Origin of the sequence: Lutimonas halocynthiae (assembly GCF_030409835.1) — a bacterium.
In the GTDB taxonomy this organism is placed as follows: Bacteria; Bacteroidota; Bacteroidia; order Flavobacteriales; family Flavobacteriaceae; genus Lutimonas; species Lutimonas halocynthiae.
On the sequence record NZ_JAUFQO010000012.1, the window covers coordinates 173015 to 282436 of the forward strand.

Sequence of the window (109422 nt, forward strand, 5' to 3'; positions counted from 1 at the left end):
GCTCCACCAATACCACCAATTAAAATGGCGTCAGTAGGTGACATTTGATCTGCACCTGCAGTGATACTCACAAGACCACCAAGAATACCGTTCAAGTACATGGTAAGGTCAAGATTTTTATACATTGCTGTAGATACTAAGAAAGATACAACCCCACCTGCAGCAGCAGCCAAACAGGTTGTTACTAAAGTCAATGATGTTAATTCAGGATCAGCTGAAAGTACAGAACCTCCGTTGAATCCAAACCAGCCTAACCAAAGGATTAGAACACCTGCGGTTGCAATTGGAATGCTGTGACCAGGAATCGCCATTGGCTTTCCGTCCTTAAATTTACCAATACGAGCTCCTAATAACCAAACGGCAACTAAAGCAGCCCAACCTCCAACAGAGTGTACAAGCGTAGACCCGGCAAAGTCATAAAAAGGTGTTTCTCTCATATCTAAGAATCCACCACCCCATTTCCATGAACCGGCTATCGGGTAGACAAGACCAACATAAACGATCACAAAAATCATAAAGGGTACAATCTTAATTCTTTCAGCAACTGCACCAGAAACAATCGTTGCAGCAGTAGCAGCGAACATCCCTTGGAAAAGGAAGTCTGTCCACCAGGTATAACCTCCATCTGCGTAAGCAGCAGTCATACCTCCTTCAGGAGCTGTAATTCCGAATCCTGCAAATCCGAAGAAACCAGAAGAGCCTTCAGCGAAACCAGGATACATCATGTTGAATCCAACCAAACAGTAAAGCAAAAGCCCTACAGTAATGATAAAAATGTTTTTAAATAAAATGTTAATCGTGTTCTTTTGTCTGGTCAATCCTATTTCAAGGAAGGCAAAGCCTAAGTGCATAAAGAAAACCAGTGCTGTACAGATCATCATCCATACATTATTTATAGTAAGTAATTCCATGTCTAAATTAATTTTACGTTAGTTATAGGTTAAAGTGTATCACCACCTTTTTCACCGGTTCTTATTCTGTAACACTCAGCGATGTCTGACACAAAGATCTTTCCATCTCCAACTTCTCCGGTGGATCCTGCATCAAGAATTGCCTTGATGGTTACCTCTTCAAAATCATCATTGACTACGATAGAAAGAAATCTCCTTTGAATACTACTTGTACTGTAAGACACACCTCTATAGACATGACCTTCTTTTTCATTTCCTCTACCCGTGGCATCCCAGTAAGAGAAGAAATTCACTCCAACGCTATGCAGCGCTTCTTTTACATCAGAATATTTTGATTTTCTGATAATTGCTTCAATTTTCTTCATGATTTGTTATTGTTTAAAATTTGTATACAGCTGCTACTAAGAAAGATGCTAAAGAGCCAGTTGGATCAAGATCATCATTCAAGAAGGTATCTTCACTTGTAGTGTCTATTCTGAATTCAGGAATGATCATTAGGTCTCCTATCGCATAATTTCCAGTTAATGTGAATTCAAATGCATTGGCATCTCCATTGTCATCATATCCGCCGATAGCGCCTACACCACCTTTACCTTCTCCGAAGTATTCAGCTCTAAATCCAAGAACAAATGATTCAGATGTTTGTAATTGTGGGTAAATGGCTACACCATAAAATGATGCATCAGTATCGTTGTCAACATAGTAAGTTGAGTTAAGTCCTAAGAAAAATGAATCACTTATGTCAAACCCAGTAGTAAGATCAACCTGGAACTGAGGGCCATACAAGAAGTTTAAATAAGTTCCTTTATATCCTACCTGAGCACCGAATGTGTAATTGTTGGTTGGGTTGAAGTTAGTCAAATCATTGTCATTCATAATGGCTCCCATTAAAGACCAGTCGTCATTAATTGCATAGTCCAGTTTCAAACCAGTATGCGAAAACGGACCATAAGAGAACATATAAGAAGTAGAGTAGTTAAAGTTCCCTGTTGGAGAAATTACTTCGTATCCTAAGAAGGTGTTAAAATTACCAAATGTAAGTGTCACTTTATCCGACACATTCCAGTAAACATATAGCTGGTTCACAACTTGAGAACTGTTCCCTAAGTCTGGTGCACCGTCACCATCAATATCCCATTGTAAAGAACCGAATACGGCATCTGTTCCACGAGGACCAAAAACTAAATCGGCAACTGCACCCACTTTTTTGCCTTCATAAGAAATGATGGCATTTGCCATTCCAATAGCAAAACCATTTCCATTAGCAAAAGACGTATTAGGTGTTTGACTGAATTCTCCTCCATTAGGAGCTCCTATGTTTGTTTTATAGTAGGCATCAACACTACCACTAAATGTAAATTTTTTCTTTGGGGCTTCTTCTGAAGCTGGAATTGAATCTTGCGCATATGTTATAAAGACTGAAAATAACATTGCTAGAGTAAATAGATTTTTCATGCGATAATTTTTAATAATTAATAATGAGTTAATAGTAATTATATTTCTATTGATTAATCGTGGTAAAAATAAGCAATATGGCAATACCCCAAAAAAAAATAGGGTATGTGAGTAAAAATTGTGTATTTGAGAAAATGACCCCTACAAAAATTGGGGTATATGAAAATAAATTACATATTTTTTTATATTCTCAATAATTGGAATCATAATATCAATAAAAATGATAGAAATTGATATTAAAATAATATATTTGTAGTATTAATATAATATATCTAAAAGCATATATTCACAATAATTCCTATAAATTGAGTAAAAAATGAACATTTTTGAATACTTGAGAGTATAACATCAAGTAGTAAGGGATTATGGATGAATAATTGGTAATTTTGATATCATAAGTAGAACAAAAGACAATAAGATGAATATGAAAGAGTATAAAATAATAAAGCAAACAGGAACTGCAGTGAAGTCTCAGCAGAATTTTGAAGACCTGATCAATAGCTATGCAAAAATGAATTGGACAGTAATCAATATGTTTACGCATCGAGGCATTTTAAAAGCCTTAATTGAAAGAGATAAAAAGGAAGAAGAATCTTGATTGATGATATCATACTATATGATGTTTTTATCACCTATTATTAAGTTATTGATATGAAAAGTAAAAAAGCTTTTGCTTTGAGAGTCGAAGCCGACATTTTTAAGGAAGTGGAAAAACTGGCTAAAGAAGAGTTTCGGTCAACGAACGGTCAGATAGAATGGATGCTTAGCAAACAACTAAAAGATTCGGGTAGGCTATCTGATAAAGAAGACAGTGAAGGGCTCGCTTAAGTGAGCCCCTCAGTCATCATTATATTTTATTTTTTCTTTGGGTGAACTAATTTCATCTCATCGATCAATCTTTGGCTATCCGCAAATTTATCTACAATGAATAATATGTATCTGGCATCCACCATAATGTTTCTGCAGATTTCAGGATCATAATTATAATCACTCATTGTTCCTTCCCAGACGCGGTCAAAGTTCAGACCAATCAGATTTCCTTTGGCATCTATCACTGGGCTTCCTGAATTCCCGCCGGTTGTATGATTGGTTCCAATAAAATTCACAGGCATTTTACCATCATCGGCATAATCTCCAAAGTCTTTATTGTTATAAAGTTCAATCAATTTTTCAGGAACATCAAATTCATAATCACCGGGCTGGTACTTTTCTAATACACCTTCTAGGTATGAGACAGGCTGGTAAACTACTGCGTCTTTAGGCTGATATCCTTGAACTTTTCCATAAGTAACTCTTAAAGTACCATTGGCATCAGGAAAAAATCGCTCATCCGGAAAAGTTTCAATCAAGGCCTTCATATACACTTTTTGAACTGCTTTGATCTGAAGGTTTAGATCTTGGTATTTTGGATCGATGTTTTGATAGAAATTATCAACCAATGTTTTACCAAAAGCATAACCCGGATCTTCATTTATTTTTTTGATCACCTCATCTGAAGAACCTGAAAGCATGGTAGTCATAGCTTCTAAGTTTGTAAGACTAGAATTAGTGTATATACTTTTAGATAATTCTGAAATATCCGCACTTTTTAGTGATTCACTCAGATAAGCTTGAGGACTTTCATCCTTATATAAAGTCAGTAGCTTTTCAAATACGTCTTGATCAACATCTGCATTATAGTTTTTATAGAAACCTTTATAAGAATTTAATAGCGTGGTTCTTGCCTCATCAAACTCATCAGGGTTTTTTAAAATACTTCTCTCAAATCTATACAGTTTAACTGTGGCATTTAAAATTTCTACATTTCTGTATACTACTTCAACCCAATAATCACGAGCAACTGAAACTTCTTCAATATCATTATATAATTTATCAAAGTCATTTAACAAAGAAGCATATTCAGGTTTGTTCTTGTTTTTTTCTTGAAACTCAACTTCAAGAGCTTGCTTTTTTTCTACAGCCTTCGATTTTGTTAATCCTTGACTCTCTCCAATCCATTTTTTCCAATAATTGGCAATTCGAGCATATTTTGAAGCATATTGAATTTTGATCGTGGCATCTTTTCTCATATAGCCATCAACTATCTTAAGAGATTCATCCCTTATTTTAATTTTTGGAGGATTCAATTTGTTCACTATTTGATCGATGGCAACTGAAGGAAGGTACTCACTTGTTCTTCCAGGGAAACCAAATACCATTGTAAAATCATTTTCTGATACCCCGTCTAATGAGATAGGAAGGAAATGTTTCGGATCATAAGGCACATTGTCTTCACTGTATTCAGCTGGCTGATTTTGTTTGTTGGCATAAATTCTAAACAATGAAAAATCACCAGTATGACGCGGCCACATCCAATTATCAGTATCAGAACCAAACTTCCCGATAGAAGTTGGAGGCGCCCCAACCAGTCTGATGTCTTTAAATGTTTCAGTCACAAATAAGAGGTACTGATTTCCATCGAACATTGACTTGACTTTAAGGTCTTGCCATGTTTCTTTTTTGGCTTTTTCCTTAGCCTTGTTAATATGTTGGTCAATTAATTGTTGTTGCTCTTTAAGACTGGCCGAACTGGGAATGTCTTTTAAAACTTCTTTTGTGATATCGTCAATTCTAACAATAAGCGTAGCCACCATCCCTTTATTAGGAAGTTCGTCATCCATTGTTTTAGCCCAGAATCCATCTTCAAGATAATCATGCTCTACTGAAGAATGTGATTGTATCGCACCATATCCACAGTGATGATTCGTTAAAAGTAATCCACTATCTGAGATGATCTCCGAAGTACAGCCTCCGTTAAAATGAACAATAGCATCTTTTAAGCTGGAATGATTCACGTCATAAATATCTTTAGCGCTCAATTCGCTACCAAGACTTTTCATTTCTTTTTCGTTCATACCTTCTAGTAGTGAAGGTATCCACATGCCCCCTTGCTGGGCATTAATTTGCAGTACAAGGAAGAGCATAAGTATTTTAATGATTTTCATTGAATTGTATTTTGAATTAGTAAAAAGTACTTGCCAAAGTTACTATTTTTGAAGGCGATTTTCAGTTGTTTTTGAAAGATTAATTCTTTTTAAACGGGTTTTTGCTCTCTAACCAATCCATGCCTTTTTCAAAAGATTTTGGAGGATCAAATCGGTACCCAACAAATATCTTAAAATACCCTCTCACGCTATCAAATTGAATAACTGATTGTTCATCTCTGTTGGTAGCATTACCCACTAAGGCAGTACCTCCGTAAAAACGCTTAGAGTTATAGCCTAAGCCAATTTGTGTGCTAATATTACCGACTAAATTTGTGTGCCGTGAAGTGACGTCTGGCAAATCATCTCCCACTCTGGTTATCAATTTGTTAAATTCAACCCCCAGACCTCCTGACAAACCAAGGTTAGAATACCAGTTTTTATTAATTACAAAGGTGTAGTAATAACCTGCATTAAGGATGGTAAAAAAGCTTTTTATATCCTGTGGTGTGGTTTCATCTGTAATTTCAAAATAACCATAATAAAGGCTGGGTATAAAACTTCCTGCGCTCTTTGTTTGAATTTCATTCTGATTGACAACGGCTTTGAATGAATAGTTTTCGTTAAACCTATATAAAGTAGTTCCTGTTATATTTAATGTTTTGAGATCAGGTAAAATAATGTAGTCATTGTTAATTTCAATGAGATTCAAATTTGATTCATCGAAAGCTTCAATATAATAGCCTTTAATTTTATTAAACTCAAAATTTTGCAGAAAATCTTTATAAAAGATATCTAGCGATAACCTGAATATATTCGTTTTGCCTTTAAGATCAGAATCAGCTCCTTGTAAAAACTTTGGAGAAAATCCCACTTTCAATGACAGAAACCGATAGTTAATGGCAACTGCAAGTCTAAGGTTTGTATTGGGTTTAATTGAATAACTCTCATTGGGGGCATCATAAACATAAGACCTGACATCATTGTCCAGATCTAGTCTAAGGTTCAATGTGTTATTCATTTTGGTAAAATAACTATTGCTGGTTGAGTCTTCTTCTAATTGAGCCATTAGTAGAGCGGGCATTATCAACAAAAAAACAAATAAAAATCGCCTCATAATAAATGGTCAAAACCCGTAATAAATATAAAGCAATAATAAATAAAGATTTGCTTATTACGCATTAATTAGATTGATTTTTAAAATGATTCCACATCCGATATTTCGGTGTTGACATATTAGTTGAAGCTACTAATAGTTAGTTTAATTGTTACTGCACTGATAAAAACAAAGTGTTCAATTTAATGGTACTAAGCTAAAGTCACTCACATCTTTTTCAAAATGTGGTAGATAGGATAAAATTAATTGAAGATGAAAAGGAGTTAAAATGCCAAGAGTTTTTATATATTTAGCCAGCTAAAAAGAACCCTATGACCCGAATTTTACTTGCCATTATAACTTTATTTCTTTTTAATCAATTTAGCTATTCTCAAACAAAATCACCCAAAGAATTTTTAGGATATGAGTTGGGATCTAGATTCTCAAGACATCATCAGGTTGTTGACTATTTTGAATATGTATCGAGCAGTAGTGATAATGTGAAGTTGATAAAGTACGGAGAGACTTATGAGAAAAGATCGTTGAACCTTGCCATTGTAACTTCCCCCAATAACTTTTCTAAATTAGAAGAAATTCGCAACAACCAGCTTCGATCAGCAAGGTTAATTGAAGGTGATTCGGGAGAGCAAGATATTGCCATAGTATGGTTGAGTTATAATGTTCACGGAAACGAATCGGTTAGCACTGAGGTGGCCATGCAAACACTTTTTGAATTGGTCAATCCTGAAAATTCAGAGACAAAAAAATGGTTAGAAAATACAGTTGTGATCATTGACCCTTGTATCAACCCTGATGGCAGAGAACGCTATGTAAATTGGTATTCGCAAAAATCAAATAGTCCTTATAATAAAAATCCAGATGCAATCGAACATCATGAGCCTTGGCCTGGAGGAAGGGCTAACCATTATTTGTTTGATTTGAATCGAGACTGGGCATGGGCAACTCAAATTGAAACAAAACAGCGATTGGTCGTATATAATTCATGGATGCCTCATGTGCATGTCGATTTTCATGAACAAGGTGTGAATTCACCTTATTATTTTGCCCCGGCAGCTAAGCCTTATCATGAAGTGGTTTCTTCCTTTCAAAAGGATTTTCAAAAAGTTGTTGGAAAGAATCACGCTAAATATTTTGATGAAAAAGGCTGGTTGTATTTTACAAGAGAAGAGTTTGATTTATTGTATCCTAGTTACGGAGATACCTACCCGATGTTTAATGGAGCCATTGGAATGACTTATGAACAAGGGGGCAGTGGTGCCGCCGGACTAGGTGTTAAAATTAAGGATGGTAGTGAATTGACATTAAAAGACAGGATAAGTCATCACTTGACTACCGGACTTTCGACTATTGAAGTGAGTTCTATAAACGCAACACTTCTTCAAAATGAATTCAAGCAGTATTTTAAAAAGGCCGAAGAAAAGCCAATGGGCCCTGTTGCATCTTATTTAATTAAAAACCACAAGGATGATAAAATTACCAGTTTAATAAAGTTATTAGACCTGCACGATATTGAATATGGTAATCCGAGTTCAACAGGATCTTTAAAGGGATATAGTTATAAAAAGAACAGTGAATCAAAAGTATCCATTGATCAAAATGATTTGGTTATTAGTTTATACCAGCCCAAATCAAATCTGATAAAGGCTTTGTTTGAGGCTCAGACCAAATTAAATGATTCATTAACCTATGATATCACGGCCTGGTCTTTACCATTTGCAAGAGGTCTTGATGCTTATGCTATCAATAGTAAAATAGAGGCAGCACCTTATAAGATTTCGGAAAATACTGCTGATACACTTTCGATTGAAAAACCGTATGCATATATTTCAAAATGGAATAGTATTGATGACGTGAGTTTTCTTTCATATTTACTTAAAAACAAAGTGAAAGTCAGGTTTACCAATAAGTCATTTAACCTGAATCAGGTCACATACGCACCCGGAACACTACTTTTAACAAGGGCTGGTAATGAGAATTTGAAAGGTTTTGATTCGATAGTTACATCAGGCGCTAAACGATTTGATCGTATGGCAATACCAGCCAAAACAGGAATGGTGACCAGTGGCGTTGATTTTGGGTCGAATAAAGTATCATTTCTGAAAGCACCAAAAGTTGCTGTTTTAGCTGGGGATAATGTTTCTCCTTATAATTTTGGGGCGATCTGGCATTTTTTCGAACAACAAATTGCTTATGAAATCACAGTAATCAACACATCATATCTTTCAAACATACAACTGCACAAGTATAATGTAATCGTTTTACCAACAGGGTATTATAATGATATTATCGATAAAAAAATATTAAAAAAATTGAATACCTGGGTTGAGGCTGGAGGAAAAATAGTAGCCTTTGGCGCTGCGATTTCTGTATTTGAATCATCTGATGATTTTGAAATAGCTAAGTTTGGCAATAAGAAATTGAAGGAGCAAGACAAGAAAAGAAAAGATTCGATAAAGAATAAGTCTCGATTGATAACTTATGATTTAAGAGAAAGAAATTATATATCTCATAAAGTAAGTGGTAGTGTTTTTAAGACATCTTTAGATCATACAAACCCATTAGGTTTCGGCTATATGAATACCTATTATAGTCTTAAAACAAATAGCAGCAGATATGCTTATTTAAAGAACGGTTATAATGTGGGTGTTATTAAGAATAAAACAGATAAGATAAGTGGTTTTGCAGGTAGCAATGCGCTTGCCACTATTGATGAATCATTGGTGTATGGCGTGGAGAAAAAGGGTAAAGGTAGGCTTGTTTATTTGGTAGATGACCCATTGTTTAGAAATTTCTGGGAAAATGGAAAACTACTTTTCAGTAATGCCATTTTTATGGTTGGGAACGATTAATTTAATTTAAAGATATAAATATGGATAATGCACCAATGTTTACGAGTGATACGATAGTGTTTGGTCTGCTTATGATCTCACTGGGAATCATTTTTTACACTTCTTCAAAGAAGGAAGGATTTTGGTTTAAGTTTTATAAAATTGTACCTGCGCTGTTTATGGCTTATATGCTACCAGCGGTTTTGACAACGTTTGGCTTAATAGCTCCTGAATGGGAAACAGTATCCGAATCAGGTGATGTTGAAAAGCATTCTTCTAACTTATATTATATGTCAAGCCGCTATTTACTGCCAGCAGCATTGGTTTTAATGACCTTAAGCATTGATTTGAAAGCAGTTTTTAATTTGGGATGGAAGGCACTTGCCATGTTCTTTACAGGAACGGTAGGTATCGTTATTGGAGGACCGATTGCAATTCTTGCGATGTCAGTTATTTATCCTGAGGCTTTAAATGGGGCAGGACCTGATGCGGTATGGAGAGGTCTTTCAACTCTTGCAGGAAGCTGGATAGGAGGGGGCGCCAATCAAACCGCCATGCTCGAGATCTATGGTTACAATCAAAAGCTATATGGAGGAATGGTATTTGTGGATATCGTTGTGGCCAATATCTGGATGGCGATCATTCTGATTGGAGTCGGAAAATCAAAAGGAATAGACAAATGGTTGAAGTCTGATACGGCGGCAATTGAAGAACTGAAAGAAAAGGTGAGCTCGTTTTCTAAAAAAGTGGAACGTAACCCAAGCTTGACAGACTTGATGATCATGATCGCATTAGCCTTCGGTACTGTTAGTTTGGCTCATTTATGCGCTGGATATCTCAGTGAATTTTTCAGTGATTTTGTGGGTGGTATGGAAAATGTCACCGTAAAAAATATTTTTACTTTTCTAGGATCTTCATTTTTCTGGATGATCAGTTTGTCAACAATAGGAGCGATACTCTTATCATTTACCAAGGCGAGGACCTATGAAGGAGCAGGAGCAAGTAAAATAGGGAGTGTATTTATTTATATTCTGGTGGCTTCTATCGGTATGAAAATGGACCTTACATTGATTCTGGATAATATTGGTTTAGTAGGTATTGGACTTATTTGGATGACTATTCATGCTTTATTACTCATTTTAGTAGCGAAATTAATCAGAGCCCCTTATTTCTTCTTAGCCGTTGGAAGTCAGGCAAATGTTGGGGGAGCGGCCTCAGCCCCTATAGTAGCGGCGGCCTTTCATCCATCATTGGCCACAGTAGGTGTTCTACTGGCAGTATTTGGTTACGCAGTTGGAACAATTGCGGCGATTGGATGCACCATTTTGATGCAATTGGTCTCACCTTAAATCAGTGAATTATGTATCGGATTATTCAATTTTTCTAATATATTTGCGCACTGATAAAAACCAATTATAATGAAGAAGATAGGTCTGTTAATTTTAGGAGCAATTGCTGTTATTGCCTGTAGCAAAGAGAATGAAAACACAATGTATGTAAAGGCATCAGTTAAGGGACTTAAAAAAGGTACTTTTTATTTGCAGAAACAGGTTGATTCACTGATCGTATCAGTTGATTCTATTCATGTTGACGGTACAGAAGATTTCTTAATGACCGATGAGGTAATTAGCCCTGAAATGTATTATTTGACCTTGGGTAATAGCTCGAAAAGAGTTTCATTTTTTGGTGAAAAGGACACGGTAACTATTGTTTCTCAGCTCGATCTTTTTGATGTAAAGGCAAAAATAAAGGGATCAACAAATCAAGACCTGCTTACTAAATTTTCTGACATGCAGAAGAATTTTAACAATCAGAAACTTGATTTGATTAAAGAAGAATATGAAGCCCGTAAAATAGGTAGTCAGGATTCAATTGATCAGGTGGCGGTTAAATTAAAAAAATGGCAGAGAAAAAGGTATTTGTATATGACCAACTTTGCTGTGACCAACTCAGACTATGAAGTAGCTCCATATGTAGCATTGACCGAGCTAGTTAATGCAAATATTAAGTTACTCGATACAGTAAATAAATCGATGAGTCCTAAAGTAAGAGCTTCTAAATACGGACAGCAATTGGTTAAATTTGTCGATGACATTAAAAGTACAGAAGGACAATAATAAGCGTTAAAATCGATTATCGCCATCAAGTAGATCTCCTAGACCTCCAAGGACACTTCCTTCCCCTTTTTGCTTTCCTCCTTTAGAAGGAGCATGAGCTAATATTCTATCTGCTAACCTGCTGAAAGGGAGGGATTGAATGGCAACAGTACCAGGGCCGGTAAGCGTGGCAAAAAATATGCCTTCACCTCCAAAAATAGTATTTCTGATTCCTCCTACAAACTCGATATCATAATTCACAGAAGTACTAAAACCAACGATACAACCTGTATCTACTTTTAATACTTCTCCTGCTTTCAGTTCTTTTTTAACAACGGTACCACTTGCATGCAAAAAAGCCATGCCGTCACCTTCTATTTTTTCCATGATAAAGCCTTCGCCACCAAAAAATCCTCTGCCTAGTTTTTTTGAAAACTCAATACTTATTGAAACACCTTTGGCAGCGCATAAAAAAGCATCTTTTTGACAGATAAAACTGCCTTGAAACTCCTTAAGATTAACAGGGATAATCTTGCCCGGATAAGGGGAGGCAAAAGAAACTTTCCTCTTGGTAGGAGCCGTATTGGTAAAAACAGTCATAAATAGACTTTCCCCTGTCAGTAGTCTTTTCCCGGCTGAAAATAATTTTCCTAAAATATCTTTGGATTGGCCAGAACCATCTCCAAAGATGGTATCCATTTTTACGAGGTCATCCATCATCATAAAGCTACCTGCTTCGGCAACCACACCTTCTTGAGGATCTAGTTCAACTTCGACAAATTGCATTTCCTCACCGTATATTTTATAATCTATTTCATGTGCCTTCATAAGAAAAGGTATTAATTGCTATTTATTTTTTAGATTTTAATTTGATACTCCAAGTGAATTCAAAACTGCTAACCATTTCATTATCTTGATCAAATCCGGTAGCTTTTAAGACAAGGCTTTGGCCTTCTTTTGTATTGATAGCCGTATCTATTACTTTGTCAATGACTGCGCCTTCATCACAAGAAAAAATAATTTTCCCTGTCGCTTTTTTATGAAAACTCCCTTCTTGCTTTACCACTAACATCGATATTTTTGATCCGGATTCCTCTATTTTTTTGATCATAAGGATCCCGGTAACGAGTTCAGCGGCCATACCTTGTGTTGCCCAGTAAAGTGACTTGAATGGATTCTGATTTATCCACCGATGTTTGACGTATGCAGTTGCTTTTTCATCTGTAATACTGCTCACACGGACCCCAGAAATATAGGCAGAAGGCAGTTTAAATAATAAAAATCGGTTTAAATTCTTAACGTTTATTTTCGGCATTTTCTTTCTTTAAGCCCCTAAAGTACAACAAAAATGCGAGTTTTTCTTATTTTTTCAATTGTTAAATAAATGTTAAATTTTAGTACTTTGTATTGCATAGTATTAGTTTTAATCCATATATTTGCATAAGAAAGTATTATATACATTTTAATTATGACACATCGAAACGATAACAACAACGCTTTTTTATTACACTTGTCAGCCTTTTTTGGTTATATATTTCCTTTTGGAGCTGTGGTAGGACCACTAGTGATTTGGGAAATGAATAAAAGAAAAAGTAGCTTTTTGGATAAGAACGGAAAAGAGGCAATCAATTTTAATCTGAGTTATTTGCTGTACACATTTATCTTGGGATTATCCATTATACCTTTTATCGTTAGAACTGTAACTACTGATTTTCATCATTTAGATTTATTTGGAATGATCAGTGTAGGTTCGATCATAGGTGTTTTGGCTGTTATAAAATTTGTATTGATCATTTTAGCTGCGATTAAGGCCAATCAAGGTGAAGTGTATAATTACCCCCTAACTATTAAGTTTTTAAAATAAAAAATTATGATCACAATACTAATCTCAATCGTAATATTTATAGCAAATACTGTACAGTCAGTTTTGTTCTAAGAATGGGTCTTAACAATCATTAATTAAAAGATTAAAAGAGAAAAACATGAAGATTGAAAACACAAAAGCACAAATGCGTAAAGGAGTTTTAGAATTCTGCATCCTGTCTATTTTAGAGAGCGGTGATGCATATACTTCTGAAATTCTGGTCCAGCTAAAAGACGCAAAAATGCTTGTGGTTGAGGGTACAGTATATCCTTTACTTACAAGATTGAAAAACGCTGGACTCTTGACCTATCGTTGGGAGGAATCTACTTCCGGTCCACCAAGAAAGTACTATGGTTTAACTGAAACAGGAAAAATATTTTTGACAGGTTTAAATTCAACCTGGAGTGATTTAGTTAAAGCTGTTAATCTGATTACAAAGAATAATAAATCAAAAACTACAACAAAATGAACAAGACAATAAATATAAATCTAGGTGGCATATTTTTTCACATTGATGAAATTGCTTATCAAAAACTGAAAGGTTATTTAGATTCTATTCGACGTTCTTTAAGTGATGACCCCAAAGGTAGAGATGAAATCATAACGGATATAGAATCTAGAATAGGTGAAATTTTATCGGAAAGAATAAAAGATGTAAGACAAGTCATCAATGAACAAGATATTGATGAAGTAATTGAAGTGATGGGAAAACCAGAAGATTATATGGTTGACGATGAAATCTTCAATGATGATTCTTATGGCAATTACAGCAGTAAAAAAGGCAAAAAACTCTACAGAGATGGTGGAGATAGATTTTTGGGTGGTGTTTCATCAGGAATGGCACATTACTTAAATATTGATGTAATTTGGATCAGGTTGGGTTGGTTAGTTGCAGCCTTTGGATTTGGATTTGGATTTATCGTATATCCTTTATTGTGGATATTACTTCCAGAAGCTAATACTACAGCTGAAAAGCTAGAAATGGAGGGAGCTGAGGTAAACATAACCAATATAGAAAAAAAAATTCGTGATGAGATCTCAGACGCATCAACTCGTGTAAAACACGGTATTGATGAGGTCTCTGATAAGGTTAAGAATGCCGATTACAAGAAGTATGGCAACAGGGCCAAATCAGGTTCACAGGATCTGGTAGATACCTTAGGGAAAGTATTTGTTACCATCTTTATGATCATTGGTAAATTCATTGGCGTTTTATTGATTATTGTAGCCGTGACGACTATTCTGGGGATGTTGATAGGAATGTTCACACTTGGATCTTTGGATTTTATTCATGATGACTGGTTGTTTCGCAACTCTGAAATCTATAATAATTCAGGATTACCAATTTGGTTTTTATCAGTATTAACCTTTGTTCTGATCGCCATACCGTTCTTTTTCTTATTTGCTCTTGGCTTGAGAATTCTTTCAAATAATGCCAAATCAATTGGTAAGACTACAAAACTTTCTTTGTTAGGAATTTGGATCGTTACCTTATTAGTAGCAATTTTCTTTGGAACCAGGCAGTTTATGAATTCAGCCTATGACGGAACCGTAACAAACTCCCAGGAAATTTATTACAGTACCACCGATACCTTGGAAATAAAAATGGTTGACAATAAGGATATTTCAAATAATAGCAAGCTCAAAAGGAACTGGAGGTCGGAGATTGTGTTGGATGCAGATAATCAAGAGAGAATATATTCGAACAATATACGCTTGAATATATTACAATCAGATGATACAACAATGTATGCCAAAGTGCGAAAACTGTCACAAGGACAAAGCAGACAAGATGCTAGGGAGAATGCAGATTTGATAAGTCATGCCTATGAACTTAATGACGAGGAGTTGAGAATTGACGGCTTCTTTTTAGCCGATCTCAATAACAGATTTAGCGAGCAAAGGGTCTATGTTGATCTATATCTCCCAGAAGATCAAATCGTCTATTTGGATAATTCAACAAGAACTTTTCTATACGACGTTAATAATGTACAGAACATCTATGATGATGATATGGCTAAACATTATTTTCAAATGACAAAGGATGGTTTTGCTTGTCTTGATTGTGAAGGGGATGTTATTCATATAGAAGGTGATGATGATTCATTCAATATGAAAATTGATGAAGACGGAGTCCATATTGAAATTCAAGAAGATGGCATGGAAAAATCTGAAGTTAAAATTGATGCCTCAGGTGTTGTCGTAAAAAGTGTAAAAGATAGTGTCTAATCTATTCTCAATAGGGCCTTAAACTTTTATACACTAAAAGTGTAACGGTTTGAGGTCCAATAGAGTCTTATAATTATAAGCTAATAAAAATATAATCATGAAAAATTTTATCAAACTATCGCTAGTATTATTTCTTTTAATTGGGACCACTTCATGCATGTTCGATGGGGTTAGAGGAGATGGTGAAGTAGTATCTAAATCAAGAAAAATTTCAGATGATTTTGTACGTATCAATGCAAGCAGAGGCCTTGACGTTTATATAACTAAAAGTAAAAAGATTTCTTTGGAAGTTGAAGCGGATGAAAATCTCCACGAATTGATAGAAACCGAAGTGAAGAACGGAACATTGTATATAACTACAACTAAAAATATTTATTCAGCGAGCGCCAAAAAGATTCATTTATCAGTGAATCATATCAACGCAATACATGTGAATAGCGGGGCAGAGGTTTATTCAGAGAATACTTTTTCAACTGACAAACTTGTTATCAATGTCAGTAGTGGCGCCCATGCAAGAATGGATTTAAAAGTAGATGAGCTGACCTGTGAAAGTTCAAGTGGTTCTGAAATAAGAGTTGCTGGCGAAACAAACTATCTAATTGTATCATCTTCTAGTGGAAGCGATATTGATGCCTATGAATTAAAAGCAAAGACTTGTAAGGCTGATGCAAGCAGCGGTTCAGATATTCATGTGTATGTTACCGAATCCTTTGAGGGAAGTGCTTCAAGCGGAGCTGATATACAATATAAGGGTAATCCGGAAGAGGTCAATGAAAGTGACAACTCGGGCGGTAATGTTAGACGCGTGAATGGTTAAATAGTGATGTCTAAATTGGCGTATTTAAAATCACGTCTTTGGCGTGATTTATATATTTACGACCTATTGGAATTCGTTTATCCGAAACCAAGACAGAGTTCCCTTCAAGTGCCTGAATCTTGTCTAGTGCTACTGTAAAAGACCTATGCAACCTTAGAAATTGATTGCTGGGCAATTCTTCTGTAATTCCTGATAATGACTTATGAGCCAGATAATCACCTGATTTGGTAAACACTTTGATATAATCTTTCAGGCTCTCAATAAAAAAGATATCCTCAAATTTAATTTTGATCAACTTTTTATCCACTTTCAGAAAAATAAAAGATTTTTCAGTTGTAGGAGATGCGTCATCAGACTTATCAGTAATGAATTTATGCGAAATTTTATTTATTGATTTTAAGAAACGGGTAAAAGGAACAGGTTTTACCAAATAATCGAGCACATCAAGATCAAAACTTTCAACGGCATATTCTCGATAAGCTGTTGTAATGACAAAATAAGGTGATTTATCAATACTCTTAATAAAATCCAAACCGTTCATCTTTGGCATGTTAATATCGATAAAAACGACATCTATCTCTCCTGATTCTATAATAGATAAAGCCTCTAAGGGATTGGTAAATTTTCTTAGGAGCTCCATATTAGGAAATTCCTTTAAATGCGTCTCAATAACTTCAGCAGCTAAAGGTTCATCGTCAATTATAATACATTTAATCTTCATGCAGAGGTAATTTCAAATTCACTGTATATATATTTCCTTTAGATCTTGTCTTTAAACTATAGGATGAGCCATAAAGTAATTGTAATCTTCGCTTTGTATTTTCAATCCCAATACCATGTTTAGTGGCCGTATCATCACTTTTAACGAAATCATTTTCTACGGTAAAGTAAAGGAAATTGTCTTTAACAACAAAGGCTATATTGACATTTATGTCGGTTTGGTGTTTGGCTCCATGCTTAAAACAGTTTTCTAAAAAGGGTAGAAAGAGTAGTGGGGGAATTTCAATATCATCAATATTACCCTCAATACTGATGTTAGATTTTACTCTTTCTCCGTATCGTAATTTTTCCAGTTCCAGATAGCTATAAAGGTAATTTATTGATTTCATCAAGCTGATCGTGGGTTCTTTAACCTCGTAGAGGACGTATTGCATGATTTCAGATAATTTCATTACCACATTTGGTGCTTTAGGTGAATTTTTGATCACCAAAGCATAGAGATTATTCAGGGTATTAAAGAAAAAGTGAGGTTGGATCTGAGATTTAAGAAAATTAAGCTCTGTTTCGAGTTGCATCCTCTGCAGGTCATCATTGCGCTTCTTTTCATTAACCCAGTCATAAGTCAACTTTATAGCTGAGACCAATGCAATGACATAAATGGCACCGATTACTAACTCAACAACGTGAATCACAGTAAAGGGTTCCTGATTTCCCTGTGCTTCAGGCCAGATATTTTCGCTGACTAAAATATAGTTCAAGCCTGTTCTGGTCAGGTAAAAAAGGGCCAGAGACAAGGTAAACAAGAGAAAGAATTGTAAGTATTTCTTTTTAAGTATAAACTTAGGAATGAGATAATAGATTGTAAAATAAGTAATAATGATATTCAGCGGAAATTCAATCAGGTTGGATTTAAGTGAATACCAATAGTCATTATTAATCGTGGCAAATCTAAAAAAGTTAAAGATAAAGTAGATCAACCAAAAGAGTAGGTGATAACGTATTGGAATTCTAAACTCTGAAAAAAACTTTTTGAACATAATATTAATTAAGCCACTAATTAGAACCTATAAATACTAACTTTTCATTAAGACGTTGTCTTAATTGCTGAAGGTCATAACGGTATTTCTATAAGCAATTCAAAAACCCCAATTACTATTAAGGACCTCCAATTATTTCAACAAATTGCACCTCATCATCATTTTTGGCCGCAAGAATATAGGTTTTCTCTTTAATGTTTATAAAAGATAAATCTTTTGTGTCTCCAGGAATGTACAAGCCACTTTCAGAGGGCGCCATGGCTTTGAAACCACCTTGGCCATCACCTTCAAGATAAAGACCTACACCCGCGTCATTCCTAGGCGTTTCAACTTCTGATCCATAGAGATTTCCTGCAATAAGGATGTCAAGATTTGTATCATTATTAAAATCTTTAACCAATATTTGATTGATACTAGACACCTGAGATAAATTAGGTAATTGATGCTGAATAAATTCACCATCTTTATTTTCAAGATAAATACTGGCAAAAGATTTAACCTCATAGTGAAGCGATGTCTCAAGTGAGTTTTTCGTGTACACATCTTCAAGGGTTGCTACTGCAAAAGCATCGTAGTCCTTAAATTTTTTCTTGATAGCTGGTATTTGTTCAGAAGAACATTGTCTGCCCCTTACCGGAAATTTTTCACCTTCATCATAATAACTCAACACAATGTCATTAGAATTATTTTTATCGAAATCATTGAGATAAATATCAAAGGGTTCGTCTTTACTAGCTTGGTATTTGTAGTTTAAGCCCAAATTACCAACGATAAAATCAATATCACCGTCATTGTCAAAATCTCCTTCTTCAATGCTGAACCACCATCCTGTACTATCCGTTAAATTCAATTTTGGGGTAATATTCTCAAAAGAACCACGGTTATTTCTAAAGACCGTAACAGGCATCCATTCTCCTACAAGCATGAGGTCAACCCAGCCATCATTATCATAATCAGTCCAGCTGGCATCTGTAACCATGCCTATATCAATTAATTCAGGTGCTATCTTCTCAGTTACATTTATAAATTTCGCTTGCCCATTTGTGCTGATATTTTCAAGAATATAACTGCTGGTTGGCATTGGATAATTCTTTGGAACCAATCTGCCACCCACAAACAAATCAAGATCTCCATCTTTATCATAATCAAATGGATGCACTCTTGAACCGCTAATCAACATGTCAGGCAGGGCAGTAGTTGATTTTGACAGATTCCCTTTTCCGTCATTGAGGTATAAACGATCTTGTAATAATTCTGAATCATAGTCAAACTCACTTCCTCCACTAACGAGATATAGGTCGTTAAAACCATCTCCATTGGCATCGAAAATAAGACTTCCCAAGTCTTCACGATCGCTATCATTATCAACATCTGGAAAATGCTTTCTTTCAAATCCAGATGATGTCTGGTAATAAATAGCCGTTTGATTGTTATGAGCTCCTCCGATCACAACATCGTCTAAGCCATCCCCGTTTAAGTCTCCAACACTTGAACCAGGGCCGAATGAAGATGTTTTGTGAGGTAAGAGAACTTGATCCTTGAAGTCATCGTAAATGTTTTCTACATGTTTATGCTTCATTACAATACTTGGGTCGTTTTCAGTACGAAATAATTTTTCAGATTTAATTTCATCTGATCCTGCTCCAAAAACAGCATTGTTATAGTCAATGGTTAAAAACTGATTGCTCTCAATATCTTTTAAAATTTCAATTTTTCCATCAGGCCAGGTTATTTTTAATTCATCCGCTGCGGCGGATTGGCCAACACCGAAATGTAATTGTGGTGCTACGGAAGATTGAAATCCTCTGGTTAATGTTAGTTCTTGAAACTGTGTAAGTTCGTTTGTTTTTAAGAGGGCTTTTACACCTAAGCCCGAAGTATTGTTTTTTGGGCCTTTAAACCTCAACGTAATTGAGTTGTTTTGGTCTGAGACGAAGTTTTCAAATATGGCAGCCTTATCATCAATATTATTGATAACGATTTCCAGGTCTCCATCATTGTCAAGATCAGCATACAGGCAGCCATTTGACCAGCCTTCGAATTCAAGGCCCCAATCCTGGTTCATTTTATCAAAGGTGAGGTCACCATTATTTTTGAATACAAAATTGTCAATTTTTTCAGAAGGAATAGCCAATGACTTTTCAAGTAAGCTGGTTTGCTCCCATTTTTGATTGGCTAAATTATTGAAATAGTCTTTGTTGTTGATCTCTCTTCGCGTACCATTCGAAACGAATAAATCTTTCCATCCATCATTATCAAGATCGGCAATGAGTGGTCCCCAACTCCAATCTGTGGTTGCAACGCCGGCGATTCGTGCGACATTGCTAAAAGAGGGTAATGAATCGTGTACATTGCCATTATTCATTTGTAATTCATTTTGCATGTATTGAAAATGAAAACCTGCATTTACGGTTCCCCAGAATAAATCAGGGTTCATTCCCGCCATGTTGGCCTTTGAACGTCTATTGTTACCAGGCGTCATGTCCATTTGAAAAATATCTAATAACTGGTCGTTATTGAAATCAGCAATATCAACACCCATACCGTACAGTGCGGTTTGACGCGTTAATTGTTTTGAATGTTCAGAAAATGTACCGTTTTGATTATTGATCCACATGTAATCTGGCATATTGAAGTCATTGGAGATATAAATATCAGGCCAATTGTCATTGTTAAGGTCACCTACTGTAACACTATTTGTAAGACCAAACGATTCCAGACCTGCTTCTTTGGTTACGTCGGTAAAGACATCGCCATCGTTTCGATAGAGCTTGTCGGATTCTTCGTCGGTAACATTAAATATTTTAAAAAGATAATAATCATTTGGCGCATTAAATTTGGTAGGAGGGTAATTGGCAACATATAAATCTAAATCACCGTCTAAGTCATAGTCAAAAAATGTAGATTGGATGCTATTACCGATGTTGGCTACACCATACTCTTCAGCTTTTTCAGAAAAAGTATTGTCACCGTTGTTTATGTATAAAAGGTTGGCTTTTGTTCCAAATTTACCACCCACTGAGCAATATATGTCAAGCAAGCCATCATTGTTTACATCTGCCATAGTAACTCCGGTAAACCATCTGTTGTCACCGGCAACATTGGCTGATTCCGTAATATCTTCAAAATTCAGATCACCTTTATTAAGGTATAATTTGTTTGGTACCATATTTCCAGAAAAATAGAGGTCAATAAGCCCATCATTGTTTATGTCCCCTGCAGAGACACCACCTCCCATATACATATAGGCGAAAGACATATAATTCAAACTATCTGTTTCTGTAAGGTCGTTTGAGAAATTGATGTTAGTCTTATTCACATCTAATAGTTGGAACAGCTTTTTTGATGGCTGATCAGATGTTTGACAAGAAATTATAAGTACTAAAAGGAAGAGATAACCAATGATATTTTTCATTAGAAAATAATTTTATGTGCGGTTAAAAATACAAAAACAGAGCATCATAACAATGCTCTGTTTTTTAAAAAAAATAAAAATCTTTATTAGATTAGTATCCTGGATTCTGTGTTAAAATGCCACCACTTTGGTCAATAGCATTAATAGGAATTGGAAAGTTTTGATTTGCACTTGTCCATGTTCCTGCTTCTGTCGCAAAAGGAATAATAGTACGTCCTTCATTTACAAAATATTCGTTCATAACTTCTTCAGCAACACCCCATCTTCTAAGGTCAAATAAACGGTGACCTTCCATGCCTAATTCTAGACGACGCTCAAAACGAACAGCCTTTCTAGCATAATCCTGACTTGGGAAGCTTGTATATAATTCAATAGAATAATTGGCAGCGTCTCCACCTCCAGGTGCCTGAACATAGTTAGAGGCTTTAGCACGAGATCTAATTTGATTAACTATAGTAAGTGCTTCAGCTGTTTTACCATTTTCAACAAGCGCTTCAGCGTACATAAGCATAACATCAGCAAATCTCATAATGTGGTAATTTACACCTGACAATTGTTGACCCCAGCCACCAGTACCTTGGTTAGCTCCTTCTTCTCCACTTTGATATACATTTTTCTTTGGAAGATAAGATCCAGAGATATCAGAATACTCTGCACGAATCCAATCGTTACCAGGATTCACTCCATAACCGTTATAATCAATTCCTCTTCTTCCTACAGTATAATCAGCTCTTGGGTCTAATTTTCCTGCAAAAGGAGTGAAAGGCTGATCTGAATCAATAGCAAAGTCACTATTCACATCAGTCTGATTCCAAGTGTCAAGCAATGGTAAACCAGCATCATCCGTTTGGAAAGCATTTAACAAATCTTGTGTTGGTTGATAAAAACCACAACATGATCCAAAAGGACCTGGATTTGGAAAGTTTAATGCACCTTGCGTGTTGGCATTATAAGATTGTCCATCATCTTTTGTAAACTGGATTGAGAACATTGACTCAATACTGTTGTCACCAATTAATGTGAAGTTATCATTATAATTGTCAAGAAGACTATAAGGCCCGTTATTTACAACGCTTCCTAGCATAAGTTCAGCATCAGCAAACTTACCTTGATATAATTGTGCTTTTCCTAAGAAAGCTCTTGCAACCCAAGAAGTTGGTTTTCCAACAAGACCTTGTTCAGATGGAAGATTATCCATTGCGAACAAAAAATCTGCTTCTATTTCAGCCCAAATTGGACCAGGATTAGGTTGGTTAAATTCTGTGTCAGTGTAATTTTGATCAGAAATATAAGGAACATTCCCCCACATTTTTTGTAATTCAAAATTAAAATGACCTCTTAAGAATCTAGCTTCTGCCAATTGAGCATTGAAGTTACCTCCTTCAATTCCTGCTATTAAAGAAATAACAGCGTTAGCCCTGTTAATTCCAGCAAAAACAACAGCCCATTTTCCAAGAAAATAAGAACTACCAGTACCCCAAGTCATTGTCTCTATATTATAGAGCTCGCCTTGATCACCATCAGTACTTCCCTTGTGGGCATCATCGGCTAAAACGTCCATAATCCAGTTGTCACCAGATTGGGCCCATCCTTCACCAAAATTATTGTTTCTTTGACCATCAAGTGCAGAGTATGCACCAGTCAGCATCAAGTCGACACCAGTTTCATTTTGAAGAGCTGCATCACTAAGGGCTCCAATTGCGACACCTTCAGTGAACTCATCACTACATGCTAATATTCCTACTAGCAAGGTAAAATAAATTATATATTTTTTCATTGTAATTAAAATTTAACATTAACACCCAAGGTATATACCTTTGAAGCTGGGTAAATTCTACCATCTATTCCTAAACTTAAATTGTCATAAGCAACAATTTCAGGATCAAAACCTTCATAATCAGTTATTGTAAATAAATTAGTTCCCTGAAGATAAAAACGCATTGAAGTCATATTCCACTTATCCATTAGGGTTTGTGGTAATTTATAACCAATTTGTAAGTTTTTAAGTCTAAAGAATGATCCATCTTCTACGTAATAGGAGTTAGGATCTCCTTCATTATTTGTAATACTAGTTGAAAGTGCAGGTACATTGGTATCTTGGTTTTCAGGAGTCCAAGCATTTAATACTCTTGTACTTCTGTTACCATTTACGAAAGCAGGGAAATCAGTATAATACTTGTTAAAGTTATATATGTCATTTCCTTCAGAACCAGTAAAGAATGCCGATAAATCGAAATTTTTATATGCAGCCTGTAAATTAATACCATACGTGAAATCAGGATGCGGAGAACCAATTTTTGTACGGTCACCATCATCAATTACACCAGAACCATCAACATCTTCATATTCAAATCTACCTTCATCCGTAAAACCAATAACGTTTCTACCATAGAAGAAAGAGATTTCATCACCAACTTCAGTTCTTGTTGGTTGTTGCCCTCTAAGATCAGCAGTAGTTCCTCCAACTGGAGTATCTCCAATTAAAGCAGTAACTTCATTTTTGTACATAGAGAAGTTTCCGTTTACACCAAAGAAAAATCCTGAATCCCAAGTGTTTGAATAACCAATACTTAAGTCAAAACCTGTATTCTTCATATCACCTAAATTCACTAACGGAGCACCTGCATCAATCGCAGTAGTACTAATTAGACCGAAATCACGTGTAATCAAATCTTCAGTTTTAATTTGATAAACTTCAAAGCCTACATTAAGTTTGCTTGAGAACATATCTAGTTCAATACCAATATTTGATGTAACACTTGTTTCCCATTTCAAATCTGGGTTACCAACTTGAGACAAATTAGCTCCCGTAAAAATGCTGCTACCATTCAATGCGTAATTTGCAAACTGGTCACTTAAAGTTGAAATGTTAATTGTTGGATTGTCAGCAGGTAAAGTCTGGTTACCCAACTGCCCCCAAGAAGCTTTTAATTTCAATCTGTTAACAACACCTGTGTTATTGAAGAAATCTTCATTACTCATTACCCAACCACCACTAAAAGAAGGGAAAATATCAGTTTTATTATCTCCTAAGAATCTTGAAGATTCATCCTGTCTTACAGTAGCAGAAAAGAAATATTTACCTTTATAGTCGTAATTTGCAGTGGCAAATAAAGAATATAATGAATTGAACCCGTCATATGCATAATCAACATTAGGAGTTCCAGTACCGGTTGAAAGTAAATAGAAATCAGGATCTTCAAATAAATAACCTGTACGACTTATACCTTTTCCTTTACCTGAATACTTTAATGCTTCAACACCTATAAGTGCATTTATTTTATGATCACCGAAAGATTTATTCCAGTTTAAGGTATTTGTCCAACCCCAGTTATAATTCGTCTGATCTTGTTCATTCAAAGTGTTATTTGAAATAGGCTCTCCATGTTCAGGATCTAAAGCAGTAAAGTATCTTCCGTCAAAAGTATTAAAACCAAAAGCTAAAGTAGTTTTAAACGTCAATGACTCAAGAATATCCCATGATAAATAAGCATCACCGAAAACAGCGTATCGCTTAGAGTAATCATCACGAGTTCTGTAATTCTGTGCTACAGGGTTTCTAGAATTTGATAAACTAGGACCAGCTACACCAGCAAAAAGACCTTCATCATCATAAACAGGCAATAAAGGAGTAATTCTTTGCGCCATTTGCATCGCTTCGGCATTACCACTTCTTGTATTAGAGTAAGAAATGTTAACGTGCTCACCAATTCTCAGTTTTTCACCAATTTTAAACTCAGAGTTTAATTTGGTACTGATTCTTTCGAAACCTGTCTCATTAATGATACCATCACGATTTAAATAACCTACAGACATAAAATACTTACCTGATTCATTACCATTTGATAATGAAAAAGAAACATTAGAAGTAGGAGCAGTATCTGTCAAAGCTCCAATCCAATCTGTACCTCCAGGGTTTACAGCTGCTGACTTAACACCACTTGGGTAATATTCGATAGGGTCATAAGACGAAACTCTTGTGTATCCAACAATAGAAGTTGGTACGGTCCAAGTACCTGATCCAGTAGGGTCATACTGACCATGAGACAAATCTGCACCATCATTAACTTGAGACTGACGCAACACTTCAGCATGTTGTGTAGGATTCAATAAACTTGGGGCATTAGCGATTTCTGAAAAACCAGTATAGGCATCAAAAGAAAAAGTAGCTTTATTTTGATTGTAAGATCCACTTTTTGTTGTAATAATTACAACCCCGTTTGCCGCTCTAGCTCCATAAATAGCTGCTGCACCATCTTTCAACACGTTCATCTGATCAATATCAGATGGATTGATGTTGTTTAATGCTTGAGCATCATCCGTTTGAACACCGTCAATAATAAACAACGGATCCGTGTTGTTGGCTGTACCAAATCCACGAATGTTGATTTTTGGTGTAGATCCTGGCTGATTGTTTTGAATCACTGTTACACCAGTAACCCTTCCTTGAAGTGCTTCAGCTGCGTTAACAACAGGAGCTTTCAAAGCTTCATCCATGTCTACAGAAGCAACTGAACCTGTAATGTCACCTCTAGTTTGTGTTGAATAACCAACCACTACAACTTCTTCCAATTGGTTTTCACCACCTTCAAGTGTAATGTTGATTACTGAATCACTACCAACAGTAGCAGTTCCAGTTGTCATTCCAATGAACGTAAATTCTAAAACGTCACCTTCATTGGCTTCGATAGCATAATTACCATCGAAATCAGTAGTAACACCGGCATCGGTGCCCTGAACAACAACAGCGGCTCCAGGCAGCGGCCCATCAGCGTCTGATACTGTTCCTGTGATCGTCTTTTGAGCCATTGTAAAGCTGCTGGTCAAGAAGATCGCCAGAATGATTAAACTTTTAAATAATTGTTTTCCCATAATAAATAATTATTAATTAATAAATTGATTGTAAGCGTGCGGTTTTTTTTGAAAAAACCACCAAAAAATATTTTAATGCATAATGATAGAAGTTTAAATTATGTTTCTAAAAAATAATATACAAATAACTTAATACGTCCCACAGATAACATTTATTTAACAACAAACATGATATCTGAACCGAAACGTTAATTTTTCCTTAATATTTTAACCGCAATATATAAATTTTTCTTAAGAATATTGTAATACAATTCAGTCCAATTGTAATACCATTATATTCTTAAATTCTACAGGATGGCTCTCGCTTTGCAGCGAAATGTAACCCTGTTTTAATTCTTTTCCTTCCAGCTCTGTTAATGAGTTATATTCACCGCCTATAATTGGATGATCATATTCCAATACTTTTTCACCATTTATATAATGAGAGATCAATGAATCATTTCTAACTTCAATTTCCAAATTGACCCACTCATCACCATAAAAAGTCTTCGAATTTGAATCAATACAATGAGTTGTAACGAGTTCATTATTCATGTGTACATGGCTTCCGGGAGTGCAAAGGTTGGCAGTGCTTCTGGGCACGTCTTGCTCCAATCCGCCTAATAGTTGCACTTCAACACATACCGGGAAGTTTTGATCTAATTCCATGGTCTCTGGATCTTGGCAATGAATCATAACACCACTATTACGTGTAGCCCAATCTTCTCCACCTTTTACTTGCTCTCCTAAAAACCGATACGCTAGTTTTAATCTGTAATTTGCAAAAGGCGTTTCGTAAAATAAATGCCCGAATGAATTGTCAAAAGTTTCATACTCGGAATAATCAACCTTTATAACACTATCACGAACAGTAAATGTATTTTTATAATTCACGCCTAAAGGATGTCCTTTTATTTTAACATTCCAGTTGTCTAAATCGACACCATTAAATAAAGAGACCCATTTTTTTTGATCAGAAGAAACCTGTTCTTTTTTGCAGTTTATCAATGATATTGATAAAAAGATGATAATAATTGAAAGCGGTATAATTTTCATAAAATTCATCTATACATAACACTAAAGCCGAAGTTAAGCAGGAGAATCAGCGCTATGACAACGATTTAGTAAAGTTTTAAACTTTATATTAACAATGATTAATTGAATAGTTGCTCATATTTTTGCTAAATCAAAACCAAATTAATTACTTTGTTTTTTAATAATGTTCAAAATACTTCAGTGAAAGACAGTGTACAAGAGATAGAGCCTTACAGAGCAGAGGGGATTGTTTATCATGCAGACACCTGTCTGCCTTTGGTTGATGCGATTTCACGCGAGAAGCTGAAATTTAAAGCTTTGGCTCGTTATACTTACCCCGGAGACAGACTTACTGATGATACGTTAGGATTAAATTCTATTGGCTATTGGGATGCTATGGAGCCTCAGGATTGGGGTTTGAACTGGCATAGAAATGAGGGAATTGAGTTTCATTTTCTAGAATCTGGTTCAATGCCTTATGCTCAGGAAACTGAAAAAACAGAATTAAGACCAAATCACCTTACTATTACAAGACCTTGGGAAGCACATAAGGTTGGAAGTCCTGAAATAGGGATGGGAAAGTTTTACTGGGTTATTATTGACTTAGGAATAAGAAGACCACATCAGGAATGGGTATGGCCAGACTGGATCATGATGACAGAAAAGGATTTAAAGCGCCTGACCAAAATATTGAGGTTAGACGATCAATGGTTATGGCAGTCTAACTCCAAAATGAGAGAATGCTTTCACAAGATGGGCATAGCAGTAGATAATGATGTTGAAGGCAGTAGTGCTTCGAAAATCAGGCTATTAGTGAATGAAATGCTAATCTTATTATTAGAATTGGCAGATTCAAAAGAAGTAGTGTTGAATGAAGCACTTACAGATAGTTCTAGAAGTGTCCAGTTGTTTTTAAACGAGTTAGATAAAAATTTATCTGAAAATTGGACTATAGAGAGAATGGCTGATTCAGCCGGAGTTGGCCTGACAAGATTTACCTATCACTGTCGTCAATTGACCAATACAACTCCAATGAGGTATTTGGCCATGAAGCGAATTGAAAAGGCTAAAACAATTTTGCTTAAAAACCCTGAGTTAAGTGTGGCTGAAGTAGCATATAGCTGCGGTTTTGCCACAAGTCAATATTTCTCTACAGTATTTAAAAGACAGGAAAAATGTACGCCACTCGAGTTTAAGGTGAGTTTGTAAAGCTCAGGTGATCGGAGGTGAGGTGATCGGAGGTGATCACCTCACCTCCGATCACCTCGGGATGATATTACCATAAATACCTCGATTCATGTCAATTATACATAGAATAAGGTTTGTATTGTATAATTTCTTTCACTGATTAAAAATACACAGTTGTCCGTTTTTTATCCCTTAATTTCACGAGCATAAATCACTTAAATTAAGTTAATAATGAAAAAAGCGAATAATTTGTTCAAATGGTCTCATCTTTTAGTAACTGTAATGATGCTTATACTTTTAAGCTGCGGTAACAAGCAGAAAGAGGAAGTAAATGACTCCCCTAAAGAAGAAGTAAAGGAAGAAAAAGCTCCATTTTTTAAATTATCTCTGGCGCAATGGTCTCTAAATAAAGCAGTACGAGAAGGAGGACAAAGTCCATTAGATTTCGCTCAAAAAGCAAGTGAATTAGGATTTGAGGGTATCGAGTATGTTAGTCAATTGTACACGAAAGAATTAGAGAAAGATGAGGATCCTGAGGTGGCTATGGCGAATTTGTTAAAGGTTTTAAAAGAAAAAAGTGAAACATATAAAGTGACTAATGTATTGATCATGGTTGACAGGGAAGGTGATTTGGCTAACCTTGATGATAAAGAACGAGCGCAAACAATCGAAAACCATAAAAAGTGGGTTGATGCAGCGCAATTTTTAGGCTGTCATTCTATAAGAGTTAATGCACACGGAGTTGGAACATATGAAGAAGTTGCAGAGGCAGCTGTAAAAGGACTTACAGAATTATCTACTTACGCAGCAACAAAAGGAATTAATGTGATTGTTGAAAATCACGGAGGATATACTTCAAATGGTCAATGGCTGTCGGACGTCATGGCAAAAGTGAACATGCCAAACTGTGGAACACTACCAGATTTTGGTAATTTTTGTATGACTGAAGGTTACGGATCTATCAATAGTGTTGAATGTGAGGATCCTTATGATATATATAAAGGAGTAAAAGAATTAATGCCATACGCCAAAGCGGTAAGCGCAAAAACATATGATTTTGATGAAAATGGAAACCAACCTAAAATTGACTACACTAAAATGATGCAGATTGTAAAAGATGCTGGTTATACTGGTTTTATTGGCGTTGAGTATGAGGGTGATAATTTGTCAGAAGTTGACGGAATTAACGCTACAAAAGAATTGATATTAAAATCTGTAGCAGCTTTAAACTAACACAAAACTATAGAAGTAAATGGGTGCAAAAATCAAGTTAGGTATTTTAGGTGGTGGCGGTGACTCCCTTATTGGAGTATTGCATCGCGTAGCTTCAAATATGTTCGATCAATATGAAATTGTTGGAGGTGTTTTTAACCCAGTTTGGGAAAAAAATATTGGTTTTGCTGAACAGATTGGATTGCCCGTTTCGCGAATTTATAAAGATTTTGAAACGCTTATCTCTGAGGAGGTTAAACTTCCGGAAAATGAAAGAATGCAAGTTGTGTCTATTTTGACGCCTAATTTTTTGCATTTTCCAATGGCTAAAAAATTACTGGAGAACGGTTTTCATATCATCTGTGAAAAACCATTGACTACTTCATATGAAGAGGCCTTGATTTTAAAAGAAATCCAAGAATTGACAAAGACTGTTTTTGCGGTTACCTATACTTATACGGGGTATCCTATGGTAAGGCAGATGAGGAAACTTGTTGAAAGTGACGCATTGGGAAAAATTCAAAAAGTTGATGTGCAATATTATCAAGGCTGGATCAATTCTATTATTCACGATCCTGAAAAACGAGCTTCGACTTGGAGGTTGCAGCCGGATAAGTCTGGGATTAGTTGTTGTATTGGTGATATTGGTACACACGCTTTTGGTATGATTGAATTTGTTACGGGCCTGCAAGTATCTAAAGTATTGTCAGATCTTAATTATTTGTATGCAGATAATGTTATGGATATTGACGGAACTGTTTTGATTCATTGTTCGAATGGAGCAAAAGGTGTTATAAGAGCAAGTCAGATTGCCACAGGAGAGGAGAACAGTATTATTGTCAAAATTTATGGTGAAAAAGCGGGTTTAAAATGGGAGCAGGAAAACCCCAATTATCTTTATATGATGGAAGAAGGACAAGCCATAAAAGTGCTTAAACCGGGGAATGGTTATAATAGTGAACTATCCTTAGATGGAACAAAATTACCTCCAGGACATCCTGAAGGAATTTTTGATGCTATGGGTAATATTTATAAAGGAGTAGCACGTGCAATTAAAGGTGAACCTTATGATAGCGGTGAGTTTCCTACAATTATGGATGGCATTAGAGGTATGAATTTTATAGAACAAACCATTGCTTCAAATGCTGATGGCAATGTTTGGAAGTCAATTGACTAAATAGTGATAAATTAATTGAACCAATATGAAACATTTATTGATTGCTTTTGTTTTTGTAAGCCTTTTAGTTTCTTGTAAAAATGAAGGAAAAAAAATAGATAAGGAAACTGTAGTTGACTTGAAATCAGATGAAGATTGGACTTATTTATTTGATGGAGAAAGTTTTGATGGTTGGCACACTTACTTGAGGGATACAATTTCAGATCAATGGAAGATTGAAGATGGGGTTATGTTTTATATGCCAGATCCGGATAAGGCTCAGGGCATGAATAATTTGGTTACAGATAAAAAATATAAAAATTATGAGCTTTCATTGGAGTGGAAGATTTCTGTTGATGGTAACAGTGGTGTTTTTTACGGAGTATTGGAAGATGAAAAATATGTAGTTCCTTATATGACGGCTCCTGAGATTCAAATAAGAGATTATACCAACATACCTGATTTTACCGACAAACAACAAATGTCTGGAGCCATATTCGGAATAGTTGGTGTTGAAACGGATGTGGCACATAAGGCTGGTGAGTGGAATCAATTTTTAATTAAAATTGATCATAATGAAAATATCGGTTTGGTGGTTTTAAATGACAAGGAGGTTGCTAATTTTCCGGTTAATGGAGAAGCATGGAATACCTTAGTAGCTGACTCGAAATTCAAGGATTGGGAAGGTTTTGGAATAACACAAGAAGGACATATTGGATTGCAGGACCACGCTCATGGGGTTTGGTTTAGAAATATAAAAATCAAAGAGTTGGATTGAGGAGTGACTTGAAAATGTCATTTTTCAAAAATTATTGAAGGCATAGTTTGAGGGCTATTTTTATATATAAATTGAAAGAAATTTGAGGATTTGTTAGTATATTTACTTTTTTCCGCATAATTCCCTCAGTATTCGGTAAATACAATGCCTTAAAACAGCATAAATGTCGTTTTTTTTATGATGTCATAGATGGCATTTTTATAATTTTATTGAATAGCATTAAATGTTTAAACAAATATAAATCACCGATTTTTTCTAATTAAATAAGTTTTATAATATGAGTAAGAATGAAAAAAAGAATACAATTTCCAGGAGGAATTTTGTAAACAAAACCTTGGTGGCCAGTGCTGGTTTTTCCATTGTGCCTTCTTTCGCAGTAAGCGGATTAGGACATGTTGCACCTAGTGATAAATTGAATATTGTCGGAGTAGGTGTAGGTGGAATGGGTCTTAGAAACCTTAAGAATCTAAAATCACAAAACATAGTTGGTTTATGTGATGTGGATTGGAAGTATGCCAAAGGATGTTTTGATGAATTTCCAAAAGCCAAACAATATTGGGATTGGCGTAAAATGTATGAAGAAATGGAGAATGATTTTGATGCGGTTGTGATTGCAACAGCTGATCATACTCATGCCATTACTGCTGCACATGCCATGACAATGGGTAAACATGTTTACTTACAAAAACCCCTTACTCATTCGGTTTATGAATCTAGATTATTAACAAAATTGGCTGCAGAACATAAAGTAGCTACGCAAATGGGTAACCAGGGTGCTTCTGGTGCCGGTGTTGCTGAAACTTGTGAAATACTTTGGAGTGGTGCTCTAGGAGATGTGGTTAAGGTAGAATCTTTTACAGATCGTCCGATTTGGCCTCAAGGATTGAATACACCAGAAACGGTTGATCCAATTCCTGATACTTTAAATTGGGAGTTGTTTACAGGTCCTGCTAAAATGCGTCCATTCAATGAGGTGTATCACCCATGGAACTGGAGAGGCTGGTGGGATTATGGAACAGGTGCATTAGGTGATATGGCATGTCATATTCTTCACCCTGTATATGAAGGTTTAAAATTAGGGTATCCAACTAAGGCACAGGCAAGTTCATCATTGTTATTAAATGATTCAGCTCCTGTTGCGCAATCTGCTAAACTAACTTTTCCTGAGAGAGGTAAAGTTGGAAGTATAAATTTACCAGAAGTTGATGTTCATTGGTATGATGGTGGAATTAAACCAGAATTACCAGGTAACTGGCCTGCAGGTAAGAATCCTAACAAAAATGGAGGAGGTACATTCTTCTACGGAACTAAAGATATCTTACATACTGGTTGTTATGGTTTAGAACCAGAATTATTATCTGGTAAGAAAGTAAATGCACCTAAAACTGAAAGAAGAGTTGAAGATGAGATGGGCCTTGCATGGGGCGGAGGAGCACATGAAATGGATTGGGTAAGAGCTTGTAAAGAGAGCCCTGAAAACAGAACTCCTTGTACATCTGATTTTGCAGAAGCAGGACCATTTAATGAAATGGTAGTAATGGGTGTATTGGCTGTTCGTCTTCAAGATTTGAATAAGACTCTTGAATGGGATGGTGAAAATATGAAATTTACCAATATCGGAGATACAGAGGAAATCAGAAATATCGTTAAAGATGGATTTGAAATTCACGATGGACATCCAACATTTAATAAAGATTATACAGAACCAATGAATGCATTAGCTTATTCTGAGGAACTTATAAAGCACACGTATAGAGATGGTTGGGAATTACCACCTATGCCTAAATAGTATTGGCTAAAATCTGAATTAGAATAGAACCTTAGAGAATTAATATTATTTTCTAAGGTTTTGTTTGATTCTACTAAAATTTTAATAAATAACTGAATTTCAAATACTTATAAATTTAATAGAATGAAAAAAAGAATTTTTGTACTTGCACTTGGTATCGCTACAACCTCATTTATGATAAGTTGCGGTAATGGGGCAAAGAAAGAAGCTCCTGCTGCTGAGGCCGCAGAGGAGGTAGTAGAAGTGGCAGAGGAAGCTGCACCAAACACATTAACTGAAGCTGAGAAAAGCGACGGATGGGTATCACTTTTTAATGGTACAACTTCAGAAGGTTGGAGAGGTTATAAAAACGATCACTTCCCTTCGGCTTGGCAGGTTGTAGACGGTACAATACATATGATTGGTTCAGGCAGAGGTGAAGCTGGGGACAAAGAAGGTGGAGATATCATTTTTGATAAGCAATATCAGAATTTTACACTTAGCCTTGAATGGAAGATATCTGAAGGAGGTAACTCTGGAATTTTTTATCTTGGAGAAGAAGAATTAGATTTTATCTGGAAAACGGCACCTGAAATGCAAATCTTAGATAATGAGAAGCATCCTGATGCGAAATTAGGAACTGATGGTAACCGTCAAGCAGGATCCTTATATGACTTGATTGCCGCAAAACCTCAGAATGCGAAGCCTGTAGGAGAGTGGAATCAAATAGAAATCACTGTTTATAAAGGAACTGTAGTACACAAGCAAAACGGAGTTAACGTAGTAGAGTACCACTTATGGACACCTGAATGGAATGAAATGGTAGCTGGCAGTAAATTCCCAGGATTAAACAAAGATTGGGCTGATGTTGCTAGTAAAGGATATATCGGATTACAAGATCATGGTGACGATGTATGGTTTAGAAATATAAAAATCAAAGAGCTTTAAATTAGGTTCTGTTTACAATTAAAAAAACCTCTGTATTTACAGAGGTTTTTTTGTTTTCAAATACTACCTTAAAAAGAGCAAATATTAGTTGGCAATAGGCATGTAGATCTCTGTAATCCATTGCAATTCATCTCCTCCCATATTTGGATTGTTATGAAATACTTCAAAAGGTTTTTTCTCCACTGCAATATTGTTTTTCTCAGCATAGTTAAGTAAAGCATACCAGGCGCGGTCAGACGTAATATAGTTTCCGTTGTAAATGGCTTTCAAAGCTTTTTTTCTATTTATTTTTTTAAACGATATCATTGGATGTTGAAACAAGGAGTCATTGTTTTTTATTGGGTAGCAAAAATCGTATTGTATACGATCATTTTTCATATCCCAATTATTTACCGAAATAAATGGTCTTCCGTTCAATTCTATTTTATTAGCAATTAAAGTGCTACTTAATAAGTTATAGTTTTGCATCATGCCCATCGCTTTTTCTATCTGCTTACTTTCTATGCTAACAAAAGCGCAAAAAACTTCTTTTATTTCAGATTCACCTTCAATTTTCACTTTGAATCTGGAAATATGTTCTTTTAATTTGTCAGAGAAGTCAACCATACTATTCTTAACCCTTTTTTCAAAATCTGTATGACTGAATGGATGTGTTAGCCTGTTCTGGAAACTATGTTCCATATCAGTAACATAAACATTAACAAGTGATGTCGAATCGTTAATGGGCTCAATATGATAATGGTACTGAAATGTTGAGTCATTATAGGAAACAATTTGTTTAAGGTCAAAGAGATCCTCTGAAGCCTCAATTTTGGCTCCTTCAATTGAGCTATTCCACAATTTAAGACTTTGATTTACTACTCCGGGAATAGTATTTACTTTGAAGGTAACCAAATAGTCATAAGGTTTGAGAAATAAGGACCAAACCAAGAACCCGGATAAAACCACACAAAGGAATAAGATAATTTTTTTCAACATAATTTTATTTAATTAATCATATTCAATTTTTCAATTACGAAATCACCAATGCCTCTCCCTTGCTTAAGACCTATTTCAACTGCTGCACGATAATGAATCCCTCCGTACATCCTGCTTATGGCCGCCTCATTTGCCGCTTGATTAAAGGATTTGAAGTTTCGAACAGGTAAACCGTATGCCAATTCGGTATCATCGGCAAATTCAAAATTATCACCAAAAATATCTGTCAAAGCGATTGCTGCTGCTCCAGAAGCTACTGAATGCCCACTTACATATTCAGGAAAAGGAGGCGTTTGTAATACAGGTTTCCAGGCATCATCAATATAATCATTAATCAAGGTTTCAGGCCTGATCAGGTTACTGCGATATTTTTCATCCCAACAACTAATAAATGCATCAGCTATTGCTACAGAAGTTTTTGTGTAGGCATAAACAGTATCATCAAAATCATAATTGCTCTGTCTGCAGGCAATTTTAGTAATGCCAATCCAGTGGGCACCGGGTGTAATTTTTTTAGTGGCAAACATTAGGTGACCTCGGGAAACTGAAACGTAAGGGTTGCAGTCCCAGAATTGAGCGATGGCAACCTCTTCAGATTCATCACCGCTTTCTGTGATTTCGTTGCTAATATCATATACCTCGATTAACTCTTTATAGAAATCAGAATCTTTCTCCATGCTAAACGCAGGAGGAGGTACAGGTTTGAATTGGGCGGCTGAATCTATCACAAAAGGCCTTATTTTGTTCCAATGAGGTTCTAAACCATCCATATAGGATGGAGGCGTAGGTTGCCAGCGAGATGGGTCGTCAGTGTCTACAGAGAACTTCGACATGGTACGTGTTTGTTTGTAATTGTCTTGATCCATCCATAAAAAGATATGAGCAGCCACTTTTAAGCCATGTGCTTTTGAAACATTAAACTCCTCAGCATTTTTATCCTCCCAGACCCCATAAAGGCTGTCTATATAGATCTGCATTTCGTCTTCAGAGAAGATTAGTTTTTTGTTTAGATCCATATGGGCAATCAAAGCAGCGAGTTGGTAGTTTAATCCTTCGGTCGTTTCAGGAGAAGGCACGCGCGTTAGCGCTGTTAATTGCCCTTCAAGAGAAGCGTATTTAGGATTTCCTTGGGCCATGATTTCATAGGCAGCAATATTTGGATATGAAAATACCCTGCTTGCCACCGGTGGAGAAAAAATATCATGCACCATGATTTGACCTACTTTATCAACAGATTTATGAAAGTCTTCTGCCGTAATTACAATAGGTTCACTTTTTTTTGCACAACCGATTAAAAGACTCAAACTCATAATGAGCAATAATTGATTTTTCATTTTTTAGTAATTTTTTAATTCGTAGACTTCCGCCTTTTCATTATTTATGGTCACAAGTAAATAAGGTTTATTCTTTAAGGTGATGATATGTAAATGCCTGACCGATTTGCTGTGAAGGTCAAGACCAATTTGGTTTCCTAATTGCATATCACTTTCATTTTTGATCAGGGCTCCTGAAAAAGAATCAAATCTGCCATGAAAAGGCTGGACGCCAAAATAATTACCAGCAGCCAGCACTTCTTCTTTACCATCATTGTCAAAGTCATAAGAGAGAAAAGTAGTAATTGGCGACACCTGAAGCTTGTTTGAAAATGGAACAAAAGTGAATTTACCTTGGTGATTTCTAAGAAATCCTGAACGCAATTCATTCACTGTATGCACCTTGGCCTTATTTAAAATAGCCTTATCAAAAATTTGTTCTATGGATTGACCGGCAAAATCCTGATAAGAATTGTATTTTTTTCTCAGTTGCACTAATTGCGCGCTTAATTCATCAAGATTTGCTAAGGGGTAATAGGTGCCATTCTTTTCTATAGCAACAATAGTTTCTGATGTTCCATTATTATCAAAGTCATGGTAATACATTTTCATGGGGTTTTTAGAAGTTGCCTTGAACTTATTATTTGTACCCCAATTTCCAAGGAGGTAGTCTATATCCCCGTCATCGTCTATATCAAAAGGCTGAATGCTTTGCCAAAGCCCCTCAACCGGATTATCCATTTTACTTGTTTTTTTTAGGGTTCCATTTTCGTTTTTGAAAAAGAGAGGTTGCAACCATTCACCAACCACAATCAAATCTTTAATTCCATCTGCGTCGAAATCAGTCCAAACTGCATCGGTGATCATTCCTAAACCCTGTAATGCTGGTAAATCCTGCATTACAAAATTTCCTTTATTATTGATTAAAATATACGAATCAGGAACAGCACCAAAGTCTTTTGACACAACGTGATTGCCAACAAATAAATCGAGATCTCCATCTTGATCTATATCATATTGCTTAATGACCGCTGCATTACCCGTATACGCTGACAAAGTGGTTTGATGAAAGGAACTGTCATTTTGAATAAAATAGCTATCCGACAAGAAATTCGAACCTTTTGAAAAGCCTGAACCACCAGATGCAGTGATAAGGTCAGGTTTTCCGTCTCTATCAAAGTCAGCTATTAAGGCTGATACATCTTCTTTTATGGAATCATTCCTAATGGTTGGGATTTTCAGTTCGACAAAGTTAGTATCCTTTTGGATATATATTTGTGAAGGAACTCCATTAGACCCTCCAAAAAAGATATCTGAGAGCTGATCATTGTTTAAATCGCCTATTGCCGTCGCTGGTTCACGATCTGAAACCTTGTAAGGGATGAGCTTTTGTCTGTTAAAATCATTAAACGGATTTTCGATATGCTCGAATGCTATGCCTAAATTATTTTGAGAATGAGCAAATAGCAGGTTTTTCTTTGGTTGTAACTGGGCATAATCAAAGGCAACTGCTTTGTCTGGGCCAATAACAAGATTTTGATTTGTTTTAATATTTGTCAATAGCTGACTGGTTCTGTTAGGCCATATAATGCGCAGAGAATCGATTTGACTAACATTCTCATAACCAAAATGAATAAGTGGCTCTGAGGAGGCCTGAAAGCCTCTAGCTGTGTATAATTCTTTATACTGAAGTTTGCCTTGATGATAAGACAAAACTTTTGTCCCAATCCCCTGTGTATTCGGGCTGGTATATTGGAATTTTATTTTAAGATAATTGGCTTTTTCATTAGTCTTATTGATATATAATGAAGCAGGCTCGTCTATGTTATTGATTACGATATCCAAATCACCATCATTGTCTAAATCAGCAATGGCAGTTGCCCCAGAATACAAGGAATCCTTGACTGTCCAGTCTCCAGACATATCTTCAAAAACAATGTCTTGCCCGCCTTTGAAAATATAATTATGAGATGTACCAGATGGCATCATGTCAATGGCTTGTTGATCAACCAGCCTTGAATTATTAATTTTATTCTGAATTTGGTCATTCGATATGAACTTTATAAAATCAAGGTTGTTGGGTCTTTTTGGAATACCATTTGAAATAAACAAATCCTGTTCGCCATCCTGATTGTAATCAGCAAACATTCCGCTCCAACTCCAATCAGTTGCAGCGACACCACTCATTAAAGCTGTTTCAGCATAAGGACTATTAGCCTGATTGATTTGTAACATATTTCTGGTGAACTGGTAGTGGTAGCCGTATTGCTTGATTCTCAATTCTAGAATTTGTAAACTCTCATCACCATCAGAAGTTTTTAAGACAGCTTCATCTTCTGGTAACATATCTAACGAAAGTATATCAGGCCATGCATCATGATTGATGTCAGCAGCATCATTTCCCATTGAGAATCTTGTAGTATGGCCAAAATAGTCTTTTAGTTTTTCTGAAAAAGTACCATCTCCATTATTCAAATAATAATAGTCATCTTCATGAAAATCATTGCTGACGTATAGATCTGGAAATCCATCCTGGTTGTAATCTGCTACGGAGACGGCCAATCCATATCCATTGACCCCTCCAAAAATGCCTGATTCTTCGCTCACATCAGTAAACTTTCCATTGTCATTGCGCATTAACTTATCTCCGGTCTGGTAGTTTCTTTTGTTTCTCAAGTCTGACTTACCGAACGACTCTTGTGTATGAACTGCATGGTTAAGAATATAGATATCAAGATCATTGTCAAGATCATAATCAAGAAAGACTGCAGAAGAACTGTACGATTCAGCATCAAGACCAAATTTCGCAGCACTTTCTGTAAAGGTTAAATCTCCATTATTGATATATAATTCGTTAAACCCGTTAAACCCATTTAAGCCGACAACAGCACAAACATATATATCTAACAAGCCATCTCCATTTACATCTCCCATAACAGCCCCTGTATTCCAGGTGCTGTTTCCAGAAATATTTGCCTGTTCACTGATATCCTCAAATTTTAAATTTCCTTTATTTAAGTACAAACGATTCTTAACTTGATTTCCGGAGAAAAAAATGTCAACGAGCCCATCCTGATTAATGTCTCCTAAGGCAACACCACCACCGTTATAAAAATACAGGTAATCTAATATGTTAAGATCATCAGTTTCTGTAATGGTATTGACAAAGTTAATACCAGTCTCCTTTTGGCTGGGATTACTGAATAATGCTCCTTCTTTTTGACCACAACTGAGCATCAAAAAGGAAACGAACAAGGCGATAAGATAATTATTTTTCAAGTGTGTAAATCTTAGGTTTATCATCGTTTATAGCGGTTATAATAAAAGTTTTTCCGTTTTTATCTTTAAACTGCGCTATGTGTTTTATTTCATTTCTTATGTAAAATCCACTCTTGTTATAGGCCTGCCATTCAAAGTCCATCGCCCCATTTCCGAGAAGTACACTGCCATAATTAGCGTCAATTCTGGAGTATTGAGGTTTAAACTCAAAATTGTTTCCCCCAAGAATTAAATCAAGGTTGCCGTCATTGTTCAAATCAGTACATGTAATGCCACAAACACAGGAAAGCTGAACCCAATCTGGTAGTTTTTTAGTTTTGAATTCTCCATTTCCTTCATTGATAGCAATAATCGACTCACCCATGTTGGATTGACTCATAATCGATTTTTCAAAGACTTCTTTAGGAAACAATTCATCGATACTTTTTTTCGCGTATTCAGAAGCCTTTAAGTTTTGTTTCTTTAACGAAACCAATTGGGCCGTGAGTTCTTTCTTCATGTGAATGGGGTAGTCTTTACCATTAATGTTTCTTGTAACGATTTGTTCAAAAGTACCATTGTTATCAAAATCATTCACCCATAGTTTCATAGGCTTATCCTTTTCAGCTTTGTACAAGGTATTCAGTCCTTGATTGCCAAGAATCAGATCCATGTCCCCATCATTGTCAAGATCTGCGCTTTCAACTACGTTCCACCAACCATTGAGGCTGTCAAGGGATGTAGACATAAATGATAAACGTCTGCCACTGTTTTTATATACCCGAGGACTACCCCAATCTGAGACTGTAATGAGATCCATTTTCTGATCATTATCGATGTCAGCCCAAACGGCACCCGTAATCATACCTCCTTTTTTCAAATCGTAGGCTAATCTTTCTGTCGCATCCGAAAATGTACCATCTCCATTGTTCTCTAAAAACAGATGATTCGGGTCGAGCCCATAAACACCTACAACACTTCTCGAACCAATGAACACATCGATATCGCCATCATCATCAAAATCATGAGGACGGATAACAGAGATATTCTTGAAATTAGAAGAAATGGAATTTGTTGAAGGGCTAAATTGGCCCTTGCCATCGTTGAGATATAATCTTATTCTATAGCTTTTTTCTTCTCCAGTCTGGTTTCCACCTGACCCTATGAGCAGATCAAGATCTCCGTCACTATCAGCATCGAATAATGACGAGGCTGTATCTTCATAGAAGTCATCAGCTTCAAGTGCCTCTTGCTTACTAGGCTTCATCAGTCCATTGGCTTTATGCATATAGATTGAACCTGATTGGTTCTTGGCTCCTCCAATAAATACATCTTCATTTCCGTCTCCATCTACATCTCCAATTGACATAGCAGGACCTTCCTGAGATAATTTTTTAGCAATAAGGCCTTCAAAATCAAAATCATTAAAATTGTTTTCCTGATGAGAAATCAAGTTGTCGTTCGCAATCTCATTTAGTAGTTTTTTGAATTCCGCCGGTTTCGGAGCCACATATTTTTCGGTAGCTTCATTTTGATCAAGTGTCAGTAGCTGATTTGCAGCAACATTAGTGAGTTTTACTGTTAGGTCATCAGGCCAGATCACTCTGATTGAATCTAGTGTTTTGACCTCACCAAGCCCAATCGTTATGATATAATCCATAGAGGATTGAAAACCTCTGGATGGCATCAACTCTTGAAGAATGATTGAGTTTCCATGGAATAATTTAACGCTTGTTCCGATGGCAAAAGGGTTTCCTTGTTTACCATTTAGTTTTAACTTGATATAATTATGTTTCTTTTGCTGGTCCGTATTATTCTTATACAGGAAAGCTTTCATATTGACATTATTGATCACCAGATCAAGATCTCCGTCATTATCAAGATCCCCATAAGCTGCACCATTCGAAAGACTAGGCAGGTCAAATCCCCAGTTTTTTGTTTCATTACTAAAGGTGACATCCCGGTTATTTCTGTAGGCATAATTCGGCTGGGGAGAAATAGGCATTTTTGCAATTATCGAATCGATGGCCTCTTTTTTACCGGTAAGCGCCATATTCTGCATAATGTCGTTGGCAAAGAAATCTACAAAATCCAGGTCTGTTAGGTCATGGTTTACACCATTGGTCACATAAATATCACGATAACCATCATTATCCATATCAAACAATAAACCAGCCCAGCTCCAGTCAGTAGCTGAGACACCACTGTAATGGGCTATCTCCGAATAAGATCCGTTTCCATTATTCAGCTGCAACGTGTTTTGAATATACTGCTGATGAAAGTCTTTACTTTGTTTTAGTTTAAAGATATTATAACCTTCAAACTCCATGACCGATTTTACTCTTTGATCTCCTTCAGGTAACATGTCAGTAATAAATATATCTGCTAAACCATCATTATTTATATCTGCCATATCCACTCCCATGGCAGAAAGACAAAGGTGCGAGGCCCAATTTTTAATGTCTTCAGTAAAAGTGCCATCCTGATTGTTGATATATAAATAGTCTCTTTCGTAAAAATCATTGGAAACATAGATGTCAGGAAAGAGGTCATTATTGACGTCGCTGATCATTACTCCTAGGCCAAAGCCAATCAAACTGCCGTATATACCTGCTTTTTCACTGACGTCAACAAAGACGCCATCTTTATTTTCGAGGAGCATATCACCAACCCCTTTAAAAATATCTGGAACACCTTCCCAATCTTGTGCCCTAACGTCCCTTTGTTCAGCGTATCCGAGACTACTTACAGGTATATTACTATTATTTAAAATATAAGCGTCAAGGTCGCCGTCTTTATCATAATCAAAAAAAGTGGCATGCGTGCTGAAACCAGTTTTGGCCAGGTTATACTGACTGGCAGATTCTGTAAAGGTCAGATCACCATTGTTTATATACAAGTCGTTGTCGTGGTTATTGCCTTCCATGTTACCTGCATTACTCACATAGATGTCTAAGAGTCCATCTGCGTTTATATCTACCATATTGACTCCAGTTGACCAAGGCTTATGACCGGTAATAGCTGCACTTTCAGAGATGTCTTCAAATTCAAAATTACCCTTATTTAAAAATAATTTATTGGGCCCCATATTAGCCGTCATGTAAATATCTGCCAAGCCATCATTATTGATGTCACCGATAGCTACTCCACCACCATTATAGAAATTTCTATATTTAAAAATATTGAAGTTTTTTTGATTCACTACTTTGTTCGTAAAATCAAATCCAGATTCCTCAGGTGACATAAGACTGAAAAGAGTGGGTGAATTTGGCTCATCATTTAATTCTTGATTCGCAGATTGCTCACAAGAAGTGAGTAGCAAAGCAACTATGAATAATAAAGAAGTGATATATTTCATTTTAGTGATATGATTAGTCATTTGTTTTTTTTAATTTTAAGAAAAGAGGCACAGCGTCATTTAATGTGATGATCACGTATTTTTCTTCTTTGATAACTATTTGGGCAATGTCTCTTGCTTTCCCGGGAATATCTAACTCGATATCAGCAGGGCTGGTAAAGAAACCTTTTTGGTCATTTAGCAAGACAATTCCATGGCTTGCGTCTAATCGACTCAGTTGTGTGCTGATGCCATAATCATTTCCGGCTGCTAAAACATCCATAAATCCATCATGATTAAAATCGTCCAAATATATTGTTTTTATAGACGATAATTGACTGTTAAACGGAAGCAGGTGTTTTTGAAACATACCATTGCCCATATTTTCAAAATAGCAACTGGATAGCTCATAAACACTTTTCAAGGTTGCATCTTTCAATATTTTTTTGTCGAATATATTTTTGAATTCAGCCTTGGCAAAATCGGTATAGGATAAAAACTTCTTATTAATTGAAGGAATTTGCTTCGAGAGGTCATCTTTAGATGAAAAGACAGTCTCTTGCCCTTGTTCAAAATAAGTAAGGATCGTTTCTTCTTTACCGTTTTGGTCAAAATCTGCGATATAGAGTTGCATTGGAGCATCAGTACTTGCCTTGAGTCTTGTATTGAGTCCCCAGTTGCCAACGATAAAATCCTGATCTCCATCCTGATCAAAATCCGCTACACGAATATGATTCCATAAGCCATTGGTTTTGTCGAGGTCATTATTCGATGTTAAATGAAGGCCTTGGCTCGAATTCATAAAAACACTGATTGGCATCCAGTGACCTACAGCGATGATATCCGGTAGCTTATCATTATTTAGATCGACAATTTCAAGATCTTCGATTAATCCCGCTTCTGAAAAAGAGCCGGCTTTGAGCTCACTTACATCTTTGAAGTTTCCTTTTCCGTCATTAAAAAGCACATAATTTTTTGCGGAACGACCGAATTTTCTGGGCATAGCGTTTGACCCAATGATTAAGTCAAGATCACCGTCAGCATCCATATCTGCAGTTTTGACTATAGAGGCATTGACCTCGATGACCGGGAAAGTGCTACTTATTTCAAAAACACCTTCTATATTGATATAGAGTATTGGCCTTAATTCTTGACCTAATTGATATTCATTTCCGCCGGAAACAACAATCATATCAAGATCTCCATCATTATCAGCATCAAAGAATGCATTGTCAGTCTCTTCTTTGTTTTTATGTTGTTCGAAAACTGGCTGATGACTGATTGTAAAAGAGGCATCTTGATTTTGCAGGTAAAGTGCACCTGCCTGCTTTTTACCGCCTCCAATGTATAGATCTTCTAATCCATCTTTGTTTATATCAGCAATTGAAATTTTAGGACCTTCAGCGCCTTTTGAATAAGGGATTAATGGCTCACGACCAAATTCATAAGAAGGCAGTTCGCTGTGCATATAATCCAGTGAAATAGGAGAGGGGCTTAGAATTATGTCACTTGAAAAACCTTTATCTGAAGTTTTAAGAGATGCCATTTTATAATCGAGCAAGAGTGTTGATCCTGCATTAATGTTTATCAGCTTCTGAGATTGACCATCTGGCCAAAACACTATTAAAGAATCAATTTTTTCTCTGGAGCCGATTCCTATGGTCATTTCAGGAGCCACAGCTGACAGATAGCCTCTTGTTGTATAGTTTTCCTGGAAGATGGATAAAGAGTCTGAAAACACCTTTATTTTTGACCCTATCCCCATGGTGTTTTTTTCGGGTCCATTAAATTTGATCTTAATAAACTGATTTACGGAGGTTTCTGTTTTGTTTTCTAATATGAATACTTCTGAATTGACATTGTTTACCACTAAATCTTGATCTCCATCATTATCTAAATCGGCATAAATACTGCCGTTGCTAAAAGAAGGAAGCGTTTGAAACCAGTTTGAAGTATAATCTGTAAAAGTGAGATCGCCATTATTCTTAAAAAAATAATTGGATAATTTTCGTTGAGGCAGCTGCTCTGTAAATTTGAGGTCTTTTTCCTCCATGCCTTTGTTAAGCTGTTCCTGGATTTTAGTATTGGCAATAAAATTGATAAAATCCATGTCATTGGTGGCGCCGAGTATGCCATTTGATACAAACAAATCTTTATGACCGTCATTGTCTAGGTCAACAATTAAAGGAGACCATGACCAGTCTGTGGCAGCTATTCCTGAGGCAAAGGCAGTTTCCTCAAAGAATGCACCATGTTTGTTATGCAATAAGATGTTTTGCATGTATTGAGGACGATACCCGTTTTTAAGGTATTGATCGTATACTGAATTATTGTACTCCCTTCCAGAAGTTTTATAGGCTTGAAGGTTTTCAGGAAGCATGTCTAGTGAGACAATATCAGTCCATCCGTCATTGTCTAGATCTGCAATATCATTTCCCATTGAGAAATGACTGGTATGGCCAACATTAGTCTCGTTAGCTGAAATTATTTCTTTAAAAGTGCCGTCTTTTTGATTGATGTACAGGTAATCATTTTCGAAAAAATCATTTCCTATGTATAGGTCTGGATAAGTATCATGGTTCAGATCACTCACGCCCAATCCTAGTCCGTAGCCAATTTTTCCTTGAAATATTCCAGATTTTTCACTCACTTCCACAAACATACCATCTTGGTTTTGAAAGAGCTTGTCGCCAGCCAGGGAATCAATAGACTTCCTTGAAGCACCTTTACCATAAGTTCTGTTTGGATTTACAGAATGGTTAAGAAGGTACATGTCAAGATCACCATCTAGATCATAATCAAAAAAGGATGCTTGTGTGGCAAAACTTTTTATATCTAAGCCGTAAACACCAGCTTGTTCTTTAAAACCTGGCATCCCCTTTTCGTCTATACCTTGGTTAACAAATAACATATTCTGACCTGAAATAGTTTTAAACTCACCAACCTTACAAACATAGATATCTAGGAGGCCGTCGTTATTGATGTCGACGACACTCACACCTGTTGTCCAGCCGGTTTCGTTTTGAATCCCTGAAGCATCTGTTACATCCTGAAATTTTAAATCCCCTGAATTCAAATATAAGCGATCAGCCACCTGATTACCAGTAAAATAAAGGTCGATTAAACCATCATTATTGAAATCGGCAGAAGCCACACCGCCACCATTATAATAGTAGAGATAGGTTAAAATGTTTAGGTCCGGGTCAGGGCTTAACTGGTTGTTGAAATGAACTCCTGAATCCTTTTTTAAAATAAAAAGGGCTGGTGAATCATCTTTGCATGAAGCAGCAAAATTCAGCAAGAATATTCCTATTAAGAAAATAGAAATATTCTTTCTGCCTTGATAAGCACAATTGCTTATAAGGATGTTTATGTCACGCTTGTATAATTTGATCCTAGTAGTTAGTTAAGGGGATAAATTCGCCCCAGTTAGTATGAATATTTACAGTATAAATCAACTAAATAAAGCCAACTAATGCTGGTTTTTATTCACCTTATTTCTCAAATAATGTATGAAATTTCAGCTAATTTAAAGCATAAATTCTTACTTTGGCTCTAACGATAGTTTAAATAGATTAAGCAAAAGTTAAAAAGGTTAATCAAAGATTAATAAGAGGATATTTTTATAATTTTTATCATAAAAAATGGGTAAAAGGCACCTGTATATTGTTTTATTCATTATTGCTATTCTTGGTCTTTCCTTTATTCAATATCAATATTTTCGCATAGGGTTGAATCTTGCAGGTGTTCAATTTAATCAAAAAATGGGAGAGGCGGTAAAGGAGATAAAGCAGGGCCTCTACCAGAGAAATGATCTCACTTATTTAGTGGGAACTGTCATGGCTGAAAATGAGGCTAATTTTTTACTCAGCATGGATAGTGTTCAGGATGCAACAAACTATTTCATGGATGAGTTTTTAAAACAGAAATTACTTCAAAATGGTGTCAAGGCGGAATATAGCTATAGCTTATATGATCAGGATTCAACTCATTTTCTTACTTCAGAAGAATCATTTTCAAAGAAGGATAAGATCTTAAGTTACCCAGTTGCGTTGGATGGATATTTACCGGGCTTAATCAATAAGCGCGTTACACTTGAACTACAATTTAAAAATGTCAACAGGTATTTTTTATCTCAGTTGAATGGTCTTACGATTCCAAGTATTATATTTCTTATCGTCATCATTGTTGTTATACTATGGGTATACAGGGCTTTTTATTTGCAAAACAACTTGATTGTGACAACCAATGAGTTTATTAATAATCTGACTCATGAATTAAAAACCCCTGTTTTTTCTATTGGTGTAGCCTCTAAAATATTAGAAGAAAAAGGGCATAAGGATACCAAAGAACTTGTGGGCATAATCAGAGCTCAGGTTGAAAAATTAAAAACTCAAATTGAAAAGGTATTAGAGCTTGGTAATATAGAAGAGAGAAAAGGCTTTGTGAAGCACATAGAATTGGATGTCAAGCCAATTTTAGACCATGTGGTTCAGAGCTTTGAGCAGCAAGCACGGTTAAATGAATTCAGTTTTGAAAGTGACATTCAAGGGGATTCTTTTTTAATTTTAGGAGACGCGTATCATCTTGAAAATGCAATTAGCAGTTTGATTGAAAATGCAATTAAATATTCTGGAGACCAGACAGACATAGTGTTTTCAGCATTTAAAAAGGGAGACAAGTTATTGATAAGTGTTGTAGATAAGGGTATTGGGATCAATCAGGAAGATATAAAAAAGATATTTGAAAAATACTACAGGGTTGTAGATGGTGACCTGCATAATGTAAAAGGCCATGGTTTGGGTTTACATTATGTCAAACGAATTGTACATTTGCATAAAGGAAAAATTAAGGTAGAAAGTAAAATAGGACTGGGTTCAACTTTTACAGTAATCCTTCCATTAAAATAATATGACAGACAATAAAAGGATATTATTAGTTGAAGATGACCAATCATTGGGGTACCTCTTGTCAGAATACCTTGAAATGAAGGATTTTGAAGTTAGATGGGTGAAAAATGGAAAAGAAGCCCTGCTGGCATTAGAAATTTATGAATTTGATCTGGCAGTACTAGATGTAATGATGCCGGAAATGGATGGATTTACCCTTGCGAAAAAAATTCGACACAAATATAATGACACGCCATTTCTGTTTCTAACTGCCAGATCAATGAAGATCGATGTGCTCAAAGGGTTTTCTCTGGGAGCCGTAGATTATCTTAAAAAACCTATAGATGAAGAAGAGTTGGTTGTAAGGTTACATAGTTTATTAGAGAGACTGACAGTGGGGGAGAAGCAAACAAAATCAAAAGCTACTGGAGAAGTAGCAATAGGGGATTATATTTTTTCAATCGTCTTGCATGAATTAAAGCATAAAGACGGTGAAATTCAAAAATTGACCAAACGCGAATCGGATGTGCTCTCATTGTTGGTGCAGCACAAAAATGAGTTATGTTCTCATAAGCAGATTTTAAATAATTTATGGGGAAAGAGTGATTTGTTTTCAAAGAAGAGCCTGAATGTTTTTATTTCTCATTTGAGAAAATGCTTTAGTAAAGATCCTTCTATTAGAATAGACAATTTACATGGTCAAGGTTTTGTTTTTAGAACGAGAGTTTAAAGGGTTAAACCAATAAAAAAAGGCTGCCAATGGCAGCCTTTTTATTATTTAATTCAATACTATTCTATTAGTAACCAGGGTTCTGGACTAAATTAGTATTAGACAGAATTGCATTAGAAGGTATCGGATAAAGCTCTTTAGTTTTATCACCTACAGATGCTGGATCTTTAAATTGCCAATCCTTACCGAATCCACCTAAGCGAATCATATCAGTTCTTCGAACGAATTCCACCCATAATTCTCTTCCTCTTTCATCCAATATTGTTTGAGCACCAACGCTCGCAAGAGGCTGTGCTTTTCTCAATACTCTTAGAGTATTCACCATGGCAGTTGCATCTTCTCCTTTCCATACCATTGCCTCAGCTTTCATTAAATATGCATCGGCATACCTAAAGATGATTTGATGTCCGGTAAAACCTCCATTTACAGGGTGATACTTAATGGTTCTAATACCAGTTCTCTCGTTATTACCTACTAATCCAGGTAATTCTTTAGTAAAGACTAATGGGTTTTTAGCACGATCTTGAAGTGGTTCTGCATCAACATTGTATTGCTGACCAATTAGGAAACCATAACCAATACCTAAATTTGTATCATCAGCATTGGTAGCATCAGGTACCCATCCTCTTCGTTCTTCTTGTCCATCTCCAATATTGTTTGTATTAGGAGCGCCTTCAAATAGATCATAGAATTCGGCCAATGTAGAAAAACCATTCCAACCACCACCTGTGTTATCAGGAGAGATTTGATTGTAGTGCATTCCATTCCAGATTCTGTTACCAACTCCTGAAGCCATCCACCATATTGTTTCAGTATCTTGATCTTCTTTAAAAATATCAAAATATCCTTCTTGAAGCGCATAACCTTTGTTGGTAATTTCATCAACAAGATCAATGACTGCATCCATATCAGCTACCTCAGGTCCGGCTGCACCAACATAAACAAATTTGTTTAGTAGTAATCTAGCTTTTAAGAACTGAGCAGCTTCTTTAGTAGCTGTATTCGTAGCTGCATTATCAGGTCCTGAACTAGGAAGACCAGCGATAGCATCATTCAAATCAGCCAACACAAATTCAAAAGCTTCAGCTCTGGTAAACACTCTAGGCTCAATTTCTGGGCCTTCTTGTGGTTCTCTAAATGGCACCTGACCATAAAGATCCATTACTTGGTACATAGCATAAGCTCTTAAAAATTGAGCTTCCGCCTTTTGTTCTGTAGTAGGATTACTTGCTGGATCAATTATTTCTGTTGCCAGAAAGGCATTTTGATTCATCTGGTTCCATACCGTTAAAACATATTGATGTGAAGGTGACCAAGTATGTTGGTGTAAAGTTCTCCATATACCATTATCACCCCAGTCAGTTCCTCTTGTTGGCACTAACATTTCATCAGTAGATACTTCTTGCAAAGCGAAGAAGTTATCCTGAGATTCCAAATGACCACGTAAAGCGTTATAGACATTTGTTATCGAACCCTCGACGTTTTCAACACCGCTAAATCCTTCACCATCACTATCACTAATAATGGAGTCAGTTTCTTTGATTTCCAAATCTGTACAAGCTGCTAAAAAGATGCAGGTTGTGATAGAAAGGAAACCTATTTTTATAAATTGTTTATTAAACATAATTTTCATGACTATTATTTTTTAAAAAGATAAATTTAATCCTAAGGTAACTACCCTTGGTCTTGGATAGGAAGTATAATCAATACCCGCTGTAGGAATACCATTTAAAAGATCGCCTCCACCAGGAGTCGTGTTAATTTCAGGATCTAAACCTTTATAATCAGTAATTAAAAATAGGTTTTGACCAGTTAAGTAAAGTCTTAAATTATTGATTTTACTTTGTTCTTTTAGACCGAAAGTATATCCAAGTGTTGCGTTTTGCAATCTTACAAAGTCACCTTTTTCTAGGAATCTTGTAGAAACTGCAGCTTCGGCGTTTCCAGCTTCTCCACTAGTGAGAACATCAGGAGTTACGTTACGTGCATTAGCAATTGACCCAGCAGTAAAAAATGCATTTTGTGTATTGTTATATACATATCCACCCCATTGACCTGCAAAGAAAAGGTTCAAATCCCATTTTTTATAAGTAAGTGATGTGTTCAAACCAGCATAAGTTGTTGCAAGTGCAGATTTTCCTACGAAAGATTGGTTATCACCAATTGGCTGACCATTTTCATCAAAACCTTCAAACTCTCTTAAGAAATAAGAAAATAATGGTTGATCCTCAGCTAGGATTTGAGCAAATGCTCCAGACAGTCCTTGACCTCTAATTGTTCCAGCTGGAATTTGACCAGGGAAGCCTTGAAGTTCGTTGTTGTTATAGGAGATATTAAATCCAACATTCCAAGTGAAATCGTCTGTTTGGAAGAAATCATAGGCGATTGACCATTCAACACCTTCATTTAAAACCTGACCATCTAAGTTTTTAAAGAAAAATGGTTGTGGTGAAGGTTGAGCAGCCTCAACGCTTAAAAGTAGATCTTTAGTTTCTTTTCTATAAAAATCAAGACTTGTAGTTAACCTATCATTATTTAAACCAAAATCAAATCCAATTCCATAAGAAGTAGTTTCTTCCCATTTCAAATCAGGATTGGCAAAAGCAACAACAGTTGTACCTGGTGTGTCAACATTACCATTTGATTGAATACCTGGTCCGGCAAAACGTTCTCTACGAACAAAATTACCATGCCCCAAACCATCTTGGTTACCTGTAATACCCCAACTCAATCTGGCTTTTAAAGAAGATACTTTATCTCCGATAAAATCTTCTTCATTCATTTTCCAAGCGAAAGCTGCTGAAGGGAATACACCGTATTTATTATTTCCACCAAATTTAGATGAACCATCTATTCTCACAGTTGCAGTGAATAGATATTTATTCATTAAGGTGTAATTACCTCTCGTAAAGAATGATTGTAATTCATCTGTGAAATCAAATGTATCACCCGTAACAGAAGTCACGCTGGTATCGGCAAATCCAGCAATCGTTTCAGAAGTTGGATCTGGAAACAATCGGTTTACAAAATTATTGTTAGGTGCTAAACCATATTGTTGGTAACCGCCCTCAATCAATCTTTCAATTGCAGATGCAGATGATTTAAGATCGTTAAACATTTGACCCATGTCATTTGTGCTATAACCTCTACCATTTACGGTACGACCGCTACGATTAAAACTCTGGTATGAATAACCTCCTAAAAGATTAAGTTTTGAATTCTCCCAGTCTTTATCCCAAGTAAATGTCAATTCCATCAATTTACTTTCGGTATCCAAATCACTAATTGAACCTAAACCACTTCCAAATACATTGTCACCTAAGTTTCTAGCTAAGCCAGAAGTTTCAGAATGTCTTTCTGAAGTTGATGTATCATATCCTAAACTAAGTTTAGCTACCAATGAAGGTATAATAGCGTAATCAGCTGAGAAGTTCATTAAAAAACGATCAGTTGCTGTATTACTGTCAGTATAAGCCAACATGTTTGCAGGGTTAATCTGTCCTCCACTATCAAAATCAGGATCATTCGGCCATGTTGGATTCGCAGAATAAGATGCACCTAAAAGGTCACCTTGGAAACCTGCACTACCACTAAGGGCAGCTTGTTGCTCATCAACTGTTGAATAAGTTCCTTGAAAACTTAAATTTAATCTATCATCTAATAATCGTTGAAATGCGTTTATACGAGCAGAAATTCTCTTAAGACCTGAATTTTCAATAACACCATTTAAATCCTGGTATCCAAATGTACCTCTCACAGAACCAGTTGCGTGATTATATGAGTAAGCTAAACTTTGATCGTGAGAAAATGAATCTCTTGTTACAACTTCTTGCCAGTCTGTGGCAGCTCCAAAATCTTGGGCAACTGGGTCACCTCCAAACTGTTCAACAGCGTCAAGAAAATCTTCTGGATTTAATAAATCATAACTATTAGCCGGCGTAGAATAACTAAGTGACGAATTAAATTCAAATAATCCACCTTGTCTACCTTTTCCAGTTTTAGTAGTAATGATTACAACACCGTTGGCACCTCTAGATCCATAAATAGCAGTTGCAGAGGCATCTTTCAAAACACTCATACTTGCAATGTCATTTGGATTCAAGAAACTCAATGGGTTACTTGATGGACTAGTTCCAAAACCAATATCACTACCTTCTGCGGATGTGTTACCTGCAGAAAGAGGCACACCATCGACCACATAAAGAGGATCATTGTTCGAAGTTACAGAAGTAGTACCACGAATACGCAAGGAAATACCAGCTCCAGGCTCACCACTTGATGAAACCGTTTGAACACCGGCAACTTTACCTGCAATCAATTGTTCTGCTGAAGCAATTGCTCCACCGTTAAAATCTTTAGAACTAACCGAGGCTACTGCTCCTGTTGCATCCTTAACCGTAGTTGTTCCGTAACCAATAATGATTACTTCATCCAGCGCTTCGCTGTCTGTTTCTAACACAAGGTTTATGGTCGTTTGACCGTTTACAGTAACTTCTTGAGTTACAAAACCCAGCGAGCTGAATTCTAGAATTGCATCTGAACTTACATTGTCAAGTGTGTAGTTCCCATCAAAATCGGTTGAAGCACCGTTTGAGGTTCCTTTGACAATTACGTTCACTCCAGGCAATGGTCCCTCATCACCCGATACTGTTCCACTAACTGTCTGCGCATAAGCCATCCCTGTAAACAGGAAAATACACGCAAACACTAATTGTTTGAGTAAATTAAATTTCATAATTATTTTAAATTAGTTATTATTTGAGTGTCAACGAATATCGAAAAAAAAAGAAATAATAAAAATGAATTTACTAAAATTTAGACTAAAATTCTGAGGATTTCGAATAAGTTGATGCTACAAGTATAATTATATAATACCAAATATTAATGAAATGTTAATAAAACTTCACATATTTTAAACGAAAACGTTTTCGAAAACCAATGATTTAGATTTATTTAGCTTGAATAATGCTAATTTCTTCTGATGACACATAAGCGTTGGCCCCATTTTTGCTGGCTACCAAAGAGCCCATGGCGCAGGAAAAATCAAGAGCAGTTTGTGGAGGTATTTTCAAAACAAATTGATGAATCAGCGTTGCGAGAAACGAATCTCCAGCTCCAACAGTATCTTTTACTACCACTTTATATCCTTGACTTCTGTAGAATGCAGAATTGGTATACATAATGGCTCCATTTGCTCCGAGGGTGATGCAAATATGGTCGGTTCTAGTAATTACCGCTAATTGCGTGATTTGACCCTCTATTGAATTTGTTTCGATTCCCAGGAATTGACTAATTTCTTCAAGCTCCTCATCATTCAATTTGATCAAATCTGCCAAATTCATAAGTTCAACAATAGCCTGTAAAGTATAAAAGGGTGTTCTTAAATTGGCATCAAACACTTTGAACTTAGCATGAGATAAATAAGTTAGCAAGGTGTTTTTAGAAGTGCTTTTCCTGCAGGATAAGCTACCATAAATGAATGCATCTGACAACTGTATCTGTTCAATATCATCTTGACTTATTGTGATATGATCCCAGGCAACTGGTTCTGAAATAGTATAGCTGGCTGTATTATGGCTATCTAAGTGAACTTGAACATTCCCGGTTGGCAGCTTCGCATCCATCTGAATCGCATCGGTAGAAAGATGTTGTTCTTTCAGATAAGCCAATAGATTCTCGCCATCGACATCATTACCAATGCTGCTAATGATCCTTACCTGATCACCTAAAGAATGTAGTCTTAAGGCAACATTTAATGGAGCGCCTCCAATCACTTTTTTATCAGGGAAAATATCCCATAAAGTTTCACCAAAACAAACAATTTTAGGGACCATTTTTTTACTCGTTTTTAGTCAATAACTTCTCCAGCTCTTCAAGTGGCACGCCCTTGGTTTCAGGCATAATAAATTTAACAAACAATAATTGCAGCACCATCATAAATGCGAATATGGCAAATACGGTTCCGGCACCAATCGTGCTAAATAAGAAGGGTACCATAGATGGGATGATGGCCGCCAACACCCAATGCGTAGTAGTACCAAATGATTGACCTGAAGCTCTTAGCTGATCTGGAAAAACTTCTGATATGAATACCCATATTACAGTACCTTGACCAATGGCATGAGAGGCTATGAATAAGAATAAGAAAATGGGTACTGCCATGCCTTCCCATTCAAAGAAGAACGCCATTGAGACCAGCGATAGTGAGACAATATATCCAACAGAGCCGATATACATTAATTTTTTACGACCTATTTTGTCAATCAAAGAGATACCTATTAAAGTAAAGACCATATTGGTAACTCCAATCCCAATTGAACTCAAAAGTGCTGTGCTTTCACCCAAACCTGCTTCCTGAAATATCCTTGGAGCATAGTATAAAAACGCATTTATCCCCGATAATTGATTGAAAAATGCAATTAAAAATGCAAGTATTAAAGGGAATCGATACTTTTTCATGAAGATGTTTTCATTACTGCTGTGATGGTCTTTTTGACTTTCTTCAATGTCATTCATGATTTTTTCTATGTCATCACCTGGATTGAGTAATTGCAATGTCTTTCCGGCTTCTTCTCTTCTTCCTTGAAGTAATAACCATCTCGGGCTTTTTGGAACGGTCATAACAAGAATCGTATAGAAAAAAGCAGGTATGGCTTCGACGCCTACCATCCATCTCCATGCGTTTTCACCTATGTTACTCAGTAAGTAATTAGAGAAGAAGGCTATCAGTATTCCCAAAACAATATTAAATTGATAAAACCCTACAAGCCGACCCCTGTCTTTAGCTGGAGCGATTTCAGAAACATATGCAGGAGCAGCAACAGTAGAGGCTCCTACGCCAATCCCACCGATAAATCTAAAGGCAGCAAAAGTATATGGATCATTTACAAGTGCAGATCCTAAAGCAGATATGGTATAAAAGATACCAATCCAGATCAGTGTGTTTTTTCGGCCTATTTTATTGGTGGGTATACCGCCAAACATGGCGCCGATTACAGTACCCCAAAGAGCCATGGCCATTACTACAGAGCCGTGAAATACATCTGAAGAACCCCATAAATTTTGCAGTTGCTGATCAGCCCCCGAAATAACAACAGTGTCAAAGCCAAAAAGGAATCCAGCCAAGGCTACAATAATTGACCATAAAGTAATTTTATTCATTTGTCCAAATACTTTTTATTTGATTAATATTTAATGTTTTGATACCGATAGTGGCATTAGATATGATACTGAGTTTGTTATATGGCTCGTTCGGAAACACTTGTTCTGTCAACACATAGCGTCCGTTATCAATAAAAATTTCAAGAGAAGCCTGGTCTAATATTATTCTTATTTCTGAGACTTTATCCGAAACAGAATAGGGCAAGGTATGAATTTTATTTGCAAACTTTTCGCTGAAGTTTATTTGACCACTTTTACGGCGGTCAAAAGAAATAAGTTGTTTTTCCGGATCAAATTGTAAAAGCACATATTCGTCGAGCTTATTTGAAATCTTGATAGAAAAGGCTTTATTCAATTGGGTTTCCATTAAAATATCGGCCTGATCAAGTTTTAGTTCGGATAATTCATAAGCACCCTTAATTTCAATATCTTTTTTAATAGATGTATTGGTATAAAGATTTTCTAAAGACTTAACCGGCGTACTTTTTAGATAATAATTCTCATCTTCATAGATCAGGTTAAGTTCTCTCGGAATCGTCATGGCGCTTCTCCATGTTTTGGTAGGCGTTACTTGTGCATAATCCCAATTACTCATCCATCCAAGAAATAGTTTTTTATCATCAGTAACATTACTAAATGTTACCCCCGCATAATTATCTGCTCCAAAATCGATCCATCTGGTTTTGTTATCATCAGGCACGAAATTGATACCATCGAATGAACCAACGAAGTATTGTGTGGCAGAACCTCCGTTCGGACCTCCTGGGTTGATACTGACAAGCAGCACCCATTTTGTATCACCTGTTTCTCCTAATGGCATGGGGAATAGATCCGGACATTCCCATACGCCGCCATGAGCTCCAATCTCATTTCCAAAATCGCTCAGTTTTTTCCACTGAATCAGGTTTTTTGAAGCATAAAACGAAATATGATCCCCAACAGCAAGTGTCATGATCCAGTTTTTACTTGATTCGTGCCATCTTACTTTTGGATCACGGATATCTTTGATTCCCGGGTTATCGATAATAGGATTGTTCTTATACTTTGTCCAGGTCTCGCCGTTATCATTACTGTATGCCAGCCCCTGCGTTTGGAAATTTAGTTTCCCTTCTTTTTCGCCCTTGGGATCGTGATAAGTAAAAATAGCAACCAGAGGAGGATCTTCTGTACTTCCCAGGCCTGAGCTATTGCTGTGGTCTACTACTGCGCTTCCAGAAAAGATATAACCATGTTCATCAGGAAATAGTTTAATGCCTTTATGTTCCCAATGAATAAGATCAGTACTTGTGGCATGTCCCCAGTGCATAGGTCCCCAAACTATATCTTCAGGATAATATTGATAAAAGAGGTGGTAAATGCCTTTGTGAAATACCATTCCATTGGGGTCATTCATCCATTTTTCAGACGGAGTAAAGTGAAACTGTGGGCGAAAAGGCTCTTGGAATAAATCAGCTTCTAGGCTATCTATACTGAGAACCTGAATTGCTGGCTTTTCTTTTAGATCTGACTTGCAACTTACAAAGCCAATAAAAAGAGAACTTATAAGGTAAATCTTAATGAGATTATTGATCTGTGTCATTCTTAAGGATGGGTTAATAGGTTCATAGTAGTGTGGCTAAAGATATAAAAATGACATCTAAAATGAACTTTTATCTTTTAACAGAAGGTCAGCGGATAGGTATTAGACTTTTTCTTTTTGTCTCTGTTGATTAAGAAATTTCTTCATCGCTTATTATTGAGCAAGTAAAAATTGAATTTTTATCGTTGATTTTCTGTCATCTGTCGAATATATTTCAAAAAGCGGCATATTACCTTGATTTTTGCAAAAGATTAAGTTCATAATAGGTTGGGTATTTTATTGATCTCGAACGCCTTCTTAAAGAAATATAAAAATATGTATAAGAAATTAGAGTACAAAGAAGCAGGAAAATTTGAAGAAACAAGATTTGAAAAGATTCATAATGTTGTATTCGACAATTCAAATATTGCATCAATTGCTGTAGCACAAGAAATTGCCGACTTGATCAGAACCAAACAGGCAGAATATAAAAAATGTGTTTTAGGTTTGGCAACAGGTTCTTCTCCAATTAAAGTATACGAAGAATTAGTCAGAATGCATCAGGAAGAGGAGCTTAGCTTTAAAAATGTGGTCACATTTAATCTTGATGAATACTATCCAATGACCAAGGAGAATACGCAGAGTTACTGGTATTTTATGCATGAGCATTTATTTAACCATGTTGACATCCTTCCTGAGAATATAAATGTTCCAAGTGGCGAGGTTAAAGCAGACGAAGTGCACCAATTCTGCATCGACTATGAATTAAAGATTAAAGAAGCCGGTGGACTTGACTTTCAGTTATTAGGTATTGGTAGAACTGGTCACATTGGATTTAATGAACCAGGATCACATTATAATTCAGGCACGAGAAATATTACACTAGACCATATCACAAGAATTGATGCAGCAACCGCTTTTTTAGGAATAGAACATGTTCCCAGAGTTGCCATCACTATGGGTATCGGGACCATTAGAAAAGCCAAGAGAATTGTTTTACTTGCCTGGGGTGTTAATAAGGCCGAAGTTTTGCAGGAAACAATAGAAGGTGAGATCACAGCTGATGTGCCTGCCACATATTTACAAAGACATGAAAATGTAACCTTTGTACTTGATGAAGGAGCTTCGAATGACCTTACCCGCGTAAAAACACCTTGGTTGGTTAAGAATTGTATATGGACAGATGATTTAATGGCCAAAGCAGTGGTATGGTTAAGCAGTAAGCTTAATAAGTCTATTTTAAAACTTACAGATAAAGATTATAACTACCATGGGATGTCAAGTTTATTGGTAGAACAAGGTTCGGCTTATCAAATGAACATCAACATGTTCAATAAGCTACAACATACGATTACTGGATGGCCAGGAGGAAAACCGAATGCTGATGATACCAACCGACCTGAAAGAAATACGCCAGCTAAAAAACGTGTGATCATATTTAGCCCACACCCTGATGATGATGTAATTTCTATGGGAGGAACCTTTGACAGATTGGTTGAGCAAGGACATGAAGTGCATGTTGCGTACCAAACTTCTGGAAACATTGCAGTATCTGATGAAGAAGCATTGAAATTTGCGGAGGTATCGCTTGCATTAAATGGAGAGGAATCATCTGCAGCTCAAATCATTAAAGATTTAGGTGCTAAGAAGGAATACGATCTTGATTCAAGTACAGTAAGAAACCTAAAAGGATTGATTAGAAGAAAGGAATCTGTAGCAGCTACCAGATATGTGGGTATTCCAGATGAACAGGTTCATTTCTTAGACCTACCATTTTATGAAACAGGCAGGGTGAAAAAAGATAAATTAAGTGATAAAGATGTCAAAATTATGTGTGACATCATCGGCGAGATAAAGCCACATCAAATCTATGCAGCAGGAGACCTAGCCGATCCACATGGAACGCATAAGGTTTGTTTGGACTCTTTGTTTCTCGCTTTAGAAAAATTGAAATCAAAAAGCTATATGGATGATTGTTGGGTTTGGTTATATCGAGGCGCATGGCATGAATGGGATATTCACGATGTTGAGATGGCCGTACCGATGAGCCCTGATCAAGTTTTAAAGAAAAAGCAAGCGATTTTCTACCACCAGTCTCAAAAAGATGGCGTGATGTTCCAAGGCGATGACTCAAGAGAATTCTGGATGCGTGCTGAGGATAGAAACAAGGAAACAGCTAAGAAGTACAATAGCTTAGGAATGGCTGATTACGCAGCTTTCGAGGCTTTCAAGAGATATCATTTTTAAGATTTTATTTGAGTATTTTGAAACCGCCTTTTTCTGTTTGTCTAATTGTAGACGCTGATCGGCGGTTTTTTTTAATTAAGAAATTGCTTTTACAACCCTAAATTCAACTATATGTCGACTAAATTATTATTGAGTTTCCTACTAGTATTTGGAGTATTTACTCTTAACGCTCAGGAATCATCTGTTTCTGAGTTGCAATTGATGCCCTGGCCTCAAGAAGTAAATGTTAATTCTAGTGATTTTAAGATCACTAAAGACTTTTCGATATACATACATGGGGAGGTAAAGGAAGATTCAAGGATTTTTAAAGCATCTACTCGGTTTTTGAGATACATGACTGATAAATCAGGTGTATTCGTAAATCAAGGGTTTCCTAATAGCAAAGGAATGGATACTGAATCTGCTTCTTTACAGATTGGATTTAATGAAGTGGCTAAAGTTGAAATGGGAATTGATGAGTCGTATACATTGATTGTCGATAAAGGTGGAATTAAGATCAATGCTGCGACAGATGTAGGCGCCATGCATGGGCTTTCTACTTTGTTGCAATTGATAAAAGTGAATGATGGGGCTTATGTCTTTACAGGAGTTTCCATTGAGGATGAGCCGAGGTTTGTCTGGAGAGGCTTGATGATGGATGTAGCCAGGCATTTTATGCCAATTGAAGTGGTAAAGCGTAATATTGATGCGATGGCCTTCGTAAAGCTGAATGTGTTTCATTGGCATCTGTCTGATGATCAAGGCTTTCGGGTTGAGTTGAATACCTTGCCTAAATTAACCGAAATGGCATCAGATGGACTATTCTATACCCAAGATCAAATAAGAGACATTGTTGCTTATGCTGACGCAAGAGGGATCAGGGTAGTTCCTGAATTTGATGTGCCTGGCCACGGATCAGCATTTTTAACCGCCTATCCTGAGCTTGGAAGTAAAAAAGATATTGAATATAGCCTGGAGCGAGACGCAGGTATTTTTGATCCTACCCTTGATCCTACCAATGATAAAACCTATGAATTTATGGATACGCTTTTTAAAGAAGCGGCGCCATTGTTTCAAGATGTGTATTTCCATATAGGAGGAGATGAGAATGAAGGCAAACATTGGCACGAGAATCCTGAGATTCAACAATTCATGAAAGAAAATGATTTAAAAGACAATCATGAGTTGCAAACGTATTTTAATATTAAGCTAGAGAAAATTCTTGCTAAATACGGAAAATCCTTAATGGGTTGGGAAGAAATAATGACAGAAAATATGCCTAAATCTGCTTTGATTCATTCCTGGAGAGGCGTCAATGAAGGCGTTGCTCCTGGGCAATCTTTAGTGGATGCAGTGAAGAATGGGTACAAAACGATTTTGTCTAACGGCTATTATATTGATTTGCTTCTTTCTGTTGAAGATCACTATGCAGTAGATCCTATGCCAGCCATCGAATTGACTAAAGAAGAAGCAAGTAGGATTTTAGGAGGAGAGGCTACCATGTGGAGCGAACTTGTAACGCCTTTAACAATTGATTCGAGAATTTGGCCAAGAACTGCTGCCATCGCAGAACGATTTTGGTCAGCAAAAGAAGTAACAGACGTTGATAGCATGCTAGAGAGAATGAATAGTATCAGTCAATCTTTAGAATTGATGGGAATACAGCATAAAAAAGCGTCCGAATATATTTTTAGAAACCTTGCAAATTATCAAGATACACATGCCCTGAGAACTTTGAGTCAGATAAGTGAGCCTTTTAAGATATATAGCAGAAATGCAGGAGGGACCGAGTATAAAACATATTCTCCATTTACCTTGTTTGCGGATGCCTGTATAGTGGATGCTAAAGATGTAAGGCCTTTTAGGAAGGCAGTTGAGGCCTATATTAAATCAGCGGATACCCAGACTAAAGAGGCTGTGCAGCAGTATTTGAAAACCTGGAAAGGATTGCATGAACAGTTGGAAATGATTTCACCTGATGCACCATTGATTGCCACAATTTTACCTTATGCAAATAGAGTTGCTGAGATCTCTGAACGCTTGTTGAATGGCATAGCAGAAGGGAAGTTAACACAAGAGCAATTTAATGACCTTAAATTACTTTTAGAAAGCAAAGAAGACCCATCCTTAAATCTTGATGTGGAATTAGCGGTTTCAAAAGACCTCTTAGTATTGGCAACTTATTTAGCTGAATAAATCAAATTACCTATATGAACATTATTAAATCAATTCTCGGTGCAGTTTCCTTATTCTTAATTATAGTGGCTTGTGAGCCCGCTGATAAAAGTGCTGATTTCACCAAAGAAATGATTTTTACAGGAGGAATTGAAGGCCCGGCTGTAGATAGTGAAAATAACTTGTATGCGGTAAATTTTGAAAAGGAGGGTACGATAGGTATCGTTGACATGCAAGGCAATGCATCTGTTTTTATTGAGTTGCCGAACGGTAGTGTTGGCAATGGAATTCGTTTTGATAAACAAGACAATATGTACATTGCTGATTATGTTAATCACAATGTTTTGATGATTCCTAAAGGGAAGAAGGAGGTTCAAGTTTATGCACATCACCCTGATCTGAATCAGCCGAATGACCTGGCCATTTCGCCTAATGGAACACTTTATGCAAGCGATCCAAACTGGAAGGAAAGTACAGGTAACTTGTGGAAAGTTGATGAAACCGGATTCTCTTTACTCGAGGCTGAAATGGGAACGACTAATGGTGTCGAAGTTTCCCCTGACGGTAAAAAACTGTATGTAAACGAATCAGTACAAAGAAAGATATGGTCTTATAACCTGGATGCTGACGGAAATCCAAGTAACAAAACGCTGTTTTATGAATTCAGTGATTTTGGGATGGATGGGATGCGTTGTGATAATCAAGGGAATATTTATGTTTGCCGATATGACGCAGGAAAAGTGGTTGTTTTAAACCCAGCAGGATCGATTATCAGAGAAGTCTCTCTTAAAGGCAAAAAACCCACCAATATAGCCTTCGGAGGAAAGGATGGCAAACAATGTTTTGTTACCCTTCAAGACAGGAGATGCATCGAAACCTTTATGGCTGATCATCCGGGCAGAGATCACTAAATAATTTATTAGTTCGCTGGCCTTCAAAAGCTTATTTACTGTCCCCAAATCTTTAAAATTGAACTTTCGCAATCGATTTCGTTTAAATCTTGCTATTCGTATCAAAATGCGCTTTTTTATTATTATTTTTGTGTGTTTTTAAAAAGAATATGAAGAAATTTATTAGAAAAGTTGCTGTCATGACCTCAGGAGGTGATTCTCCAGGGATGAATGCCGCCATTAGAGCTGTAGTTCGTGCATGTGCTTATTATAAGTTAGAAAGCGTTGGGATTTATAGAGGTTATCAGGGTATGATTGAAGGAGATATAGTTCCTTTTTCAGCTCGTGATGTGCACCATATTATTCAGAAAGGTGGGACTGTTTTGAAAACAGCCAGATCCAAAGAATTTCGTACGATTGAAGGAAGAAAGAAGGCTTATGAAAGCTTGAAGAAGCATGAGGTAGATGCTTTGGTTGTAGTAGGAGGAGACGGGTCTTTCACAGGTGGAATGATCTTTAGTCAAGAATATGATTTTCCAGTGATCGGAATTCCCGGAACCATTGATAATGATATTTTTGGAACAGATTATACGATTGGGTATGATACAGCTTTAAATACAGCTGTTGAAGTAATCGATAAGATTCGTGACACAGCGAGTTCTCACAATAGATTGTTTTTTGTTGAAGTGATGGGTAGGCAGTCTGGTTATATTGCCTTGAATACTGGAATTGGTGCTGGGGCTGAAGAAATATTGATTCCTGAAGAAGATCTTGGATTAGATCGTTTGCTTGAATCTTTGGAGAAAAGCCGCAGATCTGGAAAATCTTCAAGTCTTGTAGTAGTTGCTGAAGGTGATAAAACAGGAGCAAATGTTTTTGAATTGGCTGATTATGTTGAAAAGAATTTACCAGAATATGATGTAAGGGTTTCCATTTTAGGGCACATGCAACGAGGTGGTTCACCAAGTTGTTTTGATCGTGTATTAGCGAGTAGAATGGGTGTGAAGGCTGTAGAATTACTTTTGGATAACCAAACTAACAAAATGGTTGGTGTACAGAATAATCAAATGGTCGCGGTGGATTTAGAAAATGCAGTTAAGGAACACCATAAAATTCCTAACGAAATATTGAGGATATCTGATATTATGTCAGTATAAATAAATTTAATTTTAAAATAATTACGAAATGATTAAAATCGGAATTAACGGATTCGGAAGAATAGGAAGACTTGCTTTCAGAGTCGCGGCACAAAGAGAAAATGTACAAGTTGTCGGTATCAATGATCTATTGGACGTTGATTATTTGGCATATATGTTAAAGTATGATTCCGTACACGGAAGATTTGACGGAACTGTTGAAGTAAAAGATGGTAAACTAATTGTAAACGGTAAGGAAGTTAGAATTTCTGCTGAGCGTAACCCTGAAGACCTTAAATGGGATGAGATCGGTGCTGAGTATGTAATTGATGCAACAGGTATTTTTACTACAAAGGAAAAAGCAGGTTTACATTTAAAGGCAGGAGCTAAGAAAGTTGTTATTTCTGCTCCATCTGCTGATGCACCTATGTATGTAATGGGAGTGAATCATAAAGAGCTAACTGCTGAAGAAAATATCTTTTCAAATGCTTCATGTACTACAAACTGTTTGGCGCCTATAGCCAAAGTGCTTCATGACAATTTTGAGATTACCGATGGTTTGATGACTACTATTCATGCAACTACGGCAACTCAAAAAACGGTTGACGGTCCTTCTTTGAAAGACTGGAGAGGTGGTAGAGCTGCCCTTCATAATATTATTCCTTCATCTACAGGTGCAGCTAAAGCAGTAGGTAAAGTTATCCCATCATTAAATGGTAAACTTACTGGTATGTCATTCAGAGTTCCAACTATGGATGTTTCTGTAGTTGATCTTACAGTGAACCTAGGGAAGTCTGTTTCTTATGAAGAAGTTTGTAAGGCAATGAAAGATGCTTCTGAAGGCGAATTAAAAGGAATTTTAGGATATACTGAAGAATTGGTAGTATCTCAGGATTTTGTTGGTGAAACAAGAACTTCGGTTTTTGATGCTAAAGCAGGAATTGCTTTGACAGATACTTTTGTAAAAGTTGTGTCTTGGTATGATAATGAGTATGGTTATTCTACAAAAATTGTAGACCTTCTAGAATATTCTGCTTCTTTATAAGCATTAGAAAATATATTTTTAAAAAGCTACTTCAACAGAAGTAGCTTTTTTTTTGCTTCTATCTCAAGATTTTAGCTTTAATACGCATTCCTAAAAGGGCTTAACTTTCCTAATAATTGTCATAATTTTTGCAAAATGTTTTCTTAACTTTAACCATAGTTAAAAATTGATCTGAGTATTTCTTTTATAAATATCTGAAATTCAGTTTTGAAAATTTGAATTTCAAAGGATCATTATGTTCATTAATTTCTAAAATTTGTTTTATGGCTCATACAAAAAAAATAAGAGGGATCATCGCTATTCTAACTGGTGGTGGTGATGTACCTGGTCTTAACCCGGCAATTCGTGCAATTACCATACGCGCAAATCGTGAAGGATTTAAAGTAATTGGTTTGCGCAGAGGTTGGGCAGGAATAACTGAATTGATTCGGGATAAAAAGGCGGATAACAGTAAAAGTTTTATGCTATTGACCAATGATATTGTAAATAAGGCAGGTAGAACAGGAGGGACGTTTTTACATTCTTCTCGAACAAAACCAAGTAAGATGCCTAAAGCAAATGTTCCTGAGCATTTAAAGGATTCTTATAACGAGGAAGTTAATGACCTTACCCCAGAAGTGATCAAGAATTTAGAATGGCTTGGTGTAGATTTTTTGATTCCAATTGGAGGTGATGACACTTTAAGTTATGGCGTTAGGTTATATAAAGAAGGTGTGAAAGTAGTTGCTATTCCAAAAACCATGGATAATGATGTGCCTGGTACTGATTATTGCATTGGTTTTAGTACCTGCGTGACAAGAACGATTCATATGACCAATAACCTCAGAACTTCAGCCGGGTCTCACGAAAGGATACTTGTGATGGAAGTTTTCGGAAGATATGCCGGATTTACGGCCATGTTACCTGCTATGGCGGGCGCTGCAAATCGCTGCGTAATTCCTGAACATGAATTTGACATTCCCCATTTGACAGAACTATTGGTACAGGACAGAAACAATAACCCTAGTAAGTATTCGGTGGTACTCGTTTCAGAGGGAGCCATGTTTAAAGGCGGGGAAATGATGTTTCAAAATTCAGAAAAAGACATGTTTGGTCACGCCAAATTAGGCGGGATAGGTGATGTGGTCTCTGCCGAAATGAAAAATTTAACCGCTAGTTTTAACAAAGGAAAAACCATCAATATTATCAACCAAAAATTAGGCTATTTGGTTCGCGGTGGCGATCCGGATGCGGTTGACTCTATTGTACCCATGGCTTTTGGTAACCTGGCTCTGGATCTTATCCTGGGAGGATTCCATGGTAGATTGGTCGTATTGAAAAACGGAAGGTACGACGATGTACCTCTGGATGTCGTTACCAATTCCAAAAAAATCGTCAATGTGGAGAAATATTATAATATTGAAAGACTAAGACCTCATTATAACCGCTTCGAGATGAAACCAATGTTCCTTATGGCTGCTGATAGTTAATTGATCTCTGATCACCTCAGTTCCGATCACCTCGGAGGTGAGGTGATCGGAACTGAGGTGATCAGATGATAGCCAAGGGTTCGGAGGTGAAGGGTTCACTTGCGAACCCTTCACCTCCGAACCCTTCGCAAATTAAAATTAAGGAAGCTTGGGAACTGCTATTGGTCATTATTATCTATATTTGATTTGATGAGTCGAATCAAAATTATTGAATGCCCGCGAGATGCCATGCAAGGCATTAAAAGCCATTTTATCCCTACTGCGGATAAGGTCAGGTATATCAATGCCTTGTTAAAAGTAGGATTTGACACCATTGATTTTGGAAGTTTTGTATCGCCAAAGGCCATTCCGCAGATGCGGGATACAGCTGAAGTATTGTCGATGCTTGATCTTGACAATACAGATTCAAAACTACTTGCTATTGTTGCCAATGTGAGAGGTGCAAATGATGCTTGTCAATTTGATCAAATAGATTATTTAGGCTACCCTTTTTCTATTTCGGAAAACTTTCAAATGAGAAATACGGGTAAAACCATTGCGCAATCATTAGTTACTTTAGAGGGAATCATGAAGCTTGCCAATACGCACAAAAAAGAAGTAGTGGCTTATTTATCGATGGGCTTTGGAAATCCTTATGGTGACCCTTGGAATATTGATATCGTTGGAGAGTGGACTGCTACTTTGGCTAATCTTGGGATTAAAATCTTGTCTTTATCAGATACAATTGGGGTGGCCGATGGAAAAACAATCAGTTACTTGTTTGAAAACCTGATACCCATGTATCCAGAAATTGAATTTGGAGCACATATGCATACAAATCCTGAAGGCTGGCATGAGAAGGTAAGTGCTGCATTCGATGCAGGGTGTAATAGATTTGATGGTGCTATCAAAGGCTTTGGCGGATGTCCTATGGCTAAGGATGAACTGACGGGGAATATGCCTACAGAAAAATTACTATCTTTTTTTACGGCTAGAAAAGAGAATTCAGGAATCAATCCATTGCGGTTTGAAACTGCTTATAATGAAGCTATGAAAGTATTTGGTTGAGTTAAAGCTTAGCCCACTTCGTCAAAAGCGCCAACAGCAGCTCCGATAATTCCAGCTTCATTTTTGTTTTCTGCAGGAATCATTTTGGTTCGGATATCAATCTGATCTTGAAATCTATCGATCTTTTTACTTGCACCACCACCGATGATAAATAAATCTGGTGAAAGAATCAATTCGATATGTTGAAAGTATTTGTTTAGGCGTTTACCCCATTTTTGGTAGCTCAAGTCTTCCTTCTTTCTGATAGAATCAGCAGCATATTTTTCAAAAGGCTCTCCTTTATAAACAACATGGCCCAACTCTGAATTAGGAATAAGCACGCCATTAAAAAACAATCCACTTCCAATTCCGGTTCCCAGGGTGATTACTGCAACAAGGCCGTCTTTTCCCTTACCTGCTCCAAAATGCATTTCAGCTTCCGCCGCAGCATCAGCATCATTAATCACTGTAAACTCAAGACCAGTAACACTTTTAAAAAGCTCATCAGCTTGAACTCCTTTCCAGTCTCTATGGAGATTTCCTCCACTAAGGCATTTGCCATGAAAAAGAGGCGTAGGAAAACCTGCGCCAACTTCACCTTTCCAATTAAAATGATCTACAATTTGATGAACGGTTTTAGCAACTTCTACAGGTAGTGCAGGCCGTGGAGTAGGGAGTCTGAATTTTTCAGTCTTTAATTCACCAGTTGTTGTGTCAACTATTGCTCCTTTAATACCGGTTCCACCAATATCGATACCTAAAATTTGCATAAAACAAGGCTTTTTAATGAATCTCAAACTTAAGAATTATATTCTAAAATAAACAAAAACAGCTCTGCGAATTTCGCAGAGCTGCCTCAAATTATAGTATAGTAATCTTATAAGTGAATACCTACACCTAGACCTCCGGAAAAAGCGCTTCCGCCTCCGATTTCTAAGATCAGACCCCAAGTTTCATTAAATTTATACTCACCACCTGCGTGAATATTAAAACTGAAATTGTCATTACCATCTATCACAAATCCGGCTCCTGCACCACCCCAAATATCCCAAGGTTCGGCTAATTTAAAGATTCTGTCAAAGTAATAATCGGCTCTGGCTCCTATGGCAAATTGTGAATCGTCTCCAAACCAGATTCTGGCTTCTGGAGATACTGTGATATCAGGATGAACCTGGAATTCATAAAAAGCCCCAAGGCTTGAATTATCGCCAAATTTAACAAAGGCATTCAAGGCATTTCCGTGATTTTCCTGCGCAGAAACGCTGCTCCCAATAGCAAAAAACAAAACAATCACTATTAAAAAAGTCTTCATATTTTTCATAATAAATTAATTTTTATACTCGGTAAATGTATTGAATTTTGTAATAATTGAGGTATGAAAAAATAGAATATTTTGGTAGCATATTCTTCGCAAATTTTAAAGAACAATGCGCCCTATTAGTACCTCTCAAAGATTAATGAATCTTCGGAGTGCAAGTCAGAATTTACCAAATACAGGAGAACAGGATTAGCAGGAAAAAACTTCAAAAAATAAAAGGGAACAATCTGTAGGATTTTTCTTTGTACTCATTATAACTCGAACCGAATTTTTGAGATAAATATTTTTCTTCAAGTATTATTTTATAAAGTAATACGATGATTAAAATGACAAAAACAGATATGTGAACAATATCCAAGGTTTGAAATACCGTCGCTCCAAAAAAGAGAATCAAACCAGAATACATAGGATTTCTGAGCACTTTATATGGTCCTTTTGTAATGAGTCGGGCCTCTTTTTTTACTTCAGGCTGTATGTTGAAGCGGCCAATTCCCATCACAAATACTGACCACAATGCCAGGGAAAGCCCTATCATTTGTATGATCAAAAAAATACCGTTCCCCAGATTTTTTGTAAATAAAACGAGATAGAGCAGGCAAGAGAATTGAATAATTACTAACAGTTTTGATAGGCTAGACATGGGGTAAATATACATATAAATCAGGATCATTTTCAGTCTGAAAGGTATATAAACATGACATTTGTCATCTTATTTAAAATTATTCTAAATAAGCCTTTGCCGATTAAATATTTCCCTTTACATTTGCCTTAGATATATCTAATTTATAATTAATCTAAATAAGAATAAGTTAAATTTTACCGAATGAAATTCAAATTATTAGTTGCTTTTGTACTGTTAACATTTGCGACTTATGCACAACAGGATAGTCAACAAGACTCGCTTAGAGTTTTAAATAGATTAGGATATAATAACCCAAGTAAATTAACTCTCGGGGGATACGCACAAATAGATTATAACGAACCAGATGGTGCAGCACCTGGGAAGTTAGATGTTCATCGACTCGTATTGCTTTTTGGTTACAAATTCAGTGATAAAGTAAGTTTTTTAACAGAAATTGAGCTTGAACATGTGAAAGAGGTTTATGTTGAACAGGCTTTTGTGAACTACAGTTTTAGTACTGCATTTAATGTGCGTGGTGGATTGATGTTAGTACCAATGGGTTATGTTAACGAATACCATGAACCACCTGTTTTTTATGGTGTTGAACGACCAGGTCTTGATAAGTATATCGTTCCTACAACTTGGCGAGAGCTGGGAATTGGAGCAACAGGTAACTTACAAAATGCCTCATTAAAGTATCAGGCTTATATTTTTAACGGATTTATCTCATATAAAGATGGAGAAGGAACACTGAGAGGTGTTGATGGATTGAGAAAAGGACGTCAAAAAGGGGCAGAATCAGTGATTCACAACCCTAACCTTTCTATAAAACTTGATTATTACGGTATACTAGGCTTAAAAGTTGGTGTAGCAGGATACTTTGGTGAGACCCAATCAGATGACCCAAGCGTTGAAGGTTCAACAGTTGGTGTTACTATGCTAGGATTGAATGCTTCTTACAACTACAGAAACTTAGGATTTAGAGGTCAATTTATTTATACAAGTTTATCTGGTACAGAAGATTATAACAATTTAACGGGAAAGGACCTGGGATCTGAGTTAAACGGATTATACGTAGAAGCAGCATATAATTTTTTACCGCTTATAAGCAAGAAATCAACAAAGGCTTTAAACATTTTTTCTCGTTATGAAATGTATGATACACATGCCGCCACTGAAGGTGATTTAGAGCGGAATGCTGCCTTTGACAGAAATAATATAACCTTAGGACTTGATTTTAAAATTGCCCCGGGTGTTGCGATAAAAACCGATTATCAATGGTTTAACGATGCTGTTGAAGGATCTAATCCAGATAACATGTTTAATGCCGGAATCGGTGTAATGTTCTAAAAATACTATCTTTGCGCTTTCTTCCAAATTAGGGGAGAAGCGCATTTTATATGAAGCTTTTTATTTACATACTGACAATTATTAGTTTGCTGTCACCAGCTGACATTCCAAAAAACTATCTCAAAAAGATAGATAAGGAAGTGTTAATGGTGTTTGACATTAAGGCCTATGACAAAATGCCCATGATTATTGAAGCATCCGTATTAAGTCAAATGAGTAATGATTTTGATGCAGATGGGTTTTTTAAGATCATCGATGGTGAAAACCATATTGGATATTTTTATTTTGGTAAAGCACCTAGTAAGGCTGATGATTTTGACTATGTGGTGATTTTTGATGAAGCACTAATTATTAAGAAAATAAAAATACTGGCCTATCGTGAAGATTATGGGGGAGAAATTAGCAGCAAGCGATGGTTAAGGCAGTTTGATGGCACTGACAGGGAAACTACATTAAAATATGGAAAAGACATCATAGGGATCTCAGGTGCAACCATTTCTGCCGTATCGATGTGCAAAGAAGTTAACTGCCTTTTAAAGGATCTTTCAAAATTACCCTTATAATTTTAGATATGGATTTGAGAGGTACTATTGGTCAGATGTCTTTACAATTTAGAATTTTTGTGATCTGCTTTGTGCTCTTGCTCAATGTTGGGTTTTTTACAGGCTTTAATTTCGTCCGGGTAACCACTTCACTTAATGCAGAGGGTATTGAACAAAATTACCTCGGCAATGAAGAAGATGAAGAAGCCGAAATCATGCATTTTAAAAAATCAGAACAAGAAGTATTAACCCTTGTGCATAACCATATTTTGTCATTATCCTTAATTTTCTTTGTGCTTGGGGTGTTACTATATATGACCAAGGTGAACTCAAAAACGAAGGCCTTCTTAATGTTTGAGCCTTTTGTTTCGTTGTTGTTAACTTTTGGAGGGATTTATATATTATGGAAAGGGCTGACCTGGTTCAAGTACGTTATTATGATCTCAGGGAGCTTGATGGTTTTCTCTTTGCTTTTAATGAGTGTGCTCATTATTAAGGATTGCCTTATCCCTTTAAAAGAAAAAGGTTCTCAAGAGAAAATGCTTTAATTGATCTTTGGTTTTTTCTATCCAATTTAAAGTCGTAAATTTGCACGCAATTAAATTCTAATTGCGTTCTATGACTACTCCCAAAATTTTACTTGAAGGACTTACTTACGATGATGTACTATTGGTACCCGCTTATTCAGAAGTTTTACCTCGTGAAGTAAGCATTCAAACCAAATTCACAAAAAATATTACGATCAATTCTCCAATCATATCCGCTGCCATGGATACGGTGACTGAATCAGCTATGGCCATAGCAATGGCTCGTGAAGGCGGGATAGGTATTTTGCATAAAAACATGACCATCGCCAAGCAAGCTGAAGAGGTTAAAAAAGTGAAACGATCAGAATCAGGGATGATAATCGATCCAATTACGCTGACCAAAGACAAAACAGTGGCTCATGCCAAGTCTTTAATGACTAAGTACAAGATTGGAGGCATACCAGTTGTTAATGAAGCAGGAGAGCTTATAGGGATCATTACGAATCGTGATTTGCGTTTCGAGAACAACAATGACAGAAAGATTTACGAAGTGATGACTTCTGAGAATTTGATCACGGCTAAAGAAGGAACTTCTTTAAAGCAAGCTGAAATGATTCTTCAGGATCATAAAATTGAAAAATTACCTGTTGTTAGTCCAGAAGGATTATTAGTAGGATTGATTACTTATCGAGATATCATCAAAGTTAGTGAGAATCCACAAGCCAATAAAGATACCTATGGAAGGTTACGAGTTGCCGCTGCAATAGGGGTTACCGGAGATTCTATGGAGCGAGCAGAAGGACTTATTAATGAGGGAGTTGATGCCTTGGTAATTGATACGGCACATGGTCATAGCAAAGGAGTTGCGCTTGTTTTAAAAGAGATCAAAGCAAAATACCCTCAAACGGATATCATCGTTGGAAATATAGCAACAGGTAATGCCGCAAAGTTTTTGGTTGAAGCCGGAGCCGATGCCGTTAAAGTAGGAATAGGGCCAGGTTCTATTTGTACGACACGAGTTGTTGCTGGAGTTGGATTTCCACAGTTATCTGCTGTCATGGAAGTAGCTGCTGCGATAAAAGGAACAGGCGTACCGGTAATTGCTGATGGTGGTATCAGGTATACAGGGGATATTCCAAAAGCTATTGCCGCTGGTGCGGATACCGTAATGTTAGGATCATTACTTGCAGGAACAAAAGAGTCGCCAGGTGAGACCATTATATTTGAAGGAAGAAAATTCAAATCATACCGTGGAATGGGATCGATTGAAGCCATGCAGAAAGGTTCAAAAGACCGTTATTTCCAGGATGTAGAGGACGATGTTAAAAAATTAGTTCCAGAAGGAATTGTAGGGCGCGTACCTTATAAAGGAGAAGTTTATGAAACCATGCACCAGTTTTTGGGAGGTCTAAAGGCAGGAATGGGGTATTGTGGCAGTAAAGATATTGAGGCACATAAGAATGCTAACTTTGTAAGAATTACTTCTTCAGGGATTTCTGAAAGCCATCCTCATAATGTAACCATTACTAAGGAGGCACCTAATTACTCAAGAAGGTAGTAACAAAAATACTTGAGCGGTATTTTATATCGCAACAAGACAAAATGTAAAAAGGTTGAAAGTTTGATCTCAATGAGCTCACTTTCAACCTTTTTTGTTGATATATTCTATGCAATGGGTTTGGTATTAACGCCTTTTACGTCTACCACCACTTTCAGCTGGACTTTTTCTTCTTGGTTTGTAATCATCATTTTTCTTAAATTTCGAATCTTTTCTACCAAATCCACCTTTATCAGACGATCGACGTCTTCCGCCTCCGCCTCCTTTAGGCTTAGAAGTTACTTCAACAATAACGCTTCTATCATTGAAATCTGCACCATTCATTTTTTCTAAAACATCAGGTGAAAAATTCTTGTCTATTTCGAAAAATGAGAAACTCTTTAAAATTTCAATTTGACCTATCTCTACGTCTCTTTTTCTTAAACACTCATTAATAAAACCAATTAAACGGGCAGGAGTAAGGTTGTCCATTTTCCCTTGGTTGATATAAAAACGAGTTAATGACTCATCTCCAGATCTTCTTCTGTCATTAGGAGCGTCACTGTTATTTAAATCTCTAGCATCTTTATAGTAAGAAAGGAACTGGTTAAATTCAATAGAGACAAATTTTTTGATCAATTCTTCCCTGTCAAGTTCATGAAGTTTTTCATAGATATCCGGAAGGTAATCCTTTATATCCTTTTCATTAACTTCAATATCATGGATCTTATCGATCAATTTATACAATTGCACCTCACAGATCTCTTTTCCGTTAGGAACCTGTTTCTGAACAAATTGCTTCTGAATTTTTCTTTCTATTGGTTTAAGTTTATTGCGTTCTTTACTTGTAATGATCGCGACTGAAATACCTTTTTTTCCAGCTCTCCCGGTTCTTCCACTTCTATGTGTGTAGTTTTCAGTCTGATCAGGTAATTTGTAATTGATTACATGCGTCAGGTCATTTACATCCAAACCTCTGGCTGCAACATCTGTTGCAACAAGAATTTGAAGGTGCTTAGTTCTGAATTTCTGCATAACCAAGTCACGTTGCGCCTGAGATAGATCACCGTGTAATGCATCAGCACTATATCCGTCATCGATCAGTTTTTCAGCAATTTCTTTTGTTTCTCTTCTTGTTCTACAGAAAACGATAGAGTAAATATCAGGATTTACATCAGCAATTCTTTTTAAAGCAGGGTAACGATTTCTATCTGTCACCTGAAAAAATTCATGCTCAACGCTATCAGCTCCAACATTTTTTTGGCCTGCTGACATTTCAATAGGCTTGTTCATATAGTTTCTTGCTATGGCTTCAACCTCTCTAGGGAAGGTAGCAGAAAACAATAATGTTTGTTTTGTTTTAGGGGTGCTTTCAAGAATCTTATCCAATTCTTCTTTGAAACCCATGTTAAGCATTTCATCAGCCTCATCTAAGACCAACCACTGAATACTTTCTAAGTTTAAAACCCTTCTTTTGATCAAATCTAAGGTTCTTCCGGGCGTACCCACAACAATATGTACACCTCTTTTTAAAGGCCTGATTTGCTCTTCAATATTGGCACCTCCATAAACCGCAATAGTTTTTAGACTGTTTATGTTTTTAGAAAATTCATTGACATTTTTTGCGATCTGAATCGCCAGTTCTCTTGTAGGAGAAAGGATGATAGCCTGAGTGTTTTTGTTTGAAGTATCAATTTGCTCAAGAATTGGTAAACTAAATGCAGCAGTTTTACCGGTTCCTGTTTGGGCAAAAGCTTTTAAATCATCTTTTGAACCTAAAATTTGTGGAATGGCTAACTTCTGAATTTCTGTGGGTTGTTCATAACCTAATTCGATTAATGAATCAACAATTGCCTGGCTCAAGCCAAGCTCTTTAAATATCGACATATATTTTATTTGCAAAACTTTATCTATTTGTAAAGCTCTGGTTTGCAAATAAATAGTCCGTTTTATGTTAAGAGTTTGCAAAAATAAGACTAATTTACTGAAGTATGCTATAAATTAGTGTTTATTAATGCTTTTCAAATAGTAGTTTAGGTTACTGTCAAGGAAGAACACATAGCCATTTTCAACCTTTCCTTCATTATTGACAATTATAGTTCTTGCCATATCACCTTCATACCAATCATAAGATTCAGAATCTTTGGCTAGTTTAAACTGACTGCCTTCAGGTAGTTTTTTTGAGCTAACAAATTTTTTCCATTCTTCATCAGTTTTGTTTCTTTCTATGCCGATAAAAACAACTTCAGGGTGGTGCTTTTCTAAATAATGGAGCTTTTCTTTTAATAACTCTATTCTTCCTAATTCTGTAGGCCAGAAATAGATCACTGCATTTGAATCCTTGATCAGTTTATTGATTTCAACTTCAGAATTATCTACGCCATAAGCGGTAAGGGTTGGAAAATCCTCTCCGCAAGCAATCTTTTCTTTTTGGGCAATGGATTTTTTTAATTCTGCTTTATATGCTTCATCACTGCAATTTTCAAAGAAATAGGCATATACTTTATCAGTTTCTTCTTTTGAGAGGTTTTTATTCGATAAAGAGCCCCAAACACCTTTGGCCAAAAGAGAATTTTTAAAATCTTCAACATGAATCCTGTTATCAACCACTTTCATGAATTCGAGTTCAAAGATCCTGTTCTCCGGATCTTTCATTTTCTCATCATGGGCCAGGTTATATAAAAAATTATTAATAAAGGCCAAGTTCCAACTATAATCCAATAAGGATTCGTCATTGAGTTCTATCAATTTTCTGTAGTCATAAAAATCATCACTAAGCTCAGGAGCTTTATCAAGACCCAAGGCTTTTTTATGGTTGTATGCATATCTTTCTTTATAAAAAAAGAAGGGAACATAAATACCCGTTTTCACCAATTTATCAAAAAATTCAGAAGGTGCCTCTTCTTCATTAGATAGAAAGTGGTTATATGCTTCGAGTTCTTTTTTAATGCCTTGGTCAATCACTTCCGAAAATTCGGCTTCATTTAGTTTATAATTGTGCTTGAAATCTTTTTCAACTTTTTCTTGTTCCAGATATAGATTAATCAAATAATTATTTTTTGCACTTCCCTTACCACTAAAGATTAATGATTCATCAAAATCCCAGGTATTTAGATACAAGAGAAGACTGTCTTTAGGTTCAAGGTATAAGTATTGAAATTCTGCTCCGTGTTTAAATGTATATAGACCGAGCTCAAGGGAGTCAATTTTAAAAGAAAATTTGTGATGATCATTGATTTTGGCAGAATCAAGTATTTTCTTGCCTTTGGTCAAATACACAAATTTATCTTTCGGGTTTTTAATTTTACCAGCAAAATAAGTATATCCCTTTTCCTCCTTGTTGTCACAACTGGAAAAAGTGAATAGTAAGAAAAGCAGCGAAAGCAATGAGATAGGCTGCGAAAAGTAACTTTTTTTCAAATAAATTATTTTAGACATGATAGACAAATGTACTAATATACCTCAGGTGCTCTTGTTAATGTGATGTTAAAAATTAGAGAGAAAAAGGTTAAAAAAATTAACGTAAAGCCAAAGATTCCATACTGTTTTTAACAGTCTTAAGAGCTAAAATAATATGATATGTTAAGTCAATATATCTGACTAAATTACTTAGTTTTGCAAAAAAAAATAAAAACACATGTTAACTGTATCCAATTTATCCGTGCAATTCGGGAAAAGAATTTTGTTTGATGAGGTGAATACCAAATTCACGCATGGCAATTGTTATGGTATTATTGGCGCTAACGGGTCTGGAAAATCTACTTTTTTAAAAATAATTTCAGGTGATATGGATCCAACTTCTGGTTCAGTGCATCTGGAAAAGGGGAAAAGAATGTCTGTGCTTTCACAGGATCACTTCGCTTATAATGAATACCCAGTGCTAGAAACGGTGATGATGGGGAACAAGCCACTTTATGAATTGAAAAAGCGTCTGGATGAAGTATATGCAAAACCAGATTTTTCAGAAGAAGACGGTGTCTTAGCCGGTGAATTAGGTGCTGATTTTGAAGAAATGGGTGGCTGGACAGCTGAAAGTGAGGCGGCAAATTTATTATCCTCTTTAGGTATTGCAGAAGATATGCATTATACAAATATGGCTGATCTTGATGGAAAGTCTAAGGTAAGGGTGCTTATTGCACAGGCTTTGTTTGGATCTCCTGATTTGTTAATCATGGATGAGCCTACTAATGATCTTGATTTTGAAACAATTGGCTGGTTAGAGAACTTCTTAGCTAATTTTGATAATACGGTAATCGTTGTGTCGCATGACCGTCACTTTTTGGATGCGGTGTGTACGAATATTTCGGATATTGATTTTGGGAAAATAAATCAGTATTCAGGAAATTATACTTTCTGGTATGAATCTAGTCAGTTAGCAGCCAAACAAAGAGCGCAGCAGAATAAAAAGGCTGAGGATAAGAAAAAAGAATTAGAAGAATTTATCAGAAGATTTTCTGCGAATGTTGCCAAATCTAAACAGGCAACCAGTAGAAAAAAAATGATTGAAAAATTAAATATTTCGGATATTAAACCTTCAAGCAGAAGGTATCCAGCCATAATATTTGATCAGGAACGTGAGGCGGGAGATCAAATTCTTCACGTTGAGAATTTGTCAAAAAGTTTCGAAGGAGAATTGCTATTTGATAAGATCAATTTAAACCTTACCAAAGGAGATAAAATTGTATTGTTATCCAAAGCATCAAGAGCTGCAACCGCATTTTATGAGATTATCTCTGGAAGTGCCGAGCCGGATTCCGGAGACTATAAATGGGGTGTGACTACAACTCAAGGATATCTGCCTCTAGAAAATGCACCTTTTTTTAAGAACGATCTCAGTCTGGTTGATTGGTTGAGACAATATGCAAAAACAGAAGAAGAAAGAGAAGAAGTACAGATCAGAGGGTTTCTTGGTAAAATGATTTTTAGCGGTGATGAAGCCCTTAAAAAGAGTAATGTACTTTCTGGAGGAGAAAAAGTGAGGTGTATGTTGTCAAGAATGATGATGAAAAGGGCTAATGTTCTTTTAATCGATGAGCCAACAAACCACCTTGATCTAGAATCTATTCAAGCTTTTAACAATGCCTTGGTTAACTTTAAAGGAACAGTGATATTTTCAACACATGATCATGAGTTTGCTCAGACTGTAGCCAACAGGATCGTCGAGATCACGCCAAAAGGGGTTATTGACAGGTATATGACCTTTGATGAATACCTGGAGAATGATACGATAAAGGAACTGAGAGAAAAAATGTATTCTTAATAGTACACGGCTTCTCTTTATTTAATGTTGTATTATTTTCGGGGATGGTATTTTTCAACCACCTGTTTCAAGTGGCTTTTGTCTAGATGCATGTAGATCTCAGTGGTCGTGATACTTTCATGTCCTAACATTTGTTGTATGGCTCTTAAATCAGCACCATTTTCAAGAAGGTGGGTAGCGAAAGAATGCCGGAGCGTATGTGGGCTCACTGTTTTGTGTATACCAGCTTTCTCTGTCAAATCTTTTAATATCATAAAAACCATATTACGGCTAATTTGTTTGCCTCTTCTATTCAAAAAGATGGTGTCTTCATGACCTTTTTGAATTTTGATTCTTGAACGGATGAGGTTCTTGTAATTTTCGATGAGTTTGATCATATATGAATTGATAGGTACAAATCGTTGTTTGTTTCCTTTACCAATCACCCTGATGAATCCTTCCTCAAAAAAAAGATCAGAAATTTTCAATTGAATCATCTCAGTTACACGAAGCCCGCAGCTATATAAAGTTTCTATCATGGCCCTGTTGCGTTCGCCCTCAGGCTTGCTTAAATCAATTTGAGAAATGATCTCATTGATTTCATTTTCTGACAAGGTATCGGGTAATTTTCTTCCTATTTTCGGCGCTTCAAGCAGGTCTGTGGGGTTTTCTTTCCGGTAATCTTCAAATATTAAATAGTCAAAGAAGTTGCGCAGACCTGAAATCATCCTGGCTTGTGACCTGGGAGCAATAATCTTTGCATTGCTGTAAACAAACCTTTCAAGAATGTCTGAAGTGATTTTGTCTGGTGAAATGGTAAGTTCATTTTCATTCAGAAATTTTGTCAACTTCAGAATGTCTTGACTATACGCACTGATAGAGTTCTCTGAGAGCCCCCTTTCAATCTTTAAAAAGTACTGATAATCTTTTATAGCATCTTTCCAAGTCATGGTTTTAAGTGTGTAGATTGATCAATATTCATGCGAATTTCGTAAGCTAATTGTAAAATTATGCTATTTTTGGCAACAGGTACCAATTATTCTTTGTTTCTGATTACAGTCATGTAAGAAAGTTAATACAAAGTTCTAAAATAAGTTATTCATGAAGATAATCATTATCAACGGCCCGAATTTAAATTTACTCGGTAAACGTGAACCTGAAATTTATGGGAGCAATTCCTTTGAGGATTATTTTAGACAATTGCAATCTCAATTTAAAGACATTGAATTGACCTATTTTCAGTCAAATATTGAAGGCGAGCTTATTGATAAGATACATGAAACAGGATTTTCATATGACGGGATAATCTTGAATGCTGCAGCCTATACACATACCTCTGTGGGCATAGGAGATGCGGTAAAAGGCGTGGAGACTCCAGTAGTTGAGGTACATATTTCGAATGTGTATGAGAGGGAGTCTTTTCGACATACTTCGTATATCGCGCCCAACGTAAAAGGTATTATTGCAGGCTTTGGATTGCAGAGCTATGAACTTGCCATTCGTTCATATATCAAGTAAATTCAACGAAAACGATATCGTATTATTTTGTTAACTTTTTGATAATATATAATAAATATCAGTTAATATTGAATAGCATTTTTTATTTTTACATTTCAAATTTTCACACATGATATTAGTAGCAGATAGTGGTTCAACCAAAACGAATTGGATTGCGATTAACGACAAGGGAGAGACACATTTCAAAATCGATACAGATGGATTAAACCCTGCGGTATTCTCAAGAGAAACACTTTATGATAGGGTGATTACGAAAAAGGAGCTTTTTGAGATTAAGGAAGATGTTAAAGAGATCTACTTTTATGGTGCCGGGTGTGGAACAAAAAAGGCTGCTGATTATTTGAAAGCACTTTTTGAAGATATTTTTACCAATGCATACATAGAGATTTATGAAGACACGATTGCTGCTGTAAAGTCATTGCAGACTGATACGCCAGGTGTTGTATGTATTTTAGGAACAGGATCTAATTGTAGTTATTTTGATGGTAAAGAAACGCATCAGAAAATAGTTTCTTTAGGCTATATGCTTATGGATTCTGCCAGTGGAAATTTTTATGGGAAGCAAATTATAAAAGACCATGCTTATGGCACAATGCCGAAAGATTTAGCAAAAAAATTCGAATCTGAGTACGATTTATCGCCAGATACAATTAAAACTAATCTTTATAAAAAAGACAATCCGAATACTTACCTCGCAAGCGTTGGAAGATTTTTGATCGAAAATAAGTCAAGTGATTATGCTCAAAAAATCATTAAAGACGGGATAAGATTTTTTGTAGAAAATCAAATTATGCAATTTGAGGAATGTAAAAACGTACCTGTTTATTTCGTAGGGTCAATTGCTCATTTTCTTCATGATGAAATCGTAGATGTATTAGGTGAGTACGACCTGACTTTAGGTAAAATCGTTAGACACCCAATTGTTACACTTGCTGCTTATCACGCTTCTAAAGTCTCAAAATAAGCGTTGTTTAAGATTTATTAAGTCAGCTTATTTTCTGGCCAATACTGAGATTTCAACATTTACGTCTTTTGGTAATCTGGCCACTTCAACAGTTTCACGAGCAGGAGCGGTTGCCTCATCGAAAAATGAGCCATATACCTCATTTATTTTTTGAAAGTCATTCATGTCTTTAATAAAGATGCTGGTTTTTAATACGTTTTGAAAATCCATTCCAGCTGCTTTTAAAACTGCTCCAATATTATGCATAACCTGTTTCGTTTCCATTGTAATATCGCCAGATATCAGCTCACCAGTTGCAGGGTCTATGGCAATTTGTCCTGAAGTATACAAGGTGTCATCAAACACTACGGCTTGTGAATATGGCCCGATAGGTGCCGGTGCGTTGTGAGTTTCGATTATTTTTTTCATAAGTAAATTTTAAAGCTTTGTAAATTTAGTGATAATTTTCTCGCGAGCCGCTCGGAGGTGAGGTGATCGGAGGTGAGGTGATGGGAGGTGAGGTGATGAGATGTGAAGGGTTCACTTGCGAACCCTTCGGAGGTGAAGGCTTCACCTCCGAGCGGCTCGCTATGAAGCGGCTCGCTATAAAACGCTTCGAGATTAAAACAAGGCTCTATCCGGGACTTTTCGTTGGTCGTATTTCAAGTCACTAAGCGGTCCTGATTTGATACCGATAAAGAAGTAGTAGGTAGCTCGGTCTCCAAACGGGACCCAGTTAAAACTAAAGCGCCAGCTGTCTAAGTCTCGCTCAAACCTTAGCTGGGTATAGGTAATACCGCTGCTTTCAAAATCATAACCCGAGGATACGCCAACTCTCCATTTTGGAGAAAATTCTAGGTTTCCGGAAATTTGTACAGAATTAGCCGTAATTTCATTTTGTGCCCGAGTATTATTATAGGTAAGTGAATACCTGACTCTAAGATCCCAGGGCATTTCAGTTTTATACAGGGTTGTTTTTTTAACTTTTTCTTCGTCAGTATTGACATTTTGGTTTCTGTTTGTCAGGCTTTCGCCAAACATACTCGGGCCATTATCAGCGTTGACTCCTCCAGATCCTGATCCGCTACCGCCTTTTGCATCTTTCCCAATATCCTTGCTCGTAATCGAATAATTGGCTGTTAAATTTGCATTGGTAAAACGCAACAAACTACCACCATTATTGATATTGTAAATACCTATTCTAGATCCGTTAGCATTCAATGCATAGGGGTCAAAGGAGGCGTTTAAATTGATTCCCAATTTGTTCTTAAGTATTTGGGTACCAGCTGTCATTCTCAATGGGCTCCAGTGTAATGAGTCAGCAGCTATATTATAACTTGTTGATAAGTTCAGGTTGTTTAAGATCTTTATTTTTCGAGGTTCATCATCATCCGGATCTTTCGAAGCAACTTTGGCTTCAAGTGTATTGTTTAAAGACATTCCTATTGAGCTGGAAAGCCCTTTTGAAGGCGTGCCGTAAATTCCATTTTGAAAGCGGGTATATTCTCTGATGTCTTCAGGGTCAATACTGGCTTGATATTCGTCATAATAATTACTAAAATCAGGTCGGTAACTATAAGAAACGGAAGGCCGCATTACATGCCTTAAGGCCTGTATCTTACCTTTTTTAAAGTTTAACATTCCATATACGGTAGTACTGGCAGAAATACCAGCTGAATATTCTCTATAGCTGTCAAACCCACTAATGGTATCCGTAACGACCTCATTAATTGTATCATCCCAATATTTATCGATGGTCTTAAAATACCAGACATCTCTATATACAACAGTTGGTGCAAGGCTTATAAATTTTAATGCTTTGGCATTGGTACTCATTGACACATCGTGCCTTACTCCAGATTGTGCTTCATCAAACATTTTGGCTGTACCAAACTCTTCATCGGTAGTTGAAATCCTGTTTTGAGCATTCATTGCATAGGTGACACCAATGTTTTGCAGTGAATTCTTTTTAGATCCTACTTTCGGAGCGAAAGGGTAAATCCTATCCATGTTTACTACCAATGATGGTAGGTTCATGTCAATGCGCTCTGTATTTGTATTCTGGGTGTGGGTCATCGATGCATTCATATTGAATGGTGTACCCACGAATTTTTTATAGTAAGAAACTGAAGAGGCAAAAGTATTGGTTAGGTAATAAGGTGAACTAGATTCGTTAATAGATTCCTGAAAAAAGCTACTACTACCAAAATTTACGGAAGCCGAGAATCTTGAATTTGGATTCGAAGTTGCCGATTGACTATGCGTCCAACGAATAAAGAAATTAGTTGATTTGCTATAATCAGGAAAACCTTTTTGACTGTTGATCAGGTTTTCATATCTAAAACTAAAATTACCTGTAAATTTATATCTTAGATTGTAATTGGATTCTGCCCTCAAACCCCAGCTACCATTGGTATATATATCCCCCAGGATTGCCAAGTCAAAATAATCGTTTACAGCAAAATAATATCCACCGTTTTGTAAAAAGTAGCCCTGATTGTTATTTTGACCCCAGACTGGAATAATAAAACCAGAAGCCCTTCCACTAGTAAGTGGCGAATAAAAGAAGGGTAAGACCAAAGGAGTTGGCACATCCGAAATAACAAGGTTACTCACTCCTCCTACAATTTTACTGTCTGGTACAATTTTGATATTATTGGTTTGCACGTAATAGTCAGGTTTTTCTTTTTGGGAGGTGGTAAACCGGGCTCTGTTGATGTAAAAGGTGCTGTCATTTTCCTTTTTTGAAATATCACCGGTGATAATCATGCCTTGTTGCTCTGTTCTTGAATTATAGATCAGCGCCTTTTCATTCTGGAAGTTATAAATCAATGAATCTTGTGTAGAAGCTTGGTCACCCTGCTGAAATTGAGGTCTTTGGATGTAAACACCAGCCGTGTCATAAATACCAGTAGCAATGGCAAGACTGTTTTTATAATCGATAATGATCTTCCCGGCTTTAAGCTCTATATCTTTGTAATATAATTCGGCTTCGTCATAAAGTGTAGCCTTTTGATTGACAAAATCATTTGAAAGATAATCTTTAGATCTATGAATAATATTGTCTTCAAGATATTCTTGTGTTACGGCCACACTGTCTGTTTTGCTAGTGTCTATAGCCGTTAGGGAAGGATTCGCAGGTTCTAAAATCCTTAAACTGTCAGTACTTTTTATATTGTCTTCGGCACTGTCTTTATCTTGTACTATCTGACTAAAAGCCGCTTGATTTACAAAACAAAAAAATAAGGTAAAGAAAAGTAAGTATCTTAAATTTGTATACAATGCTATAAATAGTATTTTTGTAAAAAAATGTCAATTTTTTTAAAGTTACAAACTTACATATATTTTTTCAGTGGTATTAACATAAAAATGAAAAACTAGAAGGATAATGAGCATGATGAAATTAGAAAAAAAAAGAGAATTTACTTCGATATTAACCCTCGTGTTGTTTGTTTTGACAATGACCCTTGGTATGTCGGAATCCTATGCGCAGGATAAATTTGTAGTTGTGCTTGATGCGGGTCATGGAGGAAAGGATCCAGGAAAGGCCGCAAAGAAATATTACGAGAAAGACATTGCCTTAAGCGTTGTGCTCAAGTTAGGTAAGAAACTTGAGTCTCTTGAAGATGTCGAGGTTATTTACACAAGAAAGACAGATGTTTTTTTAGACTTGAAGGAAAGAGGCCGTATAGCCAATGAAGCAGATGCAGATTTGTTTTTGTCTATTCATTGTAATGCTTTTCATACACAGGCCTATGGTACAGAGACATATGTATTAGGACTGCACGCAAACAAACAAAATTTTGAGGTGGCCAAACTCGAGAATTCTGTAATCTTCCTGGAGGATAATTATGAGGAGAAGTATGAAGGTTTTGATCCGAATTCGCCAGAAGCAGTTATAGGGATGACTTTGATGCAAGAGGAATTTCTTGATCAGAGTTTGACATTGGCGAGTAAAATACAAACCAACTTTAGGGATGATCTTAAAAGAAAAGACAGAGGGGTGAAGCAGGCTGGTTTTGTGGTGCTGCACCAAACTTATATGCCAAGTGTATTGATAGAAACTGGTTTTATAACAAATACTGATGAAGGAGCTTTTTTAAATTCTAATAGTGGTCAGGATAAGGTTTCGGGTGCTATTTTTACAGCGATTAAGGCTTATAAGAAAAATATAGACGAGAATTTGGTTGTCGAAGAAAAGCCTTTAGTTAAGGAAGCGGAAAATGTTTATCCCGGTATTGATTTTAAGGTTCAAATCGCTTCAGGAAATAAGAAGCTGGAAACAAAATCATATAATTTCAAAGGATTAAAAGGAGTAGAGCGAGGTAAAATAGGAAGTAGTTATAAGTATTATTATGGCAAGAGTTCCGATTTTGACCAAATAGTGAAGTTGCAGAGCGAGGCGAGGAAAGCTGGATTCAAAACAGCTTTTGTGGTTGCTTTTAAAGGAAACGAACGGATTAAGGTATCTGATGTTATTAATTAGTGACTTTAAAATAAAGGCTTGCTAAAAGCGTTGGAAAGTGGGTGTGTCTGTATTATTTGATTCAAAAGAAAAGAAGAAGGCTGGCCTAAGCAAAAAAATAATGAGTAATATTGTTTAACTAAGAGCACTATTTTGACTGTATCAAGAGAACTTAAAACCGGAGTTATTGCGGTAATTATTATTGTCCTATCAATTTGGGGGTATAACTTCATGAAGAATAGAAGTTTATACGACAAAACAAGAACTTTTTATGCGGAATATACCAATGTACAAGGTTTGGCGCCAAAAAGTGCGATTACCATTAATGGATTAAAAGTAGGAACGGTTTCTGAAATTACATTTCATCCAGAAAAAAAAGGGGTTTTAGTGGCACATTTGAATTTAAGCAATGACATTGAATTCTCGGTTAACAGTGTAGCTCAAATATATAGTCCTGATTTTATTAGTGGAAAATCTCTTAAAATAAATATTGCGATTGATGAAGGAGACATGGCTGTTAGTGGTGATACGCTGGTTGGCGAGGTGGATTCTGGAATAATGAGTATGATCAACGAACAAATTGCTCCCTTGCAATCTAAGGTTGAGAGTTTTGTTGTGCATACAGATTCTGTGATGCAAAACATCAATAAGGTGATGGATGCTGAGAATCAAAAAAATATTAAAGCATCTCTTCAAAGTATGAATACCATACTTAGCAATTTTAAAAGGACAGCTCATAATTTAGAACAAATGACCAATGAAGGAGGTCAGATCGATAGTATCTTGATGGGTGCCAACAAAACTGTTCATAATTTTGCGCAAATATCTGATTCAATTCAGGCTGTAAATATTGGTGCTACGGTAGCCGAATTACAGCATTCTCTTGAAAGCTTCAATGTTATTTTGGACAGCGTTAGCGCTGGTAAAGGAACCCTGGGTAAACTTATGCAGGATGAAGCGCTCTATGACAACTTAACAAACTCATCTAAAGAGTTAGAAGAGTTGCTGAAAGAGGTGAAAGAACACCCAAAAAGATTTGTGCACTTATCAGTCTTTGGGAAGAAGGAAAAACCTTATGAAGAGCCCATTGAAGAGCCCATAAAAGAGTAGTTAATAACTATTTATAATTTTGTATTTCTTCCTGTTTGATTATCTTTACTTTTAAATGCTGTTGAAGCAAGGTGTGCTTCAATGTTAAAGCAATGTATAGATAGCTTACTATGTCTTATTTACCGAATATTTTATTTGCCATTCTGTTGCTTGCAGGGATAGGTTTCTTTGTGAAAAACATAAGGAAATTGAGCCGTAATATTGGCCTGGGAAAAGATATTGACAGAACTGACCAAAGCGCCGAACGTTGGGCTAATATGGGAAGAATTGCTCTTGGCCAGTCAAAAATGGTGAAACGACCTGTTGCAGGTTTACTTCATATTATAGTCTATGTAGGTTTTGTGATTATCAACATTGAGGTGCTTGAAATCATTATTGATGGCCTGTTCGGGACGCATAGAGTTTTTGCTTTTGCAGGAGGTTTCTATGACTTTTTAATAGGGTCATTTGAGATTTTGGCGTTTTTGGTTTTGGTTTCAGTGATTATTTTCTGGATTAGAAGAATGATTTTAAAGATTCCGAGGTTTTGGAACAAAGAAATGACCAAATGGCCAAAGAATGATGCCTTGTATATTTTGTACTTTGAAGTGGTATTGATGAGTTTGTTTTTATTGATGAATGCTTCAGATTATGCCTTGCAGCAGATGGGGGCGATACATTATGCTGACGCCGGAAGTTTTCCGATAAGTCAATTTATAGCAGCATGGTTACCACAAAATGAACTAACCCTTTTTTATATTGAACGCGGATCCTGGTGGTTGCACATCACGGGTATATTGGTATTTTTAAATTATTTATACTATTCAAAACACTTGCATATTCTACTTGCCTTTCCCAATACATTTTATGCCAATTTATGGCCAGAAGGTCGGTTTGATAATTTGGCTTCGGTAACAAAAGAAGTCAAGCTGATGATGGATCCGGATGCTGACCCATATGCCGAACCAGAAGGAGGAGATGAAGCTATTGAAAAATTTGGCGCCAGTGATGTGATTGATTTGAATTGGGTCCAGTTGATGAATGCTTACACTTGTACAGAGTGTGGAAGGTGTACTTCGGTTTGCCCGGCGAATCAGACAGGAAAAGAGTTGTCACCCAGAGCCATTATGATGAAGACCAGAGATCGTCTGGAGGAGGTTGGCACTTATATCGATGAAAAAGGAGAAGCTGATTTCAGAGAGAATGGAGATGGGAAATCATTATTGGATACTATTTCTGCTGAAGAAATTTGGGCCTGCACAAGTTGTAACGCCTGTGTTACCGAATGTCCGATCAGTATAGATCCTTTATCAATCATCATTGATCTTAGAAGAAATCTTGTGATGGAAAATTCAGCGGCACCTCAGGAATTGAACCTGATGATGACCAATGTTGAAAATAATGGCGCACCATGGCAGTACAACCAAATGGACAGGCTGAACTGGAAGGATGAGTAAGAATGGTTAAATTAAAGTTTAACCAGAAACAGAAATTTTAAAATATTTAAATTAAATTAGTATGGTAATACCAACAATGGCTGAGAAAATGGCTGAAGGAAAACCTCCAGAGGTTTTGTTTTGGGTTGGTTGTGCAGGAAGTTTTGATGACAGGGCCAAAAAGATCACCAAGGCTTTTGCCAAAATTTTGATTGAAGCCAAAGTGGATTTTGCCGTATTAGGAACTGAAGAAAGTTGTACCGGTGATCCTGCTAAAAGAGCTGGAAACGAATTTGTTTTTCAGATGCAGGCCATGACAAATATAGAAGTATTGAATGCTTATGAGGTTAAAAAGATCGTAACGACTTGCCCTCATTGTTTTAATACTTTAAAAAACGAGTATCCTGAATTAGGAGGAAATTATGAGGTTATGCACCATACGCAATTCCTTAAAACACTTCTTGAAGAAGGTAAAATAAGCATAGAAGGTGGAAAGTATGCCGGAAAGCGCATCACATTTCATGACCCTTGTTATTTAGGAAGGGCTAATGACATTTACGAAGCTCCAAGAGAACTGATCAGAAAACTGGAGGTAGAGTTGGTAGAAATGAAAAGATGTAAATCGAATGGTCTTTGTTGTGGGGCAGGAGGGGCTCAGATGTTTAAAGATGCTGAAAAAGGTGAGAAAGAAATATTTGTAGAAAGAACTGAGGAGGCAATTGAAACCAAACCAGACTTTATCGCCACAGGTTGTCCGTTTTGCAATACCATGATGACCGATGGAATAAAGAATAAAGAACAAGAGAAGAGTATACAAGTTTTGGATATTGCCGAATTAGTGGCCAATGCCAAAGACTTATAAAATTTGTACAATTAGATTATGCCATTTGTGAGAGATAAGAATCTAGTAAACATATACGAAGAAATTGACAAGGCTAATGGAACCATTAAGACCTTATCAACTGCTTTGCAGGACGAAGAAGAAAATAATTCACTGCTAAAAAAACACAGGGTGATCTTGGGTATTGGTTGTTTGATATTATTGATTTTGTTCTTGTGGTCATTTTTACCAAAGTCAAAACAATACAAGCAAGAATACCTGATAAAGAATAACCTGAGTTTGATTGATACTGATTCTCTTCATAAAATCCAGAGAAAGGCTAAACAAGTGGTGGTTATTGACTCTGCTAAGGCTTCATTGATTGATTTGAGTATTGTGTATAGTATTCAAATTGGAGCTTATGCAAATTTCAATTCAAACTTGATTTCAGAGGATATCACTCAGATGGAAGAGTTTGAAGAAAATGGATTCAATAAATTTTCAATTGGGAAATTCACGACCTACAAAGAGACGGTACTTCTTAGAGATGATTTAAGAAGGGTTGGATTTAAAGATTGCTTTATCATAGCCAAGTCTTATGGTGTTCCTGTCAACATTAATGAGGCCTTGCAACTGAGCGGCGAAAAGTGGGTTAGAGGAACTACAAATTAAACAAAGCTATTATTTTGTCAAACACAGGTATCTGGGTAAGTGCAGCACGACTGCGAACTTTACCCTTGTCATTGTCGGGAATCATTGTAGGTTCTTTTTTGGCTGCTTCACATGGATTTTTTGATCTGAAAATTTGCTTCTTGGCCTTGCTCACTACAGTAGGTTTCCAGGTGATTTCAAATTTTGCCAATGATTATGGAGATGGTGTAAAAGGCACTGATAATGAAGAAAGAGTTGGCCCTGAAAGAGCTTTGCAGAGTGGTGCAATTAGCCCTGAAGGCATGCTCAAGGCCATTAAGATTACTGGCGTCATCACTACCTTAATAGCCCTTCTTTTGATTTATGTAGCTTTTGGCACTGAGTATATTATCTATAGTATCGTATTTATCATATTAGGTGTGAGTAGTATCCTTGCTGCCATTAAATATACCGTGGGAGATCATGCTTATGGTTATAGTGGTTTCGGAGATTTATTTGTTTTTTTGTTTTTTGGGCTTCTCAGCGTTTGCGGAACCTATTTCTTATATGCCAAAACACTTGAACTTAGTATTTTCTTACCGGCTGTTACCATTGGATTATTGAGCGTAGGTGTACTCAATTTGAATAATATGCGTGATCAAGAGTCGGATGCTAAGGCAGGAAAGAACACCATTGTAGTTAAAATTGGTAATGAATTTTCCAGATATTATCATTTTTATCTTCTCGGCGCTTCATTTTTATTAGTACTTTTATACACCGCCATCAATTTTAAATCAGTTTACCAGTTTTTATTTGTCATAGCGTATATTCCTATTTTTAAGCACCTTATGGTGGTTTACAGGAATAAAAATCCCAAAGAGTTAGATCCTGAATTAAAAAAACTTGCTTTGAGTACATTTTTATTTGCCATACTTTTCGGAATTGGATTAGTTCTGTGACCTGACAAAAATCATATGAATAAAAGACTAATTGGTCTACTTTTGCGGCTTTAAGAATTATGAAGAAGCTAGTCATTACACATTTACTCCTATACCTATACCTTTTGGTATTGGTACAGCCAGCACTTCCGGTGTTAGAGTATCTTGTCAATTATGATTATATCGTAAATGAACTTTGTGAGAATCGAGACAAACCGATTTTAACTTGTAATGGGAAATGTTATTTGGGAGACCAGGTAGAAAAACAATTAGATCGTGGCACAGATCAACAATTACCGTTGCCACCTCAAATTGATTTCAAACAATTCATCCCACTAGACGAATTGATTCCGGCAGATACACCTGTAACTTATTCAGAACCATTATCGAGACTTCTCTTTTCAGACAACTTGAAGGAGAGAACTTTTTCTGCTACTATATTAAGACCTCCTATTGTTTAAATCGAACTTAGGTTCAATAAATACTTTTTGAATAGCCTCCTCAAGGCTAGACTTGTGTGTAATTCTCCAATTACACTGTTATTTACTATTTAAACAAATCAAATTAAAATGAAAAGAATATTTTTTATGATGTTGGTTATGCTTCTAAATGGAGCAGTAACCTTTGCGCAACAAGTGGAGATCCATGGTAGTGTTGTAAATGATCTCGGTAAGCCATTGGAAAACATTATTGTCAAGATTGATGATTCCAATGATTTTACTGAAACAGACAATAATGGTCATTTTATGATTCTTGCTAAGCCTGGTTCAGCTGCCACCTTGATGCATATGATGTACAAAACTAAAACAGTGATTCTCGAAGACGCTATCAGAATCGTAATGGAAGAGCAAGCTTTTAACCTGGATAATATCATTGTCAAAGCCGATCCTTTTCGTGATCTGGCCCAATCAAGTATCGTATACGACGATATCAAAGCAGCATCTCAGCCCAGAAATGTAAGTGATCTTTTTAAGGATATTCCAGGTTTTGGAATTCAAAAAAGAGGGGCTTATGCATCTGAACCTGTATTTAGAGCCTTTAAATATGACCAGTTAAACGTTCAATATGATGGTGGTATGAAAATACTGAATGCCTGCCCAAATAGAATGGATCCGATAACAACTCATGTAATACCTGAAGAAATTGACAGGATAGAGGTAGTGAAGGGGCCATTCACGGTAAGGTTTGGCCAAAATTTTGGGGGTATTGTGAATTTGGTCACAAAGAATGTGACGCATAAAAAGCTTGGTGTTAGTGGTAATTTAGAAACAGGCTATGAGACCAATGGTAATAACTTTACCGGACGGGGCGCATTGATATACAGAAAAGAAAAGGTTGATTTAGAATTGAATGGTTCCTATCGAAATTATGGTGATTATACTGATGGTAATGGAGACGAAGTTCCGTCCTCTTTTACTTCTACAGATTATTCTGTTAAACTAGGTGTTAACCCGACTGAAAATCAAAGGATGCGTTTTACGTGGAGGCAATCTTTTGGCCGGGATATAAAGCATGCAGGTCTGCCTATGGATTCTCCATATGATAACAGTTATCTTATTGGTGTAGATTATAAGATAGAAGATGTATCCGGAAAAATCAGCAGTATTATGGTTAAAGGTTTTTATTCAAATGTAGACCACCTGATGACTAATGAAGACCGTCCTAATTATATGATGGTCGCAGCAGAATCTAACGTTTTTGTAACCACTTGGGGAGGGAAAACCGAAATGACAATTACGCCCTCTGATAAAACCAATATTTTTGTTGGGCTTGATGCGAATATTATTTCAAGAGAAGGAGATCGTATTCGGACCATTAAAATGATGAACGGAAATATGTTACCTGAGCCAATAGTCAAAGTTGACAAGATATGGCAAGATTCTGAGCTCAATGATATTGGCGTTTTTGCAGAAGGCAAATTTAAAGTAACTAAAAGATCTTTTTTAACTGCCGGACTGCGAACTGATTTTATAAGCACTGCTATAAACGATCCTGAGCAGGATTTTTTAGATCTTTATGGTGGAGAAATTGAGGATCAGTCAGAAGTAAATGTAAGTGGAAACCTTTCTTATCTGTATAATGTTAACAAAACACAATTACAGATTTCATTGGGTAGAGGGGTTAGAACAGCTTCAATTGTTGAGCGTTATATCAACCATTTCAACGTTAATTCTGATCCATATGAATATGTTGGTAACCCATATTTATCTCCTGAATCGAATCATCAAATCGAAGTTTCTATCGGCCAGAGATTTGATAAGATTGACCTAGGTGCTTCTGTATTTTATTCATTTTTGGATAATTATATTACTGCAGTTGTTGATGAGGATTTGCCTAGAAAGTATATGCCAACCCAAGAGCCCAGATTTGCAAAACGCTTTGTCAATGTAGATCAAGCCATGCAAACAGGTTTTGAGTTTTATTTCAATTACAACTTTACAGAGGCTTTATCATTTCTTTCTGATATCTCTTATACTTATGGTCAGAATAAGGATTTGGATGAGCCGTTACCTCAAATTGTGCCCTTGACAAGTCATTTAAGTTTAAACTTTAATAAAGATAAATACTGGCTAAATTTTAAAACAAGACTTGTGGCAGAGCAAGATCGAATTGCCGAATCATTTGGCGAAACCGTAACACCAGGATTTGCAACGTTTGATTTGAGTGGAGGGTTCAAGCCTTTTGCCGATTTTTCTATAGGTGCAGCCATTCTTAATATGTTTGATACGGCATATTATGAGCATTTGAATTTTTCTTATAGAAATTCGGATACCAATGCAGGCAGAATTTATGAACCAGGTAGAAATTTTACGATTTATATCAATTATAATTTTTAGGCGACTGCGAAATATTATTTAACCGTGGATCAATTTTTTTTGGTTCACGGTTTTATTTATTAATTGAACCAGTTTCATAAGGTTTAATTCTTTAATTTTAAGGTAAAATATTTTATCATGAAAATTACTTATTTAGGCCATGCAGCCTTGTCAATTGAAGTGGGTGACAAACATATTATCGTAGATCCGTTTATCAGCCCAAATGAATTGGCCAAAGACATAGATATAAACGCCCTAAAGGCAGATTATATTCTGATTACCCATGCACATCAAGACCATATCGTTGATGTAGAAGCCATCGTAAAGAATACCGGAGCCAAGATCGTATCTAATTACGAAATAGTTACACATTATGGCGCCAAGGGGATTGAAGGCCATCCAATGAATCATGGAGGAAGCTGGCAATTTGATTTTGGAAAGCTTACTTATACCAATGCAATTCACACGAGTTCATTCCCAGATGGAAGTTATGGAGGACAACCCGGTGGATTTATTCTTGAAACAGATGAAGGTAATTTATACATCGCTGGAGATACTGCCCTAACCATGGATATGAAACTGATTCCAATGCAATGCAAGATAGATTTGGCTATACTTCCAATTGGAGACAATTTTACAATGGGTGTTGAAAGTGCTATACATGCTTCTGACTTTATCGAATGTAATAATATTATGGGCTATCATTACGATACCTTTGGTTATATCGTTATTGACCATGAAGAGGCTATTAAAGCCTTTGAAGAGAAAGGTAAAGGGTTGATTTTGTTAGGAATAGGTGAGGATCTTATTTTCTAAAGTCTTAAAATTTTCTTATTTTAGGGAGGAATCCTAAATCAAACATCATGAAATATTCAAATGAGGTGATTATCAACTTACCCTTGGATAAGGTAATTGAACTATTTGACAGCGAGGAAAACTTATTTAAGTGGCAACCAGAGCTTATTAGTTTTGAACATGTTTCAGGAGAGAAGGGTGAGGTAGGAGCCAAGTCACTGCTCAAGTATAAAATGGGAAAGCGAGAAGTAGAAATGACAGAAACCATTACGGTTAAAAATCTTCCCAAAGAGTTTTCAGGAACCTATGATGCCAAGGGCGTATGGAACGAAGTCAAAAATTATTTTGAAGTCATTGATGAAAATACCACAAGATGGTATTCAGATTGTCATTTTGAATTTAGTGGTTTTATGAAAATCATGGCATTTTTTATGCCAGGCATGTTTAAAAAGCAATCTCAAAAATACCTGGATCAATTTAAAGCCTTCGCGGAAGGGGAATAATCATATAAATCATCAACATTTAGCATATGGAAGCAAATATGGTAGGCTGGTTTGAAATACCAGTATCGGATATGAAAAGAGCACAAGCCTTTTACGAAAAAGTATTTGGTATCAGGATCATGGTAGAGCAATTTGGAGATACCCTCATGGGATGGTTTCCGTTTACCCAAGATTTAGAAGCAAAAGGAGCGGGAGGATCTCTTGTGCAAAACAAGAAGTCTTATACCCCATCTGCTGACGGTACGTTAGTTTATTTTTCTTCTCCTGAAATCAATGAAGAGCTCAAACGCGTCAAAGAAGCCGGAGGCAATGTATTGCAGGAAAAAACCTTGATTAGAGATGATATCGGTTATATGGCTTTGTTTTTAGACACCGAAGGAAATCGAATTGCGTTGCATTCTAGAGCCTAAATCGCGACCGGTTCGGAGGTGAACCCTTCACCTCCGAACCGGTGAGGATTTGCCGGTGAGAAACCCCGTTGAGGATTAACCGGTGAGAAAAACCCCGGTGAGAAATACCCTGGTGAGATTTTATTTCCAGAAGATTGAATACAACGCTACAAGGATCAACATCACCACGAAGGCGCCTATATTAAAGCCTGGACTCGTTTTAAATAGTTCTTTGGTAATTGGAATTGCTTTTTCGTCGTTGGTCCCTTTGTTTTGAGCTAAACTAATTACGATAATTACAATTGCCGTTAAGATAGCTGAATAACCCATTTGATCCATCCATGGGACATCTACAAAAACAGGACTGCTTGACCACCCTTTGGGTGCTACTTTGAAATACATGGCGATAGGAATAGAAACTAAAGCACCAATTATGGCAGCTTTGTTGGTCGTCTTTTTCCAGAACAGACCCAAGATGAAAACGGCGAGTATTCCCGGACTTACAATGCCTGTGTATTCTTGTATGAATTGAAAAGCCTGGTCTATACCTCCTAATAAGGGGGCCATAATACATGCAATGACCAAGGCAACTGCTGCTGAAATCCTTCCCGTGTTAACGGTGGCTTTATCGCTGGCGTTTTTATTGATATACTCTTTGTAAATATCCATAGTGAATATAGTAGAGGTTGAATTCAACATAGATGCCAGAGAAGAGACAATGGCCGCTGTCAGGGCAGCAAAAGCAACACCCTTTAAGCCGGTTGGTAAGAACTGTAATAACCAGGGATAAGCTTTATCCGCCTGATCGGCAGAAGGCAAGTTCTTAAGACCAGCTTCACCTAAACGCGCCATGATCTCTGGATCATTTACCATAACATAGGCAGCGATACCTGGAATCACTACAATTAAAGGAATAATTAATTTTAAGAAAGCTGCCAGTAAAATACCTTTTTGAGATTCTTTCAGTGATTTGGCGGCTAAAGTTCTTTGAATGATATATTGATTGAAACCCCAGTAATACAGATTGGCTACCCAAAGGCCACCGACTAATACACCAATACCAGGCAGGTTCTTATATTCAGGATTTGATTTGTCGAGTATCATTGAAAAACGATCAGGAGCCGCCTCATAAACAGTAGTTAAGCCAGCTATAACACCTTGTCCGTCAGAAACGGTATCTAAGGCCAGATAGGTAGTAAACAGGCCTCCCAGTACTAAAAAAACAACTTGAATCACATCCGTCCAGGCTACTGCAGAAAGGCCACCATAAAGAGAATAAGCCGCTGCAAACAAAGCCAGACCCATTACCCCGTATATCATAGGAATACCCATAATGGTTTCTAAGGCTAAGGAGCCTAAGTATAATACTGAAGCAAGGTTTACAAATACATATAAGGCGATCCAGAAAACAGCAAGGATGGTCTTTAAATTTTTTGAATATCTTTTTTCAACAAACTCAGGAATGGTATACAGGCCTTTTTCTATGAAAATAGGAAGGAAGTATTTTCCTACGATGATTAAAGTGATGGCAGCCATCCATTCATAAGAGGCGATGGCCAGACCAAGTGCAAAGCCAGAACCTGACATGCCTATAAACTGTTCGGCTGAAATATTGGCGGCAATCAAAGAAGTACCAATGGCCCACCAGGGTAGTGATTTACCAGCTAAAAAATAATCTTCAGCGTTTTTTTCATGGCCTTTTTTATCTCTTGAAACCCATAGGCCGACCGATAAAATCAGAATCGCGTAACCAATGAAAATGATATAATCAAGTAATTCAAAATTTGTATTCATAGAGCAGACTTGTTAGATTCTTTAAACTTAGTCATTTTTATGGTAATTTTTTCATCTAATTGTCTGTAAGAAGGTGTGTTCCGTCTGAAAGTGCAATGTCATATATTGAACATGATTTACCAAATTGCTGTAGATATGCCTCGCTAACAGATTTGGAATAAGAGGCAACAGCCTCCTTTTTTATAATGTTGATGGTGCAACCTCCAAAACCACCTCCCATCATTCTCGACCCGGCAATATTCGGGCAGGCTTTGGCTAGGTCAACCAGAAAATTCAATTCTTCGCAACTTACCTTGTACTGATTCTGCAGCCCATGATGTGAGGCATAAATCAATTTTCCGAGCCCGTGGATATCATTAGCAGCCATGGCCTGTCCTGCTTTTTGTACGCGCTCATTTTCCTGGATAACGTAAAGCGCCATTTGAAATTCTTCAGAATTTATTTGATTTGAAATAGCTTCAAGTTTAATTGAGTCAGCATCTCTCAATGCATTCACTTTTAATAATTTAGAAACTTTTTCACAAACTTCACGACGCTTGTTATAGGCACTGTCAGACAAGCTGTGTTTCACATTTGTATTGATCAGTAAGATTTGATACGCATCAAAATCAATGTGGAAGGGGCGTGAACTAATATCTCTGCAATCAAGTAGCAAGGCTGTGTTCTTTTGACCAAACATGCTGGCATATTGATCCATAATACCACATTTAACGCCAACGAATTCGTGTTCGGCATTTTGTGAGATAAAGATCATTTCTTCTTTGGAGAGTTTGAGGCCAAATAATTCATTCAAACCAAAAACAATTGCATTTTCAAGTGCGGCCGAGGAAGAAAGTCCGGCGCCTTCAGGAATGTCTCCACCGAATACCAGATTAAAAGGCGCTATCATTTTGCCTTTCTCCTGAATACCGTGAATAACACCCAGGATATAATTGTGCCAGCCGGCTTTTTCAAGTGGTTTAATACTTTCTAATGAAAATGTAAAGGACTCGTTCATGTCAATGGCTTCGGCCGTACATTGACCCTCTTTACTAAAACCAAAAGCAGCGTAAATTCCTTTGTCAATGGCCGCAGGGAATACAAAACCATCGTTATAGTCAGTATGCTCGCCGATTATATTTAATCTGCCGGGTGAAAAGACCAGCATGGGTTTTTGCCCATATTTCTCTTGGTATGTGGATACTACTTTTTGCCGAACCATATTCGAAAATTTTGTTGTCTATAAGATAAATGCTCTGCCCTGAATAGGGAAGCTAAAGGTAGTATTTTTTATTAAACGTACAGAATACATTTAATATTTTATAATCAAAAGTCGAAGAGAAAATGACGCTCTTTGTTTTTCAGTTTCACCTTCTTTTTAAAAGTATAGAGAAATGCACCTTTTTTAGAACCTGTTTTGTCTTTAAGATCAGTCTTCTCAATAATATTCAGGGATAGCACCTTTTTTCTAAAGTTTCTCGAATCTCTTTTGGTCTGGTAGATACTTTCATACAGCGATTGAAGTTGCGGAATCGTAAAATGTTCAGGAAGCAAATTAAAACCAATGGGCTCATGTCTAGCCTTTAATTGAAAAGCGGCAATAGCATCTTTGACCATATCTCCATGATCAAGAATGAGCTCAGGCATTTCATTGATGTCAAACCATTTGGCATCAAAATCTTCAACGGAGCGAATGTTTAATTCATCAATCCTGATTAAGGAATAGAAACCTACTGAGATCACTCTTTCTACCGGATCTCTTTTAACAGCACCATAAGTTCTGAGTTGTTCCAAATAAATATCGCTAAGCCCTGTGCTCTCCAATAAAATTTGTTTGGCACCATCAACTATAGAGAGATCATTTTGTAAAAATGCACCAATCAAAGACCATTCACCCTTTAAAGGCTCAACTTTTCTTCTAAACAGGAGTATTTTTAGTGTCTTGGAGTCAAATCCAAAAATAGAACAATCAACCGCCACCAAAATTTTTTGATGCGTACTGTATTTTAAATGTGGATTGATAAGTTTCATACTGATATTTACTCCTACAATATAAAATTATTTATGCATTTAAAATGCAAGCGAATTCAAAAAAGCGAAAGTATATTTTGGTTTGTTTATTGATGTAAAACAAACCATAGCATTACAGATAATTGAAAAGTTTAAGCCAACATTTTAGAGATAAAAAACAAGAGCATTTTTTCTACTTCTTCATTCTGCCCTTTTTTATTGCTAATGTCAGTTAATCGGGGGAGGTGGTCTGCAAAGTAGAAATGATTGTTGGTCATTTCGTATAAATTACTAGCCAGGGCATGCGGATAAGGAAAGTCAGGTTTGATCTCAAGAATCACATCAGATACAGTCGTTACGATTTCCTTATAATTCAGAAAGAACCCTTTTTTGTTCTCCTCATCAACACCTTTGGTATGGTATACTTTGGTGCTTTCAGCAATAACTACTTTGTGAAGCGCTGATTCATTAACATAATCTATCGTCGGGTTTTCTTCACTTATTGAAACAAAGGTATGTAGTATGATTTCCAGTTTCTTTTTTGGGTCTTCAATATTGAAAGTTTTAATTTGTATCATATAATTGAGCCATTCCCAATACCAGGATACCAGATAGATGAGCAACAAGTGTTTGTTCTCAAAATAACGGTAAATCGAAGCCTCAGTAGATTTCATCTCTTCAGCCAGTTTTTTGAAATTGAAGATTTCAAAACCCAATTCATCGATCATAAGGATACTGTGTTTGATGATCCTTTTACCTAATTCGGATTGTTGGGGATCTTTTAAATACAGACCCGGATTCAATGAAATGCTAATATTTACAGCCATTATGAGACAATTATTCACTGGTTAAAGCTCAAAGTTAAGTAATTATTATTAATTGCATAACAATCTTCTATGATATTATAACTTAAATTAATAATAGTAATACTATCATTCGTAAATATTTTATTATATTTGTGTCCTTAAAACATAAGCAAAAATGAAATCAACAGGAATTTTTAGTAATTTGAAAAGTGACTTTCCAGCGAGTATAGTCGTTTTTTTTGTGGCCCTACCCCTTTGTCTGGGTATTGCCTTGGCTAGTGGAGCTCCATTATTTTCAGGTATCATTGCTGGTATAATTGGTGGTGTAGTAGTAGGTGCATTGAGTGGATCAAAAATTGGTGTGAGCGGACCAGCTGCTGGTTTGGCTGCTATTGTATTAACTTCAATAGGTACTTTAGGAGGCTTTGAAAATTTTCTGGTTGCTGTGGTATTAGGAGGTGTTATTCAATTAATTTTCGGCTTTTTGAGAGCCGGTATTATTGGATATTATTTTCCTTCATCGGTAATTAAAGGGATGCTGACTGGTATTGGTATCATTATTATTTTAAAACAGATTCCTCACTTTTTTGGATACGATGCAGATCCTGAAGGGGATTTTGCATTTTTTCAAGTAGATGGTCAAAATACTTTTTCTGAGATATTCACCACTTTTAATCATATCCAACCCGGTTCGGCTTTAATAGGAATGATCGGTTTGGCAATCTTATTACTTTGGGATAAAGTATTGACAAAAAAGGCCAAAATTTTTCAAGTAATACAAGGCCCTCTCGTTGCAGTGGTAGTTGGAATTATATTTTTCATTGTGACGCAATCTAACGAAGTTTTAGCTGTTTCAGCTTCTCATTTGGTAAGTGTGCCTGTTCCTACAGGTGTATCTTCGTTTTTAGCCCAGTTTAGCTTTCCTAATTTTGCAGCGATCTCAAATCCTCAGGTTTGGATTGTGGCTTTTACTATAGCATTGGTAGCGAGTTTGGAAACCTTACTTTGTGTAGAGGCAACTGATAAACTTGACCCACATAAGAACGTTACCCCAACCAATAGAGAGTTATTGGCTCAGGGAGCGGGTAATATTATTTCAGGAATGATAGGTGGTTTGCCGATTACTCAGGTAATTGTAAGAAGTTCTGCCAATATCCAGTCAGGAGGAAGAACAAAAATGTCAGCTATTATTCATGGTTTGTTTCTATTGGGTTCTGTGATATTGATTCCTAACTTGTTGAATAAAATTCCGTTGTCAGTGTTGGCTGCGATTCTGTTAATTGTTGGTTTTAAACTGGCAAAACCAGGACTTTTCAAAACGATGTATAATTTAGGCTGGAAGCAGTTTGTACCTTTTATAGTAACCGTATTAGGGATTATTTTTACTGACCTTCTTGTTGGCATCGGCCTGGGGCTATTGGTAGGTATCATTGTTATTTTGATAAAGAGCTACCAGAATTCACACTTTTTGCATAAAGAAGGAGAAGATGTTGATGATGGTAAGGTGAAAATGACATTGGCCGAAGAAGTAACATTCTTTAATAAAGGTGCCATTTTAAAGGAGCTTGACCGTTTGCCTGAAGATTCATTTTTAGAATTAGACGTTACCAAGACCAAGTATCTGGATAATGATATAATAGAGATTTTAGACGATTTTATGCATAAAGCACAAGAACGTAATATTTCGATTAAGCTGGTTTCTGAAAGAGGTGAAATAGTGAACCCTCACAGTTTTCATGAATTTTTTAATAGTCCGAGAAAGGCTAGTTAATACTCTAAATAATATACTTATGAATGCACAGACAAAAGAAACCCAATTGGCCCTGAGTCATGATCAAATCATTGATTTGTTAAAGGATGGTAATGCACGTTTTGTAAACAATAAGAAATCTGACAGGAATCTAAACCTTCAAGTAGAACAGACAAGTGGAGGTCAATTTCCGTTTGCTACAGTATTGAGCTGTATTGATTCAAGAATCCCTGTAGAAACTATTTTGGACCAAGGAATAGGTGACCTGTTTAGCGTCAGAATTGCTGGTAATTTTGTGAATGATGACATTCTGGGTAGTATGGAATTTGCCTGTAAACTGGCAGGGTCAAAGGTTTTGGTTGTAATGGGACACACCTCTTGTGGTGCTGTAAAAGGTGCCTGTGATGGTGCTGAATTAGGTAAGCTAACGGGAATGCTCAATAAGATAAAACCAGCGGTGAATGCCGTAGAAAACCCAAAAGAAGCGGCTGCCCGTACTTCAGCAAATCTAGATTTTGTAAATGATGTGGCCAGAAAAAATGTGGAACTTACGCTAGAGGCCATTAGAAGTGGTAGCGAGGTTTTGGCAGAGATGGAAGCCAAGGGTGAAATTAAATTGATAGGGGCTATGTATGACGTAGCAACAGGAAAGGTTTCGTTTTAAATCACCTTTTATTTTTATACAGAAAGCCCAACTTTGTTTGGGCTTTTTTTATGCGATTTATTTCTGATAATTGACCCAGGTCATTGCAACTTAAGATTGTCTTTGTTAATTTCATAGCTATACAATTTTAATGCCATGCAAACAGAAAATATTTCTAAGGAGAAACATCCTACAGACGCCAAAAAAGTATTTAGAAAATTAGGGACTTGCTCACGCACGTTGTTTCATATTTTAGATCGTGAATTCGGAAATTTAATGGTGGATGAAGAAAGAGCTGCTGATCCGCTCGCCGGAGGGATTATGAAACAAGGTTATCAATGTGGCATGCTCTGGGGTGCTTCATTGGCGGTTGGGGCAGAAGCGTATAAGACCTGTACGCATACCTCTCAGGCTATTATAGTTGCGGTAGAGGCAACAAGATCATTGATGAATAGTTTTGTTGATCAAGAGCAAACCAGCCAATGCTGGGAGATTACCAGATGTGACTTTACAAGTAATTTCAGTTTTGCAAAGTATATGTTGAGTGGTCGTTTTTTACACTGTTTTCAGATGGCTGAAGATTGGGCACCGGAGGCTGTAGCAGCTGCGCGTAAAGCTTTGGAATCAAAACCACATAATTTTGATTATTCAATGAGTTGTGCCACAGAAGTAGCCAGAAAAATGGGTGCTAGTGATGAAGAAGCCATTATGGTAGCAGGTTTTGCCGGAGGTTTGGGCCTTGCCGGAAGTGGCTGTGGTGCCTTAAGTGCTGCAATTTGGATGAGTGCTCTTGAATGGAGCAGAGCCCATGAGAAAGGATCAGCCACTAAAGACCAGCATGGTAAGGAAATTTTAAAATCCTTTTTGCAACAAACTGATGGTCAGGTTCAATGCAAGGATATTTGTAATAGAAGCTTCGATTCTCTTGATGAGCATACCACTTATATGATGGAGGGCGGTTGCAGTAAGCTCATAGAGCGGCTCAGCATGGCCTAACGCTTTGATTTGTGTTGTTTTTGAATGCCTACTATATTTTGGTGGCTTAGGCTTATTTATATTCAATAAAAATTAAAGAATACGTTAAATTTTTAATTTTTTTTTAATAGTTTTAACTTCCATAAGTTGCTGGAATAGTCTCCCCTATAATGTCGATGGATTGAATAACTTGATTGCTTTGTTGTAATCGAGCTATACGTTCGTATTGGTTTCTTAAAGAAAGTATTATTGATCATTAGAATGTGATAAATAGCTATGATGCTTACGGAAAACCATAAGATAAATCTATAGACAGTTGTTTATTTTACGGTTAATAAGAAGTGTGGGTACTTTTAAGTGTTTTTTTAGGAAAGACATTTGAAAGTGATGTGAGCCGCCGGGGCAAAGCCATTGGTTATAGCAATTAATTTTTAAACTTCATTGGAAATGGATATAATAGATTGGATCGGTTTTGTAGGTGTTTTTCAAATTCTGCTGGCTTATATTCTCAATGTCAGAAACATCGTGACTAAAAAGGATCTCAGTTTTATTTTACTGAATTTAATAGGAGCTTCTTTGGCCTGTCTGGCTTCAGTATTGATGAATTACTGGCCCTTTATTTTATTGGAAGGTATTTGGGCATTTGTATCGTTGTTATCACTGTTTTCCTATTTTAAGAAGGTTTGATCATCTTGAATAAAAACAAAGCCATTATGACTAAAAAAATTCATTATTTTAAAAAGAGGTTCTTCATATTATGCTGCTTTATAGGCTTGAGCTTATTTTTTTCTGAAGCAAACTTCGCGCAGCATACTGAAACTGGACTGGCCTCTTTTTATAGCGATAACCTTCAGGGCAGAATGACTGCCAATGGCGACGTGTACGACAAGATGAAAATGACTGCTGCACATCGCACTTTAGCGTTTAACACGAAAATCAAAGTAACAAATCTGGAGAATAAGAAATCAGTTGTTGTGATTATCAATGATCGGGGTCCTTTTGTGGAAGGTAGAATTTTGGACCTGTCAAGAGCGGCAGCTGAAAAGCTTGGTTTTGTTGATAAGGGAGTTGTGAAAGTGAAGGTAATTAAGGCTAAAAAATAATATAATTAAATCAACAGTGTTGCGTGATACTGCGCATGGGTTACTGTTACAAAGCATAAAGAATTTATGAGAATAACATTGCTACTGGCTTGTTTTATTTGTACAAGTATGATGAGTCAAAGTTTAAAAAAGAAAAAGAAATCGGGCCTGGTATACCAGGAAATTTTTACGGTTGACAAGAACACTAAAGAGCGTCAGGGCTATTATTTTAAAATAGGTAAAAACTCAAAAGACACAGTGGTTATTGGAACCTATGAGCAAGGTAGAAAGGCAGGTGTTTGGTCTTATATGGACAAGGAGAACAGCTTATATCTACGATATGATTATGAGCAGGATAAAATACTAAATAACACAGAGAGAACTTTTATTAAGGATTCTATTCAGGTCAAAATAAACGGTGGGTACCGTTTAACTAAAGTTGATTGTCCACCAATTTATATAGGATTTAAGAATGAAATAAAGCGTAGCCTTAATGTCGAAATAAAACCGCCAGCAACTGTTTTTCAAGAAGCTAAATCTGGAATGGTTTTAACTTCCTTTGAGGTTAATGAAAAAGGAGAGGCTGTGAATTTCAATATTGAAAGCAGCTATAATGAAAAGCTTAACAAAACAATTGAAGATTCGTTACGCCCATTTAAATCCCAGTGGATTCCGGCATTAGTAAATGGTGAGCCCGTAGTATCAAAAATGTATGTCATGCTTAATTTTAGTTTTATATCAGATCCGGATGATGAAACGGAACCACAATTTAAGGATATGTCAGATTTGATTGTTGTCAATTTGACATATTTGGGAATTGTACGGCCAAATAAACTTGAAACGGGTACCTTCAAATTATGATTTGTTAACTTCTTATTTTACATTAGGACTAATGGCTAACAACGGGTGTGATCAATAGCTTCAATTCTCAACATAAAGAAAATTAAAGTCAATGCCAGACTAAAATAAAACCAACTGTAGGGGACGACTTCTGCTTATATCCAAACCATCACAGAAATAAAAAACAATAAAAGTTCGTATAATATAAGAACTATTTGTACGTTTGCATGTAAGATTATGAGATTAATCAATAAAAAAGCTCTGGAGAAGTTAAAAAGAAAAAATAGAGGAAACAGGTTGCTAAACAAAGAAATTGAGAATCTCATAAATGATGTAGAAAGTAATAATTGGAAGAATCAATTAGAATTGAGTCAGACAAGACCAGATGCAGATTGCGTTCATAATGGCGGGTTTTATTTTTTCAACATTTCCATTCATAGAACAATGATACTTATTGAATTTAATGATAGTGAGGCATCCGTAGCATGGGTTGGATCACATCAAGAATATGATCGAACTTTTAAGAATAATAAAAGGACAATTAGAAATTGGCTAAAATCAAATGATTGGATTTAAGTAAATATGAAGACACAATTTAACATAAATGAATTACTTGAGTTAGGCAAAATCAAAAATGAATTAGATTTTGAAAGAGCTCTAGTTGCAGATAGAAAACTGAGAGTATTGTCGAAGGATAACCCGAATTATAAGTCTCTTAGAAAAAAATTACGGAATTTAATTGAGGATTATGAAAACAGGAATTGGAATTCATCCTCAAGAATAAGTGAAAAGAAATTAAGAGAAAGTGATATAGCTGAGATAATTGCTGAAAAAGAAAGATTATTCATCAAAAGAAGAAAAGAGTTGATTAAGACAAGATTGAAAAGTCTTAGTTTGACACAACAGAATTTTGGAATCATTTTAGGCCATAATAGCAAGTCATATATTTCTGAATTAATGAATGGGATCAATCCATTTTCGTTAAAAGATCTAATCATAATTAATCGCCTATTGAAAATTGAACTTACAGATTTAGTGCCAACATTTTTGCCTCAAGCCGAAAGGGTCAAAATCAAATCATCAATTGATAAATTAGATCATCCGAAACTGAAATTGAGTCAAGATGATTTTACACTGGTTTAATATATTGCTAACGGCAACCGTTATAGTAATTTTATTCAGCGTTTTTCTATAGTTTAATCAAATCCCAAAGTAAGCTTTATATAGAATTAATTCTACATAAATCATTCACTTATCATAACAAACCCGTTAACTTTTAGTCTTAATTTAGGACTAATGGGCAATGAACCAGTTTCTTTTTTGACTAGAAAAAAAATCAGACCTGATCAGTTTTCTTATCAATTTAAGAAGCCTCTAAAGATTCGGCTTAATATGATTGAGCAGGTTACTTTGTCTAAAGGAAGCATCGGGAAGAAGGAAGTGCTATTTATTAAATTTAAGTATAATGAACAGCTGATAGCTGTTTCAAGACATCTGGGTGCTTATTGGAATACTCAGCTCGGTTGTTGGTATGTTCCATATCACAAACAAAATATAGAAGACGCTAAGCGGGCTTTTGGTAGGTTGAGAACAGTAGTTTATGACAATACTGTAAAGTATAAAGTGGTAAAACCAGAAAGGAAGGAGCAACTTGTTAAGAGGATTCGCGAAGAAAAGGCAAAGCATTTAACGCCTGTGGATAAAGCCAATTTAAGAGGATTTGTAAAGTATATGAGAGGGAAGGTGTTGAGTGAGAGCACTGTGAGAACTTACTATATTCATATCTTAGATTTTACAATTTTTTTGAAGGGGAAAGCGGTTAAAGACATTGTGAATAGGGATGTGGAGCTTTTTGTAGAGGATGTATGTGTTGCACGTAAATACTCGGTTAGTACGCATAGGCAGGTGATTAGTGCCATGAAACAGTTTAGCAGTTTTCATCCGGATTGTGGCATTGATAACCCTACTTTGGAAAGGCCACATAAAAGCCGTTTCTTACCTGTTGTACTTTCAAAACAAGAAGTGATTGACCTTTTGCGCAATACAAGAAATTTAAAACACAAAGCTGTTTTGGCACTTTTGTATTCAAGCGGGTTGAGGATAGGGGAGTTGATCAATCTGGAATTGAATGATATTGACGTAGACCGAAGACAAATTTTTGTTAGAAATGGGAAAGGAAGAAAAGACAGGTATGTGATCATGGCGGAGAGCTTTAGGCAGTTGTTTCATAATTATTTAATGACCTATAGACCCAAGCGTTATTTTGTAGAAGGAAACAGCCCCGGTCAAAAATATGCATCTGTGAGCGTCAGGAGTTTTTTAAAAAGAGCCTGTAAATTAGCAAGGATTCATAAAAAAGTGACACCACATACCCTGAGGCATAGCTACGCAACCCATTTGCTTGAGCAAGGGGTTGATTTAAGATATATACAAGAACTATTAGGGCATTCAAGACCAGAAACAACCATGATCTACACGCATGTAAGCAAACGCGATATGCTCAACATAGAAAGCCCCCTGGACACGCTGATCAAACAAATGTCAGCCCCCCAAAACAAAAACAACAATCCATCACTATCCCAAGAGAACTTCTGATATAGTATATTGTCGGAAACTATATAACAAGTTGTATTCAATTAGGTCCTCCGATGAAAAATATTGCTATTTGACCAAAACTCTGCAGGCTTTTGTAATTGAAAGCGGAAAGAGTAAACTCTTGCAAAGTTGGGCAATTGCACAAGCCTAAGCAAGTTCGGAAAATAGGGTGGAAGTATTGGAGGAAGGAGCATAGAAAAACTAAGGTAAATCCATAGAATTGAAAAGCAGGTACGGGAAAAGAATGTTAACTGAATACAACAACGCATATGAGCAATAGCTTCTATTCGTAACACAACGAAGATCAAAGTAAAAACAAACAATAAAATATAAACAACATTTGGGGAGAGCTACTGCTCATATCCACACCGTTGTGAGTAATGAAGAAGAAACTAAGAAACATATATTTTAAGAATGTTGTTCTCGAAATACTTGGGATAACACTTATTCTTTATGGGCTAAATCGTTTAATTTATTTTGTTTCTATTCGTCAATTTGAAAAAAAAATCGGCAGAAAGTTTAATAATGTTGAGGATTTTCTAGATCAATTGAGTTATGATGATATGGCGAATATTATAATGTCTCAAGCATTAATTGGTTTTCTTGGACTCTTGGTGGTGTCAGGCTTTTTAATATTCATAAGATTTAAGACTAAATCATTCTATTTAAGATCAATTGTTATATTTATTTTCATTTTAATAATGTATCCATTTTTCATACATCGAGGAATTATTAATGACGGATTGTATTATGTTAGTAGAATTTGGGAAACTAATTTTCAATCAATGCCCTTGATTTCATTTATAATTTTCACCTCATGCGGCTCAACAATTATATGGAAAACCATTAATGATATTGAAGTCACTACTCACAACAACGCATATGAGCAATAGCTTCAATTCGTAACACAAGGAAGATCAAAGTAAAAACAAACAATAAAATATAATCAACTGTTGGGGAGAGCTACTGCTCATATCCAATACGTTGTGCACTATGCACGCCAAATAATCAAAATCAAAATAAATTGTAAATGAAAAAAAATCTAACCATTTTACTTTTTCTACTCGGGCTTTTAAAAATTTCGGCTCAATCCTTCGAGGGAGAAATCATATATCAATTAAACTACAAAAGTAAAGTACCCAGTATCTCAGATGAACAATTCAACGAAATGATGGGTACGACTCAAAATTACTTTATCAAAGAAGGGAATTACAAAGCTCTGATAGACGGTACAGGAATGGAGTGGCAGCTGTACATTAATGCTGAGAATAAACTATATAACAAGTTAGCCGATTCAAATATGGCTTACTGGATTGACGCCAGTAAGGAGGGAAATACTATTCAAGAAGTATTAATCAACAAAAAGGCTCTAAAGATTTTAGGTTATGAGTGTGATGAGGTCATTTTTGTGTGTAAAAATGGAAATGAGAAATACTATTTCAATTCTGAATTGTCAATAGACATTTCACTCTTTGAGAACCATGCCTTAGGTCATTGGTTTGATTATTTAAAAATATCTGGAGCTTTACCTATGATGGCTTACATTGAGACACCTGAGTGCATTATTAAAAGTACTGCTGTTAAAATCGACCCTAAGAAGTTAAACTCTGATATATTCAAGATCCCTGAAGGTGTCATGACTGAAAAGAGTCCATATTAATTAAAGCACAAGTGCACAACAACGGGTATAAGCAATAGCTTCAATTCGTAACAAAACGAAAATCAAAGTAAAAACAAACAAATAACATAAAATCAACATTAGGGGAGAGCTACTGCTCATACCCAATACGTTGGGGCAAATAAATCATTCACATGCAAAAAACCATCATTTTCTTGTTAATTCTGATTGTCACAAGTTGCACCTTAGAAAAGAGCGAATTGGAATGTCAAAA

The 109422-nt window shown here is 36.3% G+C and carries 88 protein-coding genes (1 of these 88 running past the window's edge); 53 read left to right on the plus strand and 35 right to left on the minus strand.

Features of this window, described 5'->3' with window-relative positions; all coding sequences use genetic code 11:
- The 3 genes in view from QWY87_RS12415 to QWY87_RS12425 are tightly spaced (at most 29 nt apart) and all read right to left on the minus strand, a layout consistent with a single transcriptional unit that may run on beyond the window.
- Positions 1–911, minus strand: partial view of an ammonium transporter gene (locus QWY87_RS12415; protein ID WP_290291633.1) — the 5' portion only. 325 nt of this gene lie to the left of the window's left edge; 911 of the gene's 1236 nt are visible here — the first part of the coding sequence; its start codon is at positions 909–911; its stop codon lies off the left edge, out of view.
- A gap of 29 nt (positions 912–940) precedes the next feature.
- Positions 941–1276, minus strand: a complete 336-nt coding sequence (locus tag QWY87_RS12420; protein ID WP_290291636.1) for a P-II family nitrogen regulator — start codon at positions 1274–1276, stop codon at positions 941–943.
- Between the two features lie 13 nt (positions 1277–1289).
- Positions 1290–2366 (minus strand): porin, encoded by a 1077-nt coding sequence (locus QWY87_RS12425; RefSeq protein ID WP_290291638.1) that lies wholly within the window; start codon positions 2364–2366, stop codon positions 1290–1292.
- Between the two features lie 424 nt (positions 2367–2790).
- On the opposite strand from QWY87_RS12425, the gene QWY87_RS12430 reads away from it, so the two are divergent.
- Positions 2791–2964: a DUF4177 domain-containing protein gene (locus QWY87_RS12430; protein ID WP_290291640.1), complete on the plus strand. Its 174-nt coding sequence runs from the start codon at positions 2791–2793 to the stop codon at positions 2962–2964.
- A 53-nt stretch (positions 2965–3017) separates the two neighbouring features.
- A complete protein-coding gene (locus tag QWY87_RS12435) occupies positions 3018–3194 on the plus strand; it encodes a type II toxin-antitoxin system antitoxin (protein WP_290291642.1) in 177 nt (58 codons plus the stop codon).
- Between the two features lie 26 nt (positions 3195–3220).
- Here QWY87_RS12435 and QWY87_RS12440 read toward each other — a convergent pair whose 3' ends face one another.
- The gene (locus QWY87_RS12440; RefSeq protein WP_290291644.1) at positions 3221–5350 is read right to left on the minus strand and encodes a S46 family peptidase; all 2130 of its coding nucleotides are present in this window, start codon (positions 5348–5350) and stop codon (positions 3221–3223) included.
- A 79-nt stretch (positions 5351–5429) separates the two neighbouring features.
- Positions 5430–6446, minus strand: coding sequence for a DUF4421 family protein (locus QWY87_RS12445; protein ID WP_353959170.1), 1017 nt, complete (start codon positions 6444–6446; stop codon positions 5430–5432).
- 311 nt (positions 6447–6757) lie between these two features.
- Between QWY87_RS12445 and QWY87_RS12450 the strand changes: the two genes are divergently transcribed.
- From QWY87_RS12450 to QWY87_RS12460, 3 genes are all read left to right on the plus strand, one after another.
- The gene (locus QWY87_RS12450; protein WP_290291647.1) at positions 6758–9295 is read left to right on the plus strand and encodes a M14 metallopeptidase family protein; all 2538 of its coding nucleotides are present in this window, start codon (positions 6758–6760) and stop codon (positions 9293–9295) included.
- Positions 9296–9315: 20 nt separating this feature from the next.
- Positions 9316–10623, plus strand: coding sequence for a DUF819 family protein (locus tag QWY87_RS12455; RefSeq protein WP_290291649.1), 1308 nt, complete (start codon positions 9316–9318; stop codon positions 10621–10623).
- A 69-nt stretch (positions 10624–10692) separates the two neighbouring features.
- Complete coding sequence (locus QWY87_RS12460; RefSeq protein WP_290291651.1) at positions 10693–11391, plus strand: DUF4369 domain-containing protein; 699 nt, start codon at positions 10693–10695, stop codon at positions 11389–11391.
- A 6-nt stretch (positions 11392–11397) separates the two neighbouring features.
- Here the strand turns inward: QWY87_RS12460 and QWY87_RS12465 are convergent, their stop codons facing one another.
- Both QWY87_RS12465 and QWY87_RS12470 read right to left on the minus strand, forming a co-directional pair.
- On the minus strand, positions 11398–12198 hold the full coding sequence (locus QWY87_RS12465) for a TIGR00266 family protein (RefSeq protein ID WP_290291652.1): 801 nt from the start codon (positions 12196–12198) through the stop codon (positions 11398–11400).
- A 22-nt stretch (positions 12199–12220) separates the two neighbouring features.
- On the minus strand, positions 12221–12685 hold the full coding sequence (locus QWY87_RS12470) for a DUF4442 domain-containing protein (protein WP_290291654.1): 465 nt from the start codon (positions 12683–12685) through the stop codon (positions 12221–12223).
- Between the two features lie 153 nt (positions 12686–12838).
- Between QWY87_RS12470 and QWY87_RS12475 the strand changes: the two genes are divergently transcribed.
- From QWY87_RS12475 to QWY87_RS12490, 4 genes are all read left to right on the plus strand, one after another.
- Positions 12839–13234 (plus strand): DUF4870 domain-containing protein, encoded by a 396-nt coding sequence (locus QWY87_RS12475; protein WP_290291656.1) that lies wholly within the window; start codon positions 12839–12841, stop codon positions 13232–13234.
- Between the two features lie 118 nt (positions 13235–13352).
- Positions 13353–13703, plus strand: a complete 351-nt coding sequence (locus QWY87_RS12480) for a PadR family transcriptional regulator (RefSeq protein ID WP_290291659.1) — start codon at positions 13353–13355, stop codon at positions 13701–13703.
- Positions 13700–15463 (plus strand): PspC domain-containing protein, encoded by a 1764-nt coding sequence (locus QWY87_RS12485; RefSeq protein WP_290291662.1) that lies wholly within the window; start codon positions 13700–13702, stop codon positions 15461–15463. The genes QWY87_RS12480 and QWY87_RS12485 overlap by 4 nt, the downstream gene beginning before the upstream one ends.
- 97 nt (positions 15464–15560) lie before the next feature.
- Entirely contained in the window at positions 15561–16280 is a 720-nt protein-coding gene (locus QWY87_RS12490; RefSeq protein ID WP_290291664.1) for a head GIN domain-containing protein, read from the plus strand.
- Positions 16281–16290: 10 nt separating this feature from the next.
- Here QWY87_RS12490 and QWY87_RS12495 read toward each other — a convergent pair whose 3' ends face one another.
- The 6 genes from QWY87_RS12495 to QWY87_RS12520 all read right to left on the minus strand — a co-directional run bounded on the left by QWY87_RS12495 (position 16291) and on the right by QWY87_RS12520 (position 27359).
- Entirely contained in the window at positions 16291–17001 is a 711-nt protein-coding gene (locus QWY87_RS12495) for a LytR/AlgR family response regulator transcription factor (protein ID WP_290291667.1), read from the minus strand.
- Positions 16991–18037, minus strand: a complete 1047-nt coding sequence (locus QWY87_RS12500) for a sensor histidine kinase (protein ID WP_290291668.1) — start codon at positions 18035–18037, stop codon at positions 16991–16993. Before QWY87_RS12500 ends, QWY87_RS12495 begins: the two co-directional genes overlap by 11 nt.
- 118 nt (positions 18038–18155) lie before the next feature.
- Positions 18156–21452, minus strand: a complete 3297-nt coding sequence (locus QWY87_RS12505; protein ID WP_290291671.1) for a CRTAC1 family protein — start codon at positions 21450–21452, stop codon at positions 18156–18158.
- Between the two features lie 91 nt (positions 21453–21543).
- Positions 21544–23229, minus strand: a complete 1686-nt coding sequence (locus QWY87_RS12510) for a RagB/SusD family nutrient uptake outer membrane protein (protein WP_290291672.1) — start codon at positions 23227–23229, stop codon at positions 21544–21546.
- 5 nt (positions 23230–23234) lie between these two features.
- Positions 23235–26324, minus strand: a complete 3090-nt coding sequence (locus QWY87_RS12515) for a SusC/RagA family TonB-linked outer membrane protein (RefSeq protein WP_290291674.1) — start codon at positions 26322–26324, stop codon at positions 23235–23237.
- 252 nt (positions 26325–26576) lie between these two features.
- Positions 26577–27359 carry a 3-keto-disaccharide hydrolase gene (locus QWY87_RS12520; RefSeq protein ID WP_290291676.1) on the minus strand — a complete coding sequence of 261 codons (783 nt, stop codon included), beginning with the start codon at positions 27357–27359 and terminating at the stop codon, positions 26577–26579.
- A gap of 150 nt (positions 27360–27509) precedes the next feature.
- On the opposite strand from QWY87_RS12520, the gene QWY87_RS12525 reads away from it, so the two are divergent.
- From QWY87_RS12525 to QWY87_RS12550, 6 genes are all read left to right on the plus strand, one after another.
- On the plus strand, positions 27510–28547 hold the full coding sequence (locus QWY87_RS12525) for a helix-turn-helix transcriptional regulator (protein ID WP_290291679.1): 1038 nt from the start codon (positions 27510–27512) through the stop codon (positions 28545–28547).
- Positions 28548–28757: 210 nt separating this feature from the next.
- A complete protein-coding gene (locus tag QWY87_RS12530; RefSeq protein ID WP_290291682.1) occupies positions 28758–29759 on the plus strand; it encodes a sugar phosphate isomerase/epimerase family protein in 1002 nt (333 codons plus the stop codon).
- A gap of 19 nt (positions 29760–29778) precedes the next feature.
- Positions 29779–30915 (plus strand): Gfo/Idh/MocA family protein, encoded by a 1137-nt coding sequence (locus QWY87_RS12535; RefSeq protein ID WP_290291685.1) that lies wholly within the window; start codon positions 29779–29781, stop codon positions 30913–30915.
- 25 nt (positions 30916–30940) lie between these two features.
- The gene (locus QWY87_RS12540; RefSeq protein ID WP_290291687.1) at positions 30941–31672 is read left to right on the plus strand and encodes a 3-keto-disaccharide hydrolase; all 732 of its coding nucleotides are present in this window, start codon (positions 30941–30943) and stop codon (positions 31670–31672) included.
- Positions 31673–31949: 277 nt separating this feature from the next.
- The gene (locus QWY87_RS12545) at positions 31950–33461 is read left to right on the plus strand and encodes a glycoside 3-dehydrogenase (protein WP_290291690.1); all 1512 of its coding nucleotides are present in this window, start codon (positions 31950–31952) and stop codon (positions 33459–33461) included.
- Between the two features lie 123 nt (positions 33462–33584).
- The gene (locus tag QWY87_RS12550) at positions 33585–34388 is read left to right on the plus strand and encodes a 3-keto-disaccharide hydrolase (RefSeq protein ID WP_290291691.1); all 804 of its coding nucleotides are present in this window, start codon (positions 33585–33587) and stop codon (positions 34386–34388) included.
- A gap of 84 nt (positions 34389–34472) precedes the next feature.
- On the opposite strand, the gene QWY87_RS12555 is transcribed toward QWY87_RS12550, so the two are convergent.
- From QWY87_RS12555 to QWY87_RS12575, 5 genes are read right to left on the minus strand one after another with little or no spacing between them, the layout of a single operon-like run.
- Positions 34473–35366 (minus strand): GyrI-like domain-containing protein, encoded by an 894-nt coding sequence (locus QWY87_RS12555; protein ID WP_290291693.1) that lies wholly within the window; start codon positions 35364–35366, stop codon positions 34473–34475.
- A gap of 8 nt (positions 35367–35374) precedes the next feature.
- Positions 35375–36700, minus strand: a complete 1326-nt coding sequence (locus QWY87_RS12560) for a vanadium-dependent haloperoxidase (protein ID WP_290291695.1) — start codon at positions 36698–36700, stop codon at positions 35375–35377.
- A 3-nt stretch (positions 36701–36703) separates the two neighbouring features.
- Positions 36704–39982: a VCBS repeat-containing protein gene (locus QWY87_RS12565; protein ID WP_435389535.1), complete on the minus strand. Its 3279-nt coding sequence runs from the start codon at positions 39980–39982 to the stop codon at positions 36704–36706.
- Positions 39948–43316, minus strand: coding sequence for a VCBS repeat-containing protein (locus QWY87_RS12570; protein WP_290291698.1), 3369 nt, complete (start codon positions 43314–43316; stop codon positions 39948–39950). The genes QWY87_RS12565 and QWY87_RS12570 overlap by 35 nt, the downstream gene beginning before the upstream one ends.
- Complete coding sequence (locus QWY87_RS12575; protein ID WP_290291700.1) at positions 43309–46575, minus strand: VCBS repeat-containing protein; 3267 nt, start codon at positions 46573–46575, stop codon at positions 43309–43311. The genes QWY87_RS12570 and QWY87_RS12575 overlap by 8 nt, the downstream gene beginning before the upstream one ends.
- Before the next feature lie 343 nt (positions 46576–46918).
- Between QWY87_RS12575 and QWY87_RS12580 the strand changes: the two genes are divergently transcribed.
- Both QWY87_RS12580 and QWY87_RS12585 read left to right on the plus strand, forming a co-directional pair.
- A complete protein-coding gene (locus QWY87_RS12580) occupies positions 46919–48184 on the plus strand; it encodes a sensor histidine kinase (protein WP_290291702.1) in 1266 nt (421 codons plus the stop codon).
- 1 nt (position 48185) lies between these two features.
- Complete coding sequence (locus QWY87_RS12585; RefSeq protein ID WP_290291705.1) at positions 48186–48893, plus strand: response regulator transcription factor; 708 nt, start codon at positions 48186–48188, stop codon at positions 48891–48893.
- A gap of 67 nt (positions 48894–48960) precedes the next feature.
- On the opposite strand, the gene QWY87_RS12590 is transcribed toward QWY87_RS12585, so the two are convergent.
- The 5 genes from QWY87_RS12590 to QWY87_RS12610 form a co-directional block, all read right to left on the minus strand.
- Entirely contained in the window at positions 48961–50526 is a 1566-nt protein-coding gene (locus QWY87_RS12590) for a RagB/SusD family nutrient uptake outer membrane protein (RefSeq protein ID WP_290291707.1), read from the minus strand.
- Positions 50527–50538: 12 nt separating this feature from the next.
- Positions 50539–53628 carry a SusC/RagA family TonB-linked outer membrane protein gene (locus tag QWY87_RS12595; protein WP_290291709.1) on the minus strand — a complete coding sequence of 1030 codons (3090 nt, stop codon included), beginning with the start codon at positions 53626–53628 and terminating at the stop codon, positions 50539–50541.
- Positions 53629–53842: 214 nt separating this feature from the next.
- Positions 53843–54727, minus strand: coding sequence for a carbohydrate kinase family protein (locus tag QWY87_RS12600; protein WP_290291712.1), 885 nt, complete (start codon positions 54725–54727; stop codon positions 53843–53845).
- A gap of 4 nt (positions 54728–54731) precedes the next feature.
- Complete coding sequence (locus QWY87_RS12605) at positions 54732–56054, minus strand: sugar porter family MFS transporter (RefSeq protein WP_290291715.1); 1323 nt, start codon at positions 56052–56054, stop codon at positions 54732–54734.
- Entirely contained in the window at positions 56047–57633 is a 1587-nt protein-coding gene (locus tag QWY87_RS12610; RefSeq protein WP_290291718.1) for a glycoside hydrolase family 32 protein, read from the minus strand. Before QWY87_RS12610 ends, QWY87_RS12605 begins: the two co-directional genes overlap by 8 nt.
- A 315-nt stretch (positions 57634–57948) precedes the next feature.
- On the opposite strand from QWY87_RS12610, the gene nagB reads away from it, so the two are divergent.
- From nagB to QWY87_RS12645, 7 genes are all read left to right on the plus strand, one after another.
- Positions 57949–59859, plus strand: a complete 1911-nt coding sequence (gene nagB / locus QWY87_RS12615; RefSeq protein WP_290291720.1) for a glucosamine-6-phosphate deaminase — start codon at positions 57949–57951, stop codon at positions 59857–59859.
- Positions 59860–59970: 111 nt separating this feature from the next.
- Entirely contained in the window at positions 59971–62034 is a 2064-nt protein-coding gene (locus QWY87_RS12620; RefSeq protein WP_290291722.1) for a beta-N-acetylhexosaminidase, read from the plus strand.
- A 14-nt stretch (positions 62035–62048) separates the two neighbouring features.
- Positions 62049–62924, plus strand: a complete 876-nt coding sequence (locus QWY87_RS12625; RefSeq protein WP_290291725.1) for an SMP-30/gluconolactonase/LRE family protein — start codon at positions 62049–62051, stop codon at positions 62922–62924.
- Positions 62925–63073: 149 nt separating this feature from the next.
- Positions 63074–64060, plus strand: coding sequence for a 6-phosphofructokinase (pfkA, locus tag QWY87_RS12630; protein ID WP_290291726.1), 987 nt, complete (start codon positions 63074–63076; stop codon positions 64058–64060).
- Between the two features lie 28 nt (positions 64061–64088).
- Complete coding sequence (gene gap, locus QWY87_RS12635) at positions 64089–65084, plus strand: type I glyceraldehyde-3-phosphate dehydrogenase (protein ID WP_290291728.1); 996 nt, start codon at positions 64089–64091, stop codon at positions 65082–65084.
- A gap of 263 nt (positions 65085–65347) precedes the next feature.
- Positions 65348–66553, plus strand: a complete 1206-nt coding sequence (locus QWY87_RS12640) for a 6-phosphofructokinase (RefSeq protein ID WP_290291731.1) — start codon at positions 65348–65350, stop codon at positions 66551–66553.
- A gap of 189 nt (positions 66554–66742) precedes the next feature.
- Positions 66743–67600, plus strand: a complete 858-nt coding sequence (locus tag QWY87_RS12645) for a hydroxymethylglutaryl-CoA lyase (protein WP_290291733.1) — start codon at positions 66743–66745, stop codon at positions 67598–67600.
- Between the two features lie 8 nt (positions 67601–67608).
- On the opposite strand, the gene ppgK is transcribed toward QWY87_RS12645, so the two are convergent.
- From ppgK to QWY87_RS12660, 3 genes are all read right to left on the minus strand, one after another.
- Positions 67609–68349: a polyphosphate--glucose phosphotransferase gene (gene ppgK / locus QWY87_RS12650; protein WP_290291736.1), complete on the minus strand. Its 741-nt coding sequence runs from the start codon at positions 68347–68349 to the stop codon at positions 67609–67611.
- A gap of 107 nt (positions 68350–68456) precedes the next feature.
- Positions 68457–68900, minus strand: a complete 444-nt coding sequence (locus tag QWY87_RS12655) for a hypothetical protein (protein ID WP_290291739.1) — start codon at positions 68898–68900, stop codon at positions 68457–68459.
- Positions 68901–69102: 202 nt separating this feature from the next.
- Positions 69103–69537: a methyltransferase family protein gene (locus tag QWY87_RS12660; RefSeq protein ID WP_290291744.1), complete on the minus strand. Its 435-nt coding sequence runs from the start codon at positions 69535–69537 to the stop codon at positions 69103–69105.
- 183 nt (positions 69538–69720) lie between these two features.
- Here QWY87_RS12660 and QWY87_RS12665 point away from each other — a divergent pair, with 183 nt between their 5' ends.
- The 4 genes from QWY87_RS12665 to guaB all read left to right on the plus strand — a co-directional run bounded on the left by QWY87_RS12665 (position 69721) and on the right by guaB (position 73496).
- On the plus strand, positions 69721–70869 hold the full coding sequence (locus QWY87_RS12665; RefSeq protein ID WP_290291745.1) for a putative porin: 1149 nt from the start codon (positions 69721–69723) through the stop codon (positions 70867–70869).
- 50 nt (positions 70870–70919) lie between these two features.
- Entirely contained in the window at positions 70920–71432 is a 513-nt protein-coding gene (locus QWY87_RS12670; RefSeq protein ID WP_290291748.1) for an FMN-binding protein, read from the plus strand.
- 8 nt (positions 71433–71440) lie between these two features.
- On the plus strand, positions 71441–71959 hold the full coding sequence (locus QWY87_RS12675; RefSeq protein ID WP_290291749.1) for an Aq_1264-related membrane protein: 519 nt from the start codon (positions 71441–71443) through the stop codon (positions 71957–71959).
- Between the two features lie 70 nt (positions 71960–72029).
- Positions 72030–73496 carry an IMP dehydrogenase gene (gene guaB, locus QWY87_RS12680; protein WP_290291753.1) on the plus strand — a complete coding sequence of 489 codons (1467 nt, stop codon included), beginning with the start codon at positions 72030–72032 and terminating at the stop codon, positions 73494–73496.
- Positions 73497–73622: 126 nt separating this feature from the next.
- On the opposite strand, the gene QWY87_RS12685 is transcribed toward guaB, so the two are convergent.
- Together QWY87_RS12685 and QWY87_RS12690 are read right to left on the minus strand one after the other, a co-directional pair.
- Positions 73623–75362 (minus strand): DEAD/DEAH box helicase, encoded by a 1740-nt coding sequence (locus QWY87_RS12685; protein ID WP_290291755.1) that lies wholly within the window; start codon positions 75360–75362, stop codon positions 73623–73625.
- A 114-nt stretch (positions 75363–75476) separates the two neighbouring features.
- Positions 75477–76895 (minus strand): DUF4369 domain-containing protein, encoded by a 1419-nt coding sequence (locus QWY87_RS12690; RefSeq protein ID WP_290291758.1) that lies wholly within the window; start codon positions 76893–76895, stop codon positions 75477–75479.
- A 217-nt stretch (positions 76896–77112) separates the two neighbouring features.
- Between QWY87_RS12690 and QWY87_RS12695 the strand changes: the two genes are divergently transcribed.
- Complete coding sequence (locus QWY87_RS12695) at positions 77113–78735, plus strand: ABC-F family ATP-binding cassette domain-containing protein (RefSeq protein ID WP_290291759.1); 1623 nt, start codon at positions 77113–77115, stop codon at positions 78733–78735.
- Positions 78736–78767: 32 nt separating this feature from the next.
- Here the strand turns inward: QWY87_RS12695 and xerD are convergent, their stop codons facing one another.
- A complete protein-coding gene (xerD, locus tag QWY87_RS12700) occupies positions 78768–79664 on the minus strand; it encodes a site-specific tyrosine recombinase XerD (RefSeq protein ID WP_290291761.1) in 897 nt (298 codons plus the stop codon).
- 151 nt (positions 79665–79815) lie between these two features.
- On the opposite strand from xerD, the gene aroQ reads away from it, so the two are divergent.
- Entirely contained in the window at positions 79816–80232 is a 417-nt protein-coding gene (gene aroQ / locus QWY87_RS12705) for a type II 3-dehydroquinate dehydratase (RefSeq protein WP_290291762.1), read from the plus strand.
- A gap of 109 nt (positions 80233–80341) precedes the next feature.
- Complete coding sequence (locus tag QWY87_RS12710) at positions 80342–81196, plus strand: N-acetylglucosamine kinase (RefSeq protein WP_290291763.1); 855 nt, start codon at positions 80342–80344, stop codon at positions 81194–81196.
- A 27-nt stretch (positions 81197–81223) separates the two neighbouring features.
- On the opposite strand, the gene QWY87_RS12715 is transcribed toward QWY87_RS12710, so the two are convergent.
- Entirely contained in the window at positions 81224–81604 is a 381-nt protein-coding gene (locus tag QWY87_RS12715; protein ID WP_290291766.1) for a RidA family protein, read from the minus strand.
- 192 nt (positions 81605–81796) lie between these two features.
- Positions 81797–84457 (minus strand): putative LPS assembly protein LptD, encoded by a 2661-nt coding sequence (locus QWY87_RS12720; RefSeq protein ID WP_290291768.1) that lies wholly within the window; start codon positions 84455–84457, stop codon positions 81797–81799.
- A gap of 112 nt (positions 84458–84569) precedes the next feature.
- Here QWY87_RS12720 and QWY87_RS12725 point away from each other — a divergent pair, with 112 nt between their 5' ends.
- From QWY87_RS12725 to QWY87_RS12775, 11 genes are all read left to right on the plus strand, one after another.
- Positions 84570–85661, plus strand: coding sequence for an N-acetylmuramoyl-L-alanine amidase family protein (locus QWY87_RS12725; protein WP_290291770.1), 1092 nt, complete (start codon positions 84570–84572; stop codon positions 85659–85661).
- 132 nt (positions 85662–85793) lie between these two features.
- Positions 85794–86750 (plus strand): MlaD family protein, encoded by a 957-nt coding sequence (locus QWY87_RS12730; RefSeq protein ID WP_290291773.1) that lies wholly within the window; start codon positions 85794–85796, stop codon positions 86748–86750.
- Positions 86751–86860: 110 nt separating this feature from the next.
- Positions 86861–88186, plus strand: a complete 1326-nt coding sequence (locus QWY87_RS12735) for a 4Fe-4S dicluster domain-containing protein (RefSeq protein WP_290291775.1) — start codon at positions 86861–86863, stop codon at positions 88184–88186.
- A gap of 61 nt (positions 88187–88247) precedes the next feature.
- Complete coding sequence (locus tag QWY87_RS12740; protein WP_435389539.1) at positions 88248–89027, plus strand: (Fe-S)-binding protein; 780 nt, start codon at positions 88248–88250, stop codon at positions 89025–89027.
- A gap of 18 nt (positions 89028–89045) precedes the next feature.
- Complete coding sequence (locus QWY87_RS12745; RefSeq protein ID WP_290291777.1) at positions 89046–89657, plus strand: hypothetical protein; 612 nt, start codon at positions 89046–89048, stop codon at positions 89655–89657.
- 14 nt (positions 89658–89671) lie between these two features.
- Positions 89672–90574, plus strand: a complete 903-nt coding sequence (locus tag QWY87_RS12750) for a 1,4-dihydroxy-2-naphthoate polyprenyltransferase (RefSeq protein ID WP_290291780.1) — start codon at positions 89672–89674, stop codon at positions 90572–90574.
- Between the two features lie 59 nt (positions 90575–90633).
- Entirely contained in the window at positions 90634–91014 is a 381-nt protein-coding gene (locus QWY87_RS12755; RefSeq protein WP_290291783.1) for a hypothetical protein, read from the plus strand.
- A 108-nt stretch (positions 91015–91122) separates the two neighbouring features.
- Positions 91123–93390 (plus strand): TonB-dependent receptor domain-containing protein, encoded by a 2268-nt coding sequence (locus QWY87_RS12760; protein WP_290291786.1) that lies wholly within the window; start codon positions 91123–91125, stop codon positions 93388–93390.
- Between the two features lie 117 nt (positions 93391–93507).
- Positions 93508–94185 carry a metal-dependent hydrolase gene (locus tag QWY87_RS12765; RefSeq protein WP_290291789.1) on the plus strand — a complete coding sequence of 226 codons (678 nt, stop codon included), beginning with the start codon at positions 93508–93510 and terminating at the stop codon, positions 94183–94185.
- 47 nt (positions 94186–94232) lie between these two features.
- A complete protein-coding gene (locus tag QWY87_RS12770; protein WP_290291791.1) occupies positions 94233–94667 on the plus strand; it encodes an SRPBCC family protein in 435 nt (144 codons plus the stop codon).
- Between the two features lie 26 nt (positions 94668–94693).
- Positions 94694–95077 carry a VOC family protein gene (locus QWY87_RS12775; protein ID WP_290291793.1) on the plus strand — a complete coding sequence of 128 codons (384 nt, stop codon included), beginning with the start codon at positions 94694–94696 and terminating at the stop codon, positions 95075–95077.
- 120 nt (positions 95078–95197) lie between these two features.
- Here QWY87_RS12775 and QWY87_RS12780 read toward each other — a convergent pair whose 3' ends face one another.
- The 4 genes from QWY87_RS12780 to QWY87_RS12795 form a co-directional block, all read right to left on the minus strand.
- Positions 95198–96850 (minus strand): sodium/sugar symporter, encoded by a 1653-nt coding sequence (locus QWY87_RS12780; RefSeq protein ID WP_290291796.1) that lies wholly within the window; start codon positions 96848–96850, stop codon positions 95198–95200.
- A 55-nt stretch (positions 96851–96905) separates the two neighbouring features.
- Entirely contained in the window at positions 96906–98051 is a 1146-nt protein-coding gene (gene galK, locus QWY87_RS12785; RefSeq protein WP_290291798.1) for a galactokinase, read from the minus strand.
- Positions 98052–98155: 104 nt separating this feature from the next.
- The gene (locus QWY87_RS12790; RefSeq protein ID WP_290291801.1) at positions 98156–98860 is read right to left on the minus strand and encodes an NUDIX hydrolase; all 705 of its coding nucleotides are present in this window, start codon (positions 98858–98860) and stop codon (positions 98156–98158) included.
- A gap of 131 nt (positions 98861–98991) precedes the next feature.
- Positions 98992–99666, minus strand: a complete 675-nt coding sequence (locus QWY87_RS12795) for a TetR/AcrR family transcriptional regulator (protein WP_290291804.1) — start codon at positions 99664–99666, stop codon at positions 98992–98994.
- A gap of 154 nt (positions 99667–99820) precedes the next feature.
- On the opposite strand from QWY87_RS12795, the gene QWY87_RS12800 reads away from it, so the two are divergent.
- The 11 genes from QWY87_RS12800 (at position 99821) to QWY87_RS12850 (ending at position 109190) form a co-directional block, all read left to right on the plus strand.
- Positions 99821–101416: a SulP family inorganic anion transporter gene (locus tag QWY87_RS12800; RefSeq protein ID WP_435389540.1), complete on the plus strand. Its 1596-nt coding sequence runs from the start codon at positions 99821–99823 to the stop codon at positions 101414–101416.
- Between the two features lie 19 nt (positions 101417–101435).
- Positions 101436–102059 (plus strand): carbonic anhydrase family protein, encoded by a 624-nt coding sequence (locus tag QWY87_RS12805; protein WP_290291806.1) that lies wholly within the window; start codon positions 101436–101438, stop codon positions 102057–102059.
- A gap of 135 nt (positions 102060–102194) precedes the next feature.
- On the plus strand, positions 102195–103034 hold the full coding sequence (locus QWY87_RS12810) for a C-GCAxxG-C-C family (seleno)protein (RefSeq protein ID WP_290291807.1): 840 nt from the start codon (positions 102195–102197) through the stop codon (positions 103032–103034).
- Between the two features lie 426 nt (positions 103035–103460).
- Positions 103461–103700 (plus strand): CBU_0592 family membrane protein, encoded by a 240-nt coding sequence (locus QWY87_RS12815; RefSeq protein WP_290291809.1) that lies wholly within the window; start codon positions 103461–103463, stop codon positions 103698–103700.
- Positions 103701–103726: 26 nt separating this feature from the next.
- Positions 103727–104116, plus strand: coding sequence for a septal ring lytic transglycosylase RlpA family protein (locus tag QWY87_RS12820; RefSeq protein WP_290291811.1), 390 nt, complete (start codon positions 103727–103729; stop codon positions 104114–104116).
- 66 nt (positions 104117–104182) lie between these two features.
- Entirely contained in the window at positions 104183–104956 is a 774-nt protein-coding gene (locus QWY87_RS12825; protein WP_290291812.1) for an energy transducer TonB, read from the plus strand.
- Positions 104957–105172: 216 nt separating this feature from the next.
- Positions 105173–105511 carry a type II toxin-antitoxin system HigB family toxin gene (locus tag QWY87_RS12830; protein ID WP_290291815.1) on the plus strand — a complete coding sequence of 113 codons (339 nt, stop codon included), beginning with the start codon at positions 105173–105175 and terminating at the stop codon, positions 105509–105511.
- 6 nt (positions 105512–105517) lie between these two features.
- Positions 105518–106078: a transcriptional regulator gene (locus QWY87_RS12835; RefSeq protein WP_290291818.1), complete on the plus strand. Its 561-nt coding sequence runs from the start codon at positions 105518–105520 to the stop codon at positions 106076–106078.
- Between the two features lie 153 nt (positions 106079–106231).
- Positions 106232–107530, plus strand: a complete 1299-nt coding sequence (locus tag QWY87_RS12840) for a tyrosine-type recombinase/integrase (RefSeq protein WP_290291819.1) — start codon at positions 106232–106234, stop codon at positions 107528–107530.
- 380 nt (positions 107531–107910) lie between these two features.
- Positions 107911–108423, plus strand: a complete 513-nt coding sequence (locus tag QWY87_RS12845; RefSeq protein ID WP_290291822.1) for a hypothetical protein — start codon at positions 107911–107913, stop codon at positions 108421–108423.
- Positions 108424–108560: 137 nt separating this feature from the next.
- On the plus strand, positions 108561–109190 hold the full coding sequence (locus QWY87_RS12850) for a hypothetical protein (RefSeq protein ID WP_290291825.1): 630 nt from the start codon (positions 108561–108563) through the stop codon (positions 109188–109190).
- The last annotated feature ends 232 nt before the right edge of the window (positions 109191–109422 follow it).

What these genes read in the sequence shown, in the direction of transcription:
- QWY87_RS12420 (WP_290291636.1), bottom strand. Translation starts at nt 1,276, where the DNA reads ATGAAGAAAATTGAAGCAATTATCAGAAAATCAAAATATTCTGATGTA.
- QWY87_RS12425 (WP_290291638.1), bottom strand. Translation starts at nt 2,366, where the DNA reads ATGAAAAATCTATTTACTCTAGCAATGTTATTTTCAGTCTTTATAACA.
- QWY87_RS12430 (WP_290291640.1), top strand. Translation starts at nt 2,791, where the DNA reads ATGAAAGAGTATAAAATAATAAAGCAAACAGGAACTGCAGTGAAGTCT.
- QWY87_RS12435 (WP_290291642.1), top strand. Translation starts at nt 3,018, where the DNA reads ATGAAAAGTAAAAAAGCTTTTGCTTTGAGAGTCGAAGCCGACATTTTT.
- QWY87_RS12440 (WP_290291644.1), bottom strand. Translation starts at nt 5,350, where the DNA reads ATGAAAATCATTAAAATACTTATGCTCTTCCTTGTACTGCAAATTAAT.
- QWY87_RS12445 (WP_353959170.1), bottom strand. Translation starts at nt 6,446, where the DNA reads ATGAGGCGATTTTTATTTGTTTTTTTGTTGATAATGCCCGCTCTACTA.
- QWY87_RS12450 (WP_290291647.1), top strand. Translation starts at nt 6,758, where the DNA reads ATGACCCGAATTTTACTTGCCATTATAACTTTATTTCTTTTTAATCAA.
- QWY87_RS12455 (WP_290291649.1), top strand. Translation starts at nt 9,316, where the DNA reads ATGGATAATGCACCAATGTTTACGAGTGATACGATAGTGTTTGGTCTG.
- QWY87_RS12460 (WP_290291651.1), top strand. Translation starts at nt 10,693, where the DNA reads ATGAAGAAGATAGGTCTGTTAATTTTAGGAGCAATTGCTGTTATTGCC.
- QWY87_RS12465 (WP_290291652.1), bottom strand. Translation starts at nt 12,198, where the DNA reads ATGAAGGCACATGAAATAGATTATAAAATATACGGTGAGGAAATGCAA.
- QWY87_RS12470 (WP_290291654.1), bottom strand. Translation starts at nt 12,685, where the DNA reads ATGCCGAAAATAAACGTTAAGAATTTAAACCGATTTTTATTATTTAAA.
- QWY87_RS12475 (WP_290291656.1), top strand. Translation starts at nt 12,839, where the DNA reads ATGACACATCGAAACGATAACAACAACGCTTTTTTATTACACTTGTCA.
- QWY87_RS12480 (WP_290291659.1), top strand. Translation starts at nt 13,353, where the DNA reads ATGAAGATTGAAAACACAAAAGCACAAATGCGTAAAGGAGTTTTAGAA.
- QWY87_RS12485 (WP_290291662.1), top strand. Translation starts at nt 13,700, where the DNA reads ATGAACAAGACAATAAATATAAATCTAGGTGGCATATTTTTTCACATT.
- QWY87_RS12490 (WP_290291664.1), top strand. Translation starts at nt 15,561, where the DNA reads ATGAAAAATTTTATCAAACTATCGCTAGTATTATTTCTTTTAATTGGG.
- QWY87_RS12495 (WP_290291667.1), bottom strand. Translation starts at nt 17,001, where the DNA reads ATGAAGATTAAATGTATTATAATTGACGATGAACCTTTAGCTGCTGAA.
- QWY87_RS12500 (WP_290291668.1), bottom strand. Translation starts at nt 18,037, where the DNA reads ATGTTCAAAAAGTTTTTTTCAGAGTTTAGAATTCCAATACGTTATCAC.
- QWY87_RS12505 (WP_290291671.1), bottom strand. Translation starts at nt 21,452, where the DNA reads ATGAAAAATATCATTGGTTATCTCTTCCTTTTAGTACTTATAATTTCT.
- QWY87_RS12510 (WP_290291672.1), bottom strand. Translation starts at nt 23,229, where the DNA reads ATGAAAAAATATATAATTTATTTTACCTTGCTAGTAGGAATATTAGCA.
- QWY87_RS12515 (WP_290291674.1), bottom strand. Translation starts at nt 26,324, where the DNA reads ATGGGAAAACAATTATTTAAAAGTTTAATCATTCTGGCGATCTTCTTG.
- QWY87_RS12520 (WP_290291676.1), bottom strand. Translation starts at nt 27,359, where the DNA reads ATGAAAATTATACCGCTTTCAATTATTATCATCTTTTTATCAATATCA.
- QWY87_RS12530 (WP_290291682.1), top strand. Translation starts at nt 28,758, where the DNA reads ATGAAAAAAGCGAATAATTTGTTCAAATGGTCTCATCTTTTAGTAACT.
- QWY87_RS12535 (WP_290291685.1), top strand. Translation starts at nt 29,779, where the DNA reads ATGGGTGCAAAAATCAAGTTAGGTATTTTAGGTGGTGGCGGTGACTCC.
- QWY87_RS12540 (WP_290291687.1), top strand. Translation starts at nt 30,941, where the DNA reads ATGAAACATTTATTGATTGCTTTTGTTTTTGTAAGCCTTTTAGTTTCT.
- QWY87_RS12545 (WP_290291690.1), top strand. Translation starts at nt 31,950, where the DNA reads ATGAGTAAGAATGAAAAAAAGAATACAATTTCCAGGAGGAATTTTGTA.
- QWY87_RS12550 (WP_290291691.1), top strand. Translation starts at nt 33,585, where the DNA reads ATGAAAAAAAGAATTTTTGTACTTGCACTTGGTATCGCTACAACCTCA.
- QWY87_RS12555 (WP_290291693.1), bottom strand. Translation starts at nt 35,366, where the DNA reads ATGTTGAAAAAAATTATCTTATTCCTTTGTGTGGTTTTATCCGGGTTC.
- QWY87_RS12560 (WP_290291695.1), bottom strand. Translation starts at nt 36,700, where the DNA reads ATGAAAAATCAATTATTGCTCATTATGAGTTTGAGTCTTTTAATCGGT.
- QWY87_RS12565 (WP_435389535.1), bottom strand. Translation starts at nt 39,982, where the DNA reads ATGATAAACCTAAGATTTACACACTTGAAAAATAATTATCTTATCGCC.
- QWY87_RS12570 (WP_290291698.1), bottom strand. Translation starts at nt 43,316, where the DNA reads ATGACTAATCATATCACTAAAATGAAATATATCACTTCTTTATTATTC.
- QWY87_RS12580 (WP_290291702.1), top strand. Translation starts at nt 46,919, where the DNA reads ATGGGTAAAAGGCACCTGTATATTGTTTTATTCATTATTGCTATTCTT.
- QWY87_RS12585 (WP_290291705.1), top strand. Translation starts at nt 48,186, where the DNA reads ATGACAGACAATAAAAGGATATTATTAGTTGAAGATGACCAATCATTG.
- QWY87_RS12590 (WP_290291707.1), bottom strand. Translation starts at nt 50,526, where the DNA reads ATGAAAATTATGTTTAATAAACAATTTATAAAAATAGGTTTCCTTTCT.
- QWY87_RS12595 (WP_290291709.1), bottom strand. Translation starts at nt 53,628, where the DNA reads ATGAAATTTAATTTACTCAAACAATTAGTGTTTGCGTGTATTTTCCTG.
- QWY87_RS12600 (WP_290291712.1), bottom strand. Translation starts at nt 54,727, where the DNA reads ATGGTCCCTAAAATTGTTTGTTTTGGTGAAACTTTATGGGATATTTTC.
- QWY87_RS12605 (WP_290291715.1), bottom strand. Translation starts at nt 56,054, where the DNA reads ATGAATAAAATTACTTTATGGTCAATTATTGTAGCCTTGGCTGGATTC.
- QWY87_RS12610 (WP_290291718.1), bottom strand. Translation starts at nt 57,633, where the DNA reads ATGACACAGATCAATAATCTCATTAAGATTTACCTTATAAGTTCTCTT.
- nagB (WP_290291720.1), top strand. Translation starts at nt 57,949, where the DNA reads ATGTATAAGAAATTAGAGTACAAAGAAGCAGGAAAATTTGAAGAAACA.
- QWY87_RS12620 (WP_290291722.1), top strand. Translation starts at nt 59,971, where the DNA reads ATGTCGACTAAATTATTATTGAGTTTCCTACTAGTATTTGGAGTATTT.
- QWY87_RS12625 (WP_290291725.1), top strand. Translation starts at nt 62,049, where the DNA reads ATGAACATTATTAAATCAATTCTCGGTGCAGTTTCCTTATTCTTAATT.
- pfkA (WP_290291726.1), top strand. Translation starts at nt 63,074, where the DNA reads ATGAAGAAATTTATTAGAAAAGTTGCTGTCATGACCTCAGGAGGTGAT.
- gap (WP_290291728.1), top strand. Translation starts at nt 64,089, where the DNA reads ATGATTAAAATCGGAATTAACGGATTCGGAAGAATAGGAAGACTTGCT.
- QWY87_RS12640 (WP_290291731.1), top strand. Translation starts at nt 65,348, where the DNA reads ATGGCTCATACAAAAAAAATAAGAGGGATCATCGCTATTCTAACTGGT.
- QWY87_RS12645 (WP_290291733.1), top strand. Translation starts at nt 66,743, where the DNA reads ATGAGTCGAATCAAAATTATTGAATGCCCGCGAGATGCCATGCAAGGC.
- ppgK (WP_290291736.1), bottom strand. Translation starts at nt 68,349, where the DNA reads ATGCAAATTTTAGGTATCGATATTGGTGGAACCGGTATTAAAGGAGCA.
- QWY87_RS12655 (WP_290291739.1), bottom strand. Translation starts at nt 68,900, where the DNA reads ATGAAAAATATGAAGACTTTTTTAATAGTGATTGTTTTGTTTTTTGCT.
- QWY87_RS12660 (WP_290291744.1), bottom strand. Translation starts at nt 69,537, where the DNA reads ATGTCTAGCCTATCAAAACTGTTAGTAATTATTCAATTCTCTTGCCTG.
- QWY87_RS12665 (WP_290291745.1), top strand. Translation starts at nt 69,721, where the DNA reads ATGAAATTCAAATTATTAGTTGCTTTTGTACTGTTAACATTTGCGACT.
- QWY87_RS12670 (WP_290291748.1), top strand. Translation starts at nt 70,920, where the DNA reads ATGAAGCTTTTTATTTACATACTGACAATTATTAGTTTGCTGTCACCA.
- QWY87_RS12675 (WP_290291749.1), top strand. Translation starts at nt 71,441, where the DNA reads ATGGATTTGAGAGGTACTATTGGTCAGATGTCTTTACAATTTAGAATT.
- guaB (WP_290291753.1), top strand. Translation starts at nt 72,030, where the DNA reads ATGACTACTCCCAAAATTTTACTTGAAGGACTTACTTACGATGATGTA.
- QWY87_RS12685 (WP_290291755.1), bottom strand. Translation starts at nt 75,362, where the DNA reads ATGTCGATATTTAAAGAGCTTGGCTTGAGCCAGGCAATTGTTGATTCA.
- QWY87_RS12695 (WP_290291759.1), top strand. Translation starts at nt 77,113, where the DNA reads ATGTTAACTGTATCCAATTTATCCGTGCAATTCGGGAAAAGAATTTTG.
- xerD (WP_290291761.1), bottom strand. Translation starts at nt 79,664, where the DNA reads ATGACTTGGAAAGATGCTATAAAAGATTATCAGTACTTTTTAAAGATT.
- aroQ (WP_290291762.1), top strand. Translation starts at nt 79,816, where the DNA reads ATGAAGATAATCATTATCAACGGCCCGAATTTAAATTTACTCGGTAAA.
- QWY87_RS12710 (WP_290291763.1), top strand. Translation starts at nt 80,342, where the DNA reads ATGATATTAGTAGCAGATAGTGGTTCAACCAAAACGAATTGGATTGCG.
- QWY87_RS12715 (WP_290291766.1), bottom strand. Translation starts at nt 81,604, where the DNA reads ATGAAAAAAATAATCGAAACTCACAACGCACCGGCACCTATCGGGCCA.
- QWY87_RS12725 (WP_290291770.1), top strand. Translation starts at nt 84,570, where the DNA reads ATGATGAAATTAGAAAAAAAAAGAGAATTTACTTCGATATTAACCCTC.
- QWY87_RS12735 (WP_290291775.1), top strand. Translation starts at nt 86,861, where the DNA reads ATGTCTTATTTACCGAATATTTTATTTGCCATTCTGTTGCTTGCAGGG.
- QWY87_RS12740 (WP_435389539.1), top strand. Translation starts at nt 88,248, where the DNA reads ATGGTAATACCAACAATGGCTGAGAAAATGGCTGAAGGAAAACCTCCA.
- QWY87_RS12745 (WP_290291777.1), top strand. Translation starts at nt 89,046, where the DNA reads ATGCCATTTGTGAGAGATAAGAATCTAGTAAACATATACGAAGAAATT.
- QWY87_RS12755 (WP_290291783.1), top strand. Translation starts at nt 90,634, where the DNA reads ATGAAGAAGCTAGTCATTACACATTTACTCCTATACCTATACCTTTTG.
- QWY87_RS12760 (WP_290291786.1), top strand. Translation starts at nt 91,123, where the DNA reads ATGAAAAGAATATTTTTTATGATGTTGGTTATGCTTCTAAATGGAGCA.
- QWY87_RS12765 (WP_290291789.1), top strand. Translation starts at nt 93,508, where the DNA reads ATGAAAATTACTTATTTAGGCCATGCAGCCTTGTCAATTGAAGTGGGT.
- QWY87_RS12770 (WP_290291791.1), top strand. Translation starts at nt 94,233, where the DNA reads ATGAAATATTCAAATGAGGTGATTATCAACTTACCCTTGGATAAGGTA.
- QWY87_RS12775 (WP_290291793.1), top strand. Translation starts at nt 94,694, where the DNA reads ATGGAAGCAAATATGGTAGGCTGGTTTGAAATACCAGTATCGGATATG.
- QWY87_RS12780 (WP_290291796.1), bottom strand. Translation starts at nt 96,850, where the DNA reads ATGAATACAAATTTTGAATTACTTGATTATATCATTTTCATTGGTTAC.
- galK (WP_290291798.1), bottom strand. Translation starts at nt 98,051, where the DNA reads ATGGTTCGGCAAAAAGTAGTATCCACATACCAAGAGAAATATGGGCAA.
- QWY87_RS12790 (WP_290291801.1), bottom strand. Translation starts at nt 98,860, where the DNA reads ATGAAACTTATCAATCCACATTTAAAATACAGTACGCATCAAAAAATT.
- QWY87_RS12795 (WP_290291804.1), bottom strand. Translation starts at nt 99,666, where the DNA reads ATGGCTGTAAATATTAGCATTTCATTGAATCCGGGTCTGTATTTAAAA.
- QWY87_RS12800 (WP_435389540.1), top strand. Translation starts at nt 99,821, where the DNA reads ATGAAATCAACAGGAATTTTTAGTAATTTGAAAAGTGACTTTCCAGCG.
- QWY87_RS12805 (WP_290291806.1), top strand. Translation starts at nt 101,436, where the DNA reads ATGAATGCACAGACAAAAGAAACCCAATTGGCCCTGAGTCATGATCAA.
- QWY87_RS12810 (WP_290291807.1), top strand. Translation starts at nt 102,195, where the DNA reads ATGCAAACAGAAAATATTTCTAAGGAGAAACATCCTACAGACGCCAAA.
- QWY87_RS12815 (WP_290291809.1), top strand. Translation starts at nt 103,461, where the DNA reads ATGGATATAATAGATTGGATCGGTTTTGTAGGTGTTTTTCAAATTCTG.
- QWY87_RS12820 (WP_290291811.1), top strand. Translation starts at nt 103,727, where the DNA reads ATGACTAAAAAAATTCATTATTTTAAAAAGAGGTTCTTCATATTATGC.
- QWY87_RS12825 (WP_290291812.1), top strand. Translation starts at nt 104,183, where the DNA reads ATGAGAATAACATTGCTACTGGCTTGTTTTATTTGTACAAGTATGATG.
- QWY87_RS12830 (WP_290291815.1), top strand. Translation starts at nt 105,173, where the DNA reads ATGAGATTAATCAATAAAAAAGCTCTGGAGAAGTTAAAAAGAAAAAAT.
- QWY87_RS12835 (WP_290291818.1), top strand. Translation starts at nt 105,518, where the DNA reads ATGAAGACACAATTTAACATAAATGAATTACTTGAGTTAGGCAAAATC.
- QWY87_RS12840 (WP_290291819.1), top strand. Translation starts at nt 106,232, where the DNA reads ATGGGCAATGAACCAGTTTCTTTTTTGACTAGAAAAAAAATCAGACCT.
- QWY87_RS12845 (WP_290291822.1), top strand. Translation starts at nt 107,911, where the DNA reads ATGAAGAAGAAACTAAGAAACATATATTTTAAGAATGTTGTTCTCGAA.
- QWY87_RS12850 (WP_290291825.1), top strand. Translation starts at nt 108,561, where the DNA reads ATGAAAAAAAATCTAACCATTTTACTTTTTCTACTCGGGCTTTTAAAA.